Annotated in this window: 55 protein-coding genes; 25 read left to right on the top strand and 30 right to left on the bottom strand. The window is 72.1% G+C overall.

Features of this window, described 5'->3' with window-relative positions:
* The first annotated feature begins 323 nt into the window (after positions 1–323).
* On the top strand, positions 324–19,574 hold the full coding sequence (locus M8H82_RS30490) for a lonely Cys domain-containing protein (protein ID WP_250078309.1): 19,251 nt from the start codon (positions 324–326) through the stop codon (positions 19,572–19,574).
* 71 nt (positions 19,575–19,645) lie between these two features.
* A complete protein-coding gene (locus tag M8H82_RS30485) occupies positions 19,646–20,524 on the top strand; it encodes a type VII secretion system-associated protein (RefSeq protein ID WP_250078308.1) in 879 nt (292 codons plus the stop codon).
* A gap of 84 nt (positions 20,525–20,608) precedes the next feature.
* Here M8H82_RS30485 and M8H82_RS30480 read toward each other — a convergent pair whose 3' ends face one another.
* From M8H82_RS30480 to eccD, 8 genes are all read right to left on the bottom strand, one after another.
* Positions 20,609–20,965 (bottom strand): hypothetical protein, encoded by a 357-nt coding sequence (locus tag M8H82_RS30480; protein ID WP_250078307.1) that lies wholly within the window; start codon positions 20,963–20,965, stop codon positions 20,609–20,611.
* Between the two features lie 48 nt (positions 20,966–21,013).
* Positions 21,014–21,442: a YbaB/EbfC family nucleoid-associated protein gene (locus tag M8H82_RS30475; protein ID WP_250078306.1), complete on the bottom strand. Its 429-nt coding sequence runs from the start codon at positions 21,440–21,442 to the stop codon at positions 21,014–21,016.
* A 93-nt stretch (positions 21,443–21,535) separates the two neighbouring features.
* Entirely contained in the window at positions 21,536–24,631 is a 3,096-nt protein-coding gene (locus M8H82_RS36540) for an AAWKG family protein (protein ID WP_308293293.1), read from the bottom strand.
* 70 nt (positions 24,632–24,701) lie between these two features.
* On the bottom strand, positions 24,702–25,166 hold the full coding sequence (locus M8H82_RS30455; protein WP_250078304.1) for a type VII secretion system-associated protein: 465 nt from the start codon (positions 25,164–25,166) through the stop codon (positions 24,702–24,704).
* A 95-nt stretch (positions 25,167–25,261) separates the two neighbouring features.
* Complete coding sequence (locus tag M8H82_RS30450) at positions 25,262–25,567, bottom strand: WXG100 family type VII secretion target (RefSeq protein WP_250078303.1); 306 nt, start codon at positions 25,565–25,567, stop codon at positions 25,262–25,264.
* Between the two features lie 34 nt (positions 25,568–25,601).
* Positions 25,602–25,955 carry a hypothetical protein gene (locus M8H82_RS30445; protein ID WP_250078302.1) on the bottom strand — a complete coding sequence of 118 codons (354 nt, stop codon included), beginning with the start codon at positions 25,953–25,955 and terminating at the stop codon, positions 25,602–25,604.
* Positions 25,952–27,463 (bottom strand): type VII secretion protein EccB, encoded by a 1,512-nt coding sequence (gene eccB, locus M8H82_RS30440; protein WP_250078301.1) that lies wholly within the window; start codon positions 27,461–27,463, stop codon positions 25,952–25,954. The genes M8H82_RS30445 and eccB overlap by 4 nt, the downstream gene beginning before the upstream one ends.
* A gap of 15 nt (positions 27,464–27,478) precedes the next feature.
* On the bottom strand, positions 27,479–28,879 hold the full coding sequence (eccD, locus tag M8H82_RS30435) for a type VII secretion integral membrane protein EccD (protein ID WP_250078300.1): 1,401 nt from the start codon (positions 28,877–28,879) through the stop codon (positions 27,479–27,481).
* A gap of 278 nt (positions 28,880–29,157) precedes the next feature.
* Between eccD and eccCa the strand changes: the two genes are divergently transcribed.
* Positions 29,158–33,153 carry a type VII secretion protein EccCa gene (eccCa, locus tag M8H82_RS30430; RefSeq protein WP_250078312.1) on the top strand — a complete coding sequence of 1,332 codons (3,996 nt, stop codon included), beginning with the start codon at positions 29,158–29,160 and terminating at the stop codon, positions 33,151–33,153.
* 133 nt (positions 33,154–33,286) lie between these two features.
* Here the strand turns inward: eccCa and M8H82_RS30425 are convergent, their stop codons facing one another.
* Complete coding sequence (locus tag M8H82_RS30425; protein WP_250078299.1) at positions 33,287–33,811, bottom strand: RICIN domain-containing protein; 525 nt, start codon at positions 33,809–33,811, stop codon at positions 33,287–33,289.
* Between the two features lie 155 nt (positions 33,812–33,966).
* On the bottom strand, positions 33,967–35,199 hold the full coding sequence (locus M8H82_RS30420; protein WP_250078298.1) for a S8 family serine peptidase: 1,233 nt from the start codon (positions 35,197–35,199) through the stop codon (positions 33,967–33,969).
* Positions 35,200–35,398: 199 nt separating this feature from the next.
* Between M8H82_RS30420 and M8H82_RS30415 the strand changes: the two genes are divergently transcribed.
* The 3 genes from M8H82_RS30415 to M8H82_RS30405 all read left to right on the top strand — a co-directional run bounded on the left by M8H82_RS30415 (position 35,399) and on the right by M8H82_RS30405 (position 40,228).
* Entirely contained in the window at positions 35,399–38,707 is a 3,309-nt protein-coding gene (locus tag M8H82_RS30415; protein WP_250078297.1) for a right-handed parallel beta-helix repeat-containing protein, read from the top strand.
* Positions 38,708–38,801: 94 nt separating this feature from the next.
* On the top strand, positions 38,802–39,620 hold the full coding sequence (locus tag M8H82_RS30410) for an RICIN domain-containing protein (protein ID WP_250078296.1): 819 nt from the start codon (positions 38,802–38,804) through the stop codon (positions 39,618–39,620).
* Positions 39,621–39,724: 104 nt separating this feature from the next.
* Positions 39,725–40,228: a thioesterase family protein gene (locus tag M8H82_RS30405; protein ID WP_250078295.1), complete on the top strand. Its 504-nt coding sequence runs from the start codon at positions 39,725–39,727 to the stop codon at positions 40,226–40,228.
* Between the two features lie 33 nt (positions 40,229–40,261).
* On the opposite strand, the gene M8H82_RS30400 is transcribed toward M8H82_RS30405, so the two are convergent.
* Positions 40,262–40,816 (bottom strand): sigma-70 family RNA polymerase sigma factor, encoded by a 555-nt coding sequence (locus M8H82_RS30400; RefSeq protein ID WP_250078294.1) that lies wholly within the window; start codon positions 40,814–40,816, stop codon positions 40,262–40,264.
* Positions 40,817–41,042: 226 nt separating this feature from the next.
* On the opposite strand from M8H82_RS30400, the gene M8H82_RS30395 reads away from it, so the two are divergent.
* A complete protein-coding gene (locus M8H82_RS30395) occupies positions 41,043–41,651 on the top strand; it encodes a hypothetical protein (protein WP_250078293.1) in 609 nt (202 codons plus the stop codon).
* Positions 41,652–41,732: 81 nt separating this feature from the next.
* Here M8H82_RS30395 and M8H82_RS30390 read toward each other — a convergent pair whose 3' ends face one another.
* Positions 41,733–43,226 carry a hypothetical protein gene (locus tag M8H82_RS30390; RefSeq protein WP_250078292.1) on the bottom strand — a complete coding sequence of 498 codons (1,494 nt, stop codon included), beginning with the start codon at positions 43,224–43,226 and terminating at the stop codon, positions 41,733–41,735.
* Positions 43,227–43,528: 302 nt separating this feature from the next.
* On the opposite strand from M8H82_RS30390, the gene M8H82_RS30385 reads away from it, so the two are divergent.
* From M8H82_RS30385 to M8H82_RS30360, 6 genes are all read left to right on the top strand, one after another.
* The gene (locus M8H82_RS30385; protein WP_250078291.1) at positions 43,529–44,527 is read left to right on the top strand and encodes a YdcF family protein; all 999 of its coding nucleotides are present in this window, start codon (positions 43,529–43,531) and stop codon (positions 44,525–44,527) included.
* A gap of 125 nt (positions 44,528–44,652) precedes the next feature.
* Positions 44,653–45,228, top strand: a complete 576-nt coding sequence (locus M8H82_RS30380; protein WP_250078290.1) for a MarR family winged helix-turn-helix transcriptional regulator — start codon at positions 44,653–44,655, stop codon at positions 45,226–45,228.
* 166 nt (positions 45,229–45,394) lie between these two features.
* Entirely contained in the window at positions 45,395–46,873 is a 1,479-nt protein-coding gene (locus tag M8H82_RS30375; protein WP_250078289.1) for a phage/plasmid primase, P4 family, read from the top strand.
* A gap of 225 nt (positions 46,874–47,098) precedes the next feature.
* Entirely contained in the window at positions 47,099–48,790 is a 1,692-nt protein-coding gene (locus M8H82_RS30370) for an OPT/YSL family transporter (RefSeq protein ID WP_250078288.1), read from the top strand.
* A 99-nt stretch (positions 48,791–48,889) separates the two neighbouring features.
* On the top strand, positions 48,890–49,630 hold the full coding sequence (locus M8H82_RS30365) for a hypothetical protein (protein WP_250078287.1): 741 nt from the start codon (positions 48,890–48,892) through the stop codon (positions 49,628–49,630).
* A gap of 127 nt (positions 49,631–49,757) precedes the next feature.
* A complete protein-coding gene (locus M8H82_RS30360; RefSeq protein WP_250078286.1) occupies positions 49,758–50,192 on the top strand; it encodes a hypothetical protein in 435 nt (144 codons plus the stop codon).
* Here the strand turns inward: M8H82_RS30360 and M8H82_RS30355 are convergent.
* Positions 50,134–50,862 (bottom strand): hypothetical protein, encoded by a 729-nt coding sequence (locus M8H82_RS30355; protein WP_250078285.1) that lies wholly within the window; start codon positions 50,860–50,862, stop codon positions 50,134–50,136. The genes M8H82_RS30360 and M8H82_RS30355 overlap by 59 nt on opposite strands.
* A 173-nt stretch (positions 50,863–51,035) precedes the next feature.
* Here M8H82_RS30355 and M8H82_RS30350 point away from each other — a divergent pair, with 173 nt between their 5' ends.
* Entirely contained in the window at positions 51,036–52,412 is a 1,377-nt protein-coding gene (locus M8H82_RS30350) for an AfsR/SARP family transcriptional regulator (RefSeq protein WP_250078284.1), read from the top strand.
* 123 nt (positions 52,413–52,535) lie between these two features.
* Here the strand turns inward: M8H82_RS30350 and M8H82_RS30345 are convergent, their stop codons facing one another.
* Positions 52,536–55,103 carry an FtsX-like permease family protein gene (locus M8H82_RS30345; RefSeq protein WP_250078283.1) on the bottom strand — a complete coding sequence of 856 codons (2,568 nt, stop codon included), beginning with the start codon at positions 55,101–55,103 and terminating at the stop codon, positions 52,536–52,538.
* Positions 55,100–55,969, bottom strand: coding sequence for an ABC transporter ATP-binding protein (locus tag M8H82_RS30340; protein ID WP_374211718.1), 870 nt, complete (start codon positions 55,967–55,969; stop codon positions 55,100–55,102). Before M8H82_RS30340 ends, M8H82_RS30345 begins: the two co-directional genes overlap by 4 nt.
* A gap of 387 nt (positions 55,970–56,356) precedes the next feature.
* Between M8H82_RS30340 and M8H82_RS30335 the strand changes: the two genes are divergently transcribed.
* From M8H82_RS30335 to M8H82_RS30325, 3 genes are all read left to right on the top strand, one after another.
* Positions 56,357–56,848 carry an RNA polymerase sigma factor gene (locus M8H82_RS30335; protein ID WP_250078281.1) on the top strand — a complete coding sequence of 164 codons (492 nt, stop codon included), beginning with the start codon at positions 56,357–56,359 and terminating at the stop codon, positions 56,846–56,848.
* Between the two features lie 111 nt (positions 56,849–56,959).
* Positions 56,960–57,193, top strand: coding sequence for a hypothetical protein (locus M8H82_RS30330; RefSeq protein ID WP_250078280.1), 234 nt, complete (start codon positions 56,960–56,962; stop codon positions 57,191–57,193).
* Between the two features lie 66 nt (positions 57,194–57,259).
* Positions 57,260–57,583, top strand: a complete 324-nt coding sequence (locus tag M8H82_RS30325; RefSeq protein WP_250078279.1) for a hypothetical protein — start codon at positions 57,260–57,262, stop codon at positions 57,581–57,583.
* Here the strand turns inward: M8H82_RS30325 and M8H82_RS30320 are convergent.
* Positions 57,577–60,801, bottom strand: coding sequence for a hypothetical protein (locus M8H82_RS30320; protein WP_250078278.1), 3,225 nt, complete (start codon positions 60,799–60,801; stop codon positions 57,577–57,579). The genes M8H82_RS30325 and M8H82_RS30320 overlap by 7 nt on opposite strands.
* Before the next feature lie 232 nt (positions 60,802–61,033).
* Complete coding sequence (locus tag M8H82_RS30315) at positions 61,034–62,314, bottom strand: hypothetical protein (RefSeq protein ID WP_250078277.1); 1,281 nt, start codon at positions 62,312–62,314, stop codon at positions 61,034–61,036.
* 319 nt (positions 62,315–62,633) lie between these two features.
* Between M8H82_RS30315 and M8H82_RS30310 the strand changes: the two genes are divergently transcribed.
* Positions 62,634–65,663 carry a BTAD domain-containing putative transcriptional regulator gene (locus M8H82_RS30310; protein ID WP_250078276.1) on the top strand — a complete coding sequence of 1,010 codons (3,030 nt, stop codon included), beginning with the start codon at positions 62,634–62,636 and terminating at the stop codon, positions 65,661–65,663.
* Positions 65,664–65,801: 138 nt separating this feature from the next.
* Here M8H82_RS30310 and M8H82_RS30305 read toward each other — a convergent pair whose 3' ends face one another.
* The 4 genes from M8H82_RS30305 to bla all read right to left on the bottom strand — a co-directional run bounded on the left by M8H82_RS30305 (position 65,802) and on the right by bla (position 69,009).
* Complete coding sequence (locus M8H82_RS30305) at positions 65,802–66,755, bottom strand: threo-3-hydroxy-L-aspartate ammonia-lyase (protein ID WP_250078275.1); 954 nt, start codon at positions 66,753–66,755, stop codon at positions 65,802–65,804.
* Entirely contained in the window at positions 66,752–67,468 is a 717-nt protein-coding gene (locus tag M8H82_RS30300) for a transcriptional regulator (RefSeq protein WP_250078274.1), read from the bottom strand. The genes M8H82_RS30305 and M8H82_RS30300 overlap by 4 nt, the downstream gene beginning before the upstream one ends.
* Positions 67,468–67,854 carry a RidA family protein gene (locus M8H82_RS30295; protein ID WP_250078273.1) on the bottom strand — a complete coding sequence of 129 codons (387 nt, stop codon included), beginning with the start codon at positions 67,852–67,854 and terminating at the stop codon, positions 67,468–67,470. The genes M8H82_RS30300 and M8H82_RS30295 overlap by 1 nt, the downstream gene beginning before the upstream one ends.
* A gap of 240 nt (positions 67,855–68,094) precedes the next feature.
* Positions 68,095–69,009, bottom strand: a complete 915-nt coding sequence (bla, locus tag M8H82_RS30290; RefSeq protein ID WP_250078272.1) for a class A beta-lactamase — start codon at positions 69,007–69,009, stop codon at positions 68,095–68,097.
* A gap of 251 nt (positions 69,010–69,260) precedes the next feature.
* On the opposite strand from bla, the gene M8H82_RS30285 reads away from it, so the two are divergent.
* The gene (locus tag M8H82_RS30285; RefSeq protein ID WP_250078271.1) at positions 69,261–69,800 is read left to right on the top strand and encodes a sigma-70 family RNA polymerase sigma factor; all 540 of its coding nucleotides are present in this window, start codon (positions 69,261–69,263) and stop codon (positions 69,798–69,800) included.
* Here the strand turns inward: M8H82_RS30285 and M8H82_RS30280 are convergent.
* Together M8H82_RS30280 and M8H82_RS30275 are read right to left on the bottom strand one after the other, a co-directional pair.
* Positions 69,793–70,296, bottom strand: a complete 504-nt coding sequence (locus M8H82_RS30280; protein WP_250078270.1) for an RICIN domain-containing protein — start codon at positions 70,294–70,296, stop codon at positions 69,793–69,795. The two genes, M8H82_RS30285 and M8H82_RS30280, sit on opposite strands and share 8 nt — an antisense overlap.
* 142 nt (positions 70,297–70,438) lie before the next feature.
* Positions 70,439–72,433, bottom strand: coding sequence for a BTAD domain-containing putative transcriptional regulator (locus M8H82_RS30275; RefSeq protein ID WP_250078269.1), 1,995 nt, complete (start codon positions 72,431–72,433; stop codon positions 70,439–70,441).
* Between the two features lie 158 nt (positions 72,434–72,591).
* Between M8H82_RS30275 and M8H82_RS30270 the strand changes: the two genes are divergently transcribed.
* Positions 72,592–73,470: an alpha/beta fold hydrolase gene (locus M8H82_RS30270; protein WP_250078268.1), complete on the top strand. Its 879-nt coding sequence runs from the start codon at positions 72,592–72,594 to the stop codon at positions 73,468–73,470.
* Between the two features lie 54 nt (positions 73,471–73,524).
* On the opposite strand, the gene M8H82_RS30265 is transcribed toward M8H82_RS30270, so the two are convergent.
* Genes M8H82_RS30265 through M8H82_RS30255 form a run of 3 tightly spaced genes read right to left on the bottom strand, consistent with a single transcriptional unit; the run spans position 73,525 to position 76,321 of the window.
* A complete protein-coding gene (locus M8H82_RS30265) occupies positions 73,525–75,069 on the bottom strand; it encodes an FtsX-like permease family protein (RefSeq protein ID WP_250078267.1) in 1,545 nt (514 codons plus the stop codon).
* Positions 75,066–75,788 (bottom strand): ABC transporter ATP-binding protein, encoded by a 723-nt coding sequence (locus M8H82_RS30260; RefSeq protein WP_250078266.1) that lies wholly within the window; start codon positions 75,786–75,788, stop codon positions 75,066–75,068. Before M8H82_RS30260 ends, M8H82_RS30265 begins: the two co-directional genes overlap by 4 nt.
* Positions 75,785–76,321 (bottom strand): PadR family transcriptional regulator, encoded by a 537-nt coding sequence (locus tag M8H82_RS30255; protein ID WP_250078265.1) that lies wholly within the window; start codon positions 76,319–76,321, stop codon positions 75,785–75,787. The genes M8H82_RS30260 and M8H82_RS30255 overlap by 4 nt, the downstream gene beginning before the upstream one ends.
* A 122-nt stretch (positions 76,322–76,443) precedes the next feature.
* Here M8H82_RS30255 and M8H82_RS30250 point away from each other — a divergent pair, with 122 nt between their 5' ends.
* From M8H82_RS30250 to M8H82_RS30230, 5 genes are all read left to right on the top strand, one after another.
* The gene (locus M8H82_RS30250; RefSeq protein WP_250078264.1) at positions 76,444–76,749 is read left to right on the top strand and encodes a zf-HC2 domain-containing protein; all 306 of its coding nucleotides are present in this window, start codon (positions 76,444–76,446) and stop codon (positions 76,747–76,749) included.
* 263 nt (positions 76,750–77,012) lie between these two features.
* Positions 77,013–77,543 (top strand): GNAT family N-acetyltransferase, encoded by a 531-nt coding sequence (locus M8H82_RS30245; RefSeq protein WP_250078263.1) that lies wholly within the window; start codon positions 77,013–77,015, stop codon positions 77,541–77,543.
* A 364-nt stretch (positions 77,544–77,907) separates the two neighbouring features.
* Complete coding sequence (locus M8H82_RS30240; RefSeq protein ID WP_374211717.1) at positions 77,908–79,425, top strand: phage/plasmid primase, P4 family; 1,518 nt, start codon at positions 77,908–77,910, stop codon at positions 79,423–79,425.
* On the top strand, positions 79,422–79,823 hold the full coding sequence (locus M8H82_RS30235; RefSeq protein ID WP_250078262.1) for a DUF6009 family protein: 402 nt from the start codon (positions 79,422–79,424) through the stop codon (positions 79,821–79,823). Before M8H82_RS30240 ends, M8H82_RS30235 begins: the two co-directional genes overlap by 4 nt.
* Positions 79,824–79,944: 121 nt before the next feature.
* Positions 79,945–81,153, top strand: coding sequence for a beta-1,3-glucanase family protein (locus tag M8H82_RS30230; protein ID WP_250078261.1), 1,209 nt, complete (start codon positions 79,945–79,947; stop codon positions 81,151–81,153).
* 119 nt (positions 81,154–81,272) lie between these two features.
* Here the strand turns inward: M8H82_RS30230 and M8H82_RS30225 are convergent, their stop codons facing one another.
* The 4 genes from M8H82_RS30225 to M8H82_RS30210 all read right to left on the bottom strand — a co-directional run bounded on the left by M8H82_RS30225 (position 81,273) and on the right by M8H82_RS30210 (position 86,744).
* Positions 81,273–81,755 (bottom strand): hypothetical protein, encoded by a 483-nt coding sequence (locus M8H82_RS30225; RefSeq protein ID WP_250078260.1) that lies wholly within the window; start codon positions 81,753–81,755, stop codon positions 81,273–81,275.
* A gap of 75 nt (positions 81,756–81,830) precedes the next feature.
* Positions 81,831–82,844: a bifunctional DNA primase/polymerase gene (locus tag M8H82_RS30220; protein WP_250078310.1), complete on the bottom strand. Its 1,014-nt coding sequence runs from the start codon at positions 82,842–82,844 to the stop codon at positions 81,831–81,833.
* Positions 82,845–82,994: 150 nt separating this feature from the next.
* Positions 82,995–85,112: an ATP-binding protein gene (locus M8H82_RS30215; protein WP_250078259.1), complete on the bottom strand. Its 2,118-nt coding sequence runs from the start codon at positions 85,110–85,112 to the stop codon at positions 82,995–82,997.
* Between the two features lie 561 nt (positions 85,113–85,673).
* On the bottom strand, positions 85,674–86,744 hold the full coding sequence (locus tag M8H82_RS30210; protein WP_250078258.1) for an alkene reductase: 1,071 nt from the start codon (positions 86,742–86,744) through the stop codon (positions 85,674–85,676).
* Between the last annotated feature and the right edge of the window lie 320 nt (positions 86,745–87,064).

Raw genomic sequence — 87,064 nt, 5'->3', positions numbered from 1 at the left:
ACGCCCAGGACACCGGCCGGCCCACCACCCCCGCTCCCCCCCAAGAGCCCCGCCGCGGTCCCGTCCAGCTTCCGCAGGGAACCGCCCGACCCGCACCGGCCACCGCCTCGCCGCACGGCACGGACGCCTCGTCCGACCTGCGTCTCGCGGGCCCTGCCCTGTCGGCCCTCTACGGACCGGGCGCGAACGAGCGGACCCATGCCCGGCAGATCGCGGCCCTCGCCCACCTGAGCCGGCTGCACGCCCCGGGCAGCGACACCCCTCTCACCAAGGACGCCCTCGACGCACTCGTCCGGCGCCTGCTGCGCCCGAACGCCGACCAGGTGCTGGGAAGGGACCACTACGAGGCCTTGTGGCAGCTCGTCGAGCAAGCCGCGCAGGCCAACCGGAACGGGACCCTGACCGCTCTGGAGGCCTACCACCTCCACCGGGACTTCGAAGCCCTCACGGCCGTCACGGGACCCGACGGCAACCAGCGCGGCAGGGACCTCACCGGCACGTTGCCCACGGGTAAGAAGCCGGACCGGGCGACGGGGGCCGAGCCGGACGGCAAGAGCGGCCACCAGGTCCGACCCGGGAGCACCAAGGCCGCTAAGTGGCCCGACCACGCCTGGCTCTACTACGCCAGAGTCGAGCACGGGTACATCCGGATGGGTGACCGTCTCCTGACGCCGGACCTGTTCATCGAACTGGTGGCACACGATCCCGCGCGTCCGGCGAAGAGCCCGGTGGTCCTGGCCTTCCTCGGCACCGACGCCGCCCCTCTCGACCGCCGTGCGCGACTGGCCGGAAAGCTGGCCAACCGGCTCGGCGCGCCGGTATGGAGCAGTGGCGCCGAGCTGACCGCCCGCGTCGATCCCGTCACCGGTGAGGTGACGCCCGTCCGCGTGGCGATGCCCGCGACCGGTCCGCGCGGCCGGCGGCCGGGTGGGTGGAGGGAGAGTCTCCCGGGCCCCGCCCTCCCCTACGTGGCCCCCATACCCGGCCGGTATCTGTCCGACGCGAGCGGCAATCGGTACGGCAGGGACCTGAGCGGCACCCTGACCGGGAACGTGAATCTCGCGTCGGTGACCGTGACCAACACGGACGGCAAGGGCATCTACCGAAACAAACCGGGCAGCACCGAGGCCGCGCCCTGGCCCGGCAACGCCTGGCTGTACTACGCCACGGTCGACCACGGACACATCCGCGTGGGCGACCGCCTGCTGACGCCGGACCAGCTCGTCGACCTGGTGGCGCGTGATCCCGCACGCCCGAAGGACAGCCAGGTGGTGCTGGCGCTCGTGGGCAAGAACGCCACGGACGTCAACCGCCGGCTTCTCCTGGCCAGGAGCCTGGCCGACCGGATCAAGGTGCCGGTGTGGAGCAACACGGACGAACTCACCACCCATACCGACCCCGCGACCGGCGAGGTGACGCTGGCCCGCGTGACACAGCCGCCCTACAAGGGCAAGCAGTTGACCGGCCAGTGGGCGGTCAGCACATCCGATCTCGTCCTGCGGGACAAGACCGTTCCGCGGGGCCAGGAACTCTACGACTACAACGGCGGGAGCTACTTGGTCGAGGACACGGACCTCCTGACCTTCCCGATCATCGACCCCGAAACCCACGAATCCGTCGGCCGATCCACCTTCAACGAGAACGACTGGGCGTATTTCAGCGGTGCCGATCAGAAGATCCGGTCGGCGCGGCACTTCTACCATTTCGACTTCGCCACGAAGAACCTCGTCGGCAAGGAAGCCACTCCCTGGACGAGCGGGACCCACAAGGGAGAGCTGTACGTCTTCTCCGGACACACCGACAAGTACGGCCGCTTCGAATGGATCGCCCGTGTCAACGGCGAATGGCAGAAGCTGTGGGGGACGCCGAAGTCGGCGGGCGCCTACCTGAAACGGCGTCCGAGCCTCAACCGCATGCGGGAAAACGCCCCGAAGGACAGCCCGCCCAAGGTGCTGACCTATCGATGCCTCGCGGGCAGAGTCCCCCTCGGCGCGGCGGACGCTCTGACCGTGGATGATTCGAGCCAGGTACTCACCGACGCGGTCGGCTTGTCGCAGTTCGCCCCCACAGGAGTGACGAGCCACAACCCGGGCGGCCAGCCACGCCAGACCACGGAGGAGCGGGGGGAGTTCAACCGGTGGAACGAGTACCGACCCCAGCCGTCCAAGGAGACGCCGGAAGGGCTGGAGACGCTGGAGTCCCTGGCCCGGAGAATGGGCCTGGCCCCCAAGGACGGCCCGGTGCCGGCGGACGCGGTCGATGACGCACTTCGGCTGCTACGTGCCCTGCGCATCGTCTTCGGACCGACGGCCGAGGACACCCCCGCTCTGGTCGAGGGCATCGGCGCTCTGGAACGACTCCGCCGCGCGGACCCCGCGCTGGCCGACGCCGGCCCCTTCACCCTGCCCTTCTTCCAGTACGCGGCAAGGGAACTGAGCCGGGCCACCGGACAGCCCGTGCCCGCGAACCTCGACCCGAGCGACTACAAGCAGCTGCTCGACAAGGCGCGGGAGTGGGCGAACACCTCCGCGGGCACCGGAGCCTTCTCCCTCACGCAGCACCTGCCCCTGAACGGCGTCCAGGCCCTGCACGCCGCCTGGCCGAACGGCGCGTGGAAGGGTTACACCCACAGCCTGCGCGACGCGGACTATGAGACCCAGAGCAACAAGGCGGTCCTCGGAGACGAGAGCGAGCAGGACCTCCGGGCGCTGACCTTCTGGTCGCTGGCGCAGGCCCATACCTCGATCGGCGACCAGGGGGGCTACGCCCTGATCAGGCGAGTTCTGCACCTACCGTCGAAGCAGGCCGTGGAAGCGGCGGATCGAACGCGTCTGTGGCTTATGGTGGCGTCGGCCATCGCCCACGGCCACAGCGCTGTCGATCCGGCCGCCTGGTCCGCCCACACCCTCCGGAGCATCGGCGACCTCATGGGGAGCTCGACCGAGCTGGCGCGCGGGAAAGGCGGGCTGGGCCGCAACTTCACAGGAAAGTCGTACGGCGTAGTCGAGGAGCACAACCACCTCTACCTGGTGGTGGCCACGGTCGGCCCCGATTACGTCGAAGTGACCTGGCCGGACAAGACTTCACGACATGTCCTCTTCGAGGACCTGGCCGAACTCCTGGCCGACGACCTCGGGAAGTTCACCCACGCCCAAGTCATGCTCGTACTGAGCGGCGATCCGCAAGGGCGCCTCAAGCTGGCCGAGGTCCTTGCCGACCGCTCAGGCCTCATCTTCGAATACCCCGTCGGCGCCGCCGGGGCGACCGTGTCCCCACCGGACCAGGACGGCAAGTCCTCGCTGATCGACCCGGACGATCGGTGGGTGACCGTCACCCCTCCGGCGCGCCCCCACCACGCTCCGCCATCGAGTACCGCCTCCTCCGCCGGCGTCGCGGGGCAGCCCACGAGGACCTCCCCCACAGAGTCGCCTGTGCCACCGGAAGCCTCCCGCACTCCGAAACGTATGAGGCTGGCCCCACCCTCGCCGCCACCCGCTGCAACACCCCCTCAGGACGCGCAGGCCCCTCAAAACGCGCAGGACCCGCAGAACACGCAGGCCCCAGAGACCCCGAAGGACGCGCAGGACCCGCCCGCCACCCCCCGCGACGAGCACAAGGCCCCCTGGTACCTCGGCACCGGCGCCCTCGGGGAGGGCTGGGTCGCGCAGGTCGACGTCCCCGAGCCGGGGCAGGCCGAGGCGTGGGCCGGTGAGGTCGGCGACGTGGTCGGGCGGGACGGCGACAGCGCCGAGCTGACGAAGGGGCTGCGCGACGGCGTACGGGACCTGCTGGCCACCACGGCCCCGAAGGAGTGGGACACCCTCCTGCGGCGCGGCAAGCACCTGGTGGTCGACGGGAAACTCGTGTGGCTGCGGCCGGTCCTGCACGAACCGCAGGCCAAGGAGCGCGAACCGAAAGCGGTGCGGGAGTACGCGGTCGGCTACGGCACCTCGAAGGTCAGCCGCGCGTCCGAGACAGACAAGTCGAAGGGCGCGGAGACCGCGCTGCTCGGTCTGTTCAGTACCGGGTCCAAGGCCGTGTCCACGCTGCTGCCCGCCTTCCCGCACTTCGGCGCGGGCACGTCAGCCGAGCTGTCCGAGAAGCGGGAGTGGACGCTGATCTCCGGCCGCAAGCTGTTCGTCGGGGACCACACGCCCTTCCGCGCGGGCCTGAAGGTGCGGGTCTTCGTCGACGGTGTCGAGCGCGAGCACGAGACCGGCCTGCCGCAGCGCCTCACCCTTGAGGTCCCGACCGCGTACTCCACGGCGCAGGAACCGCGCCCCGACCTGGACCAGGCCCCCGAGGAGATGCCGGGGAGCAGTGGAAAGCGGCAGCAGCCGATCCACGCGCGCGAAGTGCTCAACGCGGTCGACCTCATCCCGTTGACCGCGCGGCTGCACCGCACCCTGCTCACGTCGGGTCTGCCGGCCGCCACCGTCGCCGAGGTCATGGCCGAGGCCCAGAACACGCTGAACGAGCAGGCGCTGCGCAACAGCAGCCGGACGCTGCTCAGCCACGGGCTGGTCTCCGGCAAGCTCCACGCCACGGTCGGACCGACGAAGTCCTTCAAGGGACACCTGGTGATCCGGGCGGACCTGGACAGCCTCCAGTACCTGGGCGACACGAAGAAGCTCGGCATCCGCGACGACCAGGGAATCGGGCTGTCGGCCGCGTTCAGCCGGGAGTCGACGAGCAAGGCGAGCGGCGGCATCGGCTTCAACGCCCTGGGGATCAGGGCCGACGGCGGGGGGTCGTCGAGCGGCGACAAGGGCCCGCAGGCCACCGGTCTGGGCCCCGCGGCCAAGGCCGGTCTCAAACCGCACCGCAGCACGAGCCACGGGCTGTCTCACACGACGCTCAACCACACGGTGCTGAACTACCGGGATCCGCTCAGCCGTTACCACTCGGAGCTGGCCTTCACCGTCGAGGTCAAGTCGACGACCCACCCGGACGTGACGGTGCGCGAGACGGCCCGCTCGGAGATCGCCGTACCGCGCCGGGAGGCGGAGGACTTCGAGCGGCGGCTGCTGGGCGAGGTGCGCACGCCCGCTCTGCTGACAGGCCAGCTGGAGGGTCCGGTCGCCGCGCAGCCGCACGTACGCACGCTGATGCGCGTCGCCGACCTGCGGTTGCCCGCGTCCGCGTACAAGCGCCCGGCCGGTCTCGACGTGCCGCCGCGGCCCCACAAGCGTGAGCCGCTGGCACTGGCGACCCGTCGGGGCCTGGGATTCGGCATGGGCATCCTGCTGCCGGGGGCCGAACTCGTCGGCGACCAGTTGCGGATGGTGCTGGAACGCCTGCACCGGGAGGCGAAGGCCGGGCAGCCCGACTGGGCCGCGACCGAGCTGGAACTGGCGACCTGGTTCGGCAGGCCGGCCCTGGAGGCCGACCTGACGCAAGTGATGTCGGGTTTCGACCGCACGGTGCGCCTCGGCGGCCGGGAGTACCAGCTCGGGGTCAAGGGCTACCTGCGCAGGCGTGTCGGCGGGAGCACCTACCCACTGACGGTGAACGCGCGGGCGCAGGAGGCGTCGACCGCCAAGGGCCACCGGAAGAAGACGCTGGCGCGCAAGGCGGGCGCGGGCGCCGGACTGCGGCTGAAGATCCGCAGCGCGCTGCTGCTGCAGCTCGGCACCGTCGGCATGAGCGTGCAGTACAAGACGGGCAAGGGCGACACCTTCGCCGGCAGCGCCAAGTCCTACCGCCGTACCGAGACGACCGGCGAGGTGGACGAGCACGTCTACGAGGTCGTCTACGAGCTGACGGTCCGGCCCGCCGACGGCCGGCCGGCCGAGACCTGGTGGATCCAGGGGCAGGAGAAGGACGGGATCCTCGGGGCGAAGAAGGAGGGTCTCCTCGCCCGCGTCGTCGTCCCCCACGAGCACCGGCCCGTCATGCCGCCGACCACCGCCGAGCCGAAGGGAGCCGGTACGACGCCGACCGCCGACGAGCTGAAGGCGGCCGGTACGACGACCGAGTCCGAGACCTGGCCCGAGGGCCCGTACACCGACCTGGGCCGCGGCGGGACCGCCGGCCTCTACCCGGCCTTCCTGGTGACACCGGAGCTGAGCCGGCTGGCGGCCCGGATGCACGCGCGCGCCAACGGCCTGCCCGAGTCCGACAACTCCCTGGACTGGCCGGAGGCGTTGAAGGAGTTCGCGCGGCCCGGTGCGCTGGCCGCAGACTTCGGTGCGCTCACCGGCCGCCGGGGTCACCTCGTCGAGCTGCCCTCCGCGTCCGACGGCACCAAGCAGGCGCTGCGGATACGCCTGCGCGGCTACCGGCCCAGGCACCAGGGCAGCAACAAGCACACGGAGCTGGAGCAGTACGGGTACGGCAGTTCCCAGCACGGGAGAAGCCACAGCGTCACCGTGGAGACCGGAGCCGACCAGTCGCTCGGCGTGCAGGTGCGCCTGGGCAGCGATACGGGCGACGAGGGCGGCGCGAAGCCGGCGTCCGACGGGCCGAAGGGGCCCAAGGGGCCGGGCGGCCGGGTGAAGGCCGATGTGACGGCCTCGGCGAGCAGGTCGCGCGGCGTCGAGGAGGGCGTGGACGAGGGTGTCATCGACATCAGCCGCGCCACCTACAACGGCATGGTCCACACCTACCGGATGGACCCGGTCTACGAGGTCAGCCTGGTCAGGTGGCGGGGCGACCGCCTCAGCGAGAAGACGAGCTACCTGAGGGTGCGGGACGGTCTCGACGTCATGCTGCCCGAACGCCGGCTGACCGACTTCGGCCTGACCGCTCCCGGCGTCGAGCCGCCTGTCCCCGCCACCCCCTCCAGGCACCCGGTCCCGCAACTCCTCGCGGGCGCCGGCCACCCGGAGACGCTCGACGCCGACGCCGTCATGGACCGTATCGTCAGCCGCCTCCAGGACAAGGGAGTACTGCGCAAGGAGAAGAACGGCGCGGAGCGGCCGAACCTCCTGATGCGCGAGCTGACGGCGTCCTTCTCGTCGGAGGCGCTGCGCAGCCAGTGGAACGCCCTGCGGGGCGACGGCGTCCGGCGCTGGATCCCCCTCGCGCGTCCGTTCGGCGCCACCCAGTACCTGTGGGTGCGGGTGACCGCGGTGGTGGAGCCGGCCGTCGAGCACCGGGCGCGCACCGACGTGAAGCTGATGCTGCGCACCGAGGGGCTGCACGAGACCAAGGAGCGCACGACACAGTCCACCGACGCCCGCGGCGGATTCGAGGGCATGGCGCGAGGCGGCACGGGACCCGCCCACGCCGGCTTGGAGGGAGGGGCCGGCTACTCGGGGGGAGGCTCGACGGCCGAGGAGCAGGTGACCAAGGGCCTCGACATCTTCCGGGTCAACCCGCGGGAGACGTCGGAGGAGTCCGGGCACCCGGTGAGGTTCCGCGTCGAGATCGGTCTCGCCGGTCAGGCACCCGAACTCCTCGACGTGCCCGTGCGCGGCGTGCGCCGCCTGGTCCTCAGCTCCGGGAAGCGCCTGTCCCCGCGCAAGGGGAGCGCCGACTGGTGGTACCGCCACCGGCCGTTCATCTGGTACGACGTGGACGGCCCGGAACCCGCCTCGGCGGGCGTGCCCCCCACCGACTCCGGTTCCGCCAAGGACAAGGGCAAGGGCGCGGACCACGGCAAGGGCAGCGGCAAGGGCAAGCGCAAGGCCATCGAAGGTTTCGTACGGCTGCTGCTCCCCTCCCACCTCATGGTCGACGGCCCCCGGCCGCTGGAGTTCGGCCCGGTCCTGGGCGACGACCCCGAGTGGCGGCCGGACGGCGTGGACACGCCCTCGCCGTCCGAGCGGGCCGCCGTGGACCAGCTGGTCGAGAACCTGCACCCGTGGAGCCTGCCGGCCGGCGACGCCGTCGCCCGCTGGGCCGCGCTGCCGGCGGCCCCGTTCAAGCCGCCCGCCGACCTGAGCCTGCCCGACGTCTGGAAGGTGCCCGGGCTCGACTTCACCACCCTGCCGGGGCTGCGGTACGAGCACTACACCAGCAAGGAGATGCTGCGCTCCCGCGTCACCGACCTGCTGCGCGGCGAGTACCGCGTGCCGGTCCACAACAGGAACGTGACGGTGGGAATGCGCCTGGTCAAGGCGCGTCCGCTCGGCGTCGGCGACGTGGAGGTGAAGGGGCGGCACTACCAGCAGACCAGTGAGGCCGAAGAGCAGCAGACCAGCCACGGGCGGGGCTGGTTCGCGGGCGCCGGCCCGGAGGGGGGCGGCGAGGCCGGTGAGCACGCGAAGCTGGTGAGCGGGCTGCCCTTCGAGTACGAGCGGGAGACGTCCGAGGAACGGTCGGGGGAACTGAGCACCACCGACGAGCGCAACAAGGAGAGCACCCGCCCGTACCGCGACTACGTCTTCGACGCGGAACTCACCCTGACCGGCAAGCACGGCACCCTCCGGGTCAAGGTGCCGGGCGCGCTCTACGGCATGCTGGCGATGGAGAAGAACCCGGACACCGGCGACCTCGTACCGGCCGACGGCCTGGCGCGGAGGCTGCCGGAGCTGTTCGCGCAGGAGGACGGCGACACTGACGTACGCCGGGAATCTCTCACCGACAGGGACGGGGACGAGGGCAGGCGCCGGGCCTGGCCGGTGCCGGGACTCGACCCCATCACGGAGTCGCCGGACGAGGAAGCCGCGGCGGACGACACGGCCGCGGGTGGTCCGGACGCCGCCGGGCCGGTCGGGGCCGCGCGGCTCGGCGACCGACACCTTGACGCGGTCTACCAACTGACCGCCACCGTCGACCGGGACGGGAACGCCGAAGGCCGGTGGCCGGACGGTTCACGGCGCCGGGTCGGCGCGGACGAGGCCGCCCTCCTCGTCCTGGGCGACCTGGCCGGTCGCGACCTGCCCCCCGGCGCACCGGTCGTCCTCGTCGTCTCCGGCGCCCCGGAGGGCCGGCAGTCCCTGGCACGGTCGATCGCGGACCTCGTCAACCGCCCCGTGTACATTCCGCACGTCTCCGAGTCCGTGACGGTGTCCGCCGACCGGACCGACGGTGTCCTCCAGGTCGTGGCGGACGACAGCGAGCCGGTCGGCTGGGACACGATCGAGCCCCGCGTCCCGAGCGACTCCCCGTCCGCAGACTCCCGCACCGTGCGGAACAGTTCCCGCGGGCCGTCCGGCCCGTACCGGGATGCGTTCGCCCGGCCGAGTGCCGCCCACGACCCCTCCCTCTCCTTCCTGGAGGACGACCGGTCCGACACCGACGACGACCCCGACGAACCCGCCTCGTTCCTCTACGACGACCGGCCCGACAGCGACGACGACCCCGACGACCCCGACGAACCCGCCTCGTTCCTTTACGACGACCGGTCCGACACCAGCGACGACCCCGACCACACCACCGACCCGGCCGTCTCGTCCGACGAGGCGGCGGGCACCTTGACAAGGCTGTACTCCGATGACGAGTCGGATGACGATGGCGTCGAAGGCCCCGTCCGGGAGGGCTACGGAACGCCGTCCCCGCGTCCTCACCCGCTGCGGCCCTACCTGACGGGACTGCTGCCGGAGCAGGCGCACATGAGCCCGCGGGATGTGGAGACGGTTCTCGACATCTTGGCCCGGTTGCTTCCCCCCGGCCCGGACGGCAGCGAGGGCATCCAGTCGCTCGCGGCGCTGGACGACTTCGCCCGCGACGTCCTGGGTCTGCCGCCGCAGCAGGATCTCGACGACCTGCGCAGGGAGGCCGTCCTCGTCGTGCATGAGGCCCATGACGCGAAGCGGACCGGCAGTCTGGCCGCCTTGGTGGCACACCGGCTCGGCGCCGCGGGAGCCTACGCGGCCGACACCCTGGTGACCGACGGCCCGAATGGGACACCACTGGGCCGCGACTGGGCCGGTAAGACCCCGCTGAAGGACCTGGACCCATCCACCATCGCCGTACTGAGGCCTCCGGCAACCGGCAGGCCCACGGAGTCGGTGGACACCGTGGAGCCGGCCCCTTGGCCCGATGGGACCTTCCTCTACAGGCTGCCCACAGCATCACCCGACACGAAGCTGTACCAGGTCTGGATCGCCCGGCGCGCGTATCGGGTGTCCGCGGACGTCATCGCCGAACTCGTCGCACACGACCCGCAGCGGCCGGGCGGCACGGAACAGCACCTCATCCTCCTCGGACCGCAGGGACTCGGCCTGGCCCGCACGGTGGCCACCGCCGCCGGGCAGCCGGCTTGGTCCACCACCGGCACCGGCAACACGTACACCCATGCCGGCACGACCCGTCTCGTACGCGTGGACACCGCACCGGGCGACAAGCCCTTGGGCCAGTGGGCGGTGAGCCCGCCCGGACTCGCGCCGGAGAGCGACGGCTCTCAGGATCTCCACGACGAGAAGGGGAAGGTCATCCGGGTCCGTGACGAGGACCTGATCAGTCAACCGCTCATCGACCCGGTGACGCACCAGTCCGTAGGCCGGGCTTTCCACAGCGACAAGGAGATGGTCACCCGGGAGGCCATGGGCAGCTTCCCGGCCGCCCGGACCTCGTATCACTTGGACCCCGCCTACACCGCGTCGGCGGTGCTGGTGAAGAGGGAGCCCACTGCCTGGGCCGGTCTGCCGACGGGGACAGAGATCTACGTCGCTTCGGGACACGGCGATCAGTACGGCCGGATCGAGTGGCTGGCCCGGGTGCAGGGGGAGGTCAGGCGGCTCTGGGGAACGGCCGCGTCGGCAGGTCAGTACCTGAGGCGACGCCCGAGTTTGGTAAGGATGCGCCGAGAGGCGGCGAAGAAGGGCCGCCAGACGCCCGTCCTGGCCGCGTTCTGCTGGCTGGGCAGCGTCCCGCTCGGCACCTTGGACGCCGCGGCGAGCGGTCCGTCCGCGCAGGTCATGGCGGACAACTCCGAGGGCCCCCTGTTCGCCGGCAGCTCGGAGGTCGGCAGCTTCGACGTGAACGACGCGGGACATGAGGACGCGCCGGCCACCTGGCTGACCAGCCGCGGGCAGCTCGCCCCCTGGGAGCACTACCAGCCGCTCCCGACCGGAAAAGCGCTGGCGAAGACCGCACGAGACATGGGACTGCTCGCCGCTACGGAGCCCTTGAACGACGATGTGGCGTCCGTGACCGGTCGTCTGGTCCGCGTTCTGCGACAGACCGTCGGTCCGGACGCCGAAGGCGACAGCGTCTTGGTGAAAGGCATCGGCGCACTGGAACGACTGCGCCGGGCCGACCCCGCGCTCGCCGTACACGGTCCCTTCACCCTCGGCTTCCTCTGGTATGCCGCCACCGAGTTCCGCGGCGCCCGCGGCCCGCGAGCGGGCGACCTGGGGGCCGACGACTACCGCGCCCTGATCGAGCAGGCCGCCCGATGGGCGGACCAGGCCGCCGCCGACCCCTCATCGCCCACCGAACTGACCGGGTACCTCCCACTTCCTCTGGTCACGGCCCCGTTGGTCTTCCTGCGCCCACGGTCGAATGATGTCGACACCATCCTGACGAACGTGGACGCCGACCTGGGCAGGAGACTGGACGTCCCGGACGACGGCTCAGCCGCGGAGCGATACGCCCTGGCGTACTGGTCCCTGGTACGGGCGCAGTGGGCCGTCACCGCACACGGCGGTCCGAGCGCCGACCTGGTGAACAAGGTGCTGCACCGCGGCTCGAGCCGGGCGGACGTGGATAAGAAGGCACTGCGTCTGCTGTACATCCGCGCCGCCCAGCGGTTCGCCTCGGGCCGCGGCGGGACCGATCCGGCCGCGTGGGCCGCCGAGGACCTCCGCGAGTCGGTGGGGCTGCTGGACGAATCCCACACCTTCACCCTGAAGGACGGCGGGGACGGCCTCAATCTCACCGGCATCCCCCTGACAAAGCTGGACGCGGGAAAGCCGACGGGCTACTTCCTGGTCGCCGAGGTGGCGGCCGACGGCGTCAAGGCGCAGCGGCCGGACGGCTCGCCTCTCCTGCTGTCCTTCGACGAGGTCGCGGAGCTCCTCGACACTCATCTGCACCTCACCGGGACCGACATGCCCGTGCCCGTCGTGCTGGCCGTGACGGGGGACCCCGTGGCCCGGCAGACCCTGGCCCAGGCGATCGCCGACCGCACCGGCCACCTCGTACGCAAACCCGTGCACCGCGCCGGTCTGGCGGTGTCCCGCGACGGCACCGGCGGCAGCCCTTACCTGGTGAAGGCAGACGAACCCGGCCGGCCGGCGAGCGGCGTGAAATGGCGGACGGTGGCCCCGCACCGGCCACAGTTCGCCGCGCGTCCCTACCCCGGCGCCACCGTGCGCTCGGCATCCGACGCCCGGACCGGCCCGGACACCCACCGGTTCGCGGACATCCGCCGGTGGTCCACGGACGAACTGCGCCGCTGGCTGGTCGGCCAGGGGCAGTTGTCCGAACAGTCGGTGGACGCCGCGTTCGGCATCCTGCACGGGCTGGTCCTGCCCGCCGCCGGCCCGGCCGGGCGTCCGCTGACCGTGCCGGACCTGATCGCCTTCACCGAGCAGCATCTGGGTCCGGACTCCACGGACACCGCCGAGCTGCTCACCCGGCTGTTCCTGATGGTGAACGCGGCCCGCGAAGCGGGACGGGCCGGCAGCGTGACCGCCCTGGTCGCCCACCTCCTGCAGTCCGAAGGCGTCTACGCCGAGAAGACCCTCGTCCTGCGCGGCGCCGACGGCACGCCCATCGGCCGCGACTGGACCGTCGACCACTCCCGCACCACCGAACCGCTGCGGAACTTCGACGCGAAGAAGGTCGCGTCGCTGTGGCCCAACAGGAGCGGCGTGCTCAAGCTGGGCCGCGGCACCGAGGAGGACGCCCCCTGGCCCGCCGGAACCTTCACGTACCGGACCGCGACCAGCGGCCCCGGCAGTGCGAGCGACGTGAGGTACCGGGTCACCACCGCCCGGGGCGCCTACTGGGTCTCCGCGGACGTCGTCGCCGCGCTCGTCGAAGCCGACCCGGTACGTCCGTCCGCTCCCGACCGCCACGTCCTCCTCGTCGGAGCCGAGGGAGTCGACCTGGCTCGCGTCGTGGCCACCGCCGTCCTATGGCCCGTCTGGTCCAGCACGGGTGCCTCGACCTGGCACACCAACCGCAAGACGGGCACGAGTCACCCGGTGCGGGTCAAGCGCCCGGGCCGGCGGGCGCTGGGGCTGTGGGCGGTCAGCACGCCCGGACTGCTGCCACCGTCACCGGCCCCCGCGCCGCCGACCTCCACGTCGGCGACCTCCACGTCGGCGACCTCGGCGCCGCCGACCTCCGCGTCGGCGGCGGAGCAGACAAGCGGCGCCCAGTGGCTCTACGAGGAGAACGGCAAGCCCCACCTGGTCCCCGACGAGAAGCTGATCACTTACCCGGTGATCGATCCCGGGACGCACCAGTCCATCGGCCGCGTCGTGGGGTTCGGCGAAGAAGAGTGGTCCGCCCTGGAAGCGGGCATGTCCGTGCTGCCGCAGACGCGGACGTACACCGACGCGCACCCCAGCCGCGCGGCCTACCGGCGCCTGGCGTACACCGGAATCTCCGCCACCTCCTGGGCGGACGAGCCCACGGGGACGAAGTTCTACGTCTTCGGCGCGCACGTGGACCGGCACGGAAGGATCTGGTGGAAGGCCCGCGTGAAGGAGGCGAACCAGACGGAGGAGAAGGTGCTGTCCCTCTGGGGCAAGGCCTCGTCGGCCGGCGGTTACCTCAAGCGGCGCCCGAGCCTGGCGAAGATGCGGCAGGAGGCGCAGGACGGAGACGTCCAACTCCTCGCCCTGTGCTGCACGGCGGCCGACGCGCCCCTCGGGCCGCTGAACGACCTGGACACGCCCGCGCAGACCCTCGCGCAGACGTCCCTCCTCCCCACCCATGCGCCCACGACGGTCTCAGGAGTCCATGATCAGAACCTGACCCTGACCGTGGTGCGGCACAGCCGGGGTGAGCCCGGGCAGTGGCGCAAGTTCCCACTGCTTCCCGACGACAAGGCGCTGGGTGCGCTGGCGGTCGACATGGGGTTCATCGACGCCGCGCATCTCCTGGAGGAAGACGTACGGAACACCACTCTCCGCCTGGTGCGCGTGCTGCGGAACGTGTTCGGACCCGCCGCGGAGAACGACAAGCGTTACGTGCGGGGCATCGGCGCACTGGAGCGGCTGCGCCGGGCGGACCCCCTGCTGACTCCCGGCGGGCCGTTCACCGTCGGCTTTTTCACGTTCGCGGCGAGCATGTCCCGCGAGGCCGAGGGCCGGCACATCCCCGTACCGGGAACCGGCGACTACCTCGCACTGCTGGACCAGGCGTCGCAATGGGCGCCGCTCCCGGCCGGGACGGCCCCGACGGCCGGGCTGACCACCTACCTCCCGCTCACCCCGACGCCGACGACAGTCCTGCCGGGCACGCACTCCAAGCAGGTGGTGGGATCCGTGCTGCTCTCGGTACTGCATCTCAAGAAGAAGACCCTCCAGGTACACGGGTCCCGCTCGGACGAGGAACGGCATGCCCTGGCGTACTGGTCGACGATGCGGGCCGAGTTCCTCATATCCCGGCATCCGGCGGGCATCGAGCAGTTGGCCCGCTCGGTGCTTCATCTGCGGCCCGATCAGCCGGTCACCGGCAAGAGGAAGTCGATACTGAGGCTGCGGGCGGCCCAGGTCATCGCCGCCGGTGACACCAAGGCGACCGACCCCAGCGTCTGGGCCGCCCATGACGCCGTCTGGGACGGAAACCTGCTGGGCAGGCAGGGCGTCTTCCCAGTGACCGGGAGCGGATACGGCCTGAATCTGACCGGCGACCCCCACACGAAACTGGAGTCGGGGGCGACCATCAGGTTCTACGTTCTGGTCGCCGCCGCGACAGCCGGGGGGGTCGACGTACGGTGGTCGGACGGAGCATCCCGCACGCTGCCGTTCGCCGAAGTCGCCGAGGTGGTCCATTTCCACCTCAGCACGCTGGAGTTCACTCACGAGAACCGCATCGTGCTGTTCGTCTCGGGAGACCCCGGCCCGCGGCGGGCGTTGGCGAGCGAGATCGCGAACAGGACCGGCCGGGTGGTGCTGTACCCCCACGATCCGGCTGCCGTCACCCTGTCCCGCGTATCCGCCGACGGGGTCTTCGAGGTCCTGCCCCAAGACGCTCTCATGCAGACGATGGAGACGGAGCAGCACGCCCTGTGGGAGGCGGTCGAGCCTGCGCGAGGGCTTCTCCCTCCGCCCGATCCGATGGACATCGACGACGAGCCCGGGCCGAGCGCGTCACTCGCACCCGCACGCACCACCACCGATGCACCGGGCACGTTCATAGGCTTCGCGGATCCGGACAGCAGTGCCGACGACGGCGAGGAGCCGCCGTCCGTCCAGTGGTCCACGGCCGAACTGAGCCGTCGGCTGGTCGACGCAGGACACCTGACCGACGAGCAGGCGCGGGCGGCACTCGACGTGCTGCGGGCGCTGGTGCCACGTATGTCACCGGACAGCGGCACTCCGGACGTGGCGGCTCTGGTCGAGTTCGCCGAAACGAACCTGGGCCCGCGCCACGCGAGTGTCCTCGATCTGCTCACCGAGCTGTTCCTCGCGGTGAACGCGGCGCGGCAGGCGGGGCGGGCGGGCAGCGCGGCCGCTGTGTTCGCCCACCACCTGCAGGCCCAGGGAGCCTACGTCCAGGGCGAACTGCTCACCGAAACGGCGGGTACTCCCAAGGGCCGTAGCTGGGCCTCCGGACCGCCCCTGCCGGTCAGCCTGAACCTGACGGCGATCTGGTCGCCGCCGGACCAGGACAGCACCCTCGAAGGACAGGTGGACGGCACCGCGCCGGCCCCCTGGTCGGAGCACACCTTCGTCTACCACCTGGTGACCGACCCGGCCGGCCGGCCCGGCAACGCGCGCTACCAGGTCACCACCAGGGGCGGAGTCCACTGGGTGCCCGCGAGCGTCATCGCCGAACTGATCGCGAACGACCCCGTGCACAAAAGCACCTCAGACCCCGAAGAGAGCGGTGCCGACCAGCGTGAAATCCTCCTGATCGGTGCCCCGGGGGTCGACCTCGCCCGGTCCGTCGCCGCCGCCGCCCAACGGCCCGTGTGGTCCAGCACCGGGGCCACGGCATGGCACGACCTCGCCGGGCAGCTGTCCTTTCCGGTACGCGTCGACAGGCGAACGGAGCAGCAGCCACTGGGGCAGTGGACGGTCAGCACTCCCGATCTCCTCCCGCCGCCGGAGGCGGCGGGGGCCGGTCAGTGGCTCTACGACATGGACGGTGTCCTCCACTGGGTCCCGGACGAGGACCTGGTCACTCATCCGATCATCGATCCCCTCACGCACCAGTCGACCGGCCGGGCCGTGCACATGCCGGATTTCTGGGTCGACCAAGAGACGGTGGTGCCGTGGCTGACACGTACTCACTTGCACTTCCACGGGCGCAACGCCCTCGTGAAGGGCACGGAGACGGCGAAGGCCATCGGGACTTCTCCCGTTCCCTGGGCAGGGCTGCCGGAGGGAACGAAGTTCTACACCTTCGACATCCATATGGACGCCCGCGGAAGGTACACCTGGTACGCCTGGGCGGACGGTGCCGTGACGGCACTCTGGGGAACGACTCCTGAACTCAGCGGCTACGTGAAGCGGCGCCCCAGCCTGTCACGGCTGAAGAGGTATGCCCCGGACGGAAAGGTTCGCCTGCCCTTCCTCGCCTGCAGCGCGGGCAACGCACCCGTGGGAGCGTCGGACAAACTCGACGTCACGACACCCGCACAGGTGCTGGCCAATGTGGTCGACGTGCCCACCTACGCACCGACGACCATCACCGGGTACAAGGCACCCCACGACCTGGCCACGTTCACCCTGCAGGAAGACAGTGGTCGGCCAGGTGTCTGGCGAGCGTTCGCGCCGGACCCGGACGACACCCAACTGGCGGCTCTATCGGTGGACATGGGGTTCATCGCCTCCGCGGACCACATGGATCCACGCGTCAAGGAAGTGACCGGGCGACTGGTTCGGGTGCTTCGACGACTGTTCGGCCCGAACGCCGAGACGCACGCGAGCCTCGTCGCGGGTATCGGCGCGCTGGAACGGCTGCGCGCGGCGGATCCCCACCTGGCGACCGCGGGGCCGTTCACCCTCGACTTCTTCTCCTACGCGGCGACGATGATGCGCCTGACCGAGCGCCGGCTCGTGTGGGAGCCGACGGCCGATGACTACAGGGCTCTCCTCGCCAAGGCGTCGACCTGGGCCGCACTGCCTGCCCAGACCGCCGCTCCGGCCGTCGGACTGTCCGCTCATCTCCGTCTCCTTTATGTGGCGGAGATGCCCGGCCTGTTGGACGACGACATGGTCAATGATGTGCTCCGGCCTGTGTTCCCCCACGTGGAGAAGGCGGCCGCGATCCACGGGACTCCGTTGTGGGACGAGCTGTACTCCCTGGCGTACTGGTCCGTGGCACGGGCCAGGCTGGCTGTCGACCTGCGCCACCGCACCCGGGGGCAGGTGACCCGGTCCACCCTGCATCTGCCGAGGGAGCCGCAGGCGAACTCCGTCGACCTACTGATCCTGCGGGCGGCCCAGGCGATCGTCGCGGAGGGTGCCAAGGGGAACCGTCCCGCTGCCTGGGCCGCACACGACCTGGTCTGGGGACAGAATCTCCTGGAGGACGGCAGCGGCAGGATCTTCGTCACGACAGGCAACCGGTTCGGACTGAACCTGACGCCCGAGCCTGTCGACACGCTGGACACGGGCACCCACCCGGCGACCTACTTCCTGATCGCGCACCTCACCGCCGACGGTGCGGTGGTGCAAGGGCCGGACGGGGCACAGCAACTGCTGCTCCCCTTCGACGAGGTCGCCGAGCTGACCCTGCTGCACACGAAACTGGCCGCCCCTGACGACGCCGACAAGCAGATCGCCCTCATCGTCACCGGTGACGAGAACGCCCGGAGGGTCCTGGCACAGACGATCGCCGACCGGACCGGACGAGTCGTGCGCTATCCCGCCGACCGGGCCGGCAGGACGGTGTCCGCCGCCGACAGCGGCATCCACAGCATCGGACCGGCGCCCGCTCCTGGGCAGGCATCCCAGCCCAGCGCCTGGCGGATCGCTCAGCCGAACGGGCCACTCGTGCCGTCGCTCCATCCGGTCGGCCCTCCCACGCCCCTCGCTCCGGCGGCGGCCGCCTCGCAGGCGACCGGGCCGGCGCGTCCGGCCGTGACCAGGAGCGGCCGCCAGGCCGACCTACCGCCGCCGGCCGGGCAAGCAGAGCCTGTTCCCTTGGTTGAGGCCCTGGTGACCGCAGCCGGCTCCGCCACCGGAGCGGGGGATTCCGCCGTGCCGTCGGCACTGGCCGAGGCCGAGAGTGCCGAGGCGATGTACGAGTGGGCCAGGGGCTATCTGGCCAAGGGCAAGCTGCCCGCCGGTGTCCAGCCCTTCCCCGTCCCCGAGGGCGGCCTCTCGGAGGCGGAGGCACGGGCTGTGGGGGCCGGTGCGGAGCTGATGATCGAGGCCGCGCTCCTCGGTCACGCCCCGACGGCGGCCCAGGCGCAGCTCGATCTGTCGCAGCAACTGGCCCTGCTGTGGCACCGCTCGGGCGGGACGCTGTCACCTTCGGTGGAGCGGGCGATCGCGGCGGTTGCCGCCCATGCGGCGGGGATCCGGGTGAGTGTCACGGACGCGGCCGGAGCGGAGACCGCCCCGGGGCACTTCGGCCCGGAGAACGGTGCACCGGTCCATCTGCTGCGCCAGGACGACGGCTACCACGTCCGAACGCCGCAGTCAGCACCCCACGACACCGGCGGGGAGCCCGACTTCGCCCTCGTACTCTCGGAGGTGCACAAGGAACTGCGGCGCAACCACCAGGCCGGCCTCCCGGAACAGACCACCCTGGACACCGTCCGGGAGACCTACGGCAAGCTCCTGATCCTGGGTCAGGTCCGACCCGACGACACCTCCCGGCACCTCGGCAATGCCATCGCGCAGACACTCATCAACGGCACCCCGGCCGGCCTGCGCGGCGGCGCGCCCGGCCCCCACTTCCCCGGGCAGCGGACAGGGGGCGAGTCGTCCGCGGCCGGCCAGCGGCCGGCGGTGCCTTCCGGCCTTGAAGCCGCCCTGCAGAACACCCTCGACGACTTCCTCACGAGCAATCCGATCGACCTCGACACCGAGGCTCCGCATGCGCTCGGCGCTCAGCCACCCGCGGGCGTGAGGGACGTGGTCCGCCCACATCTCCCCCTCGGCCCGGGTCCGTCCGGGGACGAGGACGACCCCACCGACCCCGTTCCGATGGACATCGAGCCGTCGGTCCCCGCCCAGCCGGCCGCCCCGGACCAGACCGACCCGAACCCTCAGTTCGGCCTTCTCGTCGCGAGCCCGCTGCCCGACCACCTCTGGGACCGCCTGAGCAGCCATACCGGCCTGCTCGAAGGCGGCATGGCACCGGACACCGCCCACTACCTCCTCGCCGAGATCCGCCACTCCTTCCTCACAGGGGAAACCTGGAGACTGGCCCCGCAGACGGACCCCATGACCGGAGAGACGTTCTCGCCCATGGCGGACACCCTGCACTCCTGGGCTCAGGCAGGCGTGTTCAGGTACGGGCTCATGTACCTGTTGGTGGAGGAGCCACGCAGCAGGGAAATCACCTGGCTCGTGGCCGCCCACAGCGCAGCGCTCGACAGCTGAGGCGGTGAACCCGGCGGCGCGGCACAGCGTTGCTGACAGGTGAGGACGCTCCCCCCGAGACGAGGTCAGTGATGAGTGAGCCCGACATGGACCGGCCGGGTGTCCGCACCGAGGCGGCACCACCCGCCGAACTGGAGGTGCTGGCCGGTGACGTGGGCGATCCGGGCGGTATCTGGGACCCGGCCGTGCCCGGTCCGGAGTCGCTGGTGACCGATCCCGAACTGATGCCGGAGCCTCCGCCGGAGATCCGCGAGGCCGCCCGGTCGGCTCCGGACCACTGGTTCTACCTGCCGGACCCGAACTGGGAGGGGGACGGCGTGCCGCCGGCGTGGGCCGTGCTCGGGAGGTGGCGTGCGGACGAGACCGGGACCGTCGTGGCGTGGCAGGACAACGACGCCTACCGGCCCTCCCCCGAGGCCCTGGGCTGGGCGGAGCCCGTGGACGCGCTGGACAGGGCGCTCCAGTGGGCCGCCACCGGCTACGGTCCGGCGCAGGACCTGGCGGAGGCGATCGCCGCTCTGGACGACGTGGCGGTACTGCTCGACGAGGAGGGTGAACCCCGGGTAGGCGACGCGCCCGACGGCCTGCCGGCGGTGACGGTCGTCGGCCTGCCGGCGCCGGACCACTCCGCGGCGGCGGCGCTGCCCGCCCACCGCTCGGTGTCGCGGGCGGAGCTGTCCGATCTGCTGGCCGAGGGGCCGGGCCGGCTGCTGCTCGTCAGCCTGTCCTCACCCGTCGCAATGGTGATCGAGGCGGAAGCCCTGGAACAGGCCGGCATCACGGCACCGGCCCCGGAGGCGGCCCGCCCGGTACGCACGGTGAGCCACGCGGGGAGCACCGGCTCCGCCGGGCCGGTCCCGGCCTCCGCCGAGGAGGCGCCCCTGCTCGTCGGCGAAGCGTCCCCCGATGGCGACCCCGGCCTGCCGGGCACGGCACCGGGAGACGCCTGAACGCCCAGCCCCGGCACCGTGTCCCGCGCCCCGGTACCCCGGCCGCCTCCCGCGTCCGGGTGTCACCGTGGGGCGAGCAGCGTCTCAGAAACCCCGGCGGCTGTCGGAGTCCGGGAGCCGGTCCGCGATCCTCTTGATCTCCTCCATGTTGAAGCCCTGCGGGTACTCCGCGATCCCGCCGGCCTCCCATGCCCTGCGGACGGTGCCGGCCAGGATGTGCCCCGTCTGCTCCAGAGCTTCCAGCACCGTCTCGAAGTCACGACGGCTCTTGATCTGCAGGGCGAATTCGTCGTCTTCACCAGCCCACTCGTCTATGTCCCCCTCTTCGTAGCGCCTCAGCAGCTCCGTGACGATCCACTGGGCACGTTCGACTGTCATCTCGATGCGCTCCACGGCCATGCGCTGCCGCATCGAGTCGTAGTGGTAAACGGGACTGTCCATGACTGCTCCTCCGCTGCTTCGTTCCGGCGGTCGTACCGGTGGCCGGTGTCAGTCCTCGTGCAACTCGTCATGCAGGGGCTTGGTTCTCCGCTCCGCGGGGCGGTGCGGGGCGTCCGGGCCGAGCAGCTTGTCCAGCGTCAGCTCGAAGTCCCCCAGGCGGAACGTCTCGTCCCCGCCCGTGGACAGGGGGGCGAGGGTCTTCAGGACGCGTCGCATCACGTTCTCCCTGGCCTGTGCGGCCGTCTCCAGCACGGTGCCGGCCAGTTCCGTCGCGCTCATGGTGCGGTGCTTGCCGTCCAGGAAGACCAGCCCGGTCAGGTTGCCCTGGGAGCCGACCGTCACCTTCACCGACCGGTCCCGCGAGGTGACGGTCTCCGTCGTCTCCGCGAGGTCGCTCTGGATCCGTGCCGCGGCCTTGCTGGTCGCCTCCAGCCGGGCCTCGGCCTCGGCGATGCGCTTCTCCAACGATTCGCTCACTGCGAACCACCTCCTCCGGACGCTTCTACGGCCGTCCGGCGCCCATGGTTCGTCATCCGGTCCGCAGAGTGGTTGCAGACCGGCATCACCGCGTCACCGGCCGATCGCGGTGGGGGCGCCGCCCTCGTCGATTCCCCAGACGTCCTCTTCTTCCAGCACCCAGGCCGTGCGCTGCCGGTCGCCGCTCTCGTTGCCGTTCTGCTGGGGCGTGCCGGCCATGGGCGGCATCATGGGCGGCATCGGTGAACCGGTGGTGCCGGCCCGCTGCGGGACGCCGATGTCGTCCTGGTACGGCACGCCGGGCTGCGGCCGGGGCCCACGGTTCGTGATGTCGCTGCTCAGGACGGACCGCTGGCGTTCGGCGCTCCCGTCGTCTCCGGCGCCGGCGGCACCCATCCGGGGCGGCATCATGCCGGGGCTCGTGGGCGAGCCGTTCGATGTACCCGTACCGCTGAACAGATCTGAGGAGTCGTACAGCTCCTCCTCGTAGGGCAGGCCGGTGTACGCGTCCCAGCTGCTGCCGGTGCCGGTGCCGGTGCCGCTGCTCAGCGAGTCGAGGGGGACCGTGGTGGTGGTCCCGTCGGGGTGGACGGTGGTCATGGTTCCCCGGTCGGGGTCCAGGACCGTGGAGGTGCCGTCGGGGTAGTCGGTGACGATCGAGCCGTCGCCGTTGAGGGAGGAGGTGCTGCCGTCCGGGTTGCGGATCAGGTCGCCGACGTCCAGCGGATCGGTGTCGAGCGTTCCGTCGGGGTCCCGGGTGGTGACGGTGCCGGAGTCCGGGTCGATGGTCGTACGGGTGCCGTCCGGGTACGTCACGGTGACCGTGCCGTCGTTGTTCAGTTTCGGGATTCCGGCGCTGTCGGGGGACCGTCCGGGAAGGCCGGGCAGGTCGGGAAGGACAGGTGGGAGCGGGGTGTACGGGGATTCGAGGCGGTCCCGCAGCTCTTCCTGGCTGCGCTTCTGCTCCTTCGCCAGCTCCTCCTGCCGCCGCTTCTGCTCGTTCTGCAGTTCGTCCTGGCGGCGTTGCTGGTCCTTCTCCAGTTCCTCCTGGCGGCGTTGCTGCTCCTCCTGGAGCTTCTCCTGGCGACGCTGCTGCTCCTCCTGTTGTTCTTCGGCCCGGCGCTCGCTCTGCTCGCGCTGCTCCTCGGCCTTCCGCTCCTGCTCCTGGCGGCGCTTGTCCTCGTCGGCCTGGCGCTTCTCCTGCTGGGCCCGCAGTTCGTCGGCGCGGCGCAGCTCGTCCTGGTAGCGCTGCTCCTGCCGTTCCTCTTCCTTCTCCTGCCGCTTGAGCTGGTCCTGGTAACGCGTCTGTTCGAGCTTCTCCCGGCGGGTTGCCTCCTCCTTGGCGGCGTCGCCCGCCGCCTTGCGTTCCGCCTCCAGCCTCTTCCTCTCCTCGTCCTGGCGGGCCGCGAGCTCCTCCTCCCTCTTCTTTCGCTCTGCCTCCTGTTTGTCGGCGAGTTCCTGCGCCTGCTTCTCGCGCAGTTGGTCCCTCTTGAGGCTGTCCTGGTAGCGCTGGTTGTCGGTGACGAGCTGATTGGCCGCCAGGCGACTGTTCTCCTCCTCCCGGCGCTTGGCCTCCGCATCGGCCTTCGCCTGCAGCTCTTCCTGCCTCCGCAGCTCCTCCTGGTACCGCTCGTCGGCTTCCTTCTTCTGCTGGGCGGCCAGTTCCTCGGCCTTCTGTCTCTCCTTCTCGAGCCTCGCCTGCTCTGCCGCGTATCGTGCGTCGGCCTTCGCCTCGGCCTCTTCCTTGGCCTTCAGGTCCTCCTCCCGCTGCTTCTCCAGCATGTCCATGTACTCGTCGTGGTTGGCCTTGTTCTGGGCCGCCAGGTCCTCCGCGTCCTTGTCGGCTTTCGCCTTCATGTCATCGAGCTCTTTGTCGGCCTTCGCCTTGTCGTCGTCCAGCTTCTGGCGATCCTTCTCCTGATCGATCTCGGCCTTTTCCGCCTTGTCCTTCTGGTACTCGCCGTAAAGGCTCATGGCTTTCAGCTCGGCGACGGGGAACGTGCCCATGTTGTTCCACACGTTGAAGACGGACGCCATCGCCGTGCGCGCCGCCTCACCGATCGTTCTGTCCGCGTGCTCGCCCCACAGGCTGATGGCCTTTTCGCTGAGCGTCTTCCAGGTACTGATCTCGCTCAGCGGTCCGAAGTCCAGGTTCTCGAACGGGATACGGGCGTGGTGGTGGAAGTGGGCCATGCCGTACGTGTCGACCTCGTACCTGATGTCCACGCCCATGGAGTTGGCGTAGGTCCGCGTCTTGACCTCGTACCCGAGAGCGCCGCGGTTGTTGTGGAGGGTTTCCGCGTACACCTTGTCGACCAGGTCGTGCACCCACCACAGCGGATGGCCTTTCTCTCCGTACCAGGTGCTCCAGGCGTCGTACATGCCCTGGGCGACGGCGCGCAGTTCCTCCTTCGCCCGCTGGAGGTTCTGCGCCTGGACGGAGCGCCCCGAGACGATCTGGAAGTCCTCGGTGAACCTCTCGTAGTTGCGGTTCAGCCAGCGGACCAGGTCGTGGAAGACACTGGCTCCCTGTCCGAGCCAGGCCGCGTCCTCCTTGCCGAGGGACTCCTGCCACTGGCTGGTCTGCTCCGCACTCTGCCGGAAGACACGGGCGACCCGGTCGAAGGCGTCGCCCGCCCGGTCGAACGTGGCGAGGTCGACCACGTCCTGCGGCGGCACCTTCGCTCCGCTCCACTCGAAACCGTGGGTGCCGCCCGGCATGTAGAGCAGTTCCCGCAGGGCGAGTCCGGATCCGTGGATGTACTGGTAGAGCAGGGAGGTGTCCCAGGTGGGCCGGCCGGACATTCCGGCGTGGTTCTCGATATCGCTCTGGAACTTACCGCCGTGGCGCACGGTGCCGAGGGGGAGGACGCCCTTCTCCTGGCCCGTCGCCGGGTCCTTCTCCGTCCCCATGCCGATGAACGTCAGGCGCGCGGCGTGGAAGCTCATGTCGCCTCCGTCGTCCCGGGCGAAGGGGATGACGAAGTCGGTCTTGTCCACCTGCGGGCCGCTGTTCGCGTGGGAGAAGTCGTTCTCGCTGATGCGGGTGATCTCCACCTTCAGCATCGGAGCGTCGCTCGTGCCCTTCAGCTCCTCGAACAACTGGGCGCGGGCCGGTACGGGATAGCCGGTCAGGAAGGTGACGGCATCCTTCCACGGGTCCGGCATGTTTCCGGTAGGGGTGCTCACGGGGACTCCTTTCCGACGCCGGGCGCGGGCGCGAGGACGGACGTGGCGGACGCACGGCCCGGCGGCGCGGTTATTCCTCGGGGAGGCCGGACCCGCTCGGCCCTTCGATGATGATCGTGCTGTCCTCGAGACGTTCCAGGAAGTCCCGTCCGGCGATGTCCTCCAGCGAATCCGACTGTGCCTTCATATGGAGGTCGATGACCTCCTGGATGTCCTCCTCCAGCGTCCGGAAGAGTTCCACCTGCTTCTTCAGGGTGGTGTCGATGGATTCGGCCGACGCGCGCACCTGGTCGTTGAGCTGCTTCCCCCCGAGTTGCTCGCTCTTCACGAGCTGGCCGAGCGCCAGGGGTTTCGCCTGCTCCAGGTTGGCGGTGTCGACCACGCCGCCGAGCAGCTTCCACATGGAGGGGGTGTTCGTGCCGGGTTCGTCCTCCAGCAGCTTCTCGAGGTTCTTCCTGAAGGGCACGAGTTCATGGGTGAGGAAGGACTCGAGCCACTTGCGGTCCAGGTGGACGGTCTTGTGTTCTTCCGGCACGGGGCACTCCTAAGGGATCGCGTCACGCTGATGCCGTGTCGAGGGCTCGCGGTCCGGCCGGCCGGTGGGTGCGCGCCGGCCGGCCGGACCGGGCGCTAGCGCTCCAGCGCCTGAGCCGCCATACGCTCGTAGTACTTGTAGTTCTCGCCCAGCTTCTCGAGCAGGACCGCGTTCGTCGTGAGGATCTTCCCCATCGCCTTGACGGCCGCGTCCCAGTTGGCCTGCCTTCCCAGGTACACCGCCTGGTCCGTGCCACTCCATTCGGTGATCAGCGCGGCGATCTCCGCCTCGAGGTTGTCGAGTGTGGTTTCCAGCGCGACCGTCTGCGCGATGAGGTTGTCCGACGCGTCGGTCACTCTGTTGTATTCGACGTGGATGATGCCGTCTGTCAGGTCACTCATGGCCCGTTCCTCTCGTTTCGCTTGCCGACCGGTCCTACACGCCTCGGTTGGGGCCGAGGATGAGTTGCTCGATGACGTAGTCCGACTGGCTGCTGTGGTCCTTGATCTCCTGGAGGTTCTCGTCCTGCATCGACGACTTCAGGCCGATGGCTGTGGCGAGTGACGTGTCGAGTCCCTCCAGTTCGTTCAGGACCACTCGGGCCTGCTCCAGCCACAGGTCGATCAGTTTCTGGAACTCCACACCGTCGCCTCCCCCGTAGCCTCGGCTCAGGTCGGTCTTCGTGGTGTGGACGTCGTACATGATGCGCGTGATGCCCTCGTGCGCCATGTCGGTGGCGTTGCGGATCCGTTGGATGTCCTGGAGATTCGCTGACTGCAAGTTGCTCATGGTGCTTTCCCTTCGACTCGACGCGTTCCGGAACATTTCGGTGTGGTCGTGGTGGGCTGGCCCGTCGCGGCGCTCTCCACGCCGAGGTCCGGGCCGGTGGGCAGCATCGACAGCAGGAGTGACGGCAGCGCGGTCGCCGCGGCCTCGGAGTGGCCGAGCGCCGCCAGGTCCTCGGGGCGCGGGACGCCGTACTTCATGCCGGTGTCGGTGACCAGGTAGGTGGTGGCGCCCAGTTCGGTGCCCGCCGCGCCCAGGACGCGGACCAGTGCGCCGCGTCCCGGGGGGACGACGATCTCGTCCACGGGCAGGCAGGCCGGCGCCCGGTGCTCGGCGGGCGGCTGCGCGGCCGGTCCGAGTCCGTCCCGTGCCACGAGGGTCACGGCGACGCGGGTGCCGTCCGCGCCAGGTGACACCTGGGCGCAGGGCATCCGGTTGGCGGGCACGCCGGTCACGCGCGGCGGTGAGGGGGGCAGGCCGGCGCCCAGGCCGGCGGCGGGCGCGCCGGTCGCCAGGTTGCCGTCGAGGGCGTCCGGCCCGAGCCGGCGCACCAGCGCGGTTCCTCCGTCGTACGCGTCGCGCCGGGTGGCGGGGTCGCCGAGGAGCAGCGCGGCGGCGGTGTCGGTGAGGGGTACGAGGCCGTCCTGGCGCAGCAGGTGCAGCCGGGGGGTCGAGCCGGGTACGGCGACCTTGAAGAGCTGGCCGATACGGGTGGGCCGGCCGCCCAGATTCGGTCCGGTGCCGCCTCGGCCGGGGACCGGGGCGGCCTTGAGGTCGGGGCCGGCGGGCAGGGCGGAGAGGAAGGCGGCCGACACGTCCAACGGCGCGGTGGAGGCGTAGCCCAGCGAGGTGGCGGCGCGTGAGGCGGTGTCCAGGCGCAGGCGGCTGCCCCGCCACACGAGGTGGGCCGTCCCGTCCGGCCCGCGCACCAGCAGTCCGCGGCCGTCGTCCGGGGCCTGGCCGTCCTGGCCGGTGCCGACTGCCAGGACGGTCGCCGTGCGGGGGCGGGCGCCGTCGGTCCCGTCGTCCGTGCCCGGCGGGGTGTCGGCGGGCCGGGAGCAGACCAGCCAGGCGTCGGAGACCAGGTCGCCTGGGGAAGGCAGGGTGTCCGGGGCGCCGGGCACGCCCACCGGGGGGCCGAGAGGGGTGCCGCGCAGGGAACGGCCGCCGACGGTGGTGGTCTTCAGGTCTGGGCCCGCCAGCAGGCGGGCGGAGGCGTAGTTGTACACCGGGCGCAGCCGCCCGTCGAGGTACAGGTAGCGCGACCCGGTGTCCCGGTTGACGACCAGGGCGCCGGAGGTGCGCCAGGAGTCGGTGGTGCCGGGTTTGATGAGGCCGAAGACGAAGGCTCCCGCGCAGATGACGACGGCGATCAGGGCGCCGATGGCGGTGCCGCGGTTGGTGCGGCCCTGGGGGCTCTCCGGGGCGTCCGGGTCGGCCCGGAGCATGCTGGAGGTCAGGCGGCCCATGACGAACATGTGGGCCTGGACCTGGTCGCGTTTGGTTTGCACGGCCGGCTCCCCCGTTCAGCCTTTGATCGCGCGCAGCGCGGCGTAGGCGCCGAGGACCCACAGGGCCAGCGGCAGCAGGGCGATGGCGGTCAGGGAGTGCAGGAGTTCGGCGGCGCGTCCCCAGTAGGGCACCAGGCGGCGGCCGGGGACCGTCCAGGAGGCGATGGCCAGGCCGGCGGTGAGCGCGAGCAGTCCGGCGGCCAGGAGCAGCCGGCCGCCGGGGGACATGCCCGTGGCCGCGCCCAGGGCGAGCAGGGCGCCGCCGGCGGCGCCGGGGACGGTCAGCGACAGCCGCTGCCAGACGTTGCCGAGGCCCCGTGCGTGCAGCAGCAGGAGCAGGCAGAGGGTGAGCGAGGTCAGTGTCTCCGGCAGGTTCGGGTCGTGGGTGAGGGCGGCCAGGCAGGCCGCGCAGACGGCTCCGGCGGCGCCGTACAGGCCGGTCATCCACTGGTCGGCCAGGACGGCGCGGGCGGCGACCACCGTGGTGGAGTGCGGCTCGATGCCCTCCTGGAGCTGTGCGGCGTTGGTGGGCAGCGGCGGCATCCGCAGCCCGGACAGGCGGAAGGCCAGCGAGGGGACGAACGCGCCGAAGACGACCGCCACCAGGGCCGTGAGGCTCGCGCTGTGGCCGGGCGGCAGGTCGGCCAGCAGCATCAGTGTCCCGGTGAGCGCGCCGGCGGCGGCGGCCACGCACACCGCCATGAAGAGCGCCGGGTAGGCGGCGACGGCGGCCAGGGCGAGGACGGAGGCGCCGGCGGCGGCGGCCGACGCGGCCAGCAGTCGGGCGCCGAACACCTCCCAGGCCTGGTCGCCCTCGATCGCCCCGCCGGGCAGCAGCCAGCCGGCCAGGGCCAGGCAGGGCACGGCCACGAAGCCCAGGGCGGCGCCGGCGCCCGCGTCGCCCACCGCGCGGCTGGCCGACGCCGCTCCGGCGATCAGCAGCAGGCCGGCCACCGTGGCGGCGACCGCCCTCAGCACCCCGCTCCCGCCGGGCAGCGCGAGGGCGACGACGCACACCGCGACCGCGGCCGACGCCATCCCCAGCAGCTGCCGGCGCCCGGCCAGCGGTGACCAGCCGTGGGGGCGGTCCCGCATCGTGGTGGCGATGCCGTCGACCAGGTCGTCCAGGTGTACTTCGGGCAGCGTCTCGGAGCGCGGGCGCAGGTGCAGGGTGGCGCCGTCGCGCACCTCCAGGCCCGCCAGCGTCGCCTCCTCGTCGAACGGTGCCTCGCCCAGGCGCTGGAGGACCCACCCGCCGTGATCGGCGCCGGCCTCCTCCACCTCCTGGCCGCAGAAGTCGAGCAGGGCGGGCAGCAGGTCGGCCACGGGGATGTCGGAGGGGACCGCGAGATCGATGCTCTGATCGGGGGCGCGCACGGTGAGGTGGCACAACGCCGCCGCCTGACTCTCGGTCATGGGAGCCGACCCACGCCCTTCTTGTCTCTTCTCAACCACTATGTGGTTTAGGTGAGTTATGCATAGTATGACTGCGCACGGGCGGAGCGGACGATCAGGACCACGCTCGTGCTACTCGCCTCTACGCGGTCTTCGCCCGTGCGGTTCGAGAGGCGGACGCCTTTTCTCGGTCAGCGATCCGGACCTCTCCGGTCCCGGCCCGGGCGTCACCACCACCGCCGGACACCTTGCGCCAAGGCCTCGGCGCCCCCAGCCCGTGAAGGAGTCCTACGTTGAGCGTGACCCTCTTCCGCAGGCCGGCCCGCCGCCGCGGACCGGACATGCCGTCGGGCGAGCTGAGCCTCCAGGAGCCGCCGGTCCTGCCGGAGCTGGTGCCCGACTCCTCGGCACTGTGGAACTACCTGCCGATGGCGCTGATGTCGGTGTCGATGATGCTGATGTTCATCAGGCCGGGCGCGGTCAGCGGCTTCATGTACCTGGCCCTCGGCATGATGGTCCTGTCGGCCGCCGCGATGATGGTCGGCCAGGTCATGCGCCGGGCCGGGGAGCGCAAGCAGCGCCTCAAGGGGGAGCGCCGGGACTACCTGCGCTACCTGGGCCAGATCCGCCGTAAGGTGCGCGGCGCCGTCGCCGACCAGCAGCGCGCCCTGGCGTGGCGGCATCCCGCGCCCGACGCGCTGATCGGCACGGCGCGCACCTCACGGCTGTGGGAACGCCGGGTCGCTGACGAGGACTTCGGCGAGGTCCGGGTCGCCGTCGGCGAGCAGAAGCTGGCACTGCGGCTGGCGCCGCTGTCGACCAATCCGGTGGAGGACCTGGAGCCGCTGAGCGCGCACGCGCTGCGCAGTTTCATCCGCGCCTACTCGACCGTGCCCGACCAGCCGATCGGGATCTACCTCAAGTCCTGGGCGCGGGTGCTCTTCCGGGGGGACCAGGAGCGCGTACGCGGACTGGTGCGGGCCATGCTGGCGCAGCTCGCGGTGTTCCACTCGGCCGACGACGTGTGGATCGTCGTATGCGTGTCGGACGAGCGGCGCCGGGAGTGGGAGTGGACCAAGTGGCTGCCGCACGCCCTGCACCGGGAGCAGGAGGACGGGGCCGGGCCGACCCGGATGGTGGTGTCCGCCTTCGCCGAGCTGGAGAACCTGCTGGGCGCCGAGTTCGCCGAGCGGCCCCCGTTCGACCCCGCGGGCGTCCCGGGTCCCGAGGAGCCCTACACGGTCGTCGTCGTGGACGGCGTCGAGATGCCCGAGGGGCACCGGCTGGACGGCCACGGCTTCCGCAACGCGGTCGTCCTGGATCTGGACGGAGCGCTCACCTGGCGTCCGGGGCGCGTCACGCTGCGGCTGGAGATCGACGGCGACGAGGTCGGACTGGTCCGCACCGACCGCGACCGCAAGGAGCAGAAGACCCGCCTCGGCCGCCCCGACACCCTCGGCGTGACCGGTGCCACGGCCCTCGGCAAGGTCCTGGCGCCCTACCGGCCGAGTCTAGGCACCGAGACCTCGCAGCAGCCGACCGGGAACGTGGGGCTGACCCGGCTGCTGGGCATCGGCGACCTGCACGCGCACGACCCGGCCACCCTGTGGGAGCGGTACTCGGGCGGCGCCCGGCTGCGCGCGCCCGTCGCCGTGGACGGCAACGGCATGCCGGTGGAACTGGACATCAAGGAGTCGGCGCAGGGCGGCACCGGACCGCACGGCATGCTGATCGGCGCCACCGGCTCCGGCAAGAGCGAACTGCTGCGCACCCTCGTCCTGGCCCTGGCCCTGACCAACTCCTCCGAGACCCTGAACTTCGTCCTGGTCGACTTCAAGGGCGGCGCGACCTTCCTCGGCCTGGACGAACTCCCGCACACCTCCGCGGTGATCACCAACCTGGCCGACGAGGTGGCACTGGTCTCCCGCATGCAGGACGCGCTGCACGGCGAGATGATCCGTCGGCAGGAGCTGCTGCGCGCGGCCGGCAACTTCACCTCCGCCCTCGAGTACGAGAAGGCCAGGGCTTCCGGCGCGCCACTCGATCCGCTGCCCAGCCTGTTCGTGGTGGTCGACGAGTTCAGCGAACTGCTCGCCGCGCACCGGGACTTCATGGAGCTGTTCGTGATGATCGGCCGGCTCGGCCGGTCCCTCGGCGTCCACCTGCTGCTGGCCTCGCAGCGGCTGGACGAGGGCCGCATCCACCAGCTGGAGGGCCACCTGTCCTACCGCATCGGCCTGCGCACCTTCTCCGCCATGGAGAGCCGCGGTGTCCTCGGTGTGCCCGACGCCTACGAACTGCCCGCGCAGCCCGGCAACGGCTATCTGAAGACGGCGGGCGTGCAGGAGCTGACGCGGTTCCGCGCCGCCTACGTCTCCGGCGCGCACCGCAGAAGGACGGGCGAGAGCGTACGGGCCCGGGTGGCGGGCCAGGTGATGCCCTGGACCACCGACTGGGTGGTGCCCCGCCGCCCCGTCGAACCGTCCGAGGAGCCCGACGGTACCGGCCCCGAGGCGGAGGCGGACGAGAACGACACTGAGACCCTGCTGGCGGTCGCCGTCGAGCGGCTGCGCCACGCGGGGCCGCCGGCCCACCAGGTGTGGCTGCCGCCGCTCGAGGAACCGCCGGCCCTGGACCAGTTGCTGCCGCCGCTCGTACCCGACCCCCGGTACGGGCTGACCACCGCCGACTGGTCGCTGCGGGGACGGCTGACCGTGCCCGTCGGCATCGTCGACAAGCCCTTCGAGCAGGTCCGCGACCTGCTGACCGTCGACCTCTCCGGGGCCGGTGGCCATGTGATCGTCGCCGGCGGTCCGCAGAGCGGCAAGAGCACGCTGGTGCGCAGCCTGATGGCCGCGCTCGCCCTCACCCACACGCCGCGCGAGGTGCAGTTCTACTGCCTGGACTTCGGCGGCGGCACGCTGTCCAGCCTCGCGGGGCTGCCCCACGTGGCCGGGGTCGCGCCCCGGCTCGACACCGAACGGGTGGGCCGTACGATCTCCGAGGTCAACGCGCTGCTGGAGAGCCGCGAGCAGATGTTCCTGCGGCACGGCATCGATTCCATGCCCACCTACCGGCGGCGGCGCGCGGCCGGGGAGTTCGCCGACGAGCCGCACGGGGACGTGTTCCTGGTCGTCGACGGCTGGTCGACGGTCCGTCAGGACTTCGACCGGTCCCTGCCGGCGTTCAACGCGCTCGCCGCGCGCGGCCTGAACTACGGCATTCACCTCGTGGTGACCGTCTCGCGGTGGTCGGAGCTGTCCTCGGCGGTGCGCGACCAGGCTGGCACCCGCCTGGAACTGCGCATGGGCGACCCGATGGACTCCGAGCACCCGTCGCGGCAGGCCGCGACGGTCCCCCGCGTCCCGGGCCGGGGTCTGACCGGCGACCACAGCCACTACCTGGGCGCGCTGCCCCGCATCGACGGCGGTGACGGTGTGGAGGACCTCTCCGAGGCCGTCGCCGCACTGGTGGACGCCGTGGCCGAGAACTGGACGGGGCCGTCCGCGCCGCCGCTGCGGATGCTGCCGACCGTGCTGCCCGCCGCGGACCTGCCCTCCCCCGCCGGCGACTTCAAGGTGGCGCTGGGGCTGGAGGAGGAGCGGCTGTCGCCCGTGTGGCACGACTTCTCCGAGAACCCGCACCTGATCGCCATCGGCGACACCGAGAGCGGCAAGACCAACCTGCTGCGGCTGGTAGCCCGCGCCATCACCGAGCGGTACACGCCCGCCGAGGCCCGCATCATGGTCGTCGACTACCGCAGGACCCTGGTGGAGGCCGTGCCCGAGGAGTACCGGCTGGGCCACGCGGTGGCCGCGGAGGGCCTGAAGGACCTGATCGCCGGCACGGTCCGGGCGGCGCAGGCGCGGACGCCCGGTCCGGACATCAGCCCCGCCCGGATGAAGCGGGCCGACTGGTGGCAGGGGCCGCGGCTGTTCATCCTCGTCGACGACTACGACATGGTCGCGAACGGCCCCGCCAACCAGCCGCTCGCGCCGCTCATCGAGCACCTGGCGATGGGCTGGGAGGTCGGCGTCCACGTGATCGTCGCCCGCGCCGCGTCCGGCGCCGCCCGGGGCATGGGCGACCAGCTGATGCGCCGCCTCAACGAGGCCAACACCCCCGCGCTCCAGCTCTCCTGCCCGCCCTCGGAGGGCGTCCTCTTCAGCGGCCTCAAGAGCCGCATCCTGCCACCCGGCCGCGCCTTCCACATCGCCCGGCGCAAGGTGGTGCAGGTGCAGACGGCGATGGTGGAGGGGGACACGGAGGAGGAAGCCGACGGTCAGGCAGGGTGAGCCGACCGGGCTTCGCCATGGACCGGCAACAGGAACGGCGGGCAAGGGCGTCTCCGCCCTTCCCCGCCGTTTCAACCAGCAGCACGGTTGCTTCACGGACTACTGTTGCCGTACCACCAGCGAGGCCGAGGACTCAGAGGCGGTTGTACCGCCACTTGCGCTGGTCGTCGACGTTCTCAGTGCGGGCGATCGTGATGGAGCCGTCGGCCCAGCTGGTCAGCACCTTCACGGAGTTCATGGGACTGATCTGCCAGTAGCCGCCCCTGTCGCCGACCATCCACCACTGGCCCTCGTCAGCCGAGCCGCAAGGCGACATGTAAGGCGCCCCACTCGTCCACCTCACGTGGTCGAGGCAATCGCCGGTGACAAAGTTGATCATCTGCGCCGTGTCCTGGTCATAGAACCAGAGGGCCCGCGCGTCGGAACAGTCCGCCTGGCCGACCTTCCGCCGGTCCGCAGCGTCTACCGCGACGCACTTCTTGTTGTTCTGGTTCTGGAACTTGGCGACAAATCCGTCCGCATGTGCGCTGGGGGCGACGGCGACGGCCGAAGCAGCCAAGAAGAGGGCACCCGCGGCCCCCATCAGACCCTTCTTGAACGGCCCACTCCGCCTTCCCGGTCGTGCGGTCTTCTCCACCGTCTCTGTGCCCTGACTCATTCTCTCTCCTGTGCTCTGTGCGTCACTGGTCAGTACCGGCGCGTCGACTTCGTTCGACGCGCCGCCTGAGCGCGTCACCGTCCTGGTCGGAGCCCCGGCGACACAGCGCATTCCTCACTACGACCGACCGGGCGCGCGGGTTCACGCGGCCACCTCTAACGGAGACCGCCGGACGGCTCCCCGCCCGGCCGCCACCCCCGGGCCCTGCCCCGGGGGATCACCACCGCCGCCGCGGCGACCAGGAGGACCAGGGCGCCGCCCCCGGCCGCCACGGTCAGCGCGCGGTGGCGTGGGGCCGGTGACGGCGGTTGGGGGAGGCGGGCGGACGGGTTGACGGGCCGGGTGCCGGGGCCGACCGCGGGGACGGCGGTCAGCGCGGCGTAGGGGTCCAGCAGCGGGACCCGCGCGGGGTAGCCGAACTCCACGAGGCGACGGGACACCTCGTCCGCCTTCAGTCCGGGGTGCCGGGCGCGTACGAGGGCCGCGGTCCCGGCGACGTGCGCGGCGGCCAGCGAGGAGCCCGAGCCGATGAAGTGGCCGCCGCGCGGGCCGGTGCCCACCACGGCGTCGCCCGGTGCGGCGAGATCGGCGGAGAAATAGGGCACCGACTTCTCGGACCTGACGCCGCCTGGGCCGTGGTCCACGACGGACAGGACCCGGGGTGCGAACGCGGGCCAGTAGGGGCGCGTGCCGGGGTCGGGTTTGCCGGTCGCCGGGTCGTCGGCGACGGTGTCGGGCGCGGCCGGCGCGACGACCAGCGCATCGCGGTCGGCGGCGTAGGCGACCGCCTCGGTCAGTTCCTCCCGGCCTCCGGCCAGGGCGCTGGCGACGTAGACCACACCGGCCCCGCGGTCGGCCGCCTGCCGGATGGCCGACGCCGTGCGGTCCACCGACGGCTCACCGCGCTCACCGGTGCCGCGCAGCGCGAGGATGCGCACCGACGGCGCGACGCCCGCCGTGCCGACGCCCTCGGCGCGGGCCGCGGCGATGAGCGAGGCGGCGAAGGTGCCGTGTCCGACACAGTCCCCGGCGCCCTGTCCGGCGGCGTCCACCCGTCCGGCGAGGGCGGGGACCGACGCCTCGACGCCGGTGTCCACCACGGCCACGGTGACGCCCTCGCCATTGGCCAGCTCCCACAGCCCGTCCAGTCCCAGCGACCGGCGCGGCCACGGCACCTGGCCGGACGTCACCGGGGAGGGTCCGGTGCACGGCCGGCCCGCCGCGAGCGAGCCGGGGATGGCGGGCAGGTTCACCGCCTTCTCCTCGCTCCCGGCGCCGGAGGCGGCGCCTGCGGGTGCGGCCGGGGCCGCGCCCAGCGACAGGGCGGTCACCACCGCGAGGAGGGACGTCCGTACGGCGAGACGGTGTATCCGATGCAGTGCGGGCATGCCCGCAACAACGTCCCCAGACGGGGCCCGGGTTCACCGGTGGCGCGCTCCGGGTGGAATTTCACGAACTCGTTCCCCACGTCTCGAACTGAACCGTGCCGCTCGCCGTAGGCATGGGCAGGACCGCCGTCGCTCCCGTCGGCCTTCCCGGGGGCCGTCGGCGCATGGGCGGCGACGCTGAGGAGAGAAGAGGTCGAGGGTGTCACGGCAGTTGCTCACCGTCTGCCCGGAACAACCGGACAGCTTCCGCACCATCGGGGAAGCACTCGCCCGAGCCCGGACCGGCGCCATGATCCGCGTCCGGCCGGGCCGCTACGAGGAGAACCTCACCGTCCGCAGGAGGGTGACGGTCGTCGCCGATGGCGAACCCGGCAGCGTTGAGCTGTGTCCCCGCAAGGGCAGCGCCGTGACCCTCGTCGCCGACGCGGTGATGCTGGCCGGCCTGACCCTGCGCGGCGGCCAGGACGACCTGCCGGTGGTGGACGCCGCCCGCGGGGAGGTGGCCCTGGACGGCTGTACCGTGATCGGCTCGGGGTGGACGGCGCTGCTCGCCCGGGACACCGGCTTCCTGGCGCTGCGCGACTGCCGCATCACCAACCCGGCCGGAGCCGGGGTGGTGATCACCGCTCCGACCAGCAGCGTCGTGGAGAACTGCGAGATCGAGCACCTGGGCACCTCCGCCGTGGTGGTCACCGAACGCGGACGGGCCGGCATCCGGGGCAGCCGGATGCGCGCCGCCCAGGGCAACGGCGTGCTGTGCAACGGGGAGGCCGAGACGCACATCGCCCACTGCGACATCAGCGCCACCGAGAAGCCGTCCCTCGCCCTGGAGGACCGCGCGCTCACCACCGTGGAGCACACGGTCGTGCACGACACCGCCGTCGGCGTGCTGATCACCTCCGGCACCCGGCAGACCCTGCGGGAGGTGACCGTCCTCGACACCACCGGCGCCGCCCTGGTGCTGTCCTCCGGCACCGACCCGATCCTCAGCCGCTGCCGTACAGAGCGGACCGGGGACAGTGCCCTGGTGATCACCGAACGCTCCCGCGGCACGTTCGAGGACTGCTCGTTCACCGCGTCCCAGGCCCCCGCGCTGCGCATCGTGCAGGGCGCGGCACCCGTCCTGCGCGACGTCTCGGTACGCGACTGCGCGGGCAGCGCGCCCGCCGTGTGGCTGGCCGAGGACAGCGCGGCCGAGTTCGACCGGCTGCACGTCGCGGACAGCGCCGGCACCGGCGTGACCGTCCGCTCCGGCGCGAACCCGCTGCTGCGCCGCACGACCGTCACCGGCTCCGGCGGACACGGCGTGGAGATCACCGACAACGGCCGCGGCCGGCTGGAGGAGTGCACGGTCCACGACGCGGGCGGCTCGGCCGTGCACCTGTCCGACTGCGGTGAACTGACCCTGGCCGACAGCGTGCTGAAGTCCGCGACGGGCTCCGGCGTGAGCGCCGAGAACGCGCGCGGCACGCTGCGCGACTGCGAGGTCCGGCTCAGCGGCGGCTCCGGCGTCACGGTGCGCGAGGGCGCCGACCTCACGCTGACCCGGGTGCGCGTCACCGAGTCCGGCGGCCACGGCGTGCTCGTGGCCGACGGGGGCCGGGCCGCACTCTCGTCCTGCGACCTCGCGGAGAACACCGGCGACGGCGTACGCGTCGACAGCGCCGAACCGGTCTCGCTGACCCAGTGCGCGCTGTCCTCGAACAAGGGGTACGGCCTGCGCGCCACCCGAGGACACGACCGCCTGGAGGTGCGGGAGGTGCGGGAGGAGGGCAACGGGCTGACCGCGCCCGAGGAGGAGCCCGGCGGCACCGGGGCGGGCGCCGGGGGACGGCCCGCGCCGCAGCGGGCCCGCCCGCAGGGCCCGCTGGAGGAACTGGAGGCGCTGACGGGCCTGGAGGACGTCAAGGAGCAGGTCCGCACCCTGGTCAACCTCCAGGCCATGGCACAGCGCCGGGTGCGGCTGGGCATGCCGGTGCCCGCGATGAGCCGGCACATCGTCTTCGCCGGACCGCCCGGCACCGGCAAGACCACGGTGGCCCGGCTCTACGGCAGCATCCTGGCCCAGCTCGGCGTGCTCGAGCAGGGGCACCTGGTGGAGGTGTCGCGCGCCGACCTGGTCGCGCAGATCATCGGCGGCACCGCCATCAAGACCACCGAGGCCTTCAACCGGGCCCTCGGCGGTGTGCTGTTCATCGACGAGGCGTACACGCTGGCCTCCGGCGGCGGTGGTTCGGGGCACGACTTCGGGCGGGAGGCCATCGACACCCTGGTGAAGCTGATGGAGGACCACCGCGACGACGTGGTCGTGGTCGCCGCCGGCTACTCGGAGGAGATGAACGGGTTCCTGGCCGCCAACGCGGGCATGGCCTCGCGGTTTACCCGCGTCGTCGAGTTCGGCAACTACTCCGTGGACGAGCTGGTCACCATCACCGAGAACATGTGCGAGGCGAACCAGTACGCCTTCGGTCCGGGCACCCGTGAGGCGCTGGCCACCCGCTACGAGCGCATGCCCCGCGACGCCACCTTCGGCAACGCCCGCGCCGCGCGCCAGCTCTTCGAGGAGATGGTCGACCGGCAGGCGTCCCGGCTCGCGGCGCTGCCCGACGTGGGGGAGGCCGACCTGTCGCTGCTGCTGCCCGAGGACACGGGGGCGGCCGTGGACGCGCGCACCGCCTCCTCCGCCGCCGCGCGCAAGGACGAGATGCTGGCCCGGCTGGAGGCCATGGTGGGGCTCGGGGCCGTCAAGCGGGAGGTACGCGACCTGGTCGACCTGCTGGCCACCGCGCGGCAGCGGGAGGCCGCCGGCCTGCCCGTCCCGGCCATCGGACGGCACCTGGTCTTCGCCGGACCGCCCGGCACCGGCAAGACCACCGTGGCCCGCCTGTACGCGCAGCTGCTGCACGCCCTGGGCGTCCTGCCGCAGGGGCAGCTCGTCGAGGTGGCCCGGCCCGACCTCGTCGGCCGCTACATCGGGCACACCGCCCAGCTCACCAAGGAGGCGTTCGAACGGGCGGTGGGCGGAGTTCTGTTCATCGACGAGGCCTACACCCTGACCCCTCGGGACGCGTCGTCCGACTTCGGCCGCGAAGCGGTCGACACCCTGCTGAAGCTGATGGAGGACCGTCGCGACGAGGTGGTGGTGATCGCCGCCGGCTACACCGAGGAGATGGAGCGCTTCCTCGCCTCCAACCCCGGTCTGGCCTCACGCTTCTCCCGGCATGTGACCTTCGAGAACTACTCCACCGAGGAGTTGGTCACCATCATGGGCCGGCGCGCCTTGGAGTCCGGCTACGAGCTGGCGGACACCACGGGTCATGCGCTGCGGTCGTATGTCGATGCCCTGCCCAGGGACCGCTCGTTCGGCAACGCGCGGCTGGCCCGGCAGCTCCTGGAGTCGATGATGACCCGTCACGCCCGCCGCATCGGCGGCCTGGCCTCGCCCACCATGGACGACCTGCGGCTGCTGCTGCCCGAGGACATCGACGCCGGGGTCATCGCGGTCTGAGCCCCGGGCCCCGCGGCGGCGGGTGAACCGAAAGCCCCGGTGTACGTAGTGACGTGTGCATCACCTGCCGTCACCATTTCACGGAAGGTTCCTCATGCTCACCCGACCCACGACCGGGGACACCCGCACCCGCATACGCGTGGCCGTGCTGACCGGTACCGCGCTCGTCGTCGGACTGACCGCCGGCGGACTGCTCCTGCAGGACGACGGGAACACCCCGCCGGAGCGGGTCCAGGCCGTCGGTGCGGACGCCCCCGCGCCGGACCCGGCGAAGACGGACGCGTCCTACGACGTCCTGGACGCCCCTCCGCCCTTGTCCAAGGAGGAACTCGAATCCCGCAAGCAGAAGGAGAAGGAGAAAGAGGAGAAGGAGACCGAATCGAGAAAACAGGGGAAGCCGAACCAGCACAGGGAGTCGAAGAAGCTGCCCCTGACAGACGGGCATCCGAACGACGACGCGCTCCAGGACACCATCCCCGGCGTGGAGGGGACGCCCACGAACAACTGGCTGGAGGTGCAGCACAGGCTGACCAACGTCGCGACGGGCAAGTGCCTCACCGCCGGGGCTCCCGGCAGCCGGAAGCTGGCGCAGAACGCTTGCGACGACTCCCCCTGGCGCTTCGAGGAGACGGGCCGGCCGGGCAGGTTCCTCATGAAGGAGCGCACGAGCGGCCAGTGCCTGGACACCAACGGCAAGGTGCTCTACCTCTCCGGCTGCACCGCCCAGGACGAGGGCCAGCACTGGCGTGTGTCCACCCGGCTGGAGACCTGTGACGTGTACATCAGGAGCGGCGCCTTCGACCAGCGCTACCTGAGCGGCTGGCTGGACGGCACCCTCACCGTGGCGCCGCTCGCCGAGATCGACGACCACGCCAAGCGCGCCTGGAAGTCACCGACCATAACGCGCTGCTGACCCACCCGCCACGGCCCGCGCCCCCGCGGTGAACCGGAACCCGACCGCGCCCGTTGCCTCCTTCGGACAAGCACAAACATGGACCGATAACGAAATGAGGCGTGATGACGACGGTGACTGCGGACGGCCGGCACGGCGTGGGGGCGCACGGGACGGTTCCGGTCTACTTCGACGACCTGGACTCGTACGGCATGGTGCACCACGGCCGCTACGCCGTGCTCCTCGAACGGGCCGTGATGGCCCACTGGGCGGCACGGGACGTGTCCCTGGGCGGCACGGGCACACCGGGGACCGAGCAAGTAGTGCAGGTTGTACGGGCCCTTGAGCTCACCTACCAGGCGCCCATCACGCGGATCGGCGAGATCCGGGTTCACTTCTGGATCGACCACGTGGGGCGGACCAGCTACCGCTACGCGTTCCGCCTCCTGTCGGCCGACGGCTCGGTAGTGCACGCCACGGGCCGGCGGACCCAGGTGAACCTCGATCCGGCGACCCTGCGTCCGGCGCCGCTCCCCGCGGACCTTCTGCGCGTGGCTGAGCCCTTCATGTCCGAGGAGGCCCGCGCCTCGCTCACGGCCCGGACGGCGGAGGTCGCGGTGGAGGTGTGAGGAACCCCGCTCCCAGTGGCACCGGGAGCGGCCTCAGCCGGTGATGCCCCGCTCGGCGAGAACCTTCCGCAGCGCCCGCAACGCGTAGTACGAACGCGACTTCACCGTCCCCGGCGGTATCCCCAGGTGCTCCGCCGCTTGCGCCACGCTGCACTCGAGGTAGTACATCAGCTGGATGACCTCCCGGTGCTGCTCGCTCAACTCCTCCAGCGCCTCGGTCACGGCCCGCCTCGTGAGCAGCCCGTCCAGGCCGTCCTCGACCGGCATGTCCAGCAGCTGTGTCGACACCTCCGGCGGGCGGATCAGGCGGGCGCGGTGGTGGTCGGTCACCAGGTTGCGCACCACCGTGAACATCCACGGCCGTGCCTCCTCGACCTTCAACCCAAGCACCGAGGCGTGCCGCCACGCCCGGACGGCGGCCTCCTGGAGCACGTCCTCCGCCCGGTGCCAGTCCCCGCCCAGCAGCCGCACCGCGTACCGCAACAGCAGCGATCCGTGCTGCGCGTACAACGACCGGATGAATTCTCCGCACTCGTCCGCGGTTCCCACGGTCCCCGTACCCGGCGCACTGCCGTCGGCCAGCCTCATTCCGTGGCGCCCTCATCGTCGATCAGATCTCGTTGTGACAGCCCTCCCGCCCACACGCGGCAGAGCAACCACACACTGACCGCTGGAACTTGAGACAACCATGTCGAAACCTTGTCGCCGCTGAACCCTTCCGACCGCACCCGACTGTTTTCCGAACCTCGGGAGGGTCTGCCTCGTAGGGACGGGTGTACGCGCTGTCCGGCGCGAGGAGACACGAGGTTCGACGATGGCGAAGACAGTGGCGCGGCGACGCGTCGGGGCGCTCACCCTGGTGACGGCGGCTCTGGTACTGGGAGCGGGTTGCTCCGTGGGCGGCGATGAGGACAGCGCGCAGAAGGCGGCCTCGTCGGCACCGGCCACCGAGGCGCAGGGCAGGGCGAAGGACCCGGTCGGCCTGCTGGCCCTGGCGGCCGATCCCAAGCTGGGGCCGATCCTGACGGACGAGGCGGGCTTCACCCTCTACCGCAACAGCGAGGACACGGCGCAGCCGCCGTCCTCCTCGTGCGAGGGCAAGTGCGCCACGCTGTGGCCGCCGGTACCGGCCAAGGGCGCCTCACTGCCGCCCGGCATCGACTCGGCGCTGATGGGTTCCCTGAAGCGGGCGGACGGCGTCGAGCAGCTCACCCTGGCCGGTGTGCCCGTCTACCGGTACGCCAAGGACACCGCGCCCGGTCAGGTCAAGGGCCATGGAGTGGGCGGCATCTGGTTCGCGACCCCGCCCGAGGAGGGTTTCCCCGGCCTCGAGGACGTGCTCGAGTCGATCACGGGCGGCGCCACCGATCTGCCGACGGATCTGCCGAGCGGTCTTTCGACCGATCTGCCGGACCTGGGCTGACCTCGCGGAGGGTGGGGCGGGAGAGCGGGGCTTCCCACGCCTCCCGCCGCACCCCGTGGGACACTGCCCGGTGTCCGGCCGTCAGCAGCCGGTGAGCTGGGGTGCGCGCCACCTGTACTTGGCCGCTTGGTCCACCGCGCTGCGGGTCGTGGCGCTGGCCGTCCCGTCGTTCCAGCCCGTGACGTACGTGCCGAAGGCCTTGCTGACCAGGTTGACGGCGCAGTCGGCCGTCGGCAGGCGCCAGATCTGGCCGGCGTCCTTGACGGTGCAGCTGGAGAGGTAGAGCTGCTTGCCGTCGGTGTCGAGGCACCGGTTGGCCCCGACGTGCTTGAGCAGCCACGTCCCGGACGCGACGGAGTATCGCCGCCACGTGTCGCCGCTGCCGCAGGAGCCCTGGGCCACGGAACGCGTCGACGTGCGCACCAGGCACTTGCCGGTCTGCTGGTTCGTCAGCCGGTGCGAGCCCTTCTCCCAGGCCTGGATGAGCTCGGACTTGAGCTGGGGGGTGTCGTCCGCGGCCGGCTGGGACTCGCCGTCGGAGTCACCGCCCTGCGAGGTGTCGTCCTGGTCCGGCCGGGCCGGAGCGTCGTCGGCGGCACCGGTGTCCGCCCCGCCGTTACCGCTGCCGCCCTCGCCCGTGACGGCGAACGAGTCGGGCTCCGGCGGTCCGTTCGGCACGGTGTCGTCGCCCAGTCCCGCGCCGCTGTGTGCACCGTCCGTGCCCTCCTCGTCCGCGCCGGGCTTACCCTCCGCGCCGGGCTTACCCTTCGCGTCGGCCTCGTCGGAGGAGGGGTCGGCCACGAAGTTCCCGAGTTCGTCGCCGGTCCCATCGCCACCCGCCAGCAGGGTGTCCTGGGACGCGCCGGCGGTGGTCTGCCTGCGCTCGTCGTCTCCGGTACCGGCGAGCAGCAGGGGTACGGCGATCAGTACCACCCCCGCCAGTGCCGCCGCGGCCAGCATTGGCTTCTTGGGACGACCGTCGTCCCCTTGCCCGTCCGGGTTCCCACCGGTACCCCGGGGGGTCTGCGGGTCGCCTGCGGTCGCGGTGTCCGTGTCCCCATGCGGCGAAGCCGCGCCGGTGCGCGCCGCCGTGCCGGTACGCGCGCCACCGGCGGCTGCCGACGGCGTCCCGGCGGACGCTCCTCCCGTGACCGCCGACGGTGCCTGGGCCGACGCCGCCGCGCCGCTCTGCGAGGAGGCGGTCCGGTCCGAACCGGCTCGCGTCAGGCGGCGCCAGCCACCGCCCCGGGACGCTGTTCGCGTCGGCGGCTCCGGCTCGTTCCCCTCTTCGCCGCGCGTCGCCTCACCGGGCGCCTCCTCCCGGCCGGAGACGGCCTCTCCGTCTCCGGTGCCGGTGCGCGGCGCGGGCTCGGTGGTGCTCCGGGCGCCTCTGCGCTGGGCTTCCAGACGGCCGAGCTGTTCGTCGGGGTCCCCCGCCACCGCGGGGAGCGAGACCGCCTGGCGTACGGCGGGTCGGCGGGGGCCGGCCGGCCGTGCGGGCGGGTCGTCTCCGGAGATGGTCCGGCGGTTGTTCCTGCCGGGTTGGCGCCCTGTGGGCGTCGGTGTGCTGTCCACTCTTCCTCCGGTGTGGTCGAAGTGAGCGGGCGGGAAGGCCGCGGTCGCCCTGATCCCCCCGTCCTCTTCTCTACGCGGGCCGGGGAGTTTGGTTCACCCGCTGGCCGATCCACCTAGTGCCGGCCCACCCGCCCCTGCCGCGAGGCCGTGGACGGCGGCTGAACCGCGGTGACGGGAGGGCCGTTGTGCTCGGTGTCGGCCGGTGCCCACCCCTCCCTGTGGCGCCGGCCGTCCTCAGCGACGCCGACCGCCGCGGCGACCCGGCGCTTTCAAGATGCACGAGAAGGACGAGAAGGACGACAGTGCTGATCTACCTGCTGGCGGCCGCCGCGCTGCTGGTCTTCGTCATCGGGGTGTCGACCGATCTGCGGCGCTTCAGCAACGCCGTCTCCCTGGGTGCCTTCCTCGGCCTGCTCGGCGTGGCGCTGATCGGCGAACTCAGGACATCGCGCGGACCATTGCTGACGTACGCGGCCTCGACGCTGATCGTGCTGGCGGGTGCCGCCGTGCTGCTGCTGTGCTCCTGTCTGATCGCCAACGGTGTGCAGATGGTCCGCAAGGAGGGCAGGCGGCCGGCCAACCTCCTGTCCCTGCTGACCGGTGTCGCCGTCCTGTCGGTGGTCGGCCTGCTGTTCCTGGCGATGGTGACCGGCTCGCGTCCGCTCGCCATCGTCACCGGCATCACTGTGCTGACGACCGTGTACTTCGCCTTCCTCTTCGCCTGCTACGTCCTTTACGGCTCCTTCTACGGCGGCCTGAGGGTGCGCGCCGACCTCGACTACATCGTCGTCCTCGGCTCCGGACTGCTCGGCGGGGACCGGGTGCCGCCTCTGCTGGCGAGCAGACTGGACAAGGCCGGTGCCGTGTACAGCCGGCAGGCCGCACGCGGCAGGGCCCCGGTCGTGATCACGTCGGGCGGCCAGGGGCCCGACGAGACCGTCCCGGAGGCGCACGCCATGGCGGCGTACCTGACCGGGCGCGGCCTGCCCGAGGCTCACATCCGGCGCGAGGCGCGGTCCCGCACGACCGAGGAGAACCTGCGGTTCAGCAAGGCCATCATGGAGCAGACCGGGACCGACTACCGGTGCGTGATCGTGACCAACGACTTCCACGCCTTCCGCGCCGCCCTGCTGGCGCGTGCCACCGGGGTGAGAGGCCACGCGCTCGGTTCACCCACCGCCGCCTACTTCCGGCCCAGCGCGACGATCCGGGAGTTCGTCGCCGTCATCCTGTCCCACCGGACCGTCAACGCCGCGGCGTGCGTGCTGCTGGCGCAGCAGTGCTGGGTGACCCTCTGGTAGCGCGCGGGACGGCGAGCCGACGTGTTCTTCTTGCCGGTTCGACCGAACCCGGGGCGCCGGTCCGACGTAGGACCGGAGAAGGCCCCGCCGCGCCCAGGCGGCCCGCTTCGCCTCGGAGGACGCTCATGGATCAGGACCGGCAGCCGGCGACGGTGGCGATGGCGGCGCCCCAGCGGCCGGTCACGGCCTTGGGTCGGACCGCGGACCGGACGGTGGACCAGACCGGGGATCACCTGAGCCTGGTCCTCCACGTGGCGGCCCGGGCCCTGGCCGGCCGCTGCCGCCCCCGGCTGGAGCGGCTGGGACTCACTTTCCCGCAGTACCTGGTCATGCTGGTCCTGTGGGATCGCGGGCCGACCACGGTCGGGGAACTGGGCGCGTTCCTCCGGCTGGACTCCGGCACGCTGTCCCCGCTGCTGAAGCGGATGGAGACGTCGGGGCTGGTCGACCGCCGCCGACGGCCCGACGACGAACGACGGGTCGAGGTGTCGGCCACCGAGGCCGGAGAGGCCCTGCGGGGGCCCGCTCAGGAGGTCGAGGCGCACCTGCGCGCCGCGCTCCCGGCCTCGTCCCTCGCGTACGGCGCTCTCGTCGGCGCTCTCCGCGAACTGGCCGAGCCGGAGGGGACGCTGACCGCGGGACCTGACGTGAGACCTCCGGTGACCACCCCTGTGACAGCCCCTGCCCTGACCACGTCGTGAGTCTCGTGGGCCGGCCGCGTCGGCGGGCCGGGGTGAACCACCGGCCGCGCCTTCTCGTAGAGCCATATCGGAAGGCCGGTCGCTTCAGTCGCTGAGCACAGGGCTGGGAACACCGGTCCGGCCGGCTCTCGCCCGGCCGGCCGGGCGGCGTCCCAAGGGGGTGTGCATGGACAACCGGACCACCGCGGTGGCGGAGGCGCTGTTCGACGTGACCGAGTCGGACGGGTACCGCGAGCCGTCCCTCGCCGCCACCCGGTACGGTCTGGTCCCCGACAGCCCGACCGACCGCGGCAACGCGAGGCTCTTCGTCGCCCTGTACGCCCGGGAGTTCCGGTACGTACCGGGTCACGGCTGGTACCGCTGGGCCGGCTGCCGCTGGCGGCTCGACGAGGACGACGCCGCGCTGTGGGCCGCGGGCGAGATGGCGGAGTCCCTGGCCGAACGTGACGTCACCGGCCGGCACAGCACCGCGGCGCTCGGCCGCAACCGCCGGCGAGCGCTGTCGACGTCGGGGATGAAGGCCGTCCTGGAGCAGGCGAAATCCGCCCCGGGCATGGCGCTGAGCCCGGCCGCGCTGGACGCCGACCCCTACGCCCTGTGCACGCCCGCCGGAGTGGTGGACCTGCGCACGGGCGAGGTGGCCCGCCCGGATCCGGAGCGGCATCCGCACGCCCGCTGCACCGCCGTCGCGCCCCAGGACATGCCCACCCCGCGCTGGGACCGGTTCCTCACGGACACCTTCGGCGACGACGCCGAGGGTCTGCGCATGATCGCGTACCTGCACGAGCTGCTCGGGTACTCGATCACGGGCGACGTGGGCGCGCAGGTGATGCCGTTCCTGTACGGACAGGGCAAGAACGGCAAGAGCGTGCTGCTCGACGTCATGATGAAACTGCTCGGTGACTACGCCGACGCGGCACCGCCCGGCTTCCTCATGGCACAGCCCTTTGAGGGGCACCCCACGGACCTGGCCGAGCTGCACGGGCGGCGCATTGTCGTCTGCTCGGAACTGCGGCCAGGAGACCGCTTCGACGAGGCACGGGTGAAGCTGCTCACCGGCGGCGACCGGCTCAAGGCCCGCCGCATGCGCCAGGACTTCTTCTCCTTCCGCCCGACGCACAAGCTCTGGCTGCTCGGCAACCACCGGCCCGAGGTCGGCACGGGCGGTTTCGCCTTCTGGCGCAGGATCAGGGTCATTCCCTTCGAACGGGTGGTGGCCGACGACCGTACGGTGGAGAACCTGGCGGACGTCCTGGTGCGCGAGGAGGGGCCGGGCATTTTGCGGTGGCTCGTCGCGGGTGCGCGGCGCTACCTGAACGGCTCGCGCGACCTCGCCGGCCCGGAGAGAGTGCGGACGGCGACGGACGCCTACGCGCAGACGGAGGACCACACGGGCCGCTTCCTGGAGGAGTGCTGTCGGCTGGATCCGTCGACGAGGACCGAGCAGACCCTGCTCTACAACGCCTACCGGAGCTGGTGCCGCCCCGAAGGGGCGAGCCCGCTGTCCTCCCGGGCCTTCGCCGCCCGGGTCAGGGACGCCGCCGGCCTGGCGGGGCCGCGGGACATGATCCTTTCGAACCAGCGGAAGTTCTACCCCGGTGTCGATCTCGTCACTGCGGCGGGGGACACCGTACGAGCGCGTTGACCGAGCTCGTACGGCGAGGCTTCCCCAGCGCCCGCACGCGATGGCGGTAATCCGGTAGGACACAATGATCTACGGCACCACCGATCGGCGGTGCGTGTCCCGTGGCGATCACTGTCGGCCCGAGGCCGTGCTCGTGTTCGTGCTCCTGCGCGTTCTCGTGCGGGCAGCAGCCGGAAAGGTGCGCCACGAGGCGCAGTCCCGCATCCAGGAAGGCCGTCCCGGCCCATGCCCCGCTCCTCCGTCCGCGACGCGGCGATCCGGCATGCGCATCCCCGCGCGTTCGAGCCGGTGACGCTGTCGCTGGTCATCGTCCTGTCCGTACTCGGCTCGGTCACCGGTCTGGTGCTGATCACCACCGTGGGTGTCGCGGCCAACACCGCGGTCATCGGCGCCGTCGTGGCCATGGCGCTGGGCCGGACCAAGATGGCCGGTCTGTCGCGCCTGCGTGACCCGCAGCGGCAGAACCTGGTGCAGTCGGCGGTCTCCGGGTCCACGTTCGGTGCCGCCAACTCGCTGCTCATGCCGCTGGCCGTCCCTGTGGCGCTGGGCCGGCCCGAACTGGTCTGGACGCTGCTCGGCGGTGCCGTCGTCGGGCTGGCCGTAGACAGCTGGGTGCTCTACCGGACCTTCGACTCGGCCTTGCTGCCTGCGGACGCGCCGTGGCCGACCGGCATCGCGGCCGCCGAGACCATCGAGGCGGGCGACCAGGGAGGCCGCAAGGCCCGCATCCTGGCCCTGAGCGCTCTGGTGGGGGCGGCGGGGGCGGCGTTGAGACTTCCGCTGGGCTCGGCCGGGCTGGCCTTCCTGGGCAACGTATGGGCCCTCGGGATGTTCGCGGTGGGTCTCCTCATAGCCCAGTACGTCCCCGCGCTGTGGGACGTGGACCTCGCTGCCCGCCACGTGCCGCACGGCATCATGATCGGCGCGGGGTGCGTGGCGCTGGCACAGGCCGTCCGCCTGCTGCTGCGCTCCGGCGAGGGCACCGCGGTCCCGGACAGCACCGCCGTCACCGGCCCGCCCGGGGACTGCGAGGCCCGGCCGGTGGACGAGGACCGGTTCGATCCGCGGCGGCGCACGGTGGACGGCGCGCGACTGCGGCGCGGGCTGGTGGAGGGCGGCGTGCTGCTGATCCTGGGGGCGTCGGCCCTGGCCCTGTTCGGCGGGTTGAGCGCCGACCTCGGGGGTGTCGCGCTGGTCGGCTGGGTGTTGTTCGCCGGGGTGTCCGCGCTGGCGCACCAGCTCATCGTGGGGCTGACCGCCATGCACTCGGGATGGTTCCCCGCGTTCGCCCTCACCGTCGTCTTCATGATGGCCGGCCTGCTCGTCGGCATGCCGACGGTGCCGCTGGCCCTGCTCACGGGATACATCGCCGCCACGGGGCCGGCCTTCGCCGACATGGGCTTCGATTTGAAGAGCGGCTGGCTGCTGCGGCGCGGCGTGACACCGTGGCAGCCCTACGAACTGGCCGGGCGGCGGCAGCAGTACCTCGCCCAGTTGGTCGGCTTCGGTGTCGCGGTCGTCGTCGTGGCCGTCACCTGGCAGGGGTTCCTGTCCGAGTCGGACGTGCCGCCCATCGCCCGGGTGTACGCCGACACCATCACCGCGGGCCTCGACGGCGGGGCTGCCGTGCGGGAGATGGCGCTGTGGGCCGTGCCCGGCGCACTGCTCCAGCTCCTCGGCGGATCGTCCCGCCAGATGGGCATCCTGTTCGGCCTGGGGCTGCTCGTCGGGATGCCGAACGCCGGGTGGTTCATCCTGGCCGCGCTGGGGGTCCGGGTCGCGTGGACCCGCCGCGGCCGCCGTGCGGGCGGCGGCGCCGTGCGGGCGGCGCGGCAGGACGAACCGGCCGTGGTCGGTGCGGGCCTCGTGGCGGGCAGCTCGCTGCACGACATCGCCCGCATGCAGCAGTCGTTCTGAACCCGCCGCCCCCGCGCCCACACCGCCCGGTCGCAACCGCCGTACACCGCGCCACATTCCGCGTCGAACGCGATGACGGGAACCGTCGTAGAGGTCAGTGTGACTCACCTCCTCCCCTCCCTTCCCCGGCCCGTGGCCCGCGCCACCGGGCAGAGACAGCTGCACCTGCTGCTCGCGCTGGTGTCGCTGCTCCTGGTCCTGCTGTCCGTCAACCGGCGCAGCACGCTGACGCTCGGCCACGTGCTGCCGCACCAGGCAATGCGCTGGGTCGAACTGAACAACCTGTTGCTCGGGTTGTTCACCGTCGTCACGCACCTCGTGCTCCTCGGCCACCTGCGCGCGGTGGCCGCCCCGGCCCACCGCGACCGCGGGCGCCGCGCGGTCGGGGTCCTCTTCGTCATCGGCGTCTACCTGTACGGAGTCGGCTACGGCGACCACGAGTTCGCGAACTACCTCAACGGGCGTTTCTGCACGGCCGGACCGTCGCGGTGGTGCGACATCGTCGCCTTCCACGACGAGTCCTTCTCGCACCACGTGTTCTTCGCGGGGTTCCTGCTGCTGAACCTCGCCGTCATGGTGGCGCAGGCCGCCGCCCCGACCCGGACGGCGCTGACGCGGACGGACAACGTGCTGCTCACCGTCAACGCGCTCTTCGTGAGCGGCGCCGTCGTCGCCAACCTGGCCTTCGAACGGATCGGCGCCGACCTGTTCGTCGTCGCGGCCGTCACCGTGCTCGCCGTGGTGCTGCTGTGCCGGGCTCCCGGTCAGCCGATGCTCCGGTACTACACCGTGGCCTACGGGATGGGACTGGCGGCCACGGTGACGCTCATGGCCCTCTGACACCCCGCCCGCCCGAGCGTGAACCTGCCGGTGGTGAACCTGTCATCGCGGGCCGGCGTTCAACAGACAGAAGGTTACGTGCGCGGCCTCACTCGGCCGCATTGGGCAGAACAGAAGGCCGTTTTCGATGCACAGCAATATCACCGCGCTGGTGGCCGCGGTCGTCGCCATCGCCACCGCCATCGTGGTGACCGACCTCCTGCGCAGGAACCGGTCCGGTGGCCCTTGGTGGCTGGTCGCGGCGGGAGTCGCCCTCACCTACCCCGTGTCGGCCACCCTGCTGGACCGTGTCGACGACGCTCCGAACGGCTGGCTCCGCCTGGCCTTCCAGGTCGGTTGCGGAGTCCTGCTGGCCAGTCTGATCGGTCCCTGGTACCGGCGGCTGCGCGAGCACGAGACCCACCAGCCTGTGTCGGCCGACCGTAAGGCCCCGCCGCACGGCCCCGCATCCGGCGGCGAGCCCGTACCCCGCAAGGGGTGGCCTGATCCCGGCGCGCGGCCGGTCACGGAGCCAGCCGCAGCAGCACCTCCCCGTCGGACGTCTCGACCTCGAACGCGGTGATCTCCTGCTGTGCCAGCGAGCTGCTGCCGGCCAGTGTCAGCCGGGACCCTCCGTCGCCCGGCGGCGCATCCTGCCTTCCGGACACCGCCCAGTTGCAGATCACCTCCCGGCGGGACGACTCGCCGATCGCGACGAGCGAGCACCGGCGCGGGCCCTCCACTCCGCTCACGGTGAGCCGGACCTCCGTGCCCCAGCGCCGCGCCCGCGTCTCGATCTCCCCCTCGGCGCCCGTCCCGGCATCGCGGGCGTACAACGATCTGGCCGGCCCGGCCGCCAGTGCCTGTCGTTCGGCGGAGTTCTGGCCGGCGTGACCCGCCACCGCCGCACCACCGCCGAAGATCAGTCCTGCTGCGAAGGCGACCGCGACCGCGAGATGCGTGTGCCGCCCGCGCTGCCCCGCGTCGGCGACCGGGCCGACGGCCCCCGCCGTAGCCGACGGATCGCCGCGCAATGCCGCGATCGCTCGCTCGGGGTCGGGTGCCGGTGGTGTGCCGAGCCAGTCGTGGGGTGACACGCCGGACAACAGCCGCAGAACCCGCCGCAGCTCCGCCCGCTCCCTCCGGCAGGAGGGGCAGCCGCGCAGATGGGCGGCGTGTGCCGCGTCCCGCGGTTCGTCCCGCCCGGCCAGCATCTCGGCCGCCAGGTCGGATTTCACCTGCTCGCAATTCATGACCACTCCTGCGCTTTCCCCCGCGCCACCACCTCTGGAACGTCGTGGCCGCCCCGGTGGTTCACCCCGGCACCCCGCATCCCGGTCGAAGTGAGCAGGAAACCGGTCTGCCGTGTGAGCAGTTCGCCGGACGACGATGTGCTCGTCAGGGTGACCGACGGCAGGGGGAGCAAGTGACCGAGACCACGCAGATGCCCGGAACTGACCGGCTGGCCGCAGCCCGGGCGCACTCCCCCGGGCCCGGCGCACCCCTGTGTGTGGATGTCCTCGGTCCGCTTCGGCTGCGCCGCGCAGGCGAAGCAGATGTCATCGACCTGGGACCGCCGCAGCGCCGCGCGCTCTTGCTGCGGCTGCTGCTCGCGGACGCCTGTCCGGTGAGCGTGCGACGCCTGTGTCACGACCTCTGGGACGGTGAGCCGCCGGTCGCCGCCGCCTCCTCCGTACAGGCGCACATCAGCAGGCTGCGCTCGACGCTCAACTCGTCCGGGGCCGGCCCCGACGCCGCGGTGCTCCGGCGCGAAGCCACCGGATACGTCCTGCGGATGCCCGTGGAACACCGGGACAGCACGCTCTTCACGGCGGCCACGGACCGGGCCCGTGACCACTTCGCCGCAGGCCGCACGCGCCAGGCGCTGCGGGAGGTGGAGGCCGGCCTGGCCCTGTGGCGCGGCGAACCGTACTACGACGCCCTGGGCCGTCGCTTCGCCCAGGGCGAGGTGTACCGGATGACGGAACTTCGCTCCTTCGCGCAGGAGTTGCGGGCACGGGCCCTCTACGAGGAGGGAGACCACCTGCGGGCCGTCACCGCGGCCGAGGAGATCGTCGCCCGGGAGCCACTGCGCGAGTCGTCGTGGGTAGTCCTGCTGCACGCCCTGTACGCCTCGGGGCGGGCCGCCGAGGCGCTCGGACGCTTCGAGGCGGTACGCCGCACGCTGGCCGACGAGATCGGCGCGGACCCCGGACCGGAGCTGCGCCGGGCCTACGAGGACATCCTGCGGCACGACGTCTCCGGCACCGACGGGAGCGGAACCGCGCCGTCGGCATCCGGCTCCGGCCGACTGCGGACGGTAACCCTTCCCGCCGCCGCACCGGCGGCACCGGCGGCGAACGGAACCAGGACGGCCCACCACCCCTTCGGCGCGGCGCGGCCCACCGAAGAGCTGTCCCGGCTCCTCGACGCCGTCGCCGCCACGACCGGGACGGGCGACGGCGACGGCACCCGTTTCCTGAACGAGCTGTGCCGCCGGTCACCGAAAGCTCTCGCGCACGCCCTCATGACGGTCGCCGGGTACCCTCAGGAGCCCGGTGTAGCCGCTGCCCGCGCGGGCTCGGAGGTCTCCGAGGGCGACGGCGCCGTACGGCACGGGACGGTGACCCTGCTGCGGCCGGTGACCGGCGCGCCGCTCGCGATGGTGGTGCCGCTGCACGGGTACCGGCGGCACCGGGCCGAGGCCCAGAGCCGGATGGCCACCGGCACGGCGTCGCCCCGGCAGCTGCACGGCCAGGCCCGGCGGCGCCGGACCGGCACCGAGCGCGTCCAGCCCACCTGACGGGTGTCTCGACGCTTGACGCGCCGTGGTTCACCGTCCCCCGAAGTCCCGGCGCGGCGAACCCCCGCTCCCCGGGGAGGCGCCGGGAAGCGGGGGCGTGGGTGGGACCGGCCGTCCAGGCCGTCAGGCTCCGGCGGCGATGGCCCGCAGGACGTTGACGCGGGCCGCGCGGAACGCCGGGACGAGCGCCGCCAGCAGACCGACGAAGGCCGAGGCGACGAACACCGTCAGGATCGTCGGCCAGGGGATGTCCAGCGTCGTCAGGCCCTGCAGCGCCAGCAGTTGGTGGGCCGCGGCCCCCCAGGCCAGGCCGAGCCCGAGCCCGAGCAGCGCGCCGAACAGGGCGATGACCATGGACTCCAGGCGGATCATGCGGCGCAGTTGACCCCGGGAGACGCCGAGGGCCCGCATCAGGCCGATCTCACGGGTCCGTTCGACCACCGACAGGGCCAGGGTGTTCACCACACCCAGCACCGCCACGACGATCGCCAGCGCCAGCAGCCCGTAGACGATGTTTAGCAGTTGGCCGATCTCTTCGCGCAGGGTCTCCTTGAAGTCCGCAGTGCTCCGCACCGTGTACTGCGGGTAGGGGGCGAGGGCCTTCTCGAACGCGACGAACGCTTCCTGTTCCTCGCCGTCCACGGCCTCGGCGAACAGGGAGACGCTCAGCGGCAGGTTCTTCTCGTCGACGTACTCGCGCACCGTGGTCAGGCCCATGTAGAGCGCTTCGTTGTCGGTGTTGGACTCGTCGGTGATGATCGCGGCGAGCGTGATCTGCCCGGTCCGGCCCCCGTCGAACGCCACCTTCAGCGGGTCGCCGACCTTCAGGCCGTGCCGTTCGGCGTACGTCTCGCTGACGGCCGCCTTGCCGGGGGTGTACGCCGCGTCCAGGTCACCGGCGGCGGCCTCCGCGAGGAGGTCCTTGGTGAACGTGGGGTCGGCCCCGAAGATCACCGTGTTCGCCGGGTCGCCGGAGCCGGTGTCGACCTTGCCGCCCAGCTGCCGGTAGTCGGTGAGGTGTTCGATGTGCTCGGCGCGTTCCAGGGCGCGCTGCGCCTGCGGCACGATGGGCTGCCCGGAGTCGGGCGTGACCATCAGGTCGCCGCGCACGGACTCGTCGAGGATGGTGGCGGTCGAAGCCACCATCGACGAGCCGGCCACCGACAGACAGCCGACCAGTGCGAGCCCGATCATGAGGGCGGCGCCGGTCGCGCCGGTGCGGCGCGGATCGCGCAGCGCGTTGCGCTCGGCCATCCTTCCCACGGGCCCGAACCAGCGCAGCAGCGCGCCGCCGAAGCCACGCACGACCACCCCGGCCAGCAGGGGACCGACGACGACGAACCCGACCAGGGACAGCAGGATGCCGAGGCCGAGCAGCGCGCCCGCCCGGGCGGTCTCCTCCGTAGTGGCGGTCGCGGCCAGCGCGCCGAGGCCGACCACGGACAACACCGTGCCGGCCACCGCCCGCACGCGGCCGGTGCGGCCGTCGGCGGCCTGGGAGCCGTCGTCGCGCAGCGCCGCCATCGGGGAGATCTTCCCGGCGCGGCGGGCGGGCACGTACGCCGACACCACGGTCACCACGACGCCGAGGCCGATGCCGGCGGCCGGGGTGGTCCAGGCGACGGTGAGGTCGCCCAGGGATGTCTCGACGCCGGATGTGTTCACGAAGGTCATCAGCAGCACCGCCAGGCCGATACCGGCCACGACGCCCACGACGGAACCGGCCAGGCCCAGCAGGACGGCCTCGGTGAGCACCGAGCGGTTGACCTGGCGCCTGCTGGACCCGATCGCCCGCATCAGGCCGATCTCCCGGGTGCGCTGCGCAACCAGCATGGAGAAGGTGTTGACGATGAGGAAGGTGCCCACGAGGAACGCCACGCCGGCGAAACCGAGCATCGCGTAGGTCAGCGCGTCCAGCGAGGAGGACAGGGCGCCGCCCTCGCGGTCGGCGGCCTCGTCGGCGGTCAGCAGCTCCGGGGAGCCGGGCAGTGTGGTGGCGAGCGCCGCCTTGAGCCGGGTGTCGCTCACGCCGTCGCGGGCGGTGACGTGGACGTGCGTGAACACGCCGGACTCGCCGAGCAGGCGCTGCTGGGCGGTGGCGGGGTCGAAGCGGACGACGCCGGTGCCGGGACCGGAGGAGCGGAAGGAGGCGATGCCGGAGATCGTGGCGGTGAAGTCGCCGGGCAGCGCGACCACGGAGATCTCGTCACCGGTCTTCAGGCCGTTCTCGGCCGCGGTGTCGGCGTCGAGGACCAGTTCGGAGCCGCCGCGGGGCAACCGGCCGGAGGTGATCTCCAGTGCCCGTTCGTCGTTCTTCGTCCAGCTTCCGGCGAGGACACCGGCGTTGCCGGGGGCTGCAAGCCTTTCGTTGCCGTCGCCGACGAGCGTGACCGGGACGTCGGCGACGGCACCCTCGGCCCCGGCGGCGCCCGGGGCCTTCGCCGCGGCACCGACGGCGGCGGCAGGCAGGGTCGCGGGCCGGTCGCCGGGCGGTGCCGCGTCCTCGTCGGGCGCCACGGTGACGTGGGGCGCGGTGGACGCGAACAGCTTGTCGAAAGTGGTGTTCATCGTGTCGGTGAACACCAGCGTGCCGGAGACGAACGCGACCGACAGCACCACCGCCACGGCGGACAGCAGCATGCGGCCCTTGTGGGCGAGGACGGTGCGGACGGAGGTGCGCAGCACGGTCACGAAGTCCGCCCCCGGGAGTCGAAGGCCTTCATGCGGTCGAGTACGGCATCGGCAGTGGGCTGCTGCATCTCGTCGACGATCCTGCCGTCGGCGAGGTAGAGGACACGGTCCGCGTAGGAGGCGGCGACCGGGTCATGGGTGACCATGACGATGGTCTGGCCCAGGTCGTCCACGGAGGTGCGCAGGAAGCCGAGGACCTCCGCGCCGGCCCGCGAGTCCAGGTTGCCGGTCGGCTCGTCACCAAAGATGATCTCGGGCCGGGCGGCGAGGGCACGGGCGACGGCGACGCGCTGCTGCTGGCCCCCGGAGAGCTGGTTGGGCCGGTGCTTCAGGCGTTCGCCCAGTCCCACCGTGGCGACGACCTCGTCCAGCCAGGCCTGGTCGGGCTTGCGGCCGGCGATGTCCATGGGCAGCGTGATGTTCTCCAGCGCGTTCAGCGTGGGCAGCAGGTTGAACGCCTGGAAGATGAACCCGATCCGGTCCCGGCGCAGTTGGGTGAGCGCCTTGTCCTTGAGGCCGGTGATCTCGGTGCCGCCCAGCTCGATCGTCCCGCTGGTGACGGTGTCCAGGCCGGCCAGGCAGTGCAGCAGGGTGGACTTGCCCGAGCCGGACGGTCCCATGATCGCCGTGAACCGGCCGCGCCGTATCTCCACATCGACGTGGTCCAGTGCCAGTACCCGGGTCTCCCCGGAGCCGTACGCCTTGACGAGCTGGTGTCCTCGTGCGGCGACGGCTGAGCCCTCCTCGCTGTTCGCATGTGTCGATGTGCTGACGGCTGTGGTCACGTGAATCCCCTCGATAGGTGTCGGATGGTGAGCGAACGGGTCGCATTCGGGCACGGGCTGACCTGCGCTCCGTACCGGCATCGTTCGTGCTAACGGCCGGTGAGCGGGGCTGGTTCAAGGACAGGCAGAACGTGACCGACTTCGCGGTTGCGCCCGTGAACGGCAGGAACGACGAGTTCGCGGCGCGGTTGAACCGCAGACGCCTCTTCGCCGTTGAGCCGGGGTGCGGGGCCGCACGGCATGGTCTGGACGCCGTGGTGCGCATGCGGCCCCGCACCCTGCCCCGCTCCCCCGGTCGCCGGTTCTTCGCCGCCGGAACCGCCCCCGGAAACGTCCGGAGAACAGGTGGGTTGCGCCCGAACCGGTGGGCCGCTCCGCTCGTAGACGGAGGCGAGAAGCGTCGCCCCGCGCCGGGGGAATCCACGCCGGCCGAACCGTGTGCACGGGCAGAGACAACGAGGGGGTGCCATGTCCGCCGACACCGACGGCACGGCCGATTTCGCCGAGATGTACCGGGCCCATTACCCGGAGGTCCTGCGCTTCGTTCGCCGCCGTGCATCTCCGGGTCAGATCGAGCACGTCGTGGCGCAGACCTTCCTCACCGCGTGGCGCGGACGCGGCGAGCTGTCCCACCGACCGCGGGTCTGGCTGCTGCGCACCGCCCGCGAGGTGATGCTCGGCATGGACCGCGGCGCGGGCACGCGATCCGCGCTGCCCGTCCGGATCAGACAGTGGGTGGACCTGGCGGAGGACGACGACGGAACCGGCTGCGGCGAGGACCGCACCGCCCTGGTCCATGCCTGGCAGGGCCTCACGGAGGCCGACCAGGAGGTCCTCGCCCTGCATGTGTGGGAGAGGCTGCCGGACGCGGAGGCCGCCCAGGTGATCGGCTGCACCCGGATCGCCTACTCGCTGCGGCTCACCCTCGCCGGCCGGCGACTGGCCTCGCTGATGGCGTGAACCGGCCCCGCCGGCCCTTCCCGTGATCCCCGCCCTGCCGGACCTCCCGGCCCCCCGCCCGGCGCCCGCGTCGGCCGGACACCACCGACCCCCGACCCGAGGAGACCCACCGTGCACGACGGCCTTTTCGCCCGCCTCACCGTCATGGACCCGGCCGGCGCCCAGGACGTGGCACCCCGTGACCTGGCCCGCCGGGACGCCCTGTTGGACGACATCCTGCTGGACGACGACGGAGCCGGGCTCACCGTCCCGCTGCTCCCCGGCGGCTCGCCGAGCCGACGCCGGGAGCCGAAGGATCCTCCCGTCCCAGGAGCCCTCCCGGCCGGGAACTCCTCCGGCCGGTGAACCGGTCCGGCCGCCTCGCCGTTACTCCTCCCGGCAAGCCTCTAGCTAGCACCTGGGAGAACAGACATGCGCCTGATCGCTCGCGTCGCCGTGGCGGCGACCTCACTCCTCATGCTGGCCGGTACCGTGACCGCCGGGTCCGCGTCAGCCGCCGCGTCGGCGACCTTCACTCTCTGCAACGCTCGTGCCCAGAACGTGAACGCGCATCTGGTGCTGCGCGGCTCCTACACACGCCTGATCGCGCCCAACAGTTGCGCGTCCACCACGATCACCGCCGGTGTCCCCCAGGAGCAGGTGGTGGTCTACGCCTACTACCCCGAAAACGCCAAACTCGCCGTGGCCCACTTCTACTTCGACAGCAGAAGGTCGTTCACGAAGACCGTCTACTGAGGGAGCCGGCCGCTCCCCCGGCAGTGACGCGGCCAGTCCGACGCGGTGCCCGGCGGCGCCGACGGGAGAGTGCTCAGCGCGTCACGGAGCCGGTCGGAGACGGTTTCCCCCGACTGATCGGCCGCCGCGAGAACGGAACCGGGCACGCCATCGGGCCGGTCGGCACGCTCACCGAGCAGCACCACGGACGCGTCCGCCCCAGCGGCGGACGCGTCCAGTACGTCGAAGCGCGTCCCCGGCGGGAACAGCAGCAGTTCGTCGGCGGCCGTGCCCAGCAGCGGCCTGGTACGGCGGGCGGTGACGGACCACAGGACGCAGCCCGCTCCCGGCCGTTGCGCGGCGGCGGCCAGGGGCAATGCGGCGAGCGGTGCCGCGAAGCGCACCGTGCCGTCCTGCGCGGGTTCCACCGCCGTGCCCGGTCCGCGCACCGCCGCTCCCCGGTAGGACGGGAGCCGGCGCAGCCCGGCGGTCAGGCAGACGACGTAGGGAGCGAGCCGGCTGTCGCCGCTCTCCAGTGCCGCGTCCAGGTGAGCGGACGCGAATGGGCTGTCCTCGGGTGCCGTCAGGTACAGGTGGACCGCGAGGAGATCGCAGACGGCCTCGTCCGGCCGGGCACCGCGCAGCGCGGGCATACGCACCAGGGCACGGGTGATCACGGACGCGTGCCGGTCCCAGGCGGATCCGACGAGTTGCCGGAAGGCCGTACGGTCCTGCGCGGTCGGCGGGCCCCACACAACCGCGGGCGCGGGCCGGGCGCGGACCGCGCCACGCGCCGCCGACGAGCCTGCACCCCGGCTCTGCGGAACCCCCCCTCCGCCGCCCGGAACCTCCGGCATCTCCCCTCCGCCGTCCGGTGCCTGGCGCTCGCGTCCACCGGTCACCGCCCCCGCGTCCGCGCCGCCGGTCAGGGAGTCGGGCCCGGCAGCCAGCTCCGCACCCGCCGGACCTGGAACGGGATCCGGACCCGCAGCTACGTCCGCGTCGACACCAGCCGGTTTCCGGCTCCCAGGCCCCTCCTCGTCGCTTCCCGGGGCGCGCGGCGGGGCGGGCCGGCCCGTCCGCGCGGGACTGTCCGCCTCCGGCGGTGCCGTCACGGGACCGGGGCGGGCAGCAGCCCTCGCGGGCGGCCCGGCGGTGTCCGCGGCCGGACCGACGACCGCGCCGAGTGGCCGCGGGGCCGGCGTGCCCGAGGGCACCCGCTCGGGGGTCCGGAAACCCTCCTCGTCTCCCCCACGCGGCGGCCGTTGATCCCCCGCACGCTCCCGCCGCCCGTCCATCATGGCCGACGCCCCTGGCACCCGTACGGGCAGCACGGGCCCGGCCACCGGCCCCTGAACCACCGGCCCGGCATCACCGGCCTCGGCACGCGGCGAACGCCCCTCGTCCGCACGCTCCCCCGGTTCCCGCGCCGGCGCTCCCGGCACCTGCTCGGGCGGCGCACTTCCGGCCGCCGGACCGCGAGCGCCCTCTCCCGCCGCCGTCTCGTCGATGTCGCCGCCGGCCAACGCGGCCAACACCTCGCGGGCCACCCCTACCGGCCGGGCCACGGCGGCGACGCCGGCCCGAGCCGGTGTGGCCGCGGTGTTCCGTCCGTCGGCGGCCACAGCGGTCACGGCGGTAGCCGGCGCGTTCCGGACCGGAAGCGCGCCCGGCGGGCGGGCGACCGTCGGGCGTGCCGTTCCGGTGCCGGCACCGGCCGATGTCTGCCCCTGCATCGGCACTTGCCCCGGCAGCGGCTCCCGCGTCAGGGCTATGCCGTGGCGGACGGCCATACGGGTGGCGTCCCGCAGGGCTTCCCCGGACAGGCCGCCGACGCGCAGCTCGGCATAGCGGCGCAGCTGCGGGTGCAGGGTGTTCAGCAGCAGCTCGCAGGCACGCAGCAGCGACGGATCGGTCTCCGCGCCCCGCCAGGCCACGTCGATGACGAATCGTTCGGGGTCCACCGGCCGGTGGGCGGCGGGCACCGGCGGGGCCGAGCGCTCCTGGAGCAGGGCGCCGGAGCGGGTCAGCGCAAGCCGCCACCGGTCCGAGAGCTCGACCGTGCCGTCGCCGGCGAGCCGCCCCTCGGCCAGCGGGGACCGCAGGCGCACCCGTCGCGGCGGTTGCGGCCGTGCCGTGCCGTCCGCGGGCAGGCACCGCACCGCGCCCACGGTCGGCCGCCAGGTGGGCCGTCCGGCGGCGTCGGTCAGCGTGACCGTGTGCGGGGTGCCCGGTGCGTCGTCGGCCGAGGTCAGTGGCAGGCCCGTCAGTACCTCCACCTCCATGCCGAGGAGGTCGGCCACCTCCTGGGCGACCGGGAGCACGTCCTGGTGGGCGCCGGGGGCCAGGACGGTCGCGGCGCGTACGTCGCCGGGCAGCGCGGCGAGCGCGCCCGCCACCGCCGCGGCGGGTGCGAGGCGGCCGCGGGCGCCGCCGATCAGGATCAGCGGGCGGCGTCCGTCGGGCGGGACGGCGTAGGCGAGGTGGCCGGGGCCGGTCGGCATGTCGCCCGCGCCCCGTACCAGCACTCCGGCCGGAACTGCGTCGACGACGCAGCCGCCGTCCAGCCGGCGGGGCAGGCGCTCGTACGCCGCCTGCCAGGGCGGGGCGGGATCGCGGGGGCCGAGCACCTCCGTCTCGCCCTGCGGCCGGAAGCGGCGCCAGCCGGCGCGGCGGTCCCCCGCGCCGTAGGCGAACAGGGAGCCGTCGGGGAGGGCGGCGATCGCCCCCTGTGCGGCGATGACCCGCATCCCCCAGATGTCGGCGATCCGCTCGGCGAGCGGGGTGCGGCCACCGGTGCGTTCGGCCGCCGCGTCGGCCAGCGCCAGGCGTACTTCCTCAACCCCCTCCTCGGCGAGGGAGTCGAGGACCTCGCCGAGCGCGGGCCACAGCTCGGCGTGGCCGGCGGCGACGGCGCCGACGAGCACGGTCACGACCGAGGCGTCCCTGCGCAGCGAGCGCCACGCTCCCGCGTCCTCTCCGGGCGGATCCTCGTAGGGCGAGTGGACCAGCCGGACGCCGTCCGACACCTCCGTGCGCAGTTCGCCTCCCGCCGCGGTCCCCCGGGCGCTGGGCTCCGTCTCGCGGCGGCCGGCCAACCGGGAGACCGCCGCGCCGATCCGCTTCACCGCGTACCCGCCCGTCGTGCGCGGCGGCGGGTACGGCAGTCCGCGGACGCGCCGCGGACGACGCGGTGACGCCGTCCGGGAGACGGCTGCCGGGGCCTGCCCGGGACGCACGGCGGGTGGTTGCCCGTCCGCTCTCGTCGCAGCGGCGCCATCTTCTCCCCCTTCGAGCGACCCCGGCCGCACAGCGACGCAAGCGACCGGCCTTCCTCAGGTGTTCAACGGGAAACGTCTGGTCCTGGTTCACGTCGGCGTCCCGGCATCCGGACGCGCCTCGCGCAACCGCCCGTGATCCCTTTCGCGGGCCGGTGGGCACAACGCGGGCACCCCGGTCGCGGGCGTCGCCTCACACGGTCCCCGCCGGACCGCGCAGCGTCGCGTGCAGGCGGGTGCGGGACAGGGAGGTGCCGTCCAGCGGGTCGTCGTGCCGCAGCCGGCGCACACGTCGTTCCAGGCCGTGCGTGAGGGCCGTCGAGGTGCCGGAGAGTCCGGGGGCGGCGACGCCGGCGTGCGGGTCGGCCGTCGCGTAGGGGCCGTCGTCGGCCGGGAAGGACAGCTCCTCGACGTCCGCGGCCCACCGGTGTACCGGCAGCACCGTCGCGCGGCAGGCACGGTCGAAGGCCAGGGCCAGGTCCCGGGCGTCGTCCGTGCCGGCCGTGCCCAGGACGTCGCGCAGCACCAGCGCGTGGGCCAGCCCCATCGACGCGTCGAGGGCGAGCAGCGGGTGGCAGGACAGCGAGGCGGTGCCGATCCCGAGGACGCCCAGGGCCACCGGTTCCCCGGCCACGACGTACTCCCGGCGGGTGCTCGCCGGGACGAGGGTGGTCAGCACGTCACCGAGCGCGCCGGCGCCACCGTCGGGCAGGAGACCGGGGTGGCAGGCGAAGACCGCCCGGTGCCAGGCCGCTGTGCCGGCCAGCGGGTACAGCGCTTCGTCGTCGTCGCGCACGCACAGGACGACGGACCGCTCCCCGGCCGTCGGTGCCGTGCTCGCGATCCAGGCGCCAGGGCCCCGGCCGAGCTGCCAGGGAACCCGCCCGGTCCCGGGGGCGGGTGCGGGGAGCCGGGCCGCGTAGCAGCGGTATCCGTTGTCGCGGCAGCCCCCGCCGGGCCGGACGGCCCCCAGGTCGGCGAGCATCCCGGGCATCGGCGAGCGGCGGCCGGTGGCGTCCACCACCAGGTCGGCGAAGACGGCCTCGCCGCCCTCGGTCAGGACGCCCCGCACATGCGGGCGCCCCGGGATCCGCCCGTCGCTGAGCAGGTCCGTCACGTCGTCGCCCTCCCGGAGGGTGAGCCCGGTCACCTCTGCGGCGGCCAGGGTCAGTACCTCCCTGGCGACGGGCAGGCGCAGGACCGCCCCCGCCGCGGCCCCGCCATCGAGGGGAGTTGCGCGGGCGGTGAGTTCCGCAGCCACGGTGGGCAGTTCGGCCTGTAGCGCCGCCATCGTCTCCGGCCACAGCACACAGGTGTCGGCGACCGGGTCCCGGGCGGGGCCGCCGGTCTCCCGCACGCCAGTGGCCGCCGCGGGCCCGCGGCGGCCGATCAGGGTCACCTGATGCCCCTCCGCGGCCAAGAGCAGAGCCGCGGTGAGTCCGGTGAAGCCGGCTCCCCACACCACTACGCGCATCAGTGCTTCCTTCCCGTCAGGTGGACTGGCGACGGACAGGGTGCGGGCAGGCGGTGCTCACTCAACAGATCATTTCCCTGCCCGTTCCCCGCCGCTCTGCCGCCCGCCGGGCCGGCCGGCGCCCGCGGCATCGGAACGGCGGCGCCCACCAGTTCGGCACCCGTTTCCCCGGCAACCTCCCCATACCGGACTCGAACCTGTTCGGCCTCTTCCTCGTAGGTCGGTGCGAGAACGCCGAGGCTGACGCGGAGTCACCGCTCATCCAGATGGCGTCGGCCCCGATCGGGCACGGACTGTGGAGCGCGCTACGGAGAACAAGATGCCGGGTAAGACCGACGACCTCTGGCTCGGGGTCCTCGGACCGCTGCTCGTCCGGCGGGCGGGGCAGGTCCTGGACGTCGGGCCGCCCAAGCGCCGGGCTCTCGCTCTCCGCCTCCTGCTGGAGGACGGCCGTGCCGTGTCGACCGACCGGCTCTGTGAGGACCTGTGGCCGGGGAAGTCCCCCACCCGCGCGGTGCCGTCCCTGCACTCCCACATCAGCCGCCTGCGGGCGGTTCTGGAGCCGGAGCGTCCCGCGCACGGCAAGGCCGGGGTGCTGATTCGCGAGACCCGCGGCTACGCCCTGCGGGTCCCCTCCGACGCTCTCGACAGCGTCCGTTTCGAGCAGGCGGTCGCGCGCGCCGGAAGGCTGCTGGCCGACGGCGCGTCGCGCCGGGCGTGCCGGGAGATCGAGTCGGCTCTGTCCCTGTGGCGCGGGGCGCCATTGGAGGACGCGCAGGACTACCTGTTCGCCGCGCGGCAGACGGCGCGGCTCAACACGGCGCGGGTTGCCGCCGAGGAGCTGCACATCTGCGCGCTGGTGCAGGACGAGGACCTGCACCGCGCGGTCGGTGAGGCGGAGGCCCTGATCGTCCGGCACCCGCTGCGCGAGATCACCTGGGCGCTGCTGATGTGCGCGCTGTATCTCACCGGGCGCCACGCCGACGCCCTGTCGCGCTTCGAGGAGTTGCGCAAGAGCCTGGCCGAGGAACTGGGTCTGCGGCCCAGTCCGGGACTGAGTGCCCTGCAGGAGGCGATCCTCCGGCACGACCTGGCCTTCGTCCGGCGCATGGCACGGTCGGTGCTCGTCCCCGGCTACGACCAGGACACCTCGCCCGGTTCCGTGGACGCGGCCGATCCGGCCGTCCGGATCCGACGTCCCCCTCCGGATCCACCCACAGGGAACACAAGCACCACAAGCACCAGGGACACCGCGCACACCATCAACGCCATCGGCGGGCTGCTCCGCGCCTCGCCCCTGGTCTCCCAGCCGACGCTGCGGCCCGCCCAGCTTCCTCCCGAGTCGCCGCTGTTCACGGGCCGGCGCAGAGAATTGGAGTCACTGCACGCGGCCCTGCGGGACACCCAGCAGAAGTGGACGGCCCCGCCGGTGATCCTGGTCGGCGGGGTTCCCGGAGTGGGCAAGACGACCCTCGCCCTGCGCTTCGCCCACCAGGTCGCGGGCCGCTTCCCCGACGGCCAGCTCTTCGCCGACCTTCGCGGCTTCAACGCCGGCGGCACGGCCCGGGACACCGCCGAGGTGCTCCAGGAGTTCCTGACCTCGCTGGGCACGCCGCCGTCGGCGATCCCCGCCTCGGTGAGCCACCGCACGGCGCTGCTGCGCACCATCCTGGCCCGCCGCCGCGTCCTGCTCTTCCTGGACAACGCGCGCGACGAGGAGCAGGTCCGTCCGCTGCTGCCCGGCACGCCGAGCTGCATGGCCGTGGTCACCAGCCGAAACGAGCTGCATGGCCTGCTCGCCACGGAGGGCGCCCGGTCCTTCACTCTGCCTGTGCCTCCGGTGGAGGAGGGCCGGGCGATCCTGACCCGGCGGTTGGGGGCGACACGGGTGGAGGCCGATCCCGAGGCCACCGAGGAGATCGTCCGGCTCTGCGCCGGGCTGCCCCTGGCCCTGGCCATCGCGGCGGCCCGGGCGACCCTGCACCCCGAGTTCCCCCTTCGGGCCCTCGCGGAGGAGATGCGCGCCAGCGAGGGCAGCCTCGACGCCTTCTCCGGCACGGGCGACAGCAGCGACGTACGCGCCGTCTTCTCCTGGACCTACCGTGCGCTGTCCCCGCAGGCGGCGCGCCTGTTCCGGCTGCTGGCGCTGCACCCGGGGCCGGACATCTCCACCGCGGCGGCGGCGAGTCTCGCGGGGCTGCCGGTGTCGCAGACCCGCGCGGCGCTGACCGAACTCACCCGCACCCGGATGCTGGCGGAAGACTCGGTGGGGCGCTTCGCCTTGCACGATCTGCTGCGGGTGTACGCCGGCGAGCTGGTCCGGGAGCAGGAGACGCCATCCGCGCAGACCGCGGCGCTGCTGCGGACCTACGACCATTACCTGGACGCCGCGCACACCGGCGCGCCCAGTCTGTGCCACATCCCGGTCAGCCCGGGCCCACCGTCGACGGCCGGCACCGTGCCGGAGCGCCAGGCCGGGACCCGGGAAACCCTGCGGTGGTTCGAGGCCGAGGAGCACGTGCTGCACGCCCTGCTGCGCCAGGCGGCGCGGGACGGGTTCCACCATCACGCATGCCGGCTGGCGTGGTGGCTCCAGGGTTACCTGGACGCCGGCGGACGCTCCGCCGAAGCCGTGGCGGTCCTGTCCGTGGCACTGGACGCGGCGCGGGCCGCTGGCGACGCGCGGGAGCAGGCGAGGCTGCACCGGGCGCTCGCGGGCTGCCTGGGGAGAACCGGCAGGTACCGGGAGGGCCTCGCCCATCTCGACCGGGCGGCCGATCTGCTGGAGCACGTGGACGACTACTTGGAGCACGCGTGGCTGCACCTGTCGTTCGGGGCGCTGCTGCACGCCACGGGACGTGACGACGCTGCGCTTCACCGGGGCGTCGAGGCGTTGCACATGGCGCGGGAGCACGGCGACCTGGTGACGGAGGCCGACGCCTGCAACTCGGTGGGGTGGACGCTGTCCGTGCTGGGCCGCCCCCGGGAAGCGCTGGCATACTGCCGCCGGTCGGTGGCGGGGTTCCGCCGGGCGGGTGTCACGCAGCGGGAGGCGTACGCCTGGGACAGCCTCGGCCATGCCCTGCACCGGCTGGGCCGCCACCGCTGGGCTGTCGGCTGTTACCGCACCGCCCTGCGGCTGTTGCGAGCCTGTGGTGACACCTACACCCCCGTCGGCACGCTGGTGCGCCTGGGCGATGCCGGGCGGGCCGCCGGGGACGCGACGTGCGCTCGGCTGGCGTGGGAACGGGCGCTCGCGCTCGCGGAGAAGCAGCCGGACGCGCATCCGCTGGATGAGATCCGCGACCGGGTCAGGAGCCTGGCGGCAACCGGCCGAACCGGTGACTGAAAGGAACTGCCGCGCGGGGTGAACCGCGAAGTGCGCGCGGGCGTAACACTGGATGGCACCCAATCGGTGCTCCCAACGGCCTCACGTCCAAACCCCCCGCGGACGTGGGGCCGTTTCCGTGCGCCCGGGCGTCTCACGTCAGCCGATGAGCTCGGCGAACCGGCGGGCGTCGATGTTGCCGCCGGAGACGATGACTCCGACGCGGCGGGGCAGCGGCTCGATCCGGCCCGCCAGCAGCGCGGCCAGGGGCGTGGCGCCGCTGGGTTCCATGACCGTCTTCATGCGCTCGAAGGCGAAGCGCATGGCGTCACGGATCTCGTCGTCGCTGACCAGGACGATGTCGTCCACGAGCTTGTGGTTGAGGGAGAAGGTGAGTTCGCCGGGGATGTCCGCGGCCTGTCCGTCGGCGATGGTGCGCGGCACCGGGACGGAGACGCGCCGCCCGGCCTCCAGCGAGCGCTTGGTGTCGTCGCCCTGCTCCGGCTCGACGCCGATCACGCTGATGCCGGGCAGCAGGCCCTTGGCGGCGGTGGCGCTGCCGGCGATCAGTCCGCCGCCGCCGACCGGGACCACCAGGGCGTCGAGGTCACCGACCTCTTCGATCAGTTCGAGGGCGGCGGTGCCCTGGCCCGCGATGACGTGGGGGTGCTCGTACGGCGGGATGAGGGTGAGCCCGCGGTCGGCGGCGAGGGCCTCGCCGATGGCGACACGGTCTCCGGTGTAGCGGTCGTAGGTGACCACTTCGGCGCCGTAGCCGAGCGTGGCCTCGACCTTGGAGCGCGGGGTGTCCTCAGGCATGAGGATGACCGCGGTGGTGCCGAGTTCGCGGGCGGCCAGTGCCACGGCCTGGGCGTGGTTGCCCGAGGAGTAGGCCGCGATGCCCCGTGCCACCTGCTCGGGGGACAGCCGGGAGGCCGCGTTGTAGGCGCCGCGGAACTTGAAGGCGCCGATGCGCTGCAGGTTCTCGCACTTGACGTGCACCTCGGCACCCACCAGGGCGTCCAGGGTGCGGGAGCGCAGCACGGGAGTGCGGTGCGCCACTCCCTCGATGCGCGCGGCGGCGTCCTGTACGTCGTTCAGGGTGACCGTCATGTTGGTTCTCCGTTTCGATCGGTGTCCTGGGGCCCGGTGCCGTCCTGGTGCGGCGCGAGGGGGGTCTGTCTGGCCTGGGCGAGGTAGTTGTAGGCGGAGGCCCGGGAGATGCCGAGCCGTTCGGCGACCCGCTGGGCCGCGCCGCGGACCGCGAAGACGCCGTCGGCGTCCAGGGCGGCGAACAGGCGCAGGCGTTCGTCGCGGTCGAGGGCGCTCCAGGTCTTGCCCTGGCGCAACTGATGCGTGTCGACGAGGGAGTCCACCACGGAGTCGATGTCGTTGCCGAAGGTCGTGGTGGGCACTGGGGCCGGCTCGGCTACGCCGGCCAGGCCCGCGATCAGGACGCCGGCCTGCTGCACGGCGGTGACATCGAGGTTGACGCACAGCGCACCGAATACGGTGCCGGACGAGTCGCGCAGCACCATGGTGGAGGACTTGAGGAGCTTTCCGCTCTGGGTGCGGGTGACGTAGTTCAGCTCGTCGGCGGCCTCGTCCCCGCGGGCGACGAGGCCCATGCCGATCTCACTCATCGCCCCGCCCACCTGGCGTCCGGTGACCGAACCGGCGATGGCCACGACCGAGCGTTCGGGACGGCGGAAGTCGTGGACAACCACTTCACAGAAGGACCCCAGTGTCGCGGCGAGGCCGTCGGCGACCGGGGCCAAGGCCGCAAGGATCGCGTCCTGCTCCCGCGCCCGCTCCACAGGCGGCATCACGCGGCCCCGACGGCCGTCCGCACGCGGGCAAGCGCTTCGATCTCCACGCAGCCTCCGTACGGCAGCGCCGCCACGCCGACGCAGGAGCGGGCGGGCCGGGGCCGGTCGAAGAACTCCCCGTAGGCGGCGTTCAGCCGGTCCCGGTCGGCCACGTCGGTCAGGTACGCCACGACCTGGACCACGTCGGCGCGCGTCGCGCCGGCGGAGCGCAGTGCCGCGTCCAGGTTGCTCAACGCCTGGGCGCACTCGGCCTCGAAGCCTCCCGGCACGAGCACCCCAGGCTCGCTCACTCCCAGCCGCCCGGAGACCGCCACCAGGTCTCCGCTGCGGTAGGCGACCGAGTACGGGTGATCCTCGGTCTCGCTCAGATCTGTGTGCGGCATGTCCACGCCTCTCGATGACAGGTGCAGTCGACTCTGCAAGTCGCTAGATTTAGAATCTAACACCTGGACTGAGATTCCAGAACGTGGAAGAACCCCAGGAAAAGAGAACCAGCGGCTTTGAACCGGGTGGACCGGCTGGACGTTGGACGGGACAGGAGGTCCCGCCGCCGCTCGCCCCCGGACGGGGGCGGGACCTCCCGCCCCCGCCCCGGTGGCCGCCGGGGCAGAGGGCGGCCCCGCTCAGCCCACGGCGGCGGCGGTGAGGGCCGCGGCCCGCGCGAGCAGTGGCTCGTCCGCCGGCGCCTCGGGGTCCGGCCGGGTGGACAGGACCGCGAGCACGACCGGCTCCCCCTTGGGCGTCCAGGCCACTCCCACGTCGTTGGTGGTGCCGTACTCCCCGGTGCCCGTCTTCTCCGCGACCGTCCAGCCCTCGGGCAGGCCCGCCCTGATCCGGTTGTCCCCCGTGGTGTTGGCCAGCAGCCACCCCGTCAGGCGTTCCCGGTCCGCGGGGGCGAGCGCCCGGGTGAGGACGAGCCGCGCGTACGTCTTGCCGATGGCGAGCGGGGAGGTGGTGTCCGTGACGCGGCCGGGCTCGGCCGAGTTCAGCTCCGGCTCCCAGCGGTCCAGGCGGGTCACGTCATCACCGAGCGAGCGGCAGAAGCACGTCACGGCGGCCGGGCCGCCCAGCTCGCGCACCAGCAGGTTCATGGCAGTGTTGTCGCTGTGGGTGATGGTCGCGGCGCACAGATCGGCGACCGTCATGCCCCCAGCCAGGTTTTCGGGGAGTCCGGTCACCGGGGCGTACCCGGACCGCTCGATGTCCTCGGCGCCGTACCGGACCACCTTGGCCAGGAAGCTTCCGTCCCGGTCGAGGTCCCGGAGCACTGCCGCGACGGCGGGCGTCTTGGCCACCGAGCAGATGGGGAACCGTTCGCCGGCCCGGTGGCGCACCGTCCTGCCGGACACCGTGTTCCAGGCGAACACCCCGAGGCGCGCACCGTGCCGGCGTTCCAGGGCCCGCAGCGCTCCCACGACTCCGTCCCGCCGCTCGGCGGCGTGCACCCCGGACACCGCGGACCCCCCGGCGAGGGCTGCGCCGGCACCGGCGAGGAGCAGTGAGCGACGGCTCCAGGTCTTCGTCGTACTTGATCGCACGTGTCGTCCTTTCCCGAACTGCGGCAGCGACCGGGCCGGACCCGGCCGTCCGTGAACGGACACGGACTCGCGTGCGCGACTGCCCGCCGGTTCCACGCTGGCTGCGGGCGGACAGTTCACCGGTACGCCGGACTTCCGGAGGCCCTTGACACCGGAAAGGGCCCATGAGCAGCAATGATATGAGAAATTAATCGAACTGCCATTGATATCGGTCTTGGACTGATCGGCCCTCGTAGTGGTCTGCTCTGCCCATGCCACTGTTGACGACCGCGGACGAGCGGCGTGACCGATTCATCCGTGACCTGTACGAGCAGCACGGACGATCGACGCTGCGGTACGCCGCCCGGCTGCTGGGGGGTGACTGGCACCGGGCCGAGGACGTCCTCCAGGAGGCGGCCCTGCGCGCCTGGAAGCACGCCGCCGCCCTCGGCCTGAACGCGTCCCAGGTCCGGCCGTGGCTGTGGACCACGGTGCGCAACCTGACGATCGACCATCACCGGGCCGAGAAGCGGCGGCCGGCGGACTGCACGGAACTCGACACCCTCGACCTGTCCGTGCCGGACGAGACCGACCGGCTGCTGCGCGGCCGGCTGGTGCTCGACGCCCTGTCCGACCTGACCGAGCAGCAGCGGCAGGTGATCTGCCTGCTGTACTACGGCCAGTTCAACGCCGCACAGGCCGCCGAGCACCTCGGGATACCCCTGGGCACCGTCAAGTCACGGTCCTACTACGCACTACGCGCCCTGAAGCGTGCGCTCGAGATCCGCGGTGCGCTCGTCGACGTCAGCTGAAGAGGGAGTGGTTCCACTCGGCCTTGTCGGTTTTGAGCAGGGGGTAGTGGTCCTGGACGAGCCCGACGGTGCCGTCGAGCCAGCCGACCAGGGACCAGCTGTGGTACTGGCTCTCGATGACGTCCCAGTCCGGATCGGCAGGGTTCCCGACGGCCCACTGCTGGCCCTGGTCCTGCGAGGAGCAGGACGAGAGGTAGATCGGCGGGTTGCCGGAGCCGGTGTCCAGGCACTTGTTCAGCGCGACGTTGCGCAGCCTCTGGACGGGCCCGTTGATTGCGGTCGCCTCCCAGAGGGCGGCGGCGTTGAAGGTCGAGCAGGTGCCCTGCGTGACGGTGTGGGCGCCCGTGGCCGCGTCCCAGACGGTGACGAGGCACTTGCCAGTGGCCCTGTTCTGGATCGTCGACAGGCTGCCGGCGGCAGTCGCGGGCGTGGTCATCGCGGAGAGCGCGGTGGCTACGCCCGCGGCGGCCAGCGCGATGGAGAGGTACTTCTTCATCCGTGTCCTTGCTGATGCGGCGGTGTCCCGCCCTGCGGCGGGATCACGCGCGGACAGATGCCGCGCAGACACTGCTACGGCTGGCGACGGACCTAGGTTCGAGGGACTTCGTACGGACACGGTTCACGCCGCGAGCAGTGCCCTACCGGTGGCCCTCGAGCCCTTCGGACAGCTCCCGCAGACATGCCGAGACCGGTCCGAAGGTGACGAGACCGCTCTGGGCGCCCGCCAATTCCGCTTCGGCCGGTTGCAGTTGGTGCACCGCCCGGCGCATCGTGCCGTGGTCGCCCACCGCCGTGGCCGCCTTGCCCACCACACACCACAGGGCCTCGAGCATGAGGTCGCGCGGCGGCGAGGCGATGCCCTTCAGCGCCGCGCGCGCCGCTTCTCTCTCCCCCGCGCTGACCAGGAGCCACGGGCGCACCCATCTCTCGTAGGGTCCCCAGTCGGCGTCGACGGCGTCCTCGGGCAGGGCGACACCGTGGGACAGGTACAGCCCGAGCCGGGCCAGCGGCAGCAGCCCGTCGCGCAGCCCCGGCATCCCCGCGCCCTCCAGGGCGGCGTCGGCCTGCCGGTACGCCTCGTCGGCCGCAGCGAGCGGACCGGTCAGGGCCGTGCGCAGGGCCCGGTACCAGGTGGTGAAGACGCCTACGAGCGGGAGGCCGTAGCGCTGGGAGAGCCGGTCGGCGGCCACCGCGTGCTGTTCGGCCCCGGCGAGGTCGGACACCGCGCAGCGTGACTGGAGACGGATGAGGTGCCCGAGGACCTCGTACGTCACGAGGTCGTTGCGCTGCGCCAGGGAGACGATCTCGGCGCCGACGGCGTCCCGCCGGGGGGACAGCCCCGCGCGCTGGAAGGTCTGCATGAACACGCCGTTCAGCGCGAAGGCCAGCAGCGGCCCGTCCTCGAGGCCGCGCGCGAGCTGCTCGGCCTGCCGGGCCGCCTGGTAGGCGCGGGCCCGCTCGCCGGAGGCCGCCTGTTCGGCGGGGAGGGTGCCGCGGGACTCCACGGCGACGGTGGCCAGCAGCCGGGCGCGGGCCGGGTCGTGGACGCCGGCGGGCAGGAGCCGCAGGGTGCGTTCGGCGGCGTCGACCAGCCACTGGGCCTGCTCGGGGTCGTCGGAGCGGGTCCAGACCGCCGGCACGTCGTAGATGCCGATGACGCGGGCGGTGAGTTCCGGGTCGCCGAGCTGCTCGGCGGCCGCCACGGCGGACACCCGGTGGCGGCGGGCCGCCTCCAGGCCCCCGCCGCCGGTGACCGCCAGGTCGCGCATCAGCCCGGCGGTGGACTCCAGCCGGGCCCGCGCGTACGAGGGGACCGCGCGCTCGTAGGCCGCGGTGGCCTCCGCCCAGACCTGGGCGGCCGTACCGCCCGGGCCGGGATCGAGGTGGCCGGCCTGGCGCAGGACATCGGTCTCCAGCCGGCGCAGTTTCGGTCCCGGGTCGATGCCCATCTGCTCGCCGAGCAGGCGGCGGGCCCGCCGTAGGACCGAGAGCGCGTCGCTCTGGCGTCCCGACCGGTAGAGCGCCAGCACCAGCAGGTACCAGCCGTCCTCGCGCCAGGGGTGTTCGGTGACGTAGGCGTCCAGGTCCGGGACCGCCTGAGCGGCGGCGCCCAGGGCGATCTGCGCCTCGGCACGGCGCTCCACGGCCTGGCAGTTCAGTTCCCCCAGCCGGGAGCGTTCCGCGCGCACCCAGTCGGCGTCGTCGAGACCGGCGTAGGCGGGGCCCCGCCACCAGCCGAGCGCCTCGGTGAGGCGGCTGACAGCCTCGGCGGGCGGCAGTTCGGCGGCGGAGGCGATGGCCCGCTCGAAGCGCCAGGCGTCCACGTCCTCCTCCCGCGCCTTCAGGGCGTAGCCGGGCCCCTCGGTGATGAGCAGCCGCGGTTTGGCGCGGGGCGGCCGGTCGGGTTCGAGGGCACGGCGCAGCGCGGCGACGAAGGTGCGCACGGCACTTACCGCGTCCGCCGGGGGCTCCTCCCAGATGTCCTCCACGATCCGCGCGACAGGGACGACACGGCGGCGCGCGACGAGGAGCCGGGCCAGCACCGCCCGGTGCTTGGGACCCTTGAGCGCGACCGGTTCCCCCTGCGGGTCCCAGGCGGCCACCGGCCCCAGGACGCCCAGCGTCAGGCTCATCGCCGCCGTCCGTTCAGCCGGGGAATCACGAGGTCAAACGTACCGCGTTCATCGGTTGCTCATTCGCCGCCCGCAGGCTTCGGACATGGAGGAGCGACCGGCCCCCGGCCGTCGCCCCAGCGGACATCAGTAACGACTCACCAGAATCGAGCGGCACTATGGCACCCACCATCCCGGACTTCGAATACCGGCGCGTCACCGTCGCCGAGGGCGTGTCCCTGAACGTGGCGGTCGGCGGATCGGGCACTCCGATCGTCCTGCTGCACGGCTTCCCGGAGACCCACCTCATGTGGCGGCACGTCGCCGCCGACCTCGCCGCCGACCACACCGTCATCGTTCCCGACCTGCGCGGCTACGGCGATAGCGACAAGCCGCTGGAGGACGGTCCGGACACCTACTCCAAGCGGACCATGGCCCAGGACGTCGTCACGCTCGCGAAGCACCTCGGGCACGAGCGCTTCGCCCTGGCCGGCCACGACCGCGGCGCGCTGGTCGCCTTCCGTGCCGGTCTCGACCACCCGGATGCCATCACCCACCTGGCCTGCCTCGATGTTCTGCCCACCCTGGACATGTGGGAGGCACTGCACGGTGTCACAGCGGCCGTCGGTTTCCACCTGTACCTGATGGCCCAGCCGCCTGGCCTGCCCGAGAAGATGATCCAGGCCAGCTCGGACGAGTTCTTCGGCTACTTCTTGGACGTCTGGGCCAACAACCCCGACGCCGTCCCCGCCGACGTGCGGGAGGCCTATCTCACGGCGTGCCGCGAGGCCATCCCGTCCATCGTCGCCGACTACCGCGCCTCCGCCGGCATCGACGTTGATCACGACCGTGCCGACCGTGCCGCGGGCAACCAGCTCGCCATGCCCGTCTCGGTGCTCCAGCAGGACTGGGGCGCGGCCCTCGGTTACGAGGCCACCGCTCTGTGGGGTGCCTGGGCACGGGATCTGGACCACTCCACCGTCTCCACCGGCCACTTCATGGCCGAGGAGGCCCCGCAGGACATCGCGGAGGCGCTGCGGAAGCTGCTGGCCCGCTGACGGTGCGCGGCGGGCGGGGTACCGCCCGCCGCACGGCCTGGGACCGGGCCTGGCTCACTGCACGCGCAGTTCCCAGGCACGGGTGCTCATCCGCAGGAACACCAGGCTGACCAGGGTGATCACCACGGTCGCGGTGACCGCTCCCCCGGCCAGCAGCCCGAGCTGCCCCCAGGGCACCTCCACGACGGCCTGCACCCGCTCCGCCGTGTGCAGCGAGGAGTGGGCCTGTGCGTAAGCGGCGTCCTGGCAGGCGCTCGCCGGGTCGCCCGGCAGGGGCGTGCAGCGCAGCGCCTCCAAGGGCTGCGTGTCGTTGGCGCCGGGTACGGCCAGCCGCGGCAGCAGGATGCCCACGGCGACCGCCAGCAGGACGGTGGGCACGACCGGCGTGAGGATCTGCCAGCCCAGGGCCTTGGACAGGACGGTGCGCGGGGTTCCGCAGGCGACCAGTGAGGCGAGGGTGCGCCGTCGGGCCGTGACCCCGTCGGCGAACGCCACGAGCAGACCCATTGCCGCGATCGCCGTCGCCCCGATCACCGCGTAGCCGACCAGTTCGTAGGCGCGCTCGTAGAACTCCGTGCCGGCCGGCACGTACGGCTCCCCGAGCAGTTGGCTGTAGCGGCGCAGGTTCTCCTCGTCGGCGCGCTCGGTGGCTACCGTGAGCGCCGAGAGCCCTGCGGCGGCGGCGCCGGCGATGAGGGCGACCATCATCGCGGAGAAGGTACGGCTGCCGGACCAGGGGTCGGCCATCAGCCGCCGGCCGGCCAGGAGCGTGGCGGGACGCTGCGCGAAGCGGTGCAGGAGCCGTCCGGCGGTGTGCGAGATCCACCCCGTGCCCCACACGACGCCGACAGAGACGGCGAGGACGCCCGTCACGATCAGTGCCCCCATCACCAGGGTGGGGAGGTCGTCGGTGCGGGGGCGGTGCGTGAAGTAGCGGTGGGCGGGCTCGACGAGCGCGCACAGGCCGAGGCCCGTGAGGACGAGCACTCCCGGTATCGGGCCGGGCCGTCCGGTGCGCACGCGGCGTACGACACCGAGCGGGGTGAGGGTCACCCGGCGCAGGGCGAGAGTGGTGAGCGCGGTGACGAAGAACGGTACGCCCGCTGCGACGAGTACGAAGGCGACGGGGTGGGGCAGGACGTCCGTGGGCAGCGGGCGGCGCCCGTCGGGACCGGGGGCGTCGAGCAGGACGCGGCCGAGGAAGTAGGCGCCGAGGCCGGCCAGGGTGCCGGCGACGGATGCCAGGGTGGTCTCCGCCGCCGCGATGCGTACCACCTGGCGCGGGGTCGCCCCGGCCATCCGCATCGCCGCGAGCCGCCGCTCGCGGTCCGGTGCTCCGAGCCGGCCGCACTGCGCGACGTAGGCGAGGACGGGGACGCTGAGCAGCAGGATGCCGAAGGCGACCCCGGGGCGCAGGCCTTCCTCGACGAGCAGGTCGTTGGTGTAGCCGGCGGCGTGCTGTCCGGTCACCGCGAAGACGGTGGCTGCGGCCAGCAGGGTCAGGGTGGCGAGGGCGGCGCCCAGGGCTGTCAGGGCGGTGCGGATCTGGTCCGTGCGGCCGCCGGCCAGTGCGAGCCGGACCACGGTGAGCGGCCTCAACGGAGGTTCCCCTGACTCTCGATGGACGTCAGGGCGTCCCTTCCCCCGTGCGGGAAGTGGTCGTCGGACTCGACGGTGCCGTCGCGCAGCCGGACCTCGCGGTCGGCGTAGGCGGCCACCGTGGCGTCGTGGGTGACGATGACGACGGACATGCGCCGGCTGCGCGCGGCTTCCACCATGTGCCGCAGGACGACCTCGCCCGCAAGGGTGTCGAGCGCTCCGGTGGGCTCGTCGGCGAACAGGATCTTCGGGTCGGTCACCAGGGCGCGGGCGAGTGCCACCCGCTGCTGCTGCCCGCCGGACATCTCGCCGGGCAGCCGGTGCGCCATCTCGGCCACGCCCAGCCGCTCCAGCCACTGCCGGGCCGTCTCCTCGGCCGGGCGCCTGCCGGTGCCGCCGAGGAGGAGGGGCAGCGCGGCGTTCTCCACCGCGGACAGGTCCGCGACGAGCTGCCCGAACTGGAACAGCACGCCGAACTCCGTGCGGCGCAGCACCGAACGCCGGGACTCGCCGCAGGTGTCGATACGGGTGTCGCCGTAGTGGACGGATCCGGACTCGGGGGTCAGGATGCCGGCCATGACGTGCAGGAGTGTCGACTTGCCGCATCCGCTCGGTCCGGTGACGGCGACGATCTCGCCCTCCCGTACGCCGAGCGAGATGCCGCGTACGGCCGGGGTGTTGCCATAGGTCTTCACCACGTCACGGGCTTCGAGGATCATGAGCGCACCTCCTGGTGCAGTTCGGTGACGCGATCCAGGGCGCTCTGCATCCAGCGCAGGTCGGCGTCGAGGTGGGAGATGGCCAGGTCGGCGGCGAGCACGTGAGCGATCGGTGTGTTCGGGGCGGTCTTGAGCGCCGTCAGCGCGCGCATCCGGGCGAGGTGGGCGGCGCGCTGGGCCGCGAGCTGGCGGCGGGCGGCGGCCTCGTCGTTGACCAGGAGGGTGATGACGACCTTGGCCAGCAGGACGTTGGACAGGTGCGGCGCCGGTGGTTCCACGCGTGCCAGCCACGCGGCCAGTGCCTGCCGTCCCTCTGGGGTGACTTGGTAGGCCGTGCGGTCGGGACCGCCGGCGCGGTCGTGGCCGGCCTCGGCCACCATCCCGTCGCGTTCGAGACGGCCGAGGGTCGAGTAGACCTGGCCGAAGGGCAGCGGTTTGGCGCCCGGTAGTCGTTCGTCGTGTACGAGCTTCAACTCGTAGCCGTGCATGGCCCGTGGCGTGAGCAGCCCGAGCAGCACATGGGGGGTAGACACGCGCCGCACTATTCACTGGGGTAATAGAGGTTGTCAATCGCGGACCCCGCTGACTTCGGCCGTTCACGGCGCCGGGCCCTCGTGCTCTCCGTAGGCGTGAGCGACAATGGACCCTGGTGCCAATGCTGCTCACCGGCACTCGTCGTGTGACGACGGACCGGACTCGGAGGGGCATCGTGGACTGCCAGCACGCCCGTCATGCCATCGCCGCCCGGCTGTTCGGCTCGCTCGACGAGCCGGAACGCGCGGCCGTTGACGAGCATCTCGACAGCTGCGCAGACTGCCGGGGGGAGTTCCTCGAACTCCGCGAGGTACTGCCCGCGCTCGATCTGGTACGGCCTCACGAGGCGGACGGTTTGCGGGTGCCCGATCCGCAGCGCGCCATCGACGCGGCGCGCGCGGCCACGAGATGCCGCCGTTCCGACTGACCCCGCCGTCTTGCCCTCCACGCCGCCCGGAACGCCCGGGAGCAAGGGGTGAACCGTCGGCGCGCGGATGTCGTTGAGTAGGTGGAGCGTACGGACAGCGCGCGAGGACGCCACCGCTCAGCGGTACAGGCGCCTCGCGGGCGAGCCGTGGCCCATTACCCCGCGCGGACGCCGGTCCGCCATCGCTCGCCGGCCGTATGGCGACCGCCAACGGGGCAGCCCTCGTGAGGAGGCCTTGAGTGCATCCGCTCTGCCAGGAGTCTGTGCAGGCTCTCCTCACAGGCGAGTTGACCCGCACCCGCCGCGCGGCTCCCGAGGACCTCGACGCGGTCAACGCCATGCACGCACGGTGCACGGTGGAGTCGGTCATCGGCCGCTACCGCGCGCCGCGCTTCGGCATCCGTCCCGCCGAGTGGGCACGGCTGACCGACCCGGCCACGGGGTCGAGCTGGATCGCGGAGCATCTCGGCGAGCCGGGCCGGGCGATCGCAGTCGCCCATCTGGCGCACACCGGGCGGGACGGGGTGCGGGAACTGGGCCTGCTCGTCCAGGACGACTGGCAGTACCGCGGCCTGGGCACCGCCCTCGCCCAGCACGCGGTGCGGCACGGGTGGCACACCGGTTGCCACACCGTCGTCATCACGACCGGTGCGCACAACGGCGCCATGCGGAGCATCGCCCACCGTCTGGGAGCAGGCGCGCCGATCCGCACGGTAGGTGAATTGGAGTTCACCGTTCCGCTGGCCGGGTACGACGAACAGCCGTACCCGGACGCCTGCTTCACCGCGCCCTGACGGTCGGCCGGCACCGGGCGGCGGGACGGGACTGGAACACCGTTGCCGGCCCGCGCTCATCCCGCTCGCGCCCTCGTACCGCACCGTTCGCACGAGGGCACCTGGAGCGCTGTTCACGGTTCGCTACTCTGTACCCGTCATTGAGTCGCTTCGGTCGCTGAGAGGGTAGGCGCATGCCGGTCGAGCTGCGGTTTCATCGCGCTGCCTCACGGTGCGCCGTGTCGCGGCCCTCAGTCGCTGATCCTCGACCACCGGCCGCCGTGCGACCGTCTCAGGGCCGTCCTCCCCTGCCGGGGCGCGAGTACCCCGCCGGGCGCGGGGCGGCAGTGCGTGAGCGGTCCCGCGCAGGGCGCACGCTCCGCTCGTGGAGGCAACCGTGAACGCGCCGGGGCAGGACAACGCCCTCTTCGAGTTCGACCCGCAGATCGCCGCCGCGCAGATCCTGGCGCAGAGGGTGGCGCCCGCCCCGACCCAAACCGACGGGGCCACGGGCACCGCTGCGGGCGGCGGGCTGCTTCCGGACACGTTGACGGACCGGGGCAACGCGAAGCTGTTCGTGAGGCTGTACGCCGACGACTACCGGCACGTCCCGGGTCTGGGGTGGTACCGGTGGGACGGCACCCGCTGGCTGGCGGACGATGACGACACGGTGCTGTGGGCGGCCGGTGACCTGGCCGAGAGCATCGCCGACACCGACCACCGGGGTCTGTTCACCGCGCAGGCTCTGCAGCGTCACCGGCGGCGCGCGCTGTCCACATCGGGCATCAACGCCATGCTGACGCAGGCCAGGTCGGCGCCCGGCATGGTCCTCAACGCCACGCGCCTGGACGCCGACCCCTATGTGCTGTGCACACCGTCCGGCGTGGTCGAGCTGCGTACCGGCGAGCTGCGCAGGGCCAGCCCCAAGCGTGACTTCCACTCCCGGTCCACGACCGTCGGCCCCCAGCAGATGCCCACCCCACGCTGGCAGCGCTTCCTCACCGACACGTTCGGCGACGACGCGGAGGGCCAGGAGATGATCGCCTTTCTCCACCTACTGCTCGGGTACTCCATCACCGGCGATGTGGGCGGCCAGGTCATGCCCTTCCTGTTCGGATCGGGCAAGAACGGCAAGTCCGTTCTTCTGGACGTGCTCATGAAGCTGCTGGGCGACTATGCCGACGCGGCCCCGCCGGGCTTCCTCATGTCCCGGCCCTACGAGGGGCACCCCACCGACCTCGCGGAGCTGCACGGACGGCGCGTAATCGTCTGCTCCGAGGTCAAGCCGGGTGACAAGTTCGACGAGGCCCGTGTCAAGCTCCTCACCGGCGGTGACCGGATCAAGGCGCGGCGGATGCGGCAGGACTTCTTCAGTTTCGAGCCAACGCACAAGCTGTGGCTGCTGGGCAACCACCGGCCCGAGGTCGGCACCGGCGGTTTCGCGTTCTGGCGGCGCATGCGCCTGATCCCCTTCGAGCGCGTGGTGTCGGACGACCGGAAGATCGACAATCTCGCGGACATCCTTGTCACCGAGGAGGGCCCCGGCATCCTGGGCTGGCTCATCGACGGTGCCCGCCGCTACCTCGGCGGCGAGAAGGAGTTGGGCGGACCGGAACGCGTGCGGATCGCCACCACCGCCTACGCGGAGACCGAGGACCACACGGGAAGGTTCTTCGACGAGTGCTGCGCGCTTGGCCCCGGCCGCAGAACGGAGCAGGCCAGTCTCTACGCGGCGTACCGCGGCTGGTGCCAGAATGAAGGAGCCACGACCATCTCTTCCCGGGCCTTCGCCCAGCGGGCCCGTGACCTGATCGGCCTCGCCTCGCCCAAGGAGATGATCCTGTCCAACTCGCGCAAGTACTACCCGGGCATCGGACTGCTGGCCGACGAGGAGAGGGCATGAGCTCCCTGATCACCGAGGACGAGATCCGACACGAGTGCGAACTCGTCTGGCTGGAGGACATCGACAGCCTCGACTACGTCCGCCAGAGCCTGGACCGGCTCCCCACCCGCGGCGGCCGGCCCGTCTACCACCGCGACGGCCGGATGGTGGGATACGCGGTCCTCGGTACGGCGGCCAAGTCCTCCCGCACCTCGGGGACGTTCCGGCGCCGGGTCTTCTGGCTCCTGCCGCACGACCGCGACAGCGATCCCTGCGGTCTCTACACCACGGGCGCCCCCGCCGAGGCGGTGGACCCGCGCACGCTCGCTGTCGGCGTCAAGGGCAGCAAGACGGAGCGCTCGGAAGGCGGACCGCCCTCCTCCGCGATGCGGGAACTGGGCATCACCCTCCCTCTGTGAGATTCCGGTGAACCGCGGCGCCCCGCTCGCCGTAGTGCGGTCGTGAGTGGCATCGCCACCGACGACCACCGGGCGAGGGACAGGCGTTCGTGCGCCGTCCTGGCCATCCAGGAGGGAAACAGTGAAGCTCAGCCAACGTGTGCTGACCGTCTTCGCCGTCACGGCGATACTCGGGACAAGCGCCGTCACCGCTCACCTCGTTGCCTCACCGTCGGTACGGGCCGAGGACACCGTGCCGGACACCCTGCCCCTGATGTTCAAGAACAACTCGCAGCGGGGCGAACAGCTCTACATCTACGTACTGGGTACCTCCCTCGCCACCGGCCGGCAAGGGTGGGCCGACGCCCAAGGCCACTTCCACGAGTGGCCGGCCGGCGGCGCGGAACCGACCGCCGCACCGGACGCGTCGATCCCCGGCCCGGCGCACGGACAGGCGCTCACGCTGAACCTGCCCAAGCTGTCCGGCCGCGTGTACTTCTCCTACGGACGCAAGCTCCAGTTCGGGGTAACGTCGGGCGGCCTGGTGCAGCCCGCGCCGCAGAACCCGGACGACCCCAACCGCGAGACGCTGTTCAACTGGGCCGAGTACACGCTCAACGACTCGGGGCTGTGGATCAACAGCACACAGGTGGACATGTTCTCCGCGCCGTACGCGGTGGGCCTGAAGCGGGCGGACGGGACCATCCTCAAAACCGGCCGTCTCAAGCCCGGCGGCTACCGTGCCTTCTTCAACTCCCTGGCGAGCCGGCCCGGTGGATGGGACAAGCTGATCCAGACCAGGAGCGACGGCACTGTGCTGCGAGCTCTGTCACCCGGTCACGCCGTCACGAGCGGCCTGCTGTCCCCCGATGTCACGGACGACTACGTCAACCGCGTGTGGGAGAAGTTCGCCACGTCCCCCCTGACGGTCGTCCCCTTCGCACAGCAGCCGGATCTGACCTACGTCGGCCGGGTCTCCGGCGACGTCATGAACTTCACCGACAGCTCGGGACGGCTCGTCACCTCTTTCGAGAAACCCGACGCCGACTCCATCTTCAACTGCCACAAACAATTGGACGCGCAGAACGACCAGGTGCGAGGCCCCATTTCGCGCACACTGTGCGCCGGATACAACCGCGGAGATTTGCTCGACGGAGTGGCGGAACCCGCTCCTCTCTCGAGCCGGTCGGCGCAGGACGAATCCGTGAACGAGTACGCGCGCATCCTCCACGAACAGATGGCGGACGGAAAAGCGTACGCGTTCGCCTTCGACGACGTCGGCACCAGGGAATCCCTGGTCCACGACGCCGATCCGAAAAAGGCCTACATCACTTTGGACCCGATGAACTGAGCCGGCACCGCGACGAAGAGGTGGCCCAGTCCCCTTGCCGGGAGGAGAGGGGACCGGGCCCGCGTGCCGCTGGCTCCGCGGTCCTTGCCGCGTCCTTGTCGCCGCGCGCCGTGCTGCGGTCAGACCGTGGGACGGTAGACCCCGTCCGGATCCTCCTCGGCGCTCGACGCGAACTCGTCGAAGCCCATGTTGCCCACGGTGAGGTTGGCGTGGATCTCGTGGACACCGCCCGGCACCGTACGGAACTCGGTGCCGTACTCGTCATCGAGGGCCTCGTCGTCGGTGTCGTCCCAGCTGACGGTGGTGAGCGCGAGGAGGGCACGGAGCCCGGACCGCATCGTCGTACCGTCGGCGACGAACACCACGCTGAGGGTGTCCCGCAGGGTTTCGTTGGCTTCTATCGCCGCCAGAACCGTGTCCGTGTCGGAATCACCGAGTTCGGGGGCGTCGATGACGCTGTAGGCCTTCGCGGGATCATCATCGAGGGCGGACCTGTCCAGCTCCTCGACGACCTGCCGCCATGCTATTTCGTCAGTGAAATCGGTCCTGACGATCACGGCCGCGTACTCATTGCACTGCGACACCTCGGACAGGGAAACCACCGTGGGCACTCCTCACAACTCGCATGCCAGTGAAGGGAATTTAAGGATATCCCACTGCAATCTTCGGACGGATTTTCAGCGTTCCCGGGGATGGAAGGGACGCTGGGATCCCGCAGAAAGGGCAGCGTCGACAATCATCGCGATTCGGCGTTCCTGCTGGGGGCGTGCCCGCAAGGCTGCCTCCATGAGGAGACCTCGTACGTCTGCCTCAGCACAATGTCCTCCCGGAATCAGGCCTCCTGCGGTGAAAGCCGCCCGGTTGAGTTTTTCCGTGAATCCCGCGCCCTCCGGAACGGCTGCGCAGGCGGCCACCTCCGCGATGAGCGGTTCAAGGACCCGGGCGGCCGCGGCGGGTGCGCGGCGGCGTGAACGCCGCGGTGCCGGCACGGCCACCGGTGGCGTCTCGGCGGGGACGTGCCCGGTCCGGGCGAGTTCGTCCGCCAGCCATCGCGGCAGCGGGGCGGGGCGGCGGGCCGGGCCCACGGGGGTGTAGACACCGGCTGCCGTACGGGTGGTGGGGGCGACGATGTAGCCGTTGTCGGAGCGGACGTCGACCTGCCAGGCGAGCGCCACCTTGGGACTGGAGCCGGCCGAGGACCGGTATCTGGTGGCCGGGTGCGGGTTGCGGTACCAGACGTGCAGTCCTCCGGAGGGTGTCCGCACCCGGAGGGTTCCCTCGTCCTCGGCGGGACTGCGTTCGCCTCGGAGAGCGGCCAGGAGCGCCAGGGTGTCGAAGCCGGTGGCGAGTCCGTTGAGGTTGACCTGCGGGCCGATCGGGATGCCCGGCAGAAGACGGGAGCGGTCGGGGACCAGAGCGGCATGGGCGTCCACGTCGATGACGACGAGATCGGCCGGGCCGCAGGAGACGCCCACACCGAAGCGGGGCTGGGCGGCCCACCAGGCGTCGATGCGTTCCAGCGAGGTGGTGGCGGCGTGGAAGCCGTGGCACCAGCGGCCCGCGGGCAGGCAAGCGCAGTCGGAGGGGACGTGCCGTTGCTGCCTGCAGTTCTCGCAGTTCGCCGGTGGTGTCTTCTGCCGGGGCGCCAGCGGATGGACGGGCCACCCCTCCCTGGCACACCAGCGCGCCACCGCGTGCGCCTCGCCGCGCTTCGACGGGAGAAGGTCGGGCGAGAGCGCGGGGGGAACAGGGGGTTCGCTCACGGCTGGCGTCCTTGTCGCTTCCTCGGTCGGTGGCGCGGTTCGAGGGACTGGACCGGCATCTTCACACGGAAAGGGGGGTCAGCGCCGGGTGCCGCTCACCGGGTCGGCGGTTGCGGGGGCGGGGAGCGGTGTGCCGCTCAACTCGTGCTGCCACAGCAGTTCGGCGACCCGTTCGACGGCGGAGGTGAGGTGCCGGCGGTAGGTGCTGAAGGGCAGGTCGAGGCGTTCGGCCGCCGCCTCCTGCGTGGGCACGCCTTTGAGGTAGGTGGTGACCAGGGCCCGGTACCGCTTGTCCCCACCGCGTTCGCGGGGCAGCGTCTGCACCACGCGCGACAGGACGTCCCCGAGGTCGCCGCCGTTCTGCAGGACGAGGCGGCTGCGGCTGAGGGGATTGGCGGCGAGCGCGTCGGGACGGCGCAGGGCACGCAGGGCGTCGCGCACGGCGGTGTCGAACTCGGGCCGGGACAGCACGGCCAATTCGGGCACCTGTCTCGCGGCGGGGTCGCCGGCCGCCTCCACCGGGCCCTGTGCTCCGGCGAGGATGGCGTCCGTCCTCGCCGCCAGCCACGGGATGACGGGCTGGGCCCGCCAGTCGTGAGCGAACAGACGGTAGGGGTGGCCGCCGACGACCGCGGCGGTCGGCGTCGGAGGCATGTCGAAGTGGGTGAGGTGCTTGTTCCAGAAGCCGTCGTCGCGCATGACGATGTAGTGCCAGGCGAGGCGGTCGGCGCGGAAAATCTCCCCCATGGCCCGCCACTGGGCGAGCGTGGTGGCCGGCGCGGGCCGCTGGTACGTCTGCGGACAGACGGTGAAACGGGCCACGGCCAGGAACTCGTTCGCACGCAGAGGTTCGTGGGCGCGGGCGTGCTCCCAGGCAGCGGCCACCACCGGGTCCACATCGCAGCCCCGCTGGTCGGTCAGCCGGAGCCAGGCCGAACAGCCGATGATCTCGTCGGTGCGGGTGGCGCGGTAGACGCGGAACGCCTCGGGCTGCTGATCGAGCCAGTAGCGGGCGACGGCCGCGGACTCGGGGCCTTCAGCCTCCGCCACGAGGTCCACCACCCGGGCCTCGTCGGAGGGGAGGCAGGGACCGTCGTACACCAGGCCCGCCTGGTTCCAGTCGTGGAACTCGGCCATGTAGCCGTCGGTCCGGTACAGGTAGAGCAAAGCGCCCGTGGCGGGCAGGAGATGTGCGCTGGGAGCCGCGCGCAGCTGCTCGAACAGGTGCTGGTGCAGCTTTTTGTGCAGGGCCGCGAACCCCTCCGGGTCGCGCCAGCGCAGGTCGGCGACGAGGGTCTCGCGCACCACGTCGTGGGGGAACAGTCCGAGGGCGGTGCTTTCGACGTACGGCTGGGCGCGCAGCCAGGCGAACAGTTCGGGTGCCTGCTCACCGAGCAGCGCCCGCAGCAGACTCTCGGAGGTGACGTGGGCGTGCGCGCAGATTTCCAGAGCCTTGCGGTGGTTGTCACTGGGCGCGGGTTCACCGATGAGCTGGGACAGCAGCATGGCGATGACGTCCTGGCTGGGGGACCAGTCGGGCATCGGCCCGTTCGGGTCCGTCGCCCGGGCCGCCGGGTGTTCGGTGTCCACGGCGACGGAGGCGGCCAGCGCGAGGGCGAGCGGGTTGCCGCCGGTGAAGCGCAGGAGCGCCTCGTGGCGGGGGGCGGGCACGCCGCGCGCGGTGAGGAAGGCCAGGGCGTCCCCGGGGGTGAGGTTGCGCAGGGCCACCACGTTGAGGAGGTCCGCCCAGCCCGGGTCGGACACCCACCGGGCGTCGGGCGGGACGCGTCCGGCGACCACGACGACGGCGCCGGCCGGCATCGTGGGCAGGAACTGCTCCCAGAGCCAGCCCTCCAGGCCCTGACAGTGTTCGAAGGTGTCGACCAGGAGCACCGCTTCGGGTTCGCTGACCGCGTCCTTGGCCGCTGCGGTGAAGTCCTCGGGCGTGGGAGGGACCGTACGCCCGTCGACCTCGACCACCAACCGGCCTGCCCGCCGGGCCTCCTGGGCGAAGCGCCGGAGCAGCGCGGACTTGCCGATCCCGCCCGGGCCGTGCAGATAGTGCACTGGAGCGGCACCTGGCCGCTCGTCCAGCGCGCCGCGGAACAGAGCTTGCTCCACTGCCCGGCCGACGAACAGCCGCTCACGCGCGGCGGTCACCCGGCTGGCGAATGAGCCCTGCTGTTCCAGGCTCATGGCTACCTCGCTGCAATTGTCAGTGATCTACGTATGATCCGTGCAGCATACGCGGTCACCCCTGTCGCTCTCGTACGGGTGTGCGGGCCGCTGGCGGCATGGACGTCAGGCCCAAGCCTTCGCGCCCGAAAACGCCCTCCGCCGAGGTTCCCAAGCCCAGGCCGCATTTTGCGGCGGCCTCCGAGGCACCGCCCCTGAGCGGGTGGGCCCTGGCGGCTGCCGCGGGGTTTACATTCACCACCGTTCAGGAGACGCAAGCCGTCTTGTGCAGGGGCGTGTTGGGCGTCACGGACCTGCACCTCACTCAGGCCTGGTCATCAGGTGCGCCGGCTGCTGCGCCGGGGGGCCGGGGGAAAATGGCGGCGCCGGCTCCCCGGCCCGGACGCGGAAACGGCGGTCTCCGCGAGGGCCCTCGCGGAGACCGCCGGGAGGGCCTGGCGGCGCGTGTCCGGATCGTCGTCACGCTTCCCGGCGGGTATCGCCCGTCTTCTGCGCCGACTCGGGCCCCGTGGTCCGCCTGTCCTTCGACGGCACACGGTTCCTGCTGGGGGACGCCCGGCGTCAGCTTCCGTTCGCCTGGGCCAGTGTCGGGTAGTCGGTGTAACCGCGCTCGTCGCCGCCGTAGAAGGAGGCCCGGTCGGGCTCGTTCAGGGGCGCGCCGGCCTTGATGCGGTCGACGAGGTCGGGGTTGGCCAGGGCCGTGGACCCGACGGTGATCACGTCGGCGAGACCGTTGTCGAGGTCCGCCACGCGGATGTCGAAGTCCTTGCCGGGGCGGTTGAGGAGCAGCGCGCCCGGCCACGCGGCACGGATGCTCTTGAGCAGGGTCTCGTCGCCGGTCTGGGCGACGTGCAGGTAGGCGAGGCCGAGCGGCGCCAGGGCGTCGACCAGCGCGCCGTAGAGCTGCGGACCGTCGTCCTCGGTGATGTCGTTGAAGGGGTTCGCGGGCGAGATGCGCAGGCCCGTGCGGCCGGCCCCGATCTCCTCTGCGATCTCGGTGGCGATCTCCACCGCGAAGCGGATGCGGTTCTCCACGCTGCCGCCGTACTGGTCGGTGCGCCGGTTGGCGTTGCTGGAGAGGAACTGGTGCAGCAGGTAGCCGTTGGCGGCGTGGATCTCTACACCGTCCGCGCCGGCGCGGATCGCCGCGGCCGCCGCGCGCCGGAACTCCTGGACGACCTCCGCGACCTCGGCGGTCGACAACTCGCGGGGCTCGGGTATCGGCTGCATGCCCGTGGCGGTGAACATGCTGGCCTCGGGACGCACCGCGGACGGGGCGACCGGCTGGCGGCCGTGCGGCGTGTTGGAGGGGTGTGCGACGCGGCCCACGTGCATGAGCTGGATGACGATGCGGCCCCCGCGCTCGTGAACGGCGTCGGTGACCTGACGCCAGCCCTTGACCTGTTCGTCGGTGTGGATGCCGGGGGTCAGGAGGTAGCCCTGGCCGTCGGCAGAGGGCTGGGTGCCCTCCGTGATGATCAGTGACAATGACGCGCGCTGGGCGTAGTACTCAGCGTTCAGCGCCGTCGGCACGCCTTCCGGCGTGGAGCGGTCACGGGTCATCGGGGCCATCGCCAGGCGGTGCGCGAGGGGGATGCTGCCCAGATCGATGGGGTTCCAGAGGGAGGACATGAGACTCCGATCAGTTATGTGTGGCTGGCCACGAGAATTGAGGATACAGTTATGTGGTCGGCCAAGCAATTACGGCGAGGGCCTCCCCACGCCGTGCTGCCTCCGACCCGCCAAGCCCCTGGTCAACGCGGTTCACGTCTCACCCACGCGCCGTCGCACGCGGAATCCGGCACTGCCGGGTGGCTTTCACCCGGCCCGTCACGAGGGTCCCGCCCACGGCACGTATCACCCACCTGGAGGGCAGCACCATGCAGTTCGGCATCTTCAGCATCGGCGACGTCAGGCCCGATCCGGTCTCGAAGCGCCCCCTGTCCGAGCAG

The organism is Streptomyces sp. YS415 (genome assembly GCF_023544665.1).
Taxonomy (GTDB): Bacteria; Actinomycetota; Actinomycetes; order Streptomycetales; family Streptomycetaceae; genus Streptomyces.
This window is presented reverse-complemented; position numbering and strand designations above follow the sequence as displayed.

Bases quoted from the DNA above. Each gene is read 5' to 3' on its own strand.
- M8H82_RS30275 (WP_250078269.1), bottom strand. From the start codon at position 72,433: ATGAGCCTGACGCTGGGCGTCCTGGGGCCGGTGGCCGCCTGGGACCCG.
- M8H82_RS30210 (WP_250078258.1), bottom strand. From the start codon at position 86,744: ATGTCCTCCCTCTGGAACCCCATCGATCTGGGCAGCATCCCCCTCGCG.
- M8H82_RS30400 (WP_250078294.1), bottom strand. From the start codon at position 40,816: ATGAGGCTGGCCGACGGCAGTGCGCCGGGTACGGGGACCGTGGGAACC.
- M8H82_RS30360 (WP_250078286.1), top strand. From the start codon at position 49,758: ATGCACAGCAATATCACCGCGCTGGTGGCCGCGGTCGTCGCCATCGCC.
- M8H82_RS30315 (WP_250078277.1), bottom strand. From the start codon at position 62,314: ATGCGCGTAGTGGTGTGGGGAGCCGGCTTCACCGGACTCACCGCGGCT.
- M8H82_RS30300 (WP_250078274.1), bottom strand. From the start codon at position 67,468: ATGCCGCCTGTGGAGCGGGCGCGGGAGCAGGACGCGATCCTTGCGGCC.
- M8H82_RS30380 (WP_250078290.1), top strand. From the start codon at position 44,653: ATGGATCAGGACCGGCAGCCGGCGACGGTGGCGATGGCGGCGCCCCAG.
- M8H82_RS30235 (WP_250078262.1), top strand. From the start codon at position 79,422: ATGAGCTCCCTGATCACCGAGGACGAGATCCGACACGAGTGCGAACTC.
- M8H82_RS30280 (WP_250078270.1), bottom strand. From the start codon at position 70,296: ATGAAGAAGTACCTCTCCATCGCGCTGGCCGCCGCGGGCGTAGCCACC.
- M8H82_RS30285 (WP_250078271.1), top strand. From the start codon at position 69,261: ATGCCACTGTTGACGACCGCGGACGAGCGGCGTGACCGATTCATCCGT.
- M8H82_RS30425 (WP_250078299.1), bottom strand. From the start codon at position 33,811: ATGAGTCAGGGCACAGAGACGGTGGAGAAGACCGCACGACCGGGAAGG.
- M8H82_RS30305 (WP_250078275.1), bottom strand. From the start codon at position 66,755: ATGACGGTCACCCTGAACGACGTACAGGACGCCGCCGCGCGCATCGAG.
- M8H82_RS30250 (WP_250078264.1), top strand. From the start codon at position 76,444: ATGCTGCTCACCGGCACTCGTCGTGTGACGACGGACCGGACTCGGAGG.
- M8H82_RS30270 (WP_250078268.1), top strand. From the start codon at position 72,592: ATGGCACCCACCATCCCGGACTTCGAATACCGGCGCGTCACCGTCGCC.
- M8H82_RS30355 (WP_250078285.1), bottom strand. From the start codon at position 50,862: ATGAATTGCGAGCAGGTGAAATCCGACCTGGCGGCCGAGATGCTGGCC.
- M8H82_RS30405 (WP_250078295.1), top strand. From the start codon at position 39,725: ATGACGACGGTGACTGCGGACGGCCGGCACGGCGTGGGGGCGCACGGG.
- M8H82_RS30370 (WP_250078288.1), top strand. From the start codon at position 47,099: ATGCCCCGCTCCTCCGTCCGCGACGCGGCGATCCGGCATGCGCATCCC.
- M8H82_RS30335 (WP_250078281.1), top strand. From the start codon at position 56,357: ATGTCCGCCGACACCGACGGCACGGCCGATTTCGCCGAGATGTACCGG.
- M8H82_RS30215 (WP_250078259.1), bottom strand. From the start codon at position 85,112: ATGAGCCTGGAACAGCAGGGCTCATTCGCCAGCCGGGTGACCGCCGCG.
- M8H82_RS30260 (WP_250078266.1), bottom strand. From the start codon at position 75,788: ATGATCCTCGAAGCCCGTGACGTGGTGAAGACCTATGGCAACACCCCG.
- M8H82_RS30310 (WP_250078276.1), top strand. From the start codon at position 62,634: ATGCCGGGTAAGACCGACGACCTCTGGCTCGGGGTCCTCGGACCGCTG.
- M8H82_RS30325 (WP_250078279.1), top strand. From the start codon at position 57,260: ATGCGCCTGATCGCTCGCGTCGCCGTGGCGGCGACCTCACTCCTCATG.
- M8H82_RS30410 (WP_250078296.1), top strand. From the start codon at position 38,802: ATGCTCACCCGACCCACGACCGGGGACACCCGCACCCGCATACGCGTG.
- eccD (WP_250078300.1), bottom strand. From the start codon at position 28,879: ATGACCGAGAGTCAGGCGGCGGCGTTGTGCCACCTCACCGTGCGCGCC.
- M8H82_RS30420 (WP_250078298.1), bottom strand. From the start codon at position 35,199: ATGCCCGCACTGCATCGGATACACCGTCTCGCCGTACGGACGTCCCTC.
- M8H82_RS30295 (WP_250078273.1), bottom strand. From the start codon at position 67,854: ATGCCGCACACAGATCTGAGCGAGACCGAGGATCACCCGTACTCGGTC.
- M8H82_RS30395 (WP_250078293.1), top strand. From the start codon at position 41,043: ATGGCGAAGACAGTGGCGCGGCGACGCGTCGGGGCGCTCACCCTGGTG.
- M8H82_RS30340 (WP_374211718.1), bottom strand. From the start codon at position 55,969: ATGCCGGTACGGAGCGCAGGTCAGCCCGTGCCCGAATGCGACCCGTTC.
- M8H82_RS30375 (WP_250078289.1), top strand. From the start codon at position 45,395: ATGGACAACCGGACCACCGCGGTGGCGGAGGCGCTGTTCGACGTGACC.
- M8H82_RS30445 (WP_250078302.1), bottom strand. From the start codon at position 25,955: ATGAGCAACTTGCAGTCAGCGAATCTCCAGGACATCCAACGGATCCGC.
- M8H82_RS30485 (WP_250078308.1), top strand. From the start codon at position 19,646: ATGAGTGAGCCCGACATGGACCGGCCGGGTGTCCGCACCGAGGCGGCA.
- M8H82_RS30450 (WP_250078303.1), bottom strand. From the start codon at position 25,567: ATGAGTGACCTGACAGACGGCATCATCCACGTCGAATACAACAGAGTG.
- M8H82_RS30480 (WP_250078307.1), bottom strand. From the start codon at position 20,965: ATGGACAGTCCCGTTTACCACTACGACTCGATGCGGCAGCGCATGGCC.